Below are 112416 nucleotides of genomic sequence, written 5' to 3' on the forward strand. Positions count from 1 at the left end.
CTGGGTTCGGCGGGCGGGGACGGGAAAACCGGCGGCCGAAAGGCCGCACGGCGTCCCGTCCCCGACCCAACAGATCCAGGCACTGGACCGGTCCCGGCCGGTGCTGCCGATGATGCCGGGGGTTCCCCAGTGGGTCACGCACGACTACGTACGGGCGGGCACCACCACACTGTTTGCCGCACTGGAGGTGGCTACGGGCAAAGTGATCGGCTCCCTGCACCGCCGGCACCGGGCCGAGGAGTTCAAGAAGTTCCTGATCAAGCTCGACCAGGAGGTACCGGCGGGCCTGGACGTCCATCTGGTGCTGGACAACTACGCCACCCACAAGACCGTCCACGCATTGGAGAAGGACATCCGCTCCTGGATCGCCGCATGGAACACCGACCCCAAGCCCTACGTCTGGACCAAGACCGCAAACGAGATCCTCGAACGCCTCGCTAATTATCTGAACAGAATTCCTGACTCAGAAGACTAGCCCGCGAACGCGTTGACGCCCGTGAGCTGCGCCGACAACTCCCACAGACGCGCGGCCTGTTCGGGATCGGTCGCCCAGTCCTTCACGCCGACCGTCGCGCCGTCCGCCGGGGCGGGCTCGGCGACGTCGCAGTCCTCCAGGTACAGGCCGCCCAGGCCGTCCAGCTGGGGCGAGGTCGCCGCCCACACCTGGGTGGCGGCCCCCTGCTCGGGGGTCTTGAAGCCCTCGGGGTTCAGGACGTTGCCGTTCTCGTCGATCCAGCCGCGCTCGACCATCTCCTCCTTGGGGATGTGGCGCTGCAGCGGTGTGATGATGCCCCCGGGGTGGAGCGAGAAGGCCCGTACCCCGGCGTCCCGGCCGAGCTTGTCGAGGTGCACGGCGAACAGCACGTTGGCCGTCTTGGCCTGTCCGTACGCCTCCCACTTGTCGTAGCCGTGGCGCCAGTGGATGTCGTCCCAGCGGATGCCGGAGAAGTGGTGGGCGCGCGAGGAGACGGAGACGACGCGGGCGCCGCCGGGTGCGATCGCCGGCCACAGGCGGTTCACCAGCGCGAAGTGACCGAGGTGGTTCGTGGCGAACTGAGCCTCCCAGCCGGGACCGACCCGCGTTTCCGGGCAGGCCATGATCCCGGCGTTGTCGATGACGAGGTCCACCGTCCGGCCGGAGGCGAGGAACCGCCCGGCGAAGGCGCGCACGCTCTCCAGGTCGCCGAGGTCCAGCTCGTCCAGCTCGACGGCGTCGATCCCGGCCAGCGCCTCCCGGGCCGTGTCCGGGCGGCGGGCGGGGACGACGACGCGGGCGCCCGCCTTCGTCAGGGCGCGTGTGGTCTCCAGGCCGAGGCCCGAGTAGCCGCCGGTGACGATGGCGAGCTTCCCGGTGAGGTCGATGCCCTGAAGGACGTCGTCGGCGGTGCTCGTGGCGCCGAAGCCCGAGCCGATCTTGTGCTGCGCAGTACTCATGCCGGGAACGCTACGAATTCGAGTGCACTCGAAGTCAAGCGGAAAAGGGTGTGGCGGCAGAGGAAAGCCCCGACCGGACGGGGGAATCACGGTCGGGGCGGCCAAGTGGTGGGCACGGATGGCGGTCGCCTCTCGGCGAAAGGCTCCACAGGGCTTCAGCCGAACGATCGTCCCTGCGGGCAAAAGGTGAGGCCCGGGGACACTGTCCCATCCGCACCCACGGTTCGTTCAACGGGTAACCACCGGTCGGTGTTCCCCCGGCCTGCCGTCCCTCGCGGTGATCCGCGTCACCCTTGCCGCACGGCAGCTGGGCGGGGTCGTCGTCGACCGCCTCCGCACCCTCCCGCTCGGCGCGGACCCCGGCGAGCTCCAGCGCGTGTCTCACGGGCTGGGGCGCGGGCTTGCGTCAGGTGTCTGTCGCTCCGGAGGGCGTACGGCCGTCTCGCGTCCAGGCCAGCAGCTCGTCCAGGGACCACGTGGTGACCACGCGCTCGGCGGGCACCCCGCACTCCTCGGCCCGCGCGCAGCCGTGGATCTGCCAGTCCAACTGGCCCGGCGCGTGGGCGTCGGTGTCGAGGGAGAACAGCACGCCCGCCGCCACGGCCCGGCGCAGCAGGCGTCTGGGCGGGTCGAGCCGCTCCGGACGGCTGTTGATCTCCACGGCCGTACCGGATTCGGCGCACGCCGCGAACACCTCGTCCGCGTCGAACTCCGACTCCGGCCGGCCCCGCCCGGTGACCAGACGCCCCGTGCAGTGCCCCAGGATGTCGGCGTGCGGATCGCGTACGGCGGCCACCATGCGCCGGGTCATCGACGCTGCGTCCATGCGCAGCTTGGAGTGGACGGACACGACCACCACGTCGAGCCGCTCCAGCAGCTCCGGCTCCTGGTCGAGGGAGCCGTCGTCGAGGATGTCGCACTCGATGCCGGTCAGCAGCCGGAACGGTGCCCAGGTCTCGTTGAGCTCCGCCACCACCGCCAACTGCTCGCGCAGCCGCTCGGCCGACAGTCCGCGCGCCACCGTCAGCCGTGGGGAGTGGTCGGTCAGCGCCGCCCACTCGTGCCCGAGCGCGGCCGCGGTACGGCCCATCTCCTCGATCGGGCTGCCGCCGTCCGACCAGTCGGAGTGCAGATGGCAGTCCCCGCGCAGCAGCGCCCGCAGCCGCTCACCGCCCTCGGCGAGCGGGCCCGCGGCCTCGCCCTCCAGCTTCTGCAGATAGCCGGGCATCTGCCCGTCCAGCGCCTCCCGCACCACCTGGGCGGTCTTCGGCCCGACGCCCTTGAGCTGCTCCAGCGTCCCGGCCTGCGCCCGCTCGCGCAGCTCCGCCTCCGGCAGCTGCCCCAGCGCGCGCGCCGCGGTGCGAAAGGCGCGGACACGGTACGTCGGCGCCAGGGACCGCTCGAGCAGGAAGGCGATCCGGTCCAGTGCCGCCAGGGGTTCCATCGCCACCTCCTGGATCCAGGGTTCCCCAGCCGCGGCAGGGCCGCACGACAGGAAGGGACGCCCCGGTGACACCGTGCGTCCCTTCCGTCCCAGAGAGTGCGACGGCGGCCGAGATGGGCTCGACGAGTGACGCACGCCACTCGCGACCGCCGGTTGCGTTCTAGGCTCTATGACATGACCGAAGCAGCGTGCCCTCACATCTCCAATCCGCGGATCATGGTGCTCGGGGTCCAGCCGGGCACACCGCCGTTCCGCATCGTGGAGATCGACGGCGAAGTGGTAGGTGAGGCGACGGCCGTCACCGACGTGCTCGCGGCAGCCGCCGCGTTCGGCATCGTCGTTCATGACCTGGACGATCCGGACGTGGTCCGCTGGGTCGGCGGGGACAAGTTCACGTGGACACCGCGCTGGGGCCGCAAGTAGCGCCACCAGCGCGGGCCAGGCTCAGCCGACCGTCCGCTTGTGGTCGGCGGCGTCCGTGAGTGGTTACGTCACCGATTAATTCAAGTGGTAATTTAAGGGCGCTTCCGCGCGTGTACCGCGCGGCTCAGCCTCCGTCCCAGGAGCAGGTAACCCACCAGCGCTCCGCCGGTGTTGAGGATGACGTCGTCGATGTCGAAGGCGCGCCCGGTGATCAGTGCGCCCTGTGCGAACTCCACCAGGAGCATCACGATCGCGGTCAGCAACAGCACGCGCAGCAGCCCGCGGGCCCGCGGGGCCACGACCGGCACCAGAACGCCGAACGGCACGCCGAGCAGCAGGTTTCCGCCGATCTGCTTGACGGCGTCGCGCAGCGCCGGCTGGTCCAGGTAGGCCTTCAGGGAACGGCCCGGATGCAGATTGGTGTGCGTCAGCGCCTCCGACGCGGGTGAGGGCTGGAGGGTGAGCCGGGCCAGCACGACGGCGAAGGCCACCATGAACGCGAAGGCGCAGAGCATCGCCAGCAGGCGGAGGGGGAGGGGGAGGGGACGGTGCCCGCCGCGGGCCGTTCGCGGCGTGACCTTGGCCTTGGCCTTGGCCTGAGTCCCGGCCTTGGCCTTGGCCTTGGCCTCGGCCTGAGTCCCGGCCTTGTCCTTGGGCCGAGTCCTGGCCTTGTGCTTGTCCTTGGCCTTGGCGATGCGAAAGCGGGGCGGCTTGCTGCTGGTGGCGGCCGGCTCGGGCCCGGCGGGAGCCGGCTTCGACCGGAGAGTGCGGGGGAGAAAGGCGGTACGCGACCTCGAGGCTGCGCGGGCCATACGGTCCTCCAGTCTTCAACTTCCCTACGTCATAAGGCGGTTACCCGCGATCGGGCCGTCGATGCCGTGAACGACGGGCGCCCGGAGTGGGCCCGCGTTTCCATTCCTGCGCTCGGGGCAACCGGGTTGGGACCCGCGCGCGCCGCCGCTCGCCACAGCAGGGGCGGTGTTTGGATGCCGGGGAACGACGGACGGGACAGGACCGCGAGGAGGTGGCAGGTGAACCGGCGCGGCCACCGGCGCACGCGGCTCCTCGCGCTCACCGAGCTCCTGGCCTGGTGGGCCGGGCTCACCGCACTGTGGCTGGTTCTGGTCAGCACCCTGGACACCCTGGAGTGGGCGGTCGGCGCGGGCGCCGCTTGCCTGGGAGCGACGGCGGCACGGGCCGCCCGCCGGGCGGTGACCGACCGGTGAACGGCTGGCTCCTCACCGCGACCGGCGTCCTGGCCGGGGGAGTGGGCGCGTCCCTGTGGGGCGTGGCCACCGGCCCGCTGAGCCGCCGAGTGGTCGCCCAGAACCTGTCCACGGCCCTGGCCTGCCCCGCCCTGCTGCTCCTCGCCCAGGCCTACGACCGCCCCTCGTACGTCGACCTCGCCCTGGTCCTCGCGCTGCTGGGCCCGGTCGGCACGCTCGTCTTCGCCAGGCTGCTCGCCGACGAACTGGCCGGAGACCCGCCGCGCGCCTGGGGCGTGACCTGGGCGGCCGCGGGCCTCGGCGCGGTCGTCGTCCTGGCGTTGTGCGCGGCCACCGGGCCGAGCCGGGCGACGGCGAAGCTCCTGGTGACCGGGGCATTGCTGGTCGGCGGGAACATCATCGCCTCGCGCGCGCTGGCCGGCGGATTCGGCGGGGTCCGCCGTGGCTGACGCGGTCATCGTCGTCGCGCTGCTGTTGGTGGCCGCCGCCGCGACCGCCGCCGTCGCGACCCGCGACCCGGTGCACCAGGCCCTCGTCCTGGCGGTGCTCGGCGTGACCCTCGCGGTGTTGTTCACCGTGCTCCAGGCCCCCGACGTAGGGCTCTCGCAGCTGGCCGTCGGCTCGGCGCTGACGCCCCTGTTGCTGCTGCTCACGGTCCGCAAGGTGAAACGGCGGGCGCGACAGAAGCGAGGTGCGCGGTGAACCCCCGCGTCCGGCTGTGGCTCGTGGCGGCCGGCGGCGCCGGGCTGGCCGCGCTGCTCGTCGCCGCCTGCTTCGACCTGCCCGCCTTCGGTGGCGCCCGGCACCCCTACGGCGCACGCGCCGTGCGTGCCGCCCTCGTCCGGCACACCGCGAACGTCATCGCCTCCGTCAACTTCGACCAGCGTGCCTACGACACGCTCGGTGAGATGAGCATCCTGTTCGCGGCTGTGCTCGGCTGCGTCGTCCTGCTGCGCCAGGCCCGCGACGAACACCGCGCGAAGCCCGAGTCCGCCGAGGTGGACCGGCCCGTGCGCGGCTACGCCCTGACCGTCCTGCCCGTCGCCGTCGTCACCGGCCTGTACGTGATCGCGCACGGCCAGCTGAGCCCCGGCGGTGGTTTCCAGGGCGGAGTCGTCGCCGCGACCGCCCTGCACCTGCTCTACCTCGGCGCCGACTACCGCGCCCTGGAACGCGTGCGCCCGGTGGGCCTGTTCGAGGTCGGCGACGCGCTGTCCGCCTCCGCCTACGTCGTCACCGGGCTCGCCGGCGTCCTCGCGGGCACCGCCTTCCTCGCCAACACCCTGCTGCCGTACGGCACGTTCAACACGCTGTCGTCCGGCGGCACCGTCCCGCTGCTGAACGCGGCCATCGGCATGGAGGTCGCCTGCGCGGTCGTCGTGCTGCTCGCCCGCTTCCTGGACCAGGCCGTCGAGATCGAGGAGGAGAGCGCGAGGTGAGGCCGTTGTGACCGCCGTGACGCACGTGCTGCCGTATCTGGTCGCCGTCTGGATCTTCCTGGCCGGCTGCTACGGCCTCGCCACCAGCCGCAACCTGATCCACGCCGTCGGCTGCCTGGCCGTCTGCCAGTCCGGCACCTACGTCCTGCTGCTGGCCGTCGGTTACCGGGACGGTGCCACCGCGCCCGTCTTCTCCGATGTGCAGCCCGGTTCGCGGCCCGTCGTCGATCCGGTCGTACAGGCCCTCGCCCTCACCGACGTCGTGGTCGGCGCCACGGTCACCGCGCTGCTGCTCGCCCTGGTCGTGCAGGTCGCCAAGCGGCACGGGACGGTCGACCCCGACGAACTCTCCGAGCTGCGCGGCTGATGAACCATCTCCTCCCGCTGGTCGTCGCCGTCCCCCTGCTCGGGGCGGGCCTGCTGGTCGCCTGCGGCCGCCGGCTGCCGCGGGTCGCCGCCGAGTCGATCGGCTGCGCCGTCTCGGCCGGCACCGCCGCGCTCGCGCTGATCCTGCTGCTGAACTCCTCGCCGCCCATGATCGAGTGGGCCGGCGGCTGGGTGCCGGTCAACGGCGAGAGCGTCGGCATCGCCCTGACCGGCGACGGCCCGGGGCTCGGCCTGGCCGCGCTCGCCTCCCTGCTGACCTTGGCGGCACTGGCATACTCCTGGCACTACTTCGACGAACCGCCGCGCCGTCACGCCGGTTCCTTCCCCGCGCTGATGCTGGTCTTCCAGGCGGGCATGTGCGGCTTCGCGATCGCCGGGGACCTGTTCAACGCGTTCGTGTTCTTCGAGCTGATGAGCGTCGTCGCGTACGCGCTGACCGGCTACCGGATCGACGACCCCAGGGCCGTGCAGGGCGCGCTGACCTTCGGGATCGTCAACTCCCTCGGCGCGTACGCCATGCTGATGGGCGTCGGGCTGCTGTACGCGCGCACCGGCGAACTGTCCATGACGCAGATCGGCCGGGGGCTCGACGCGCACGGCCGGCCCGACGCACTCGTCCTCGCCGCCTTCGTCCTCGTACTGACCGGGCTGATGGTCAAGGCCGCCGCCATGCCCTTCCACTTCTGGCTGCCGGACGCGCACGCCGTCGCTCCCACCCCCGTGTGCATGCTGCTGTCGGGCGTCATGGTCGAACTCGGGGCGTACGGGGTGTGGCGTGTGTACGGCACCGTGTTCTCCGGGCCCGGCGGGGTCCCGGCGGCCGATGCCGAGCGGGCGCTGGTGGTGCTGGGCTCGGTGACGGCGGTGGTCGGCGCGGTCATGTGCTGGTATCAGCGGCACATCAAACGGCTGCTGGCGTACTCGACGGTCGCCCACACGGGACTCTTCCTGATCGGGATCGGCGTACTCAAGCCCGAGGCCGACGACGGGGTCGCGCTGTACGTCCTCGGCCACGCCGGGGTGAAGGCCGCGCTGTTCGCGTGCACCGGCATCCTCCTCGACCGGTACGGCAGCGTCGACGAGCACGCGCTGCACGGACGCGCCCGCGAACTGCGCGGTGTCGCCGCGCTGTTCACCGCCGGAGGCCTCGGCCTCGCGGGCCTGCCGCCCTTCGGCACGGCACTCGGCAAGGCGATCACGGAGGAGGCGGTGGGCGGCCCGCTCACCGTGCTGTACGTCGCCACGTCGGCGGTCACGGCGGGAGCGGTGCTCCGGGTCGCCGCCCGGGTGTTCCTCGGCCTGGGCCCCCGGCCGGAGGAGACGGCCGAGTACGAGACGACCGGCTCCGGCGAGCGGCCCGAGACCCGGCAGCGACTGACCCGGGTCCCGGACTCCATGACCACGGTCCCCGCGGTGCTGCTCGCCGGAGCGCTCGCCGTCGGCGTGGCCCCCGGCTTCGCCGACCTGGTGGCCCACGCCGTCAACGAAGCCGGGTCCGGAGGCGTGGTCACCTCCGTGCACTGGACCCCCGCCGGAATCCTCCTGGGCCTCCTCTCCACCCTGCTGGCCGTGGGCCTGGCGGCCGTGGCCGTCACCCGCCCGAAGCTGCTCGGCGCGCCGCACCGGCTGCTGCCGCTGCGACGCCTGCAGTCCGGGCACGTCGGGGACTACGTGGCGTGGGTGCTGGTGGGCACGACGCTGCTCGGCGCGCTGGCCCTGCCGGGTGTGGCCGGCGGCTGATCAGGTCCCGTAGGAGACGTGCACCTCCTTGAAGCCGAGGGAGCCCAGCAGCCCTTCCAGCATCTCCGTGGTGTTGGTCTCGGCGCGTGTGGTCAGCCCGCTGTCCTTGGCCGCGTCGCCGATGTGCCGGACCGCGAGCTTCTGCACGGCCTGTTCGCCGTTCGGGTTGTCCGAGAAGAGGTCTCCGAGCCGGTCGAGGAGACCGCGCTGCTTGGAGACGGCGTAGGAACGGTCGGGGTCGAGGGCCGGCTTGCCGAGCTGTGCGTGGGGCAGCCGGAGCGTGGCGGACGTACGGTCGTCGTTGACCGTCACGTCGTTCTTGGCGACCTTGCCGAGGTCGACGTAGGCGTCGACGGTGCCCGCCCCGACGTACAGGGTGCGGGTGCCGCGGAGCGCGTCGGGCAGGTACTTGGCGTCCTTCTCCAGGTCCACGACGACCTGGAAGTTGCCGGAGGCCGCGTCGTAACGGCTCATGTCCTGGATGGACTTGAGCAGTGCCGGCCCCGAGCGGTCCCGGGTCTCGGTGCCGAACAGGTCGCGCAGTCCCGGCAGCACGGCCAGCCGGATCCCGGCGAACAGCACGACGAGCACCAGCACGAAGGCGGTCACCACTTTCGCCCAGCCGGGCATGCGCTTGGGAATGCTCCTGATGGAAGTCGTCATGTCGACGCTCCTCCCTTCCTACTAGGCAGATTCCCCTCAATTCCGTCACCAGACCGCCTTGTTGGCTGATCTCTTCACCCTCCGGGCCGCACCGGTCCGCGGCCGGCGGCGAAGACGACGGTGTGGACGGACGGACTCCGGTGCGGGCACGACGGCCGTACGCCGTGTTCACCGCCGTGAGTCCGTCAGCGCCCTGTTCGAGAGGGCCGGGCCGGGGAGAACGTGGGGCTGCTGCTGCGGGGCGTGAAGCGGGAGGAGGTCGAGCGCGGGCAGGTCGTGATCAAGCCGGGATCGGTCGCCCCGCACACGGAGTTCGAGGCGCGCGCGTACATCCTGTCCAAGGACGAGGGCGGCCGGCACACGCCGTTCTTCCAGAACTACCGGCCGCAGTTCTGCTTCTGCACGACGGACGTGACGGGGGTGGTCACCCTGCCGAAGGGCACCGACATGGTCATGCCGGGCGACAAGACGACGATGCACGTCCAGCTGATCCAGCCGATCGCCATGGAGGAGGGGCTGAAGTTCGCGATCCGCGAGGGCGGCCGGACGGTGGGAGCCGGTCAGGTCACCAGGATTCTCAGGTAGCGAGGAGGGTCATAACGTGCCGGACGTGGCCTCGGGCTGTCCCAGGGCCGCTTCCAGGGTCGGCCGTGGGGGCAGCAGCCGGGACAGGCCGGTCAGCCGCAGGATGCGGAGCGTCAGCGGGTGGGTGCACACCAGATGCAGTTGCCCTCCGTGGTCGAGGACCCGGCGCCGGGCCCGGTAGAGCAGGCGCAGGCCCGAGCAGTCGAAGAACTCGACCTGCTTCAGGTCGATCACGATCCGGGGTTCGGCGCCCGACGTGGCACGGTCCAGGTGTGGGACGATCTCCACGGCCGCGGCGATGTCGATCTCGCCGCGGAACTCCAGGACCGTGTGGCCCCGGTCCCGGTGCACACGCAGATGCCGGGTGAGCGGCGCAGGTTCCTGCTGCACGACATCGCCTCCAACCTGCTCCGGGCGCGGGGACCCCAAAACGCTTGCCCGCTCTGCAAGTTACCCCGGGACGACTGAATTTGAGCATGTTCGATTGACATATGTCTTCGAATTGCGACCGACTTCTTTCAAGATTTGAGCCAACTGGGGCGAACGGCCGGGGAACGACCGGGAAACGACGGGGGCGAAGGCGTGAAGTGAGCGCGGGCAAGGCGATCAAGCCCGTGCTCACCTTCACGTAGCCGGCATCTTCAGATGGTCAGCACCAGCTTCCCCGTGGTCCGGCCGGTGTCGCCGAGCGCGTGTGCCTCGGCGGCGTCGGCCAGCGGGAACGTCCCCGCGATCGTCGCACGCAACGTGCCCTCCTCGACCAGCTCCGCGATGGCCTGCATGCCGGTGCGGTCCGCGTCGACGAGCATGCGCACGGCCCGTACGCCGAGCCGCTCGGCCTCCTCGTAGAAGTCCTGCGACCCCACGGGCAGGATCGACACCACCACCCCGCCGGGGCGCAGCACACGCAGCGAGCGCAACGAGTGGTCGCCGCCGATCGTGTCCAGCACGACGTCGACGTCCTTCACGGCCTCGGCGAAGTCGGTCTCGCGGTAGTCGATCGCCTCGTCCGTGCCGAGTCCGCGCAGGAACTCGTGCTTCCCGGCACTCGCCGTGCCGATCACGTACGCGCCCCTCGCCTTGGCGATCTGTACCGCCACGTGCCCGACCCCGCCGGCCGCCGCGTGGATCAGCACCCGCTGCCCGGGGCGCAGCTCCGCCGTCTCCACCAGGGCCTGCCACGCGGTCAGCGACACCAGCGGCAGCGCGCCCGCCTGCGTGTGGTCGACCTCGGCGGGCTTGCGGGCGAAGGCGCGGGCCGGGGCGGCGACGTACTCGGCGTGCGAGCCGTGGCCGAACGGGTACGGCAGCATGCCGAAGACCTCGTCCCCGGGAGCGAACCGGGCGACGCCGATCCCCACGGCCTCGACCACGCCGGAGACGTCCCAGCCGAGGACGAACGGCGGCTTGCCGAGGAAGCCGCCCGTGGCGCGGTGCTTCCAGTCGGTCGGGTTGATTCCGGCGGCGCGTACCCGGACCAGCACCTCGTTGGGCCGCGGCTCCGGCCGCTCCAGCTCCACGAGTTTCAGGACCTCGGGACCGCCCAGGATGTCCTGGCTGACAGCACGCATCGTGTTCTTCACAGTGTTCATGGTGTCCCAGCGTGCCGGGGGCCGCCCGTCGAGAACATGGCACGATTGCCAACCTTCGATAGAATCATGCCATGCAGCATGTGGAACGGGTCGTGGTCCTGGCGCTGGACGGCGTCTATCCCTTCGAACTGGGCATCCCCAGCCGGATCCTCGGCGCGGCCGACGGCCGGTACGAGGTGCTGACCTGCACCGTCGACGGACGTCCGGTGCGCACCACCGCGGACTTCGCGGTCACGGTCGAGCACGGGCCGGAGGTGCTCGCCACGGCCGATACGGTGGTGATCGCCCCTGTCTCGCCGTCCGGGGTCACCGCCGACCTCTCGGACGAGGTCGTGGCGGCCCTCGCGCACATCCGGCCCGACGCCCGCATCGTCTCCATCTGCACCGGCGCCTTCGTGCTCGCCGCGGCCGGACTCCTGGACGGCCGGAAGGCGACCACGCACTGGCAGCTGGCCGACGCGTTCCGGCGCATGTACCCGCACGTGTCCCTGGACCCCGACGTCTTGTTCGTCGCGGACGGCCGCATCCTGACCTCGGCCGGAGCCGCCTCCGGCGTCGACATCTGTCTGCACATCGTGCGCACCGACCACGGCAGCGAACTGGCCAACACGGTCGCCCGGCGCTGCGTGGTCCCGCCGTTCCGGGACGGCGGCCAGGCCCAGTACATCGAGCAGCCCGTGCCCGCGTCCGGTTCCGCCGGCACGGCCGCCACCCGCGCCTGGGCCCTCGAACGCCTCGACGACACCCTCACCCTCGCCGATCTGGCCGGCCACGCCCGCATGAGCCTCCGTACCTTCGCCCGCCGCTTCCATGACGAGGTGGGCCTCAGCCCGGGCCGCTGGCTGATCCAGCAGCGCGTCGCCCGGGCCCGGCACCTGCTGGAGTCCAGCGACCTCTCCGTGGACCAGATCGCGGGCCGGGTCGGCTTCGCCACGGGCGCCTCCCTGCGCCAGCATCTGCACGCGGCGATCGGGGTCTCGCCGCAGGCGTACCGACGGACGTTTCAGGCGACCCGCTGACCACCGAACGATCCCGGCCACTCGTGCGTCGCAGGAGGGCACACGCGAGTCGGAGGAACAGGGGTGGGGATGCGCAAGGGGATCGTGGCGACGGTGGTGCTGGTCGGTCTGACGGCGGTGGGGTGCGGCGACGGGATGCGCGACGACCTCGTCGTCACCGGCACGCCCCCGGCCACACCGTACGCCGGGCGGCTGGATCTGCCGTTCAAGGAGAGCGCCGACGGCAGTCCGCGCGAGGCAGAGCAGAGTTCGGGCTCGGCCGGCCAGGCGCTGGAATGCGACCACGGGATCTACGAGGGCACCGGGGGCGATGGGTGGAGCAAGGGTGACGGCGGCAAGACACCGGAAGAGGGCCTGAACGCCTACTTCAACATCTATCAGCCCGAGGTGCCGGAAAGCGGCTACCGGGTGGAGCGCAAGGAAGAAGACCGTGTCCTGTTCTCGTACGACGTCAAGGGCAGGACCAAGGTCGCCGTCGTGGTGGCCAAGGACCAGCCGAACCGCCCCGGCTGGGGCCCGGAGACCAGCGCCTCCTGCGACCCCGCCGAATTCCCGGCGAGCTTCACCGACTCGAAGGACTATGAGATCTGGCTCGACCGCGACGGCAACCGCGTGCCCACCTCCGTGGTGAGCAGCTCCGCGGGTGCGGCGCACTGCGACTGGGAGAGCGTGCACTTCCTCGGCGTGGGGCAGGGCGAGAAGAGCAAGCAGTACGTGCGCGACCCGCACGGGGTGCTCGGGACCGAGCCGCTCACCGCCCCGTACGACGGAGATGTCCGTATGCCCGCCGACGCCCGTGACACTGGCTACCACTTCCACGACTGGGAACTGTGGCTGGCAGCCGACAAGGCAACGGCCTACATCCGCACCCCCGACGGGGTGGAGGCATGGCCCGCTACGAGGGCAGGGGTGGGCTGCAGGTGAGGCGTCAGCGGCTCATGTGCAGGGCCACGAGCAACTGCCAGACCTGATCGGCGATCTCCTGCGGGGTGCCCTCCAGCACCCCGTGCAGCCAGTCGGCGAGGACCCCCGCGAAGGTGGCGGCGACCGCGGAGGCGACGAGCGGGGCGTCCGGGGCGCCGACCAAGGTGCGCTCGGCCAGGCTGCGGGCGCGCAGATCCCGGTGCAGCACGAGACCGAGCGGGCCGCCGCCGCCCGGGCTCAGGAGAGCGCGGTAGAGGGCGGCGCGCGGGGCCAGCTCGGCGAAGAACGTGCGGAGCGCGGGCGGCGCGGACACCGGGTCGGGCCGCCCGCGCCACGCGTGCAGTGCCTCCACGGCGTCCCGTACGACATCGGCGCAGGTGTCGACGGCCAGCGCCTCCAGGTCGGCGTAGTGCACGTAGAACGTGGCCCGGCCGACGCCGGCCCGCCGCACCAGCGCGGCCACGCCGACCTCCTCCAGCGGCCGCTCGGCGCACTCCTCCAGCAGCGCCTGCCGCAGCTTCGCCCGGGTCCGGGCGGCCCGCGGGTCGTCCGGCGTCACTGTGCGACGAGGACGGCGGCCAGGGCGAGCGCGCCGGGCAGGGCCTGCGCGAAGAGGATCCGGCGGTTCGCGGTGACCGATCCGTACACACCCGCGACCACGACGCAGCACAGGAAGAAGACCTGCACACGGAAGCCGGTCGGATCCGCCGCGATCAGTCCCCACACCAGCCCCGCCGCCAGAAACCCGTTGTAGAGCCCCTGGTTCGCGGCCAGCGGCGCGGTCGCCCGGGCCATCTCCGCGTCGAACCCGTGCAGCCCCCGCCCCGGCTTCTTCTGCCACAGGAACATCTCCAGCACCAGGATGTACGCGTGTAGCGCGGCCACCAGGCCCACCAGCACGTTCGCGACGGTCTCCATACCCTCCCCCTTCTTGGACAGGTGTCCACTGTACATGGACAGGTGTCTGGGAAACCGTGGCTCGGGGCCCCTCGCTTCGAACCCCTCTAGTCCGCCGAATACACCCGCTCGCCTCCCACATACGTCAGCGCCACGGCCGTCTCCGCGATCGCCTCCGGCGGCCCGGCGAACGGATCGCGGTCCAGTACCACGAGGTCGGCCAGGGCCCCCACCCGTACCTGGCCGGTGTCGTCGAGGTGGTTCACGTACGCCGATCCGGCCGTGTACGCCGTGAGCGCCTCTGTCAGTCCGATGCGCTCGCCGGGCAGGAACACCGGACCGGAGCCGCCTGGCTCGACCCGGTTGACCGCGACATGAATGCCCTGGAGCGGATCCGGGCTGCTGACCGGCCAGTCGCTGCCCGCCGCGAGGGTGGCGCCCGAGCGCAGCAGCGCGCCGAACGGGTACTGCCACACGGCCCGTTCGGGCCCGAGGAAGGGGATCGTCAGCTCGTCCATCTGCGGTTCGTGCGCCGCCCACAGCGCCTGGATGTTGGCGGTGGCGCCCAGCCGGGCGAAGCGTGGTACGTCGTCGGGGTGCACGACCTGGAGGTGCGCCAGATGTGGCCGGGTGTCGCTCGGTCCGTTCGCGGCGCGCGCGGCCTCGACCGCGTCCAGGGCGTCGCGTACGGCCCGGTCGCCCAGCGCGTGGAAGTGGCACTGGAAGCCGAGTGCGTCCAACTCCGTGACGTACTTGGGTAGTTGTGAGGCGTCGACGAAGCTGGTGCCCCGGTTGGCGGTGGCGCAGCCGCACCGGTCCAGATACGGGTCCAGCAACGCGGCGGTGCCGTTCTCGGCGACCCCGTCCAGCATCAGCTTCACGGTGCCCGCACGGAACCGGCCGTGGCTCAAGGCGGCCCGCCGTTCGACGAGTTCGGGGATCTGCTCGCAGCCGCGCTCGCGGTCCCACCACAGGGCGCCGACGACACGCGCGGTCAGCGAGCCGTCGCGGGCCGCCGTCCGATACGCCTCGGACGGGTCGTCCATGCCGAGGAAGTCCCCGACCAGCGCGTCCTGCCAGGCCGTGATGCCGAGTGCGTGCAGTGCCCGCTGGGCGTGCAGCAGCGCGGCCAGCCGGTCGGCCGCCGTGGCCGGCGGTGCGAGCCGTCCGACCAGCTGCATCGCCCCCTCCTGCAGCGTCCCGCTCGGCTCACCGGAGGCGTCCCGCTCGATGCGTCCGTCGGCCGGATCAGGGGTGTCCCGGGTGATTCCGGCCAGCGCGAGGGCGCGGCTGTTGACCCAGGCACCGTGGTGGTCGCGGTTGGGCAGATAGACGGGTCGGTCGGGGACGGCCGCGTCCAGGAGTTCCTTCGTCGGCGTACCGCCCTCGAACGCCTCCATCGACCACCCGCCGCCGAGGATCCACTCCCGCTCCGGATGCGCCCGCGCGTAGGCCCGGACGGCGGCAAGGGTGTCGTCGGGGGTCCGGATCCCGGTGAGGTCGCACTGGGAGAGCTCGAGTCCCGCCGGCACCGGATGGACATGCGCGTCCTGGAAGCCGGGCAGCAGCAGCCGGCCGGCGAGGTCGACCACCTCCGTCCGGGGTCCGGCGAGGTCGAGCACCTCGGTGTGTCCGACGGCGGTGACGCGGTCACCGGTGACGGCCACGGCGGTCGCCGTGCGGCCCTCGGGGGTGAGGACGGGGCCGCCGGTGAAGAGGAGGTCAGCGTGCATGTTTCGTTTCCTTGTCGGGGCTATCGAGGTGTGGCGAGGAGCCGGGGCGCGTCGGCGTCGGTGCCCTCGCCCGTGCGGAAGTACGGCGACCTGCGCACGAACTTCGCCCAGGCGGCGGCCGCGAACCCGGACGCGATCATCACCAGAGGCACGAGCAGCAGGAACCACCCGTTGTCCGCGCTGAGTTCGAGATGGTCGGCGGAGGTGTAGAAGGACCAGCCGAGGTAGCCGCCGAGCGACAGCAGCGCCGTGGCGCTCAGCGCCGGCAGCACCACCGCGCGCACGCCCTGCCGCCAGTCCTCGCGGAGCAGGCCGCGGAAGCGCACGGCCGCGGCGAGCGCGGTGAGCGCGTACGACAGCGCGACGACGATGCCCACGGCGTTCACCGTCGCCATGATCATGTCGGCGAGCCGCGGGATGACCAGGGCCAGCGCCGCCACCGCCGTGGCCAGCGCGCCGATCAGCAGCGTCCCGGCCGCCGGAGTCCCGTACCGGGAGCTGATCCTGGACCACACCGGCCCGACCGTACGGTCCCGGCTCATCGCGAACATGGCCCGGGCCGTGGGAATCACCCCGGCCTGCAACGAGGCGACCGCCGAGAACATCAGGGCCACCAGCGGCAGCGCGGCCAGCGGCTGCGCGGCCAGCCGGTCGCCGAAGTACGCCAGCCCCTCGGCGCCGTGCCCGGCCAGCTCCTCCACCGACAGCACACGTTGGAAGGCGACCGAGCCGAGCAGAAACAGCACCAGCATCGTCACCAGCGTGATGAACCCGGCGCGCGAGGCGTCCCGCGGGTCGCGCACCTCCTCGTTGACGCTGAACGCGGCCTCGAAACCCCAGTAGCAGAACACCGAGAGCAGCAGCCCCTGGGCGAGCGCCGACGCCGACGGGACGGCGAAGGGATCGAACCAGCTCAGGCTGAAGGCGTGTGGGCCGGTGACGATGCCGTAGCCGCAGAACCCGAGCAGCACGACGTACTCGAAGACCAGCAGGCCGGTCTGGAGCCGTGCCGCCGTGCGGATGCCGGTGACGGCGGTCAGGGTGACCGCGGCCAGTACCACGATCCCGACCGCGGTGGTCTGGGCCGTCGAGCCCGGGTCCAGTGTCAGCCCGCCCACCCGGTGCAGCCCGGCCTCCCCGGCCAGCTGGAGGACCGCCGACCCGGTGACCGCCGTGGTGTACGCGAGGAACGCCACCGTGGCCACGATGTTCACCCAGCCGACCATGAAGCCGAGCCACGGGGTCAGCGAACGGCCCACCCACACATAGCCGTTGCCCGCGTTCGGCTCGACCCGGTTCAGCCGGGAGTACGCGCCCGCGATCCCCAGGATCGGCACGAACGCCAGCAGCATGATCGCCGGCAGATGCAGACCGACCACCCCGGCCGTGACCCCGAGGCCGATGCCGATGCTGGTGGTCGCCGCCGTACTGGACGCGGCGATGGCGACGCCGTCCAGGACGCCGAGGGACTTGCGCAGCGTGGGCCGCGCGGGAGGGTCGGCACCGTAGGGCTTGTCTGTCATGGCCAGGACTCCGCTCGCACCGGGGGGCCTGGTCGGCCCCGGTGAACGCACATGAAACTGGCCCGGGACTTAACAGGTCAACGGTGTTGTCATAAGGTGCCCGCACCGGCCTCAGGGAGGCAGCCCATGACCGACCGTGTCGTCCCGCCCGCCGCCCGGCGGCGCAGACGCCCCACCAAACAGGGCGTCGTCCTCTCCACGGAGCTGATCGTCGCGACCGCCCTCAGGCTGATCGAGGAGCACGGCGCCGACGCCCTCTCGGTGCGCCGCCTGGGCCGGGCCCTGGGCGCCGACCCCAGCTCCCTGTACCGCTACTTCAGGCACACCGACGACCTGATGCTCGCCATCGCCGACGAGCTCATCGGCCGTACCCTGCGCACCTGGCGACCCACCGGCGACTGGCGGGCGGACCTGCGCGACCTGGGCCTGAGGATGCACGCGGGCGCCCTCGCGCATCCGCGAGCGGCGGTGCTGAGCTCGTACCGCGTGACCGGGCGCGTCCACGAGATCCAGGCCGTGGAGGGGATCCTTGGCGTGCTGCGCGAGGCCGGCTTCCCCGACGAGGAGGCGGTGCGGATCTACCACGCCTTCGTCGACCAGACCCTGGCCTTCAGCGCCCTCGACTCCGCGAACAGGGGGCTGCCGCAGGCCGCGCGCGAGGCGGAGGCGGCCGTGTGGCGGGCGACGTACGCCCGGCTGCCCGCCGACACCCACCCGCACATCGCCGCCGCGGCCCGCCACCTCGTGGCCACTATGCGGCACAGCTCCTACCCGGCCGCGCTGGACCTGCTGCTGAGCGCGGCGACGGCGCGTCTGGCGGAGATCAGTGCGCGGGCGGGCGGCTGACGGTCACACTGGAAGACGTGTGACCGTCAGCGAAGTACGACATCCCGCCGGGAGGCCTTCGACGATGACCCCAGCACCCGCACGCCCCGCCAAGCAGCGCAAGCACGACACCCTGCACCGACTGGAACACGACGTGGACGCGTGGGTCGCCACGGCCGACGAGGCCGGAGGTACCCCGTACCTGGTCCCGCTCTCCTTCTTCTGGGACGGCGCGACCCTGCTGATCGCCACTCCGGCCGCCAGTCCCACCGGCCGCAACCTGCGGGCCACGGGCCGGGCGCGGCTCGGCATCGGACCCACCCGCGATGTGGTGATCGTCGAGGGCAGCGTCCTGACGGTGCCGCCCGAGGACCTGCCCGAGGAGGACGCCGAGATCTTCGCGGGCAAGACCGGCTTCGACCCGCGCCAACTCGCCACGCCGTATCTGTACTTCCGGGTCCGCCCCGAGCGCGTGCAGGCCTGGCGCGAGGCGGACGAGCTGGACGGGCGGGAGCTGATGCGAGACGGGAAGTGGCTGGTGGCCGACTGAATCCGCCGGGCCGGGATGTTCGCAAGGTACAGGGGGGGCGGCGGGGCCTGTCCCTGGAGACCAGGGGCGCGCCGACCCGGCCGGCCACTCCGTCACCCTCCGCCTCGTCCCGTCCGACGGCACCGAAGCAGGGCTGACTGACGGGCGGGCGGACCGGGTCCGTCAGTCGCGGCCGCCGTGGTCCTTCGCCGGCCAGACGCCGGTCGACCGTTCGATGGCCTTCGCGCCCGTGCGGTCCACGACGCTGCGCACCGCCGCGAAGATGGCGCCCTGGATCGCGGCGGCCAGCAGGATCTCGCCCCAGCCGCGGTCCGGGTCCAGCGCGTCCGGGGCGTCGTCCTCGTGCCGGATCGCCTTCCACGTCCGGCGGAAGGCGAGCCCCGCGACCGCACCGCCCACCCAGCCGAGCACGAAGCCGAGGGGTTGGTAGACGAGGGGGAGCTTGTTCTTCTTGGACACTGGATCTCCTTGTCGTACGGGGCCTACCGGCTCGTACGGGTGAGTCGAGGGATGGGTCAGGGCCGCCCCCGGGCGGGTACCTCCTCGTCGGCGCGCACCGGCCCCGGCGGTGTCCCGTCCCCGAAGGGGCGGCCGCCGAGCCGCTCCCGGCGGTGCGGTGTCAGCCAGCCGGACAGGTCGGGCCCGAGGGGCACGATGCGGGTCGGGTTGATGCCCGTGTGCACCTGGTAGTAGTGCCGTTTGATGTGGTCGAAGTCGACCGTGTCACCGAAGCCGGGCGTCTGGTAGAGGTCGCGGGCGTAGCCCCACAGCACCTCGTTCTCGGTCAGCTTCCAGCGGTTGCACTTGAAGTGGCCGTGGTAGACGGCGTCGAAGCGGACCAGCGTGGTGAACAGCCGGATGTCCGCCTCCGTGATCGCCTCGCCCACGAGATAGCGCTGCCGTTCCAGCCGGGGCGTGAGCAGCTCCAGACGCCGGAAGACACCCGCGCAGGCGGCCTCGTACTCCTCCTGGCCGCGAGCGAAACCCGCGCGGTACACACCGTTGTTGACGTCCTCGTAGACGTCCGCCATGACCTCGTCGATCTCGTCGCGCAGCGCCTCCGGGTAGAGGTCCGGCGCCCCGTCCCGGTGCAGGGCGCTCCACTGGGTGGCGAGGTCCAGGGTGAGCCGCTGGTAGTCGTTGGTGACCAGCTTGCCGCTGGGCACGTCCACCACGGCGGGCACACTGACCCCGCCCGGGTAGTCCGTCTCCCGACGGTCGTAGGCCTCGCTCAGGAACCGGATGCCGAGGACGGGATCCCGGCCGTCCGGATCCAGGGTGAACCGCCAGCTGCGGTCGTCCTGGAGGGGGTCGACGACGGCCAGGGACAGGGCGTCCTCCAGGCCGAGGAGCCGCCGGGAGACCACGGCCCGGCTCGCCCACGGACAGGCCCGGCTGGCCACCAGCCGGTAGCGACCCGCCGCCACCGGCCAGCCGTCCCGGCCGTCCGCGGTGATCCGGTCGGTGAAGTGGCTCCTGGACCGCGTGAACGGCTTGTGCCCGTACGCGCTGTTGCCGTCGCCGGCCATGATCCCTCCTTGTCGCACACATATCCGCCACGTCCCCCCATGAAGGCCCACGAAGGCCTTGCACGAGGGCCCTCGACATGGCTTCCTGGTCTCCGCGTTCCCCGATTTCGGCCGACGGCACGGTTACGAGTCGTACCGACCGGGGCAGTCGGCGAACGTGAGCGGGACAACGGCAGAGAGCAATCCGGACCGGAAGACACGCGTCACCGTGCTCGTGGCGCTCACCGCGAATCTCGTCATCGCGGTCGCCAAGGCCGTCGGCGGCCTGTTCGCGGGCTCGCCCGCGCTGCTGTCGGAGGCCGCGCACTCCGTGGCCGACAGCCTGAACGAGGTCTTCCTCCTGGCCGCGCTGCGCCGCAGCCGCCGCCCCGCCGACCGACGCCACCCCTTCGGCTACGGCAAGGAACGCTATTTCTGGTCGCTCCTGGCGGCCGTCGGCATCTTCGTGATGGGCGGCTGCTTCTCCTTCTTCCAGGGCTTCGAGGCGCTCAGGAACGGCACCGAGGAGAAGCTCAGCGGCTATGTGGCGGGCCTGATCGTGCTCGGCGTCGCCTTCGTCGCCGAGGGCGTCTCGCTGCTGCGGGCCCTGCACCAGGTGCGCGCCCAGGGCGGCGCGTCCGGCCTGCGCGACCCTGCCCTGCGTACGGTCGTCGCCGAGGACGGCACGGCCGTGCTGGGCGTGACCCTGGCCATGGTCGGCATGGCGCTGCACATGGTCACGGGACAGGTGGTGTGGGAGGCGGCCGCCTCGATCGCGATCGGGGCGCTGCTGGTCTTCGTCGCGTACGTGCTCGGCCGCGAGGCGCGCGACCAGCTCATCGGGGAGGCCGCCGACCCGGAACTGCGTGGCAGGATCCGGGCGCTGCTGGAGGCGCAGCCCGAGATCGACAGCGTGGAGGCGCTGTTCACGATGATGACGGGGCTGGAGTCGACCCTGGTGGCCGCACGGATCGACCTGGTGCCAGGCCTGGACAGCGAGGAGGTCGAGGAGGTCGCGGTGCGTATCAAGCGGTCCGTCGCCCGTATGTTCCCTCAGGCGCGGGAGATCTTCCTCGACGTGACCGACCGGCGCGCACAGGAGGCAGGGCAAAGCCCCGCCGCGACGGGGGAGCGCGGCGGGGCCTGAACCTCGGGTGCCCGGCGGACGCCGGTGCATGCATCCCGGTCGGGAAAAATTCCGCTCAGTTTCCGTCGGCCGGTTCGAGCACGAAGACCGGGATCTCGCGGTCCGTCTTCTCCTGGTAGTCCGCGTACGGCGGGTAGGCGGCGACGGCGCGCTTCCACCACTCCGCCTTCTCCTCGCCGGTCACCTCGCGGGCCCTCATGTCCTGCTTGCTCGGCCCGTCCTGCAGCTCCACCTGGGGATCGGCCTTCACGTTGTGGTACCAGACGGGGTGCTTGGGTGCCCCGCCCAGCGAGGCGACGGCGGCATAGCGTCCGTCGTGTTCGACGCGCATCAGCGGCGTCTTGCGGAGCTTGCCGCTCTTCGTGCCTCGCGTGGTCAGCAGGATGACGGGCAGTCCCGTGTCCAGCAGGGTCGTCCCCTTGGTGCCTCCGGAGCTCTCGTACAGCTCCACCTGTTCACGTACCCACTGCGTCGGGCTGGGTTCGTACTCGCCCTCAAGCGGCATGGCATTCGTCCCATCGTCGCGTCGTACGGCTGATCGCACAGTACTTCAACACCGCGACGTCCGGCATTCGTCCGGGACCACGGTGCACGGTGCAGATCAGCCTTACCCGGACGCCACCAGCATCCGCGCGGCCAGCGCGGCCATCACCCCGCTGGACGCGAGCGCCGTCACCAGCCGCCCCCGGTGTCCCGTCAGCGCCCGGCCGAGCAGCGCGCCGCCCCCGGCGATCAGCAACTGCCAGCTCGCGGACGCGGCGAAGGCCGCCAGGACGAAGACGCCTTGTTCCAGGGGGCGTACGCTGCGCGCCGTGCCGGCGCCGAGGACGAGCGCGGCGAAGTAGATCACGGTGGTGGGGTTGAGCAGGGTGATGCCGAGCAGCCCCAGATAGGCCCGGGCGGGGCTCGGTGGCGGCGGGTCGGAACGGGTGGCGAGCCGGTGGCCCCGGTACCGGCGCACCGCTGTGACCGCGCTGCGTACCGCCAGTGCGATCAGCACCAGTGCCGAGGCCCAGCGCAGCGGCCCCAGGGCCGGTCGCAGCGCGGCGGCCAGGGCGGAGCCGCCGAGCGTGGCCAGAAGGGCGTAGAGCCCGTCGGCACTCGCCACGCCGAGCGCGGCACAGGCGCCGGTGCGCAGCGAGGTGCGGGCGGTGAGGGAGACGAGGTAGGTCGCGACCGCGCCGACGGGTACGGCGATGCCGTAGCCCGCGACCAGGCCCGCGACGAGCGCGGCCGTCACGACCGGGCGGAATCGGGCCTCCGGGGGCGGCCGGGCTGCTGCTGGACGCGGACCGGAAGCAGGGCGGCGGGCGTCAGCGGCAGAAAGGCATCGGTCGTAGGCATGGCGAGATACTGGGGGTCGTGGCTTCCCCGCGGCAACCGAATTAAGAGGTGACCGCGCGCACGGACCCCGAACCCACCGAGCGGAGGTCAGCATTCCGGCCAGATTGCCCCCATTCGCCGATCTGGCCGAACGTTGCGTCGCTCCATGGATGCCTGAGACATCTAATGAAGATCGGCACGACGCATCCTTCGTCTGTGAGGTCTCCCATGACGGAACTCTCGGAACCCGTCGCCTTCCCCCAGGACCGCAGCTGCCCCTATCACCCGCCCAGGGCCTACGACCCCCTGCGCGCCGACCGGCCGCTGGCCCGCGTCACCCTCTACGACGGCCGTCAGGCCTGGCTGGTCACCGGCCACGGCCTCGCCCGCACGCTGCTGGCCGACCCGCGCCTGTCGACCGACCGCACCCGGCCCGGCTTCCCCGCGACGACCCCGCGCTTCGCGGCCGTCCGCGACCGCAGGACCGCCCTGCTGGGCGTCGACGACCCGGAACATCACATCCAACGGCGGATGCTCGTCCCCAGCTTCACGGTCAGACGCGCCGCCGCACTGCGGCCCGACATCCAGCGGATCGTCGACGAACGGCTCGACGCGATGATCGCTCAGGGGCCGCCCGCCGAACTGGTGAGCGCCTTCGCGCTGCCCGTGCCGTCGACGGTGATCTGCGCGCTGCTCGGTGTCCCGTACGCCGACCACGACTTCTTCGAGGAGCAGTCGCGCCGGCTGCTGCGCGGCCCCGACGTCGCCGACGTGCTGGAGGGCCGCGAACGGCTCGAGGCGTATCTCGGCGATCTGATCGACCGCAAGCAGAAGGAGCCGCCCGGCACCGGCGTGCTCGACGACCTCGTCCACCAGCGACTGGGTGACGGCGCGGTGGACCGCGAGGAGCTGATCGCCCTGGGGATCATCCTGCTGGTCGCGGGCCACGAGACGACCGCCAACATGATCTCGCTCGGCACCTACACCCTGCTGCGGCACCCCGGACGGCTGGCCGAACTGCGCGCGGACCCCGCGCTGCTGCCCGCCGCCGTCGAGGAGCTCATGCGGATGCTGTCGATCGCCGACGGGCTGCTGCGGCAGGCCGTCGAGGACATCGAGGTGGACGGGACGACGATCCGGGCCGGCGACGGCGTGCTCTTCTCGACCTCGGTCATCAACCGCGACGAGACCGCCTACCCCGAACCGGACACACTGGACTTTGAGCGCTCCGCCCGTCACCACGTCGCGTTCGGCTTCGGCATCCATCAGTGCCTGGGCCAGAACCTGGCCCGCGCCGAACTGGAGGTCGCCCTGCGTACCCTCTTCGACCGGCTGCCCGGCCTACGCCTGGCCGCCCCGGCGGACGAAATTCCCTTCAAACCCGGTGACACGATCCAGGGGATGCTGGAACTCCCCGTGACCTGGTAAGAGGCTCCGGTCATGCACATCGACATCGACAAGGACGTCTGTATCGGAGCGGGCCAGTGCGCCCTGGCCGCTCCCGGCGTCTTCACCCAGGACGACGACGGCTTCAGCACCGTACTGCCCGGCAAGGAGGACGGCGCCGGCGACCCGATGGTGCGGGTGGCCGTCAAGGCCTGCCCGGTCGGCGCCATCACGCTGTCGGACCCGGCGGACTGAGCGCCGCCCGAGCCGGTCGACGGGGGAACGAGCGATCTCCTACGTTGGCAGTCGTCCGGAGAACGCCCGTTCCCCCTCTGTGTGCCGCCCAGGAGGAAGACCATGGCCGACCGCCCGCCCCTGCCGCCCTTCACCCGCCACACCGCCGAGCAGAAGGTCCAGGCCGCCGAGGACGCCTGGAACACCCGCGATCCGCACAAGGTGGCGCTCGCCTACTCCGAGGACTCCGTCTGGCGCAACCGCGACACCTTCATCAACGGCCGCGACGAGATCGTCGAGTTCCTCAGCGCCAAGTGGCGGCGCGAACTCGACTACGCCCTGCGCAAGGACCTGTGGGCGTTCGACGGCAACCGCATCGCGGTCCGCTTCCAGTACGAGTCCCGGGACGCCGACGGCCAGTGGTGGCGGTCGTACGGCAACGAACTCTGGGAGTTCGACGAGCACGGGCTGATGACCCGGCGCGAGGCCAGCATCAACGACGTGCCGATCGAGGAGCAGGACCGCCGTGTCTTCCGATCGCGGCCCGATGCCGAACGCGGGCGTTCGTTCCCGGTTCAGTAGCCTGCCCGGATGACCGAACAGGACGGGAAGCCCTTCCTCTACGTCGTCGTCTGCGCCGCCGGGATCGCCGTGGACGTCAGCAAACTGATCACCGCCGCGCAGGAACGGGACTGGGAGGTCGGCGTCTTCGCCACGCCCACGGCGGCGCTGAACGGGTTCTTCGACACCGGCGCCGTCGAGGCCCAGACCGGTCGCCCCATCCGCTCCGCCTGGCGCAGGCCGGGCGAGCCGCGCCCCTTTCCGCCCCCGGACGCCGTGGTCGTCGCGCCCGCCACCTTCAACACCGTCAACAAGTGGGCGGCCGGCATCGCCGACACCCTCGCCCTGGCCACCCTGTGCGAGGCCCCCGGCCTGGGCGTCCCGATCGCCGTCCTGCCCTGCGTGTCCGACACCCTGGCCACCCACCCCGCCTACGGGGGCAGCCTCATACGGCTGCGCGGGATGGGCGTCCGCTTCGGGGATCCGTACGCCGGCGGGGCGGGCACGGACGGACAACGGCCCGAGTTCGGCTGGGCGCGGGCGCTGGACCTGCTGGACGGGGTCTAGCCGCAGCCCACGGGGTCGGGTCCAGTCACAGCCCACGGGGCAGGGTCTAGCCGCAGCCCACGGTCGGCCCCGCCACGATGCCTCCGGTGTACAGCGCCTGTCCCTGCGGCATCCAGTAGCCGAGCTTGGAGACGACCGTGGAGCAGGCGGACTTGAGCGACACCCGGACCACCACGGTCGACGGGTGACCCGGCTGGAGGTCGGTGAGCGCGCAGTCCAGCGAGTGCTTCAGCCTCGTCCGCGACGGGTGACGGCCGACCAGCGGATTGACGCAGCGGGCGTCGGCCGTGGTCAGCTCCACTCCCGAACCCTCCTCGCCGATGAGCCCGAAGCGCGCGCTGCCGTCGCCTTCGTCGCTGCTGCGGTGGACCGTGTACGTCAGCGTGGTCGTGGCCCCCGGCCGCAGGGTCCGCCGGTCGACCTCGATGCGGTGCGTGGGCGTGGGCTCGGGCGCGGTGAGTGTCAGCGCGGCGCGGACGGTGCCCCGCAGATCCACGCCCGCGGGCGCCGAACGAACGTGCACGGTGGCCTCGATGTCGTAGGTGCCGGGGCCGGGGTAGGGCCCCGGGCCGGGGAGCGTGCCGGAGGCGACCGTGCGGCCGTCGCGCCGGGCGGTCCACGTGCCCGACGTCAGACAGGCGTACCGCGCGTCGGGCGGCGTGTGGCGGCGGCATGTCGCCGAGGCGGAGACGCCCATCGTCGGCGTGCCGCCGCTCGCGCACAGGCTGACGACGGCGCGCTGTCCGTGCTCGCCCTGCAGGACTCCCGCGGGTGCGCAGAGCGTCGACGGCTCGTCCGCCGCCGGAGCCGTGTGCGGCGGACCCGACCGGCCCCACGCGGGCGACACCAGGGCGAGGGGCAGTACGGCCGCCCCCGCAAGGGTCCTGAGCCTGGCCAGACGTGTGGGCACCGAGTTCCTCCCGTGCGCAGCCGACCGGCCGCGCGCCGGTCATCTGCGCCGAGGATGCGGGAGTGGACCGCCGCTCGGCCGCTCCCACGCCGCGCGGTCACCTGCGGGCAGCAACGGAACGCCCGACGCGGCCCCTCGGGCGACGACGTACGCTCCCTCCTGGTATCCCCCTACCGAAGGCAGGAGCAGCAACGATGCAGTACGTGAAGCTCGGTTCGACGGGTCTGGACGTGTCGCGGATCTGTCTGGGCTGCATGACCTACGGACTGCCCGACCGGGGCGTGCACGAGTGGACGCTCGACGAGGAGGCCTCGCGCCCGCTGATCCGGCAGGCGCTGGACGCCGGGATCAACTTCTTCGACACCGCCAACGTCTACTCCGACGGCACGAGCGAGGAGATCGTCGGCAAGGCGCTGCGCGACTTCGCCCGCCGCGACGAGATCGTGCTCGCGACGAAGGTGCACGGCCGGATGCACGCCGGGCCCAACGGCGGCGGCCTGTCCCGCAAGGCGATCATGACCGAGATCGACCACAGCCTCAGCCGCCTCGGCACCGACTACGTCGACCTCTACCAGATCCACCGCTGGGACCCGAACACACCCGTCGAGGAGACGATGGAGGCGTTGCACGACCTGGTGAAGGCGGGCAAGGTCCGCTACATCGGGGCGAGTTCGATGTACGCCTGGCAGTTCTCCAAGGCCCAGTACACGGCCGAACGGCACGGCTGGACCAAGTTCGTCTCCATGCAGAACCACTACAACCTCCTCTACCGCGAGGAGGAGCGCGAGATGCTGCCGCTGTGCGCGGACCAGGGCGTCGGTGTGCTGCCCTGGAGCCCGCTCGCCCGCGGTCGCCTCACCCGCGACTGGGGCACCGTCACCGGGCGCAGCACCACCGACAACTTCGGCAACACCCTTTACCTGGAGGGCGACCGCGGCATCGTCGAGGCCGTCACCCGCATCGCGGGCGAACGCGGTGTCCCGCGCGCGCGGGTCGCCCTCGCCTGGCTGCTGCACCAGGACACGGTGGCCGCGCCCGTCGTCGGTGCCGCCAAGCCGCAGCACATCGAGGACGCGGTGGCCGCCGTCGAACTCGAGCTGAGCGACAAGGAGATCGAGGAGCTCCAGGAGCCCTACGCCCCGCACCCCGTCGCCGGCCACTGACGGCCACGGACGACCGCTGAGCGGCGAGTGAGGTCAGTGCGGTCCGTGCGGCGCGAACTCCGTGCCGCACGGCCCCGCGCCCTCGCTCTCCGGCAGCGGGACCCGGTCGCCGCTCATCGACAGCGTGCGGTAGTAGCCCCCGATGCGCTCCGTCGAACGGCCGACGTAGTGCCCGATGAACGACCGCCGGAACCGGTCGGCGGTGCGGTTCGGCTGCGAGCCGTGCACCAGGCTGCCGTTGAAGAACAGGACGTCGCCCGGGGCCATGTCCACCGGTACGGCCGCGAGTCCGGGCGGCGGCGGTACGTACTCGCGTGCGAAGGACACCAGTTCGTCCGCCTCCTCCGGGCAGAACAGGTCCATCCGGTGCGTGCCCGGCACGACCTCCAGACCGCCGTTGTCCCGGTCGATCACGTCGCAGGCGATCCACGCCGCCACACACGTGCCCGGCTCGACCCGAAGATAGAAGTTGTCCTGGTGCAGCGCCTGCCCCCGGGCCCCCGGCGGCTTGAAGTAGAACATGCTCTGCGCGGCCAGCACCTCCTCGCCCAGCAGGGTCTCCAGAACGGTGCGCAGCCGTGCGTCCAGGAGCGTGTCCAGCGCCGCGCCGTCGATCTCGTGCGGCTGCATCACCCTCGGGTAGGCGCCCAGCGGATCGGCCGGTTCGCCGGGCGTGGCCGGGCGGGGCTCGAAGTGGCCGGGCACGGGGCCGGCCGCGTGCAGCGCCGCGAACCGATCGCGCAGGCGGTCGATCTCGTCGTACCCGAACAGCCCGCGTACGACGGTGAACCCGTCCTCCCGGTACCGGTCGAGCTCGGCCTCCGTCAGGATGTGAGCGGCTTGCGCCTGGCTGCTCTTGGTGGATGTCACAGAATCTCCTCGGCTTCGGTGTTCTGTGGCCGCCACGCTAGGACGACGCGCCCCGACGGAGGATGCCCGTGAACGCTGACGCATTGCCCGGGACTGCTGCGCCCGGCGATCCGTCCCCGCCGCCCGGCCTGGTGGTGGTCGGCCACTTCGACCAGCCCGCGGGGTACGCCGTCCACCGGCCGCGCGGCTCCGACAGTTGGCTGTTCACCTGGACGACGGGCGGACAGGGCCGGCTGCACCAGGGCGGCATCGAGGCACGGGCGGGAGTGGGAGACCTGGTGGTGCTGGCGCCGGGGGTCCGGCACGGCTACGGGGTCGGACCGGCCGCACGGCACTGGCGGTTCTGGTGGGCGCACTGCCAGGCGCGGCCGTCCTGGACGCCGTGGCTGCGCTCGTACGACGCCGGGGACGGCATGTACGTCGTCACCCCCGTCCCGGGTGCCGTGCACGGCCGGGTCGAGGCGGCGTTCGGCCGCATGCTCGCCGACGCCCGCTGGACCGGCTCCGGCGCACCGCCGGGTCCCACGCCCGCCGACGACGGGGTCGCCGTTGCGCACGGCAGCGCCGCCAGGGAACTCGCCCTGTGCTCACTGGAGGAGGTCGTCCTGCTCACCACGGCCGCGGCGCGGACCCCCGCGGACCCGTCGGGTGTCGACGAACGGGTGCGCCGTGCCCAGGAGTCGATGGCCGCCGACCCGGGTTTCCCGCATACCGTCCGCTCCCTCGCGCGGAGCGTGGCACTCTCGCCCTCCCGGTTCGCGCACCTTTTCACCCGGCAACTCGGCCAGTCACCCATGCGGGCACTGCGTGAGGCACGGCTGCGTCACGCCGCCCGGCTGCTGGAGAGCACCGACCTGTCCGTGGAGCGCGTCGCCGCGGCCTCGGGCTTCGCCAGCCCCTTCCACTTCAACCGGGTGTTCCGCGAACGCCACGGCATCCCACCCGGCGCGTACCGGGCGGAAATGCGCGCCGCAATTACTGTTCCGAAAGGAGCGCAATCCGCCGAGCGACCCTGATTGACCTTCCGTCAATTAGTGGCCCGGCGTGTGCAATGCACAAAAACGCGAGATCGCTTGTTCCTTCTCCCGGGCCTGTGCAATGGTGTGCCTTGTCAGCGTGCAGACAAGGAATTTCCCGCTGCTGTACGCACGACGCCACTCCCGTCCACCCCCCCACGCTTCAAAAGAGCTTCCCCCGGCGGACGCCCGAGATGCCGAACGCGTGCGTTCGGGGCTCCGCCGTCCTGTCGGCGGGGTCGCATTACCACTTGGTACGGACTTTATGCCGCAGGTCCCTGGGAGGAATGCAGCCGTGTATGAGGCAGGCCCGATGAATTCTCCGGGTCCCGTGCATCCGTTCGATGCGACGGATGTGCAGCTGAGCGCAGAGCTGAAGCAGTGGACGGGGGCGTCACCCGCGCTGCATCCGGTCGGCGAACTGCTGGACCGGCACTGGGAAGCGGCCTTCGCCTACGCCCGCCTGTGCACCGACGGTGTGCGGGCCGCTGGCATGCTCACCACCGCGGCATTCACCAGGCTCTTCGGCGAATCCCTGCCGCAGGACGGGCCGACCGCCGCCTGGCGGCCGCGTCTGCTCGTCACCGTGCGCCGCATCGCGGCCGAGTGGGACACCGACGGCAGACGCGATCTGCTCCATCCCGCGCTGCGCTCCGGGTCCGACGACGGCAACCGCGCGGCTGCCCGGCTGCTGCCGCCGGCGAACAGGCGCCTGCTGTCCCGGGCGTTCCAGCGGCTGTCCGCGTCAGGCCGGTGCCTGGTGTGGCACACCGAGGTCGAGGCTGAGCCGCTGACCGCACCGGCCGCGCTGCTCGGCCTGGACGAGGAGGGCGCACGCGTCGCTCTGCGTCGAGGACATGAGCGGATGCGCGAGGAGTGCCTCCAGCTCCATCGGGAACTCGCGCCGGAGCAGGAGTGCCGGCAGTACCTGCGGCTGCTGGACGTGACCTACCGGCGCGGCGGCGCCGACGTCGACCCCGATCTGCGCAGGCACCTGGACCGGTGCAGGCACTGCCGTGACACGGCCGACCAGCTGGCCGCGTTCAACGCGGGGCTCGGCCTCGCCCTGGCCGAAGGCGTGCTCGGCTGGGGTGCCCGCGCCTACGTCGAGTCGCGGGTGGCCGACCCCGCGGAGGCCGAGGGCACCGCGGTCCAGGAGCAGCCGGCGGGGTCCCCGGCCGGCGCGGGGGAGTCCTTCGCGGCGACGGACTCCACGACCGGCACCGCCCCGCGCAGGGGTTCCCGCCGGGCCGCCCAGCGGGCCAGGGCGGCCCGCCGCCGCAACCTCACCACCGCCGTCCTGACCGTGAGCGGTCTGATCGTCCTTCCGCTGGTCCTGTGGTCCACCCTCGGCTCCGGGGACGAGACCACCGAGGCGACCGGCGGTGCCGTCGAGGCCACCGGCTCCGCGGCGGGCGGCTCGTCGACCGCCGCCCCGTCGTGGGTGGGCGCCGCGAAGGAGACACAGGGCACACTGCACGGCCGACTCCACAACGTCGCGTCCGGGCTCTGTGTCGCCGTCGTCGGCAAGAAGACCGTCGAGGGCTCCGAGACCGAGCTCGCCACCTGCTCCTCCGCGGCGAGCCAGCAGTGGTCGTACGAGACCGACGGGCTGCTGCGCAGCGTCGCGGCCCCCGACCTGTGCCTCGACTCCCACCTCGGCTATTCGGTGCGGCTCGGCCCGTGCGTCGGCGCATCCGCGCCGGCGGCGAAGAGCGTCCGCTACGACTTCACCCTCCAGGGCACCCTGGTGCCACGCTCCGACCAGAACCTGGCCCTCAGCCCCGCGGCCACCGACGGATCCGGTGCCCTGGTCCTGAAGAACCGCACCGACACCGCCGCCCAGCGCTGGGTGATCGACACCTCCGAGCCCGACCCCCAGATGGAGGCCGTCAACTGGGACGCGGACACGCCCACGCCCGCCCCCACCACGAAGAAGACCCCGACTCCCACGCCCACGCCGTCCGAGACCCGCTCGACGCCGACTCCGACGTCGACGAGCTCGGCCACGACCGCGAACCCATGCACGTACAACCCGTACAACTGTTCGTGGAACGGCCCGTACGGCGGCTACGGCAATGGCGGCTACGGAGACGGCGGCTACGGCGGATACGGGAGCGGCCGCCGCTGACCTGCCCTCAGGCGCCGGTCCCGGAGCTGAACGTCGTCAGGAACACCGACGACTCGTTGCCGCCCACGGGGACCTTCCCGCCCGTCCAGCCCACCGTGAGCGGGTCCCGCTCGTCCGGCGGGGTGACGACCAGCGAGACGGGGGTGGCCGTGCGCGCCTCGCTGACCTCCGGATTGGCGAACGTCAGCCCGGCCCAGGCGCTGCGGCCCGGCGCCAGCGTGACGGTCGTGGGGGAGGAGTCGGCCGCGCGCTTCGGGTCCGGTCCCAGCTGCTTGCCGGAGGCGTCCACGAACGCGGCGCCCGGGAAGCCGTACAGCGTACAGGCGCGGGAGGAGACGTTGGTGAGGACGATCGGGAAGTTCTCCTGCCCGGCCCCCGGGTTGTTGCGGCCGACCGAGGCGCGCAGCTCCGAGGTGTGACAGCGGGTGGCGTCGGCGCCGCCGGTCGTACGGCCACCGGACGTACCCCGCGTCGTACTCGCGGTGGTGATCGTCGGGGTGCCCGGCGTCGGCTGCCGCGCGCTGCTCGTCGTGCCGGTCGGCGGCCGGGGTGTATGCGTGGCCGCCGTGCTGTCACCGCCGGCGCAGGCGGTTGCCAGGCTGAGCAGCGCGACCGCGCACAGCAGTGCGGCGGAGGGGCTCTTGGACTGTGACATGTGGATCGGGTGCCCTCTCGTGCGAGTCCGATGCGGTCGCGGGAGGAGGGTGCCCGGATCGGCCGGAACTCACTCCTCGTCGAACAGTGCCAGCTCCGCCCAGATCGTCTTGCCGTAGGCGGTGTGCCGGCTGCCCCAGCGCTGGGTGAGCTGGGCGACCAGCAGCAGTCCCCGGCCGCCCTCGTCCCAGGTCTTCGCGCGGCGCAGGTGCGGAGCCGTGTGACTGGTGTCGGAGACCTCGCAGATCATTGTGGTCGCGTCGTGGATCAGCCGCAGCCGGATCGGCTGGGAGCCGTACCGGATGGCGTTGGTGACCAGCTCGCTCACCACCAGCTCGGTGGTGAACGCCGCCTCGGACAGCCCCCAGGTGGCGAGCTGTTCGACGACCTGTTTGCGGATCGGGGCGACGAGCGCCGGGTCGGCCGGGATGTCCCAGGTCGCGACCTGGGAGGCGGGCAGTCCCTGGGTGCGGGCGACCAGCAGGGCGACGTCGTCGACGGCCACGCCCGCCGGGCGCAGCGCGTGCAGGATCCGGTCGCAGGTCACGTCCAGGGAGCCCGTGTGGGCCGCCAGGGCATCGACGAGGAGACGGTGGCCGACGCCCACGTCACGCTCGCGGGACTCGATCAGCCCGTCCGTGTAGAAGGCGAGCACGGTGCCCTCGGCCAGGTGCAGCTCGGTCGACTCGAAGGGCAGCCCGCCCAGACCCAGCGGCGGACCCCCGGGCAGGTCGACCTGCTCCGGCGCGCCGCCCGGCGGCAGCATCACCGGCGGCGGATGCCCGGCCCGGGCGAGCGTGCAGCGGCGGGACACCGGGTCGTACACCGCGTACAGACAGGTGGCGCCGACCTCGCCGGGGCTGCCCTCGCCGTCGGCATCCTCGGACAGCCGTACCACCAGGTCGTCGAGGTGGGTGAGCAGCTCGTCGGGGGCCAGGTCGATGTCCGCGAGGGTGCGCACGGCGGTGCGCAGCCGGCCCATGGTGGCCGAGGCCTGGATACCGTGGCCGACGACGTCCCCGACGACCATGGCGACCCGCATGCCGGACAGCGGGATCACGTCGAACCAGTCGCCGCCCACCCCGGCCCGCGCGGCCGGAAGGTAGCGGGAGACGGCCGTCAGGGCGGCGGTCCGCGGCAGGGTCCGGGGGAGCAGGCTGCGTTGCAGCGCGAGGGCCGTCTCGCGTTCGCGGGAGAACCGGCGGGCGTTGTCGATGCAGACGGCGGCCCGTGCGGTCACGTCCTCGGCCAGCAGCACGTCGTCGGACGTGAACGGGTCCGGCCGCCGGAAGCGGGTGAGGACCGCGACGCCGAGGGTCGTCCCGCGGGCCTGGATCGGCACGGACATCGTGCAGTGGACGCCGTGTTCCCGGACCCATCTGTCGCGCACCTCGTCCCAGGCCAGCCACTGGTCCAGGTCACCGTCCGCCACCGAGGCGACGATCGTGCGGCCGACCACGAGGGAGTCGGCCTGGGGCGATCCGGCGGGGTAGGCGTGTGCCTCACCCGGCTTGACCACCGCCTCGGGGCTGCCCGGGTTCACCGACTGGTGGGCGACCCGGCGCAGTTCGACCGGCGCGGTGAGCGGTCCCGACGGCTCGTCGCCGGAATCACGTGGGTCCAGCAGGTCGACGCTGACGAAGTCCGCGACGGCGGGCACGCAGACGTCCACCAGCTCCTGGGCGGTCCGGGCGACGTCGAGGGTGGTGCCGATGCGCATGCTCGCCTCGTTGACCAGCTGCAGCCGTTGGCGGGCGAGGTAGTTGTCGGTGAAGTCGTGGGCGGCCATACACACGCCCCGCACCCGGCCCTCGGTGTCGGTGACCGGGGCCATCCGGGTCAGCCAGGCGTGCGCCCGGTCCTCGCCACCGGTGCGCGTGTACGTCTGGACGTCCTGCGCGCGGCCGGAGAGGAGCACCCGCAGCATCTCCTCCTCCAGTTCCGCGCTCTGCGTCTTCCCGCCGATCTCGGAGGCCCTGAGGCCTTGGATGCGCTCCTCGGGCAGGCCGATCACCTTCGCCATGGCGTCGTTGACACGGCGCAGCCGCAGCCGCTCGTCGTAGACCGCGACGGCACAGGGGGACTGGAGCAGCGCCGCCATGGCCAGCGGATCGTCCGGTGCCGCCGGGCCACCGCCCTCCAGCGGGGTGACGACGAGCCAGTGACCGGGGCCGCCGTCCTGCGGCCGTCGATGGTGGGCGAGCAGCCACACGGACACCGTACGGCCGTCGCGGAGGCGCAGCGCGACCGTCCCGTCCCAGCGCACCTCCGTCGGTGCGGGCACCGGTCCCGCGTCCCCGTGGGCCAGCAGCCGTGCGGCGGGACGCCCGACGACCTCGGCCGCATCCCACCCGAGCAGCCGCCGGGCGCCGGAGTTCCACTCGGTCAGCGTGCCGTCACAGGCGATGACAGCCCGTGCCGTCGCGGCATCGTCGAACGGGTAGTCCGGGCTCATCGTCGCCACTCCATCGCGCACACTCACAGTGACAGGTGGGTCACTTGAGTTTCCAGCCTAGTGCGTTCCGGTCCCGCGTGGACGGCGCTCCGCGCCCGGACGGCGGGCGGTCACGGTGACGTCCGGCCGCCGAGCCGCGCGGGGCGCCCGGGACAGAAGACGGCTCCCGCACCCTTGACGGGCGTGCGTGGCGCGTCGTCAGATTCTGTTTGTTAACGATCAGTTGTGATTACTTCTGGGCCCTGATGAGGGAGAGCCGCCATGACGGTCACTCGCAGATCGGTACTGCTCGCCTCCGCGGCCGCGCCGGCCGCCGGAGCGCTGCTCGGTAGCCCGGCGGCGTGGGCCGCCGAGGCCGTCGGACACTCCTCCGGCCGCCGCACGCTCGCCCTGCGCGACGGCTGGCGCTTCGCGCTGGTCAACCCGGGCGGGATCACCGACCCGACCGGCGCGTACGCCGACGCGGCCGACCCCGGCCACGACGACTCGGCGTGGCGCGAGGTCGCCGTCCCGCACGACTGGAGCATCGAGCAGACCCCCACCACGGAGAACGGCACCACCAGCGGCACCGGCTTCTTCCCCGGCGGCCTCGGCTGGTACCGCCTCGCCTTCACCCTGCCCCCGGCCCTCGCCGGCCGGCGGATCTCGGTCGAGTTCGACGGCGTCTACATGGACTCGTACGTCTACTGCAACGGCACCGAGGTCGGCCACCACCCTTACGGCTACACGGGCTTCGCTCTCGACGTGACCGACCTGGTGCACACCGACGGCACGACCGAGAACGTCATCGCCGTCAAGGTCCAGAACAGGTTGCCCAGCAGCCGCTGGTACTCGGGCAGCGGCATCTACCGCGAGGCCCGCCTGGTCGTCACCGAGCCGGTGCACGTGGCGCGCTGGGGCACGTACGTGACCACGCAGGAGGTCACCGCCGAGCGGGCCCTCGTACGGGTGCGGACATCCGTGGTCAACGAGTCCGGCGCCGACGCCGACGTCGAGGTCGTCTCGCGGATCGTCGACCCCGGCGGCCGTACCGTCGCCCGCACGTCCACCACGGTCGCCGTCACCGACGAGACCGCCGAGACCCACGAACTCACCGTCACCGAACCGAAGTTGTGGGACTTCGAGACCCCCCACCGCTACACCCTGGAGACCGAGATCCGGGTCGGCGGCCGGCGAACCGACACCTACCGCACCCCCTTCGGCATCCGGACCTTCCGCTTCGACCCCGACGAGGGCTTCCAGCTCAACGGGACCCACGCCAAGATCAAGGGCGTCGACCTGCACCACGACCTGGGCGCGCTGGGCGCCGCGATCAGCATCGACGCCGTACGCCGGCAGATGACCGTCATGAAGTCGATGGGCGTCAACGCCTTCCGCACGTCCCACAACCCGCCCTCGCCGGAGATGATCGAGGTCTGCGAGGACCTGGGCATCGTGATGATGGTGGAGACGTTCGACTGCTGGCGCACCGGCAAGACGAAGTACGACTACGGCCGGTTCTTCGACGAGTGGTGCGAGAAGGACGCCACCGAGATGGTCCTCGCGGCCCGTAACTCGCCCGCCGTGGTGCTGTGGTCCATCGGCAACGAGATCCCCGACTCCACCGCCACCGCCGGGCTGGCGATGGCGGACCGCATCATCGGCGCGATCAAGGCCGCCGACGACACCCGCCCGCTCGTCATCGGCTCCGACAAGTACCGCAACCCGCCGGCCAAGGGCTCCGCGGCCGACCTGATGCTCGCCAAGCTGGACGGCCTCGGCCTGAACTACAACACCGCCAAGTCCGTGGACGTCCTGCACGCGACCTACCCGCACCTGTTCCTCTTCGAGTCCGAGTCGTCCTCGGAGACCTCGACCCGCGGCACCTACCAGGAGCCCGAGCACCTCAACACCGGCGAGAACTACACCCCGGGCAAGCGGGCGACCTCCTCCTACGACAACAACCTCGCCTCCTGGACCATGAGCGGCGAGTACGGGCACAAGAAGGACCGGGACCGGAAGTGGTTCGCGGGCCAGTTCCTGTGGTCGGGCATCGACTACATCGGGGAACCCACCCCCTACAACGTCTTCCCGGTGAAGGCCTCCTTCTTCGGCGCGGTCGACACGGCCGGCTTCCCGAAGGACATGTACTACCTCTTCCGGAGCCAGTGGGTCGACGAGCCGATGGTCCATCTGGTGCCGATGACCTGGAACCACGAGCAGGGCGACACGGTCGAGGTGTGGGCGTACGCGAACGTCGACACCGTCGAGCTGTTCCTCAACGGAAAGTCCCTCGGCACGCGGACGTTCGACACCAAGAAGACCACCGACGGCCGCACCTATCTGGAGACCACCGAGGCGACCGGCGACGACAAGACCTTCACCGACGGCCCCTACCCGGGCAGCTACACCAGCCCGAACGGCAGCGCGGGCAAGCTCCACCTCACCTGGAAGGTCGCCTATGAGCCGGGTGAGCTGAAGGCGGTCGCGCGGCGCGGCGGCAAGGCGGTCGCCACCGACGTGCTGCGCACGGCCGGCGCCCCGCACGCCGTACGCCTCACCCCGGACCGTGAGTCGGTCGCCGCGGACGGACGTTCGCTGGTTTTCGTGACCGCGGAGATCGTCGACGTCCACGGCGTGGTGGTGCCCGACGCCGAGGACCTGATCACCTTCGACGTGAAGGGCGGTTCCCTCGCCGGACTCGACAACGGCCGCGAGGAGAGCGCCGAGCGCTACCAGGCCAGTACCCGGACCGCCTTCCACGGCAAGGCTCTGGCCATCGTGCGGTCCGGCACCGGGGCGGGCACGCTGAAGGTCACGGCGCGCGCGGAGGGCCTGCGCGCGGACACCGCGACCGTGCGGACCACGGACGCCCGGTCGGTGGCGACCACCCCGGCGGCGGAATTCCAGCCCGACCATCCGGTGCCCCTGAACTACCCATACGCGGACGCAAGTTACTCCGGACGCCCCGACACCCTTCCCGCCGCCATGCTGGACGGCGACCCGGCCAGCGGCTGGTCCAACGCCTTCGCCAAGTCGGCGACGGCCCTGCTGCCGGCCTTCAGCGGCGCGCGGCCGCAGGACTGGGTGTCGGTGGACTGGGGGCGGACGAGGAGCTTCGACCGGGTGGAGGTGTCCTTCACCGTGGACGCCACGCACACGCTGCCCGCGTCGGTCGAGGTCGCGGTCTGGGACGGCCGTGGGTATGCGCGGGTCACGGGCGCGTCCGTCGAGTGGGCCACCGCCTCGGACACCCCGACGGTGATCACCTTCGACGCGGTGAGCGGCTCCCGGCTCCGGCTCACGCTGACGAGCGCTCACCCGGGTGAGGCCCAAGGCGCGGTGCGGATCGGCAAGTTGGAGGCGTAGGCGGGCTCGACGGTCCGGACGGGAACCAGTCCCGTCCGGACCGTTGACGAGCTGTCATGTCTCCGATAAGCATGGCGGGCGTCCGCATTTGGGAGCGCTCCCACCAGGGCGTCACCCGCATATCCCCGAGGAGCCCAGGCGTGAAACGACGCAGAACCGTCCTGCTGTCCCTGGCCGGCCTGCTGGGCGCGGCGCTCACCGCGCTGCCCGTCCAGCAGGCCGGGGCCGACGAGGTCGAGCAGGTCAGGAACGGCACCTTCGACACCACCACCGACCCGTGGTGGACGTCCGCGAACGTCACCTCCGCCCTCTCCGACGGCCGGCTGTGCGCCGACGTGCCGGGCGGCACCGCCAACCCCTGGGACGCAGCCGTCGGCCAGAACGACATCACCCTGGTGAAGGGGGAGTCGTACCGCTTCTCCTTCACCGCGTCCGGCACGCCCGAGGGGCATGTGGCCCGGGCGATCGTGGGGTTGCAGGTGTCGCCGTACGACACCTGGTACGAGGTGAGCCCGGAACTGAGCGTGTCGGGGAACTCGTACAGCTACACGTTCACGTCCCCCGTCGACACGGCCCAGGCCCAGGTCGCCTTCCAGGTCGGCGGCGGCGCGGACGCCTGGCGGTTCTGCCTGGACGACGTGTCGCTCCTGGGCGGCGTACCGCCGGAGGTGTACCAGCCCGACACCGGTCCGCGCGTCCGCGTCAACCAGGTCGCCTATCTGCCCGCCGGGCCCAAGAACGCCACCCTGGTCACCGACGCCACCGCGAAACTGCCCTGGCAGCTGAAGGACGACCTGGGCGCCACGGTCGCCCACGGCTGGACCGTGCCGCGCGGCACCGACGTCTCCTCCGGGCAGAACGTCCACTCCATCGACTTCGGCTCCTACCGCAGGCCGGGCAGCGGCTTCACCCTGGTCGTCGACGGGGAGACGAGCCGTTCCTTCGACATCGGCACCGCTGCCTACGAGCAGCTGCGGCTGGACGCCGTGAAGTACTACTACACGCAGCGCAGCGGCATCGCGATCAGCGACGAGCTCCGGCCGGGCTACGGCAGGCAGGCCGGCCATCTGAACACCGCCCCCAACCAGGGCGACGCGAACGTCCCCTGCCAGCCGGGCGTGTGCGACTACACGCTCGACGTCACCGGCGGCTGGTACGACGCGGGCGATCACGGCAAGTACGTCGTCAACGGCGGCATCGCCACCTGGGAGCTGCTGAGCACCTACGAACGCTCCCTGCTGGCCCCCACCGGCCGGCCCGCGAAGCTCGGCGACGGCACGCTCGCCATCCCCGAGAGCGGCAACAAGGTGCCGGACATCCTCGACGAGGCCCGCTGGGAGCTGGAGTTCCTACTGCGGATGCAGGTGCCGGACGGGCAGCCGCTGGCCGGCATGGCCCACCACAAGATCCACGACGCCCAGTGGACGGGCCTGCCGCTGCTGCCGAGCGACGACCCGCAGAAACGCGAACTGCACCCGCCGACCACCCAGGCGACCCTGAACCTGGCGGCGACGGCCGCACAGGCGGCGCGTCTGTACCGCCCCTACGACCGGGCGTTCGCGACGAAGGCGCTCACCGCCGCCCGTAAGGCCTGGGCGGCCGCGCTGGCCCACCCCGAGGTCTACGCGGACCCGAACGACGGCATCGGCGGCGGCGCCTACTCGGACACGGACGCGACCGACGAGTTCTACTGGGCGGCCGCCGAGCTGTATCTCACCACGGGGGAGAAGCAGTTCCGGACGTACGTCCTGAACTCCCCGGTCCACACCGCCGACATCTTCGGCAGCCTCGGCTTCGACTGGGGCAGGACGGCGGCGGCGGGCCGCCTCGACCTCGCGACCGTCCCGAGCGGACTCCCCGGCCGCGACAAGGTCCGCCAGTCCGTCGTCAACGGCGCCGACCGCTACCTGTCCACGCTGAAGTCACAGCCGTACGGCATGCCCTACGCACCCGACGACAACGTCTACGACTGGGGCTCCACCCATCAGGTCCTCAACAACGCCGTGGTCCTGTCGACCGCGTACGACCTCACCGGCACCGCCAAGTACCGCGACGGCGCCGTCCAGAGCATGGACTACGTCCTCGGCCGCAACGCCCTGAACATGTCCTACGTCACCGGCTACGGCGAGGTCAGCTCCCACAACCAGCACAGCCGCTGGTACGCCCACGAACTCGACCCCAGCCTCCCGAACCCGCCGAACGGCACGCTCGCCGGAGGCCCCAACTCGAACATCCAGGACCCCTACGCGCAGAGCAAACTCCTCGGCTGCGTCGGCCAGTTCTGCTACATCGACGACATCCAGTCCTGGTCGACGAACGAGACCGCGATCAACTGGAACGCGGCACTGACCCGGATGGCGTCCTTCGTCGCCGACCAGGGGTAGGCCGGACCGCTCCGGTGGGGTCCGGCACTGTCGGACCCCACCGCTGCACTCATGCCTCGCCCTCGTCATCGCCTTCGGCCTTGTGCACGTGCGTGAGCTTCTCGGGGTTGGTCACGATGTAGACGCCGGACACCTGGTCGCCCTCGGGGGTGAGGTCCATGACCATCACCGCGTACGGGGCGTCGCCCTGGAACAGCACCGCCGCGTCGTCTCCGTTGACCCGGCGGTAGCGCAGGTCGAGATTCCGCGGTCCGCGCCGGGCCGCGTACGAGGTGATGAGCCGGACCGCCTTGGCGCGGCCGTGCACCGGGCGCAGCCCGGCCGGCTTGCGGTTGCCGCCGCCGTCCGTCCACACCGTGACGTCCGGCGCCAGGATCTCCATCAGCGCGCCGATGTCCCCGCCCAGCGCGGCCCGCACGAACCGCTCCGTCGCCTCCCGCCGCACCCGCGGATGCGTCTCGTACAGCGGTCGCCGGGCGTGCACATGACCCCGCGCGCGGTGCGCGAGCTGCCGTACGGCGGCCGGAGTGCGCTCGATGATCTCCGCGATCTCGGTGTGGGCGTACCCGAAGACCTCGCCCAGCACGAACACCGCGCGCTCCAGCGGCGTCAGCGACTGAAGGACCACCAGCATCGCCAGCGAGACGGACTCCTCGCGCAGGGCCGGATCCTCGGTGTCGCCGCCGGTTTCGGCGACCAGCGGCTCGGGCAGCCACGGGCCGACGTAGGTCTCCCGGCGACGGCTGATCGCCGCCTGCCGCTTCAGCGCGTGGTTGACGGCGATACGGACCAGATAGGCGCGCGCATTGGTCACCGTGGCGAGCCGGCTGCCGGTGCCGCGGGACGTCCATGACAGCCAGGTCTCCTGCAGGACGTCCTCGGTGTCGGCGACGCTGCCGAGCATGTTGTAGACCACGCCGAACAGCAGCTCCCGATGGCGGAGGAAGTCCTCGGTCGCCTGGTGCAGCTGGTCGTCGGTGTCAGGGCTGACAGGACGTTCCGTCATACGTGGGCCTCCCCGGTCACGCGCTCAGTACTGGGAGGGCCGGAGGAGCCCGAATGTGACGTCGAGCGCGCGAAATGTGACGTACGTCTCAGTGAAATCCCGGCGCGTCACACCCGCCCTCCGACCCCGCCTCTTGAACGCGAGTCCCGACACAAGGAGACCGGCATCGTGTTCAAGAAATGGCACGGCAACCCGTGGGCGATCCTCATCACGCTCTCTCTCGGGTTTTTCATGACACTCCTCGACCTGACCATCGTGAACATCGCGATCCCCGACCTGGGTCAGGATCTGAACGCGTCCCTCGACCAGATCCTGTGGGTCGTCAACGCCTACACCCTCGTCCTGGCCGTCCTGCTCATCACCGGCGGCCGTCTCGGCGACCTGCGCGGCAAACGGAACCTGTTCGCCGCCGGCGTCGCCGTGTTCACCCTCGCGAGCCTCGCCTGCGGCCTCGCCCAGGACCCGGCGCAGCTCATCGCCTTCCGGGCGGTGCAGGGCGTGGGCGCGGCACTGCTCATGCCACAGACCCTGTCGATCATCGCCGAGGTGTTCCCGGCCGACCGGCGCGGCGTGGCGATGGGCGTCTGGGGGGCGGTCGCCGGCGTCTCCGGCGCGCTCGGGCCGATTCTCGGCGGCGCCCTGATCACCCACCTCTCCTGGCGATGGATCTTCTTCGTCAACCTGCCACTCGGTGCGGTCGTCCTGCTGCTGACGGCCACGATCATCCCGGGTGCCAGGCGCCCGGTCCGGCACCGATTCGGCACCGTAGGCGTACTGCTTGCCTCAAGTGCCCTGTTCTGCCTGGCCTTCGGGCTCACGGAAGGCCAGCGGTACCACTGGAACCGCTGGATCTGGGGCCTGATCGTCCTGGCCGCCGTCCTCTTCGCGGGCTTCCTGCTGCACGAGCGCGGCCGGCAGAACGAGGAACCCCTCGTTCCGTTCTCGCTCTTCCGGGACCGCAACTTCACTTTCATCAACTTCGTGGGCGTGACGGTGTCGTTCGGGGTCGTGGGGATGTTCCTGCCGCTGACGATCTACCTGCAGTCCGTGCTGGGCTTCAGCGCGCTCAAGTCCGGCCTGGTGCTGCTGCCGGTGGCACTCGGCTCGTTCGTGATGGCGGGGCCGGCCGGGGCGCTCGCCGACCGGATCGGCGGCAAGTACATCCTGATGGGCGGGCTGCTCGCCTGGGCGGGCGGACTGACCTGGTCGGTGGCCGAGGCCGACGTGGGCACGCCCTGGACGCACCTCGTCGCGCCGCTGTTCCTCACCGGCCTCGGCGTCGGCTGCACCTTCGCGCCGATGGCCACCGAGGTCATGCGCAACGTCCCGGCCCGGCTGTCCGGAGCCGCGTCGGGCGTCACCAACGCCCTCCGGCAGGTCGGCTCGGTGCTCGCCGGCGCCGTCGTCGGTGCCGTGCTCCAGGCCCAGCTGTCGTCGGCGCTGACCGACCGCGCCCGCGAGAGCGCGGGGAGCCTGCCGGCCGCGTACCGCGACGCGTTCGTCGGCGCCTTCTCCCGGGCCGAGACCGACGTCGACGCCCAGCAGCAGAGCGGCGTCCCCGACGGGGTGCCGCACGACGTCGCCGAGCGTATGCGCGCCCTGGGCGGCCAGGTCTTCGGCCACGGCTTCGTCGACGCGATGGGACCGGCCGTGTACGTCTCCGCCGCCGTCCTGCTGGCCGGAGCGCTGGCCTGCCTCGCCGTACGACGTCACCGCGGCCCGTCCGCCAACCCGCACGCCCTGCCCGTGTCCGAACCTTCCGAACCCGAACTGAAGGAAGTCGCGCGATGACCATCGACTTCACCGCCATGTTCGCCTCCCACGACGCCTTCCGGCGCGATCTGGAGCGCCTCGCCGAAGCCGTCGCCGACGGCAGGGCCGGCACCGCCCCGGTCCGCGCCGGGTGGGAGAACTTCAAGCACCAGCTGCACATCCACCACACCGCCGAGGACAGCGACCTGTGGCCGAGGGTGCGTGAGCGCGTCGCCGGCCACCCGCGCTCCCTCGCCCTGCTCGACGACATGGAGGCCGAGCACTCCCGGATCGACCCGCTGCTGGCCGCCGTCGACACCGCACTGGACGATCGGGCGACCGAACTGCCCGACTTCGTACGGGCGTTGACGGCCACCCTCGCCGACCACCTCAAGCACGAGGAGGACAGCGCCCTGCCCCTGGTCCAGGACGTCCTGACCGCCGCGGACTGGGCCGCCTTCACAGGCCGCATCCGCGAGACCCAGGGACTGCGCGGGGCCGCGGTGTTCGTGCCGTGGATCGTGGACGGCATCTCGCCCGCCGACCGGGCCACCTTCCTGGACTCCATGCCGCCGCCGGTCCGTGTCCTCAACCGGGTTTTCTGGCAGGGAAGTTACCGGCGCAGGGGGCTGTGGGCGCACAGCTAGGCGACGCTCACGACGCGTCGTGGAAGACCAGACCCAGCGCATGCCGTCGGCCGGAGTGCACGGTGCTGACCCCGTGCCGCATCCCTCCGGCCGACCGGCCGCGCCGCGTGCGCACCGGCCGGTCGCGGGGGTGAACACCAGGCCGTGGCCCTGCCGGAGCGGGGTCGCCACACCCCGGGACCGGGCCCGTGGCCGCTGCTCCACCATGAGGAAGTCTCGACTGCTACGGCTATGAGTCTGCCGCCGCGCGCGGCGCGTGACCGGCGGAGAACGGACTGGATGTCGGTCCTCAGGTACCGTAGCAATGTGCTCTTGACCTGCCGATATTTACGAGTAAGTACCCGCGCGGTACCGTGAGGGGCATGCCAGCTCTCAATGTGGAGTTCAGCGACCGCGAGCTAGAGGACCTGCGGCAGATCGCCAAGGAGCGCGGTACGTCGATGAAAGCCCTCGTACGCGAGGCGGCCGCGGCCGACATAGCCCGGCACCGGGCGTTGCAGGAGGGCGCGGAGGCCTTCCGCCGCTTCTTCTCCGCCCACGCCGACGAATTCGCAGCCGCGTTCCCCGACGACGAACCGCCCGCCAAGGGCGAAGGACGGGCCGCCTGAACCGATGCCCCCAGTCATCCACATCGACGTGCCCTGGCTGCTGCAGCGCCATGAGGAAGTTCTCCCGGAGCAGCCGACGATCAACGACTTCTCGGCGTTGGTGGCCGCCGTCGCCCGCCACCGCGTCGACCCGCCGCGCCTCGGCGTGGACTCCGACCCGGCCTGGCGGGCTGCCGCCCTGCTGCACACCCTCGCGCTGCTCAAGCCCCTGCCCGCGGCCAACGCCCGGTTCGCCGCTGCGACCGCCGTGGCATACATGTTCGTCAGCGGCGTCGGTGTCGACCCGCCCTACGGCGCGCTCGTCGACCTCGCCCGTGACCTGATGAGCGGCAAGACGGACATCTACGGCGCGGCCGACCGGCTGCGCTCCTGGCAAGTCTGAACCACGCCGGGCAACCGAGGGGCCGCCCGACCCGGGGCCGCCGGCCGAGGGCGGGCGGAGCAAGACCGGCGGCCGTTTCGCGCGTGAGAACCACCGTCCTGCGCGGGGCCCCGAGGAAGGGCCTGTTCCAGTGCACTACGCCGGGGCACGCGCCGGGAGCGTGCGTGCCGCACCGGGGGGTGCGTCTGTTTCACCGGGGCGCAGGGAATGTCGAAAACCCACGCAGGCGACGAGAGTCGGCCGCGTATCTGACTAATTGTCAAAGAGGCGGATGTTGCCCTCGTAGCTTGTTGTGCACGAGTGAGTTGTGCAAGGCTGAACCACCCGTGCGGGGGGTAACGGCCGGGCTTCATTCGTCCTTCGGTGAACCGGAGCCGGTGCGCGCCCGGCGAATTCGCCTTCCCCCGCGCTCGCCTGAAAGGTACGCGTCAACCGAGCGCGCCTTTCGGCGACCAGAACTTCTGTGTGCTCACGCGCGCGTGGGAAGGAATCCGCTCAGTGCCCACCCCCCACCCCCCTCGACCGCCCTACCCCCCGCCCGGCGGGGAACCCGGAGAGTCCGACGAGTCCCTCGCCCTTCGGATGAGGGGTGGCCCGGACGCCGAGGTCGCCCAGTCGACCGCGCTGCTCATCGCCCGGCACTGGCAGCCGGTGCACGCCTACGCGGCCATCTGCCTGGCCTCCTCGGCGCAGATCGCCGCCATGGTCACCGGGGCCGCGTTCCACCAGGTCTTCGACCGCCTCAATCTGGGCGAGCCCGCCGCCGCGCTGCGCCCCCGGCTGCTGGTGACCGTGCGGGACACCGTCCGGCACTGGGCCGCCGCGGAGCGAATAACGGGAGTTCTGCCGGAGTTGCAGAAACCCGCCGGGGGGCGCGGCATGCGGGCCGCCACGTCAATGACCGCCGAAAACCGTGAGCTGGCCCAGCGGTCGTTCCAGTCCCTTCCGCCTGCCGCCCAGTGCCTGCTCTGGCACACCGAGGTCGAGGCGGAGCCCATAACCGTCCCCGCGGGGCTGCTGGGCATGGACGTCGACTCCGCTTCGGCCGTGCTGGAACAGGCCCGGGACAAATTCCGCGAGGGCTGCGTGCGCGCCCATCGGGAACTCGCGCCGACCGACGAATGCCGCTTCTACAACCGGCTTCTCGACGTTCCGATGCGCCGCGGTGGCGCTCTGCTGCCGGATGTCCGACGGCATCTGTCGGAGTGCCGCTACTGCCGTTCCGCCGCCGAACAACTCGGCCTTTTCGAGAGCGGGCTGGGAGTCCTGCTCGCCGAATCGGTGCTCGGCTGGGGCGCCCGCCGCTATCTCGAGTCGCGCCCGGGCCGCTCCGCCCAGCCCGGCGCCCGTACCCGTGGCTCCGCCCGGCACGGCGGCGGGGGCTCCCGCCGCGCGGCCCGCCACCGCATCCTGGCCCGCATCCCCCTGCCTGCCCGCCGGTCGCCGGACGGGACACGCTCGCCGCGGGCGCTTCGCACCGGCGTCGGCCTCGCCTCGGCCGGGATGCTGACGACCCTGCTCGTCGTGGGACTCTGGCCGGGCGACGACGGTGGCGTCGACCCGGCCGCCTCCACCAGCGTCACCGACGGTCGCGTCACGGCCCCCGGCACCGACTCCCAGTCCGCGTCGGCCGCCACCACCGCAGCGCCGGGAACCGCCCAACTGCCCACAGCGCCGCGGCAGACCAGACTGCGCAACGCGGCCGCCGACCTGTGCCTCGACATCGGCGGTCAGGACCAGGCGGGAGCGGCCGTCGAACTCGCGGTGTGCTCGTCGGCCTGGACCCAGCAGTGGTCGTACGAGAACGACGGGCTGTTGCGCAGCGTGGCCGACCCGGAGCTGTGCCTGGACTCGCGCGCGGACGCCGGTGTCGTCATCCTCGGCACGTGCGCCGCCGAGAAGGACGCGCGGGGCGACGACGTGCGCTACGACCTCACCGTCCAGGGCGAGTTGCTGCCCCGCTGGGACCAGACCCTCGCCCTCGCCACCGCGGGCGAGGACCCGGGCGCCGACATCGTCGTCAAGGTCCGGGACGGCTCCACCGGTCAGCGCTGGCTGACCGCCGCGGCGTCGGCCGGCCCCGGTTCATTGTCGATCACCGGGAGTGACGCCCCGTCCGCGCAACCGGTCGAGCTCTCGGACCGGACGGCGTAAGGAGCCGGCTCACCACGCCCCGCGGCCGCTCGCGGGCACGCGGTGTCCTCGACGAGGTCCGCGGCGCCGACGGTGGCGGGGCCCGAGTGGCCGGACAGGGCGAGGGTCAGGTCGAGTTCGGCGAGGAGGCAGCGGATCACGTGCTCGACGCCGGACCGCCCGTCGAGGCCGAGGCCGTAGACGTACGGCCGGCCGAGGAGCACCGCCCGGGCGCCGAGCGCGAGCGCCTTGAAGACGTCGTCGCCGGTACGGATCCCGCTGTCGAACAGGACCGTGAGGCGGTCGCCGACCGCCTCCGCCACCCGCGGCAGCGCATCGGCCGCGGCCACCGAACCGGCCACCTGCCGGCCGCCGTGGTTCGACACCACCACCCCGTCCATGCCGGCGTCGGCCGCGAGCCGGGCGTCGTCCGGGTGCAGGACGCCCTTCAGCACGATCGGGCCGTCCCAGTTCTCCCGCAGGAACGCCAGGTCCGGCCAGGTCTTGCCGGGGTCCGCGAACATGCCGACGAAGTGCATCACCGCCGCGTTCGGGTCCTCGTGCACCGGCTTGGCCAGGCCCGCCTGAAAGGCCGGGTCCGAGAAGTAGTTGGCGGTGCCCACGCCGTGCAGGAACGGCAGGTACGCCTGGTCCAGGTCGCGGGGCCGCCAGGCCAGCAGCGGGGTGTCCAGCGTGACCACCAGAGCCGTGTACCCGGCCGCCTTCGCCCGGTTCAGGAAGCTCCGGGTCACCTCCCGGTCCTTGGCCCAGTACAGCTGGAACCAGCGCTCGGCGTCCCCCATCGCCTCCGCGACCTGTTCCATGGGCGTGCTGGACGCCGAGGACAGGATGTACGGCACGCCCTGCGCGGCCGCGGCCCGGGCGGCGGCGGACTCGGCGTCCGGGTGCATGATCGACAGCACGCCGACCGGCGCCAGCGCCAGCGGGGCGGGCAGCGGGCGGCCCAGCACCTCCACCGAGAGATCGCGCTCGTGCACGTCCCGCAGCATGCGCGGCACGATCCGGCGGCGTTCCAGGGCCGCCCGGTTGGCGCGGGCCGTACTGCCGTCACCCGCGCTGCCGGCGACGTAGCCGACCGGGCCGGGGCCGAGCCGCTGCTCGGTCAGCTCCTCCAGCCGGGTCAGATCGGTGGGCAGCCGGGGGACCGCACCCGTCATCCCGTTCAGATAGATCTCGTACTGAAAGTCCGCCCAGTGCTTGGCCATGCGTACGTCCCGCCTCTCGTCGTCGAGCACACGCTGCACGCCGACGATACTGGCGGGTAGGCACGGGTCCGCCCGCCGGGGCCGGTCCGCTCCACGACTCACGACCCGGCCGCCGACTCCTTGAGGATCGGGGCCGGTTCGCGCTCACTCCTCGTCGGCCCGGTCGTCTTCGGGCTCGGTGTCCGGTCCCTGCGCCCGGACCCGCTGGACGTGTTCGAGGGAGTCCCGCAGTTCTGCGAGCCAGTCGTCGGTGTGGCGCTGGACCAGCCGCACACACCAGGCGAGGGCGTCACTGCGGCTACGGGCGACCCCGCCGGCGATCAGGGTGTCGAGGACCTGGCGCTCGGGCTGGCGCAGCCGGGTCATCACGGGCGCGGCGACGTGCGTGAACAGGGCGCGCTCCGCGCCGCACCGCACACCCCAGGAGACCTTGCGGTCGAAGCGGTGCTCGGCCTCGCGCGCCACCGCCATCCGAGCCTCGCGGGTGCGCTCCCGGAACTCCTGGATACGGCTGCGCACGGCCGCTTCCCGCTCGGCCGCCGGGGCGTCCTCGGCCAGCCGGGGTTCGGGGATGCGGCCGATCACGGTGATCTCCTCGCGGTCGACCGTCACCTCGGTCAGCTCCTCGAAGAGGTCGTCGGGCAGACGGCCGGCGAACCAGCCGCGCAGCTTCTCTCGTTGCTCTGTCGTAATCATGTAATGACGATTACTCCGCTCGAACATGAACACAAGGGGTTGCGGAGGAGTCAGCCGAGAGCGGAAGCGGAATGTTTCAGGACGATTAACGGGCGCAGGGAATCAGGCCATCTGACCGGTTCGACGGAAGAGGAACCGCCCGGTTGAGCGGTTGACGCGTGCGAATTCCGTGACTTCACGCCACTGATTCAACACGCAAGGTTACTGAAACCGGTGGGTCGGATGTGTGTTCCGGCGACGGACTCGGCAGACTCGCGCTCGCCGCCGCGGCACCCACCGGGCCGCGGTCGGCACCACCTCGAATCGAGCGGAAGGATGCACACAATGCGGAACACCGCGCGTCTGGCAGCGACCCTCGGCCTTGCGGCCGCCGCCGTCTGCGGACCCCTGACCGGGGCCTCCGTCGCCGCCCAGGACGCCACTGCGACCTCGCTCTACGCCCCGTCCGCCCTGGTGCTCACCGTGGGGCACGGCGAGAGCGCCGCCGCCGCGACCCCGGCGCGGGCGGTCACCCTGACCTGTGCCCCGACGGCGTCCGGCACCCATCCGGCCGCCGCCCTGGCCTGCGCCGAACTACGCGGTGCCGGCGGGAACCCCGACGCCCTGGCAAGCAGACAGGACGCGCAGTGCACCAAGCAGTACGCGCCCGTGGTCGTCACGGTCGACGGTGTCTGGCAGGGCAAGCGCGTCTCCTATGAGCGCACCTTCGCCAACGAGTGCGTGAAGAACTCCTATGGGACCAGCGTGTTCGAGTTCTGAAGGACCGGGATCGTGCGGCCGTGAGCGATACGAGAGGCCCGCAGGTGGGGAGTGCGAGCCCTGTTCGCGGGGCCGCTGCGATCTCGCACCAGGGGTCGGCCGGGCGGAGTGGGGCCGCCCGCCGACCCCTGGTAATCACTTGGCATCATTCGACTCCCCGGGCAGCCGGGGGAGCAGCGGAAAACGGCCCAGCAGGCCCGCTGCGCCGAGCAGCCGGCGCACGCGCGGATCGTCGGAGACGACCCGCAGGCTGCCGCCGCGCTCCCGGGCCCGCTTCTCGGCCCGGCACAGCACGCGCAGCGCCGAGCAGTCGAGGAAGTCGGCGGGCCGCAGATCCACCAGCACGTTCGGTTCCGGGGGCGCGGTCGCGGCGTCCAGGTGCTCGGCGACCAGGTACGCGGTGGCGAGGTCCACCTCTCCCGTCACCTCGACCACGGTGAACGAACCGAGCGCCCGGGTACGGGCGCAGGTGTTCGGGGGCGGGTCGCGGTCGTGGGCCTGGACTTGGGCTTGCGGAGTCATGTGTGCTCCACCGCGGCAGGGGGGCATTTGATCTCCGTAGTTACCCCGTCGGGGCGAGGGCCATCCCTGTCCAGCCGGGCATACGATCTTGTTCACTCGAACCGGTGAACTTTCGACTCGACTTATTGACTTGCCTCTTCGTGTGGTGGCTGGTGTCGCGTCAGGGATAGCGGCCGCTGCGCCGACAAGGGCCGACTGGGGTCGACGCCGTACGCGGCCCGGTGGTTCCCGACGGTGTCGAACTGCCCGACGGTGGGAGGCGATGGCAGCCGCGCCGTCGAACTGCCCGACGGCGGACCGACGAGAGCCGCGCCCGGTGCACCGGTGCGTCAGCTCGACGCCGTCGCGACGTGGAGCGGCACCGGGTCCGGGGCATCGGCCTCCTCGCTGCGGCGGGTGACCTCCGCCCACCAGGAAGGTCCGTCCTCGATGTGCCGTAGGAGGACTCCTTCGCGGATCGCCCAGGGACAGACGGTGACTGCGGTGAGTCCCGTCAGCTTCATCGCGGTGTGCCCCACCACCGCGCCGGCCAGGCTCTGTGCCGCCCGCGGCGCGGAGATGCCGGGGAGGCGGGCGCGTTCCGCGGCGGGCAGCGCGGCCAGCCGGCCGATCGCCCCACGCAGGTCCGAGCGGTACAACTGCCGTTCCACGAAGGGGCCGTTGCGTCCAGGCGCGGCTCCGCACAGCCGGCCCAGCTGCTGGAAGGTGCGTGAGGTGGCCACCGCGGTGCGCGGCCCCTCCCAGCGGATACGCGCCGCCACGTCCCGCAGTTGATGGCGCACCCCGCGCCGCAGGGCACGCACCCGCTCCGGGCCGGGCGGATCCTGGCAGTCCGCGAAGAACTCATGGGTGAGCCGGCCGGCCCCGAGCGGCAGCGAGGCCACGAAGTCCGGTAACCGGCCGCGCCCGAAGGCCACGTCGAACGAACCGCCGCCGATGTCCAGCAGCGCCAGCGGCCCGGACCGCCAGCCCATCCAGCGCCGGGCCCCGAGGAACGTCAGCTCGGCCTCCACCTCACCCGGCAGGGTGCACAGCGCGACGCCCGTTCCGGTCCCGACGGCCCGCAACACCTGCTGCCGGTTCGGGGCGTTGCGTACCACCGCGGTCGCGAATGCGAGCGGTGCGGCCGCGCCCCACCGGGTCGCGGTCCGGCTCGCTTCGGCGACCGCGTCGACCAGCCGCTCGACGGCGTCGTCGGGGATCGGTTCCCCGGGGCTCACCTGTTCGGACAACCGCAGGCGCCACTTGGCGGTGTGCACCGGCAGCGGTACCCCGCCCTCCGCGTCCGCCACGACCAACCGGACCGTGTTGGAGCCCACATCCACCACGCTGATTCTCATGGGGGTTTGAATACCCAGGCACGCGGCCCGACGTGCGTGCGCCACCGGACGGAGGGGCCGCCGTCTCCCTGAGGACGGCGGCCCCTCGGTCACGGGCGGCTGATCACATGTGGATGACCTGAGGAGCGTCGGCGTCCTGCTGCGGCACGCCACGGCGGTACACCAGGAACCCGATCACCGCGCCGGCCGCGAAGAAGCCGGCCGACCACCAGAAGGCGGTGGTGTAGCTCTCGATCGTCGCCTGCGCCTGGACCAGCTTGTCGGCCGGGTTCTTCCCCGCCAGGTAGTCGGTCGCGGCACTCGCGGCGAGCGTGTTCAGCAGCGCCGTACCGATCGAACCGCCCACCTGCTGCATGGCGTTGACCGTCGCGGAGGCCACACCCGCGTCCTCGGCGGCCACCCCGCCGGTGGCCAGCTGCATGGCCGGAGGCATCACCAGGCCGAGACCCAGGCCGATCACGATCAGCTGCGGCAGCACCGCGCTCGCGTAGTGCGAGCCGACGCCGATCCCGGTCAGCCAGGCCATGCCGACCGCGGCGATCGCGAAGCCCAGCGGGATGACGGCCTTCGGACCGATCCGCGGCACCAGGGCCGTGGTGCCGAGCTGCGCCGCCACCATCAGCGCCGCGACCATCGGCAGGAACGCCACACCGGTCTTCGTCGGGCTGAATCCCAGGTTCAACTGCAGGTAGTAGGTGAGGAAGAGGAACACGCCGAACATGCCCGCGCCGGAGATCAGCACGGCCAGGTACGAGGCCGCGCGGTTGCGGTCGAGCAGGATGCGCAGCGGCAGCAGCGGGTGTGACGAGCGGGTCTGCCACCAGGCGAAGGCGGCCAGCAGCAGACCGCCGACGATCAGGAAGCCCCAGGTCGCGGGGGAGTTCCAGTCGTGCGTCTCGGCGTTGGAGAAGCCGTACACCAGGGAGAACAGACCGGCGGCGACCAGTACCGTGCCCGGCACGTCCAGCTTGGAGTTCGTGGCGTCGCGGTGGTTGGTGAGCAGCAGCCAGCCGCCCACGAAGGCGACGACGGCGATGGCGACGTTGACGTAGAGCGTCCAGCGCCAGTCGAAGGCGTCGGTCAGGACACCGCCGAGCAGCAGGCCGACCGCACCGCCCGCACCGGCGATGGCGCCGTACACGCTGAACGCCTTGGCGCGCTCACGGGCGTCGGTGAACGTCGTGTTCAGCAGCGACAGCGCGGCGGGCGCGAGAAGCGCGCCGAAGGCGCCCTGGAGGGCACGTGCCGTGACCAGCATTCCGAAGCCGTTCGCGGCACCGCCGAGCGCGGACACGGCGGCGAAGCCGACGACGCCGATGAGGAAGGCCGGCTTGCGGCCGAAGAGGTCGGCGATGCGTCCGCCGAGCAGGAGCAGGGAGGCGAACGCGAGCGCGTACGCGGTGACGATCCACTGCCGGTTGCCGTCGGAGAAGCCGAGGTCGGCCTGGGCCGACGGCAGGGCGATGTTCACGATGGTCGCGTCCAGGACGACCATCAGCTGTGCGACGGCGATGATCGCGAGGATCCACCACCGCTTCGGGGAGGCCCCGGGCGGCACCTCCACGGCACCCGAACGGGTGTCATCGGTCAGGGTCTTCTGGGACATGGGGGAAGCACTCCAGGGAAAGTCGGCTTTGCCAAGTCGTGAACGAAACGGTTTCGTACACATCAAGGCTAAATCAGTTTCAGCGAAACGGCAACGTTTCGCTGCGGGAGAGGGTCGGGCATGCGCAGTGGGGCCTCGAGACCGACGGGGTCGGCCGTGTTGCGGGGGCGGGGAGTCCTGGAGTCGCTGGGCCGCGACATACATTCCTTGACGGGAATATAACCGTAGAGGCATATTGGGGCCATGTCCGATGCCTCGCTCTGGACCGCCCTGGCCGATCCGCACCGACGGGCCATCGTCGCGCTGCTCCTCGAGCGGCCGCGGCCCGTCGGCGAGATCGTGGAGGCATGCCGTCTGAGCCAGCCGAGCACGTCCAAGCACCTGCGGGTGCTGCGTGACGCCGGTCTGGTGCGGGTACGGCACGACGCGCAGCGCCGTGTCTACGCCCTCGACCCGGCCCCGATCGCCGAGCTCGACACCTGGCTGGCCCCCTACCGCAAGCTGTGGAACACCAGCCTGGACGCCCTGGGCCGCCGCCTCGACGAGACACCGGACGACCTCAACGACCCCGAGGAACCCTCCGCGAAGGACTGATCCAGCATGTCCGCCGACCTCACCGGCACATACCTGACCCTCGACGACGGCCGCCCCGCCGTCAGCTTCAGCCGCACCTACGGCCACCCGCTCGACCGTGTCTGGCGGTTCGTCACCGACGCCGACGAACTCGCCCAGTGGTTCCCCTCCCGCGCCGAGATCGAGCTGCGTCCCGGCGGCACCATCACCTTCAGCGGCGACCCGAACATGCCCGAGTCGACCGGCCGGGTCATCGCCGTGGACCCACCCCGCCACCTGTCCTTCGAGTGGGGCGGCGACGAACTCCGCTTCGACCTGGAGGAGGTCGACGACAAGCGCACCCGCTTCACCCTCACCAATGTGCTGGGCGCGGCGGACACCGCCGCCCGCAACGGCGCCGGCTGGGAGGTCTGCCTCGCCGCCCTCGACGCGAAGGCGCGCGGCGAGCGGCCCGAGGGGCCGCACGCCGGGGCCGGCGCGCCCTGGAAGGAGTTCTACGAGGGATACGTCGAGGCCGGGGTGCCGTCGGGCGCGCCCGTTCCGGGCCTCGACGCCTGATCCGGCCCCGGCGTCACGCCAGCTGCCGCCGCACCAGCTCGTGCAGCCGCCCGCCCGTGTCCGCGAGCAGCTGGGCCGGCGGGCCCTGCTGAGCGACCTTGCCGTTCTCCATCACGATCACGCGGTCGGCGTCCAGCACCGTCGACAGCCGGTGCGCGATGACGATGCGCGTGGCGTTGAGGGCCTTGGTGCTCTCGATGACGGTGCGCTGCGTCTCGTTGTCGAGTGCGCTGGTCGCCTCGTCGAAGAACAGGATGCGCGGTCGGCGGATCAGCGCCTGGGCGATCATCAGACGCTGACGCTGGCCGCCGGAGACCGCGCCGCTGCCCGCGACGATCGTGTGCAGGCCCATCGGCATCCGCTTGATGTCCTCGGCGAGCCCGGCCATCTCGGCCGCCGCCATCGCCTCCTCCGGCGTGTACGGCTCGGTGCCGCAGATGACGTCCAGGATGGAGCCGGTGAACGGCTGGGCGTGCTGGAGCACGACACCGCACTGCCTGCGCACCGCCGACTGGTCGAGGGCGGCCAGGTCCTGACCGTCGTACAGGACACTGCCCGAGACCGGCCGGTCGAAGCCGATGAGCAGCCGCAGCAGCGTCGACTTGCCGCAGCCGCTGGGGCCGACGACCGCCACGAACTCGCCCGGCCGTACCTCGAACGACACGTCGTCCAGGACGAGCGGGCCGTCGTCGGAGTAGCGGAAGGACAGCCGGCGGGCCTCGATCGCGCCGGACAGCGGGCCCGGCCGGGTGCTGGCCGTGCGTACCTCGGGCGTCGCGTCCAGCACCGGCTTGATCTCCTCGAACAGCGGCAGCGCGGCCACCGCCGAGACGAAGGCGCCGGTCAGCTGGGTGACCGAGGTGAGCAGCATGGTCACCGACGTGTTGAAGGTGAGGAACTCGGCGGCCGACAGCGAACCGCGCGCCGGACCGGCCAGCAGCATGAACATCAGCAGGGAGCACACCGGCAGATAGACCGCGCCCAGCACCGTGTTGAGGTTCTTGATCCGCCCGAGCCGCTGCTGGAGCTCACGGCTGCGCGCGAACTCCGAGGCCCAGGCCGCGTAGGCGTAGTTCTCGGCCGCCGCGACGCGCAGCTTGGGCAGGCCGCGCAGGGTCTGGAACGCCTGGTTGTTCAGCTTGTTGCCGAGCACCACCAGCCGTCGCTGCCAGCGCACCTGCCACAGCCCGAGCCCCAGGAACACGGCGGCGATCACCACCAGCATGCCGATCGCCGCCATCGCCATCGGGACGCTGTACCACAGCAGCAGGCCCAGGTTCATCGCTCCGACGGTGACCGCCTGGGCGACCGACGGCCCGACTCCGGCGAGCAGCCTGCGGATCGCGCTGATGCCCATGGCCGCACTCGCCAGCTCACCGGTGGAGCGCTCGGTGAAGAACTTCGTCGGCAGGCGCAGCAGCCGGTCCCAGACGGCCGGCTGGAGGGTCGCCTCGATACGGCCCTCCAGGCGCAGGATGGTGAGGTTCTGCAGCAGGGTGAAGGCCGCCGCCACCACGCTCGCGACCATCACGGCCAGACAGACCTGCACGATCAGCCCGTGCTGGGCCTTCGGCACGTACTCGCCGAGCACCTTGCCGGTGGCCACCGGCACCAGCGCGCCGATCGCGACCGTCACCAGGCCGCTGAGCAGCAGGCCGGTCAGGTCGCCGCCGGTGCCGCGCATGCTGAACCGCAGCAGCCGCAGCGGGCTGAGCCCCCGCTCCGGCAGCGGGCGGTAGAACATCACCGCGCGCGGCTCGAACTCCTCCGCGTTGGCCTTCTCGATGGGCGTCTCCCGCCCGGTCGCCGGGTGCACGGCCACGTATCCGCCGCGCCGCCACAGCAAGGCGACCGGCGTACCGGACAGTGCCCGGTGGCCCACCAGTGGGCCGACGTTGTCGCGCCACCAGGTCCCGTCCAGCCGCACCGCCCGGGTGCGCACGCGGGAGGCGAGCGCGACCTGCTCGACCGGATCGAGCCGGTCGCTGCCGGTGCCGCTCTGCGCGGCCGCCGCAAGGGTGATCCCGGCTGCCTGGGCCACCAGCTTGCACGCCGCGTAGGTGGCGTCCGCGTCGGCGGCCGTGGTGCGCTTCGCGGAGCTCTTCCCGATCGACGCGAGCAGTGTCCGGTCGGCCTGGGCGCGTACCGCCTCACCGGCTTTGATGCCGGCGGCCGTACGCGTCTCGTGGGTGCGTTCCAGCTGCTCGATCCAGCGGTCCAGCGTGGTCAGCAGCCGGTACTGCTGGTCGACCATGCCCTGCCAGACCGCCGGGTCCATCAGCAGGTCGGCCGCCGCTTCCGCGCCGTACAGCGAGCCGTATTGGACGCTGCCGGGCGGCACCTGCATCCAGAAGACGTCGTCGTCCGTCACCTCGGCGGCCCGTTCGGTGGCCATCGGCGCCTGGAAGAGGATGGACAGTCCGCGGCCGACGCCCAGCGCGAGGGCGTACTCCAGGGGGCTGGTCGTCGGCGGAACGTACTGAGGGTTGCCGTACTCGTCGTACGACCACGTCTGGGTGTCCGCGGGCTGGTACAGCTCGCGCAGGCCGATGCGGTGCACCACGCAGTCCCTGACCGGGCGGGCGACCAGGGTGTGCTGCGGTCCGGCGACCGGGCCGAGCAGCAGCGAGCCCGCCTCCAGCCGGCCGAGGTGGTGCCAGTGGCCCTGCTGTGCCGCGTCCACCGCGAACAGGTCCAGGGCGCCGGCCGCGACCAGCCACAGCACCTGGGGGCCCTCGAGGTCGAGCCGGGCGAAGCCCGCGCAGTCGATCGGCGTGCCCAGCGAACCGAGCGCGCCGAGAACCAGGTCGCCTTCCTGAACGGACGTCATCTCATCGCTCCCTGACCAGCGCGGCGTACGCGCCGCCGTGTGCCACCAGCTCCTCGTGCCGCCCGCGTTCCACGATCGTGCCGTGCTGGAGTACGACGATCTCGTCGCTGTCGCGCACGGTGCTCAGCCGGTGGGCGATCACCACACAGGCGCAGCCGCGCCGGCGCAGGTTGTCCATGACGGTCAGCTCGGTCTCCGCGTCCAGCGCGCTCGTCACCTCGTCGAGGACGAGGATGCTGGGCCTGCGCACCAGCGCCCGGGCGATCTCCAGGCGCTGGCGCTGTCCGCCGGAGAAGTTACGGCCGTCCTGCTCGACCCGGCTGTGGATGCCGCCGGGACGGCGCATGACGACGTCGTACAGCGCGGCGTCCCGCAGCGCCTCCACCACGGCGTCGTCCGGGACCGACGGGTCCCACAGCGCCACGTTGTCGCGGACGGTGCCCTCGAAGAGGAACACGTCCTGGTCGACGAAGGAGACGGAGGCGGCCAGCGCGCCGCGCGGGATGTCCTCCAGGCGCTGCCCGTCGATGCGGATCACGCCCTCCCAGGGCGCGTACAGGCCCGAGATCAGCCTCGACACCGTGGACTTGCCGCTGCCCGAACCGCCGACCAGCGCCACCTGGCGGCCCGGCCCGACGGTCAGGTCGAAGCCGGACAGCAGCGGCTTGTCCAGCGGGCTGTAGCCGAACGTGATGTTCTCCAGCTCGACATGGCCGTGCAGTCGGCGCGTCGAGTCGGCGCCGCCCCGGCGGCCGTAGAGCGGGTCCGCCTGGAAGTTCTCCACGTCCTTCAGGCGGGCCACGTCGGCCGCGAAGTCCTGGATGCGGCCCGCGACACCGTTGAGCCGGGTCAGCGGGGCGGTGAAACGGGCCACCAGTGCCTGGAAGGCGACCAGCAGGCCGACCGAGATGTGCCCCTCGATCGCCCGCATGCCGCCGATCCACAGGATCAGCGCGCTGTTCAGCGTCGCGAGCGTCGGCGCGACCACACCCAGCCAGGCGCTCGGCACCCCGAGCCGCTGCTGCTCCTCCAGCGTGGTGGCATGCTGCCCCGCCCACTTGCGGAAGTAGCCGTCCTCGCCGCCGGTCGCCTTCATCGTTTCGATCAACTGCAGACCCGTGTACGCCGTGTTGGTGAGCCGGGCGTTGTCGGCGCGCAGCTTCGCCGTACGGGTCGCGCGCAGCCGGATCACCACGCGCATGGCGACGACGTTGAGCAGCGCCACACCGATGCCGACGAACGTCAGCTGCGGGTCGTAGGTGTACAGCAGCACGGCGTAGAGCACCACGACCACCGCGTCCACGCCCGCCGCCGCGAGGTCGCGGGCCAGGGTCTCGGCCACCGCGTCGTTCGACTGGAGGCGCTGGACGAGGTCGGCCGGGCTGCGCTGGGAGAAGAACGTCACCGGCAGCCGCAGCAGATGGCGCAGGAAGCGGGCGCTGGAGAGAGTCGAGGAGATGATGCGGCCGTGGTGCAGGTTCGCCTGCTGCAACCAGGTCAGGACGACCGTGAGCAGCACGCACGCGCCCATGGACGTGAACAGCACGCCCAGCAGCGAGGTCTGGCCGCCGATCAGGAACATGTCGATGTAGGTGCGGCTGAGCGCGGGCACGGCCGCGCCGACCAGCACCAGCAGCAGGCTCGCCAGGACGGCGGCGGGCATCGTGCCCGCGGTGCCACGCAGCCGGGCCGGCATCGCGCCCCACACGCCCGGGCGGCGCCCGCCCCGCTCGAAGCCGTCGCCCGGCTCCAGCACCAGCACGACGCCGGTGAAGCTGCCGTCGAAGTCCTCCATCGGCACGAAACGGCGGCCCTTGCCGGGGTCGTTGATGAACACCCCGCGCCGTCCGAACCGGCGGCCCATGCCGTCGTAGACGACGTAGTGGTTGAACTCCCAGAAGAGGATCGCCGGGGACTTCACCTCGGCGAGGGCGGCCAGGTCCATCTGCATGCCCTTGGCCGTCAGGCCGTAACTGCGGGCCGCCTTCAGCAGGTTGCTGGCACGTGAGCCGTCGCGCGAGACGCCACACGCGATGCGCAGCTCCTCCAGCGGGACGTGCCGGCCGTAGTGGCCGAGGACCATCGCGAGGGAGGCGGCGCCGCACTCGACGGCCTCCATCTGCAGGACGGTCGGAGTGCGGACGGTCTTCGCGGTCGCCTTGGGGACCTTGCGCGCGGGCGGCGCGGCGCGGCGTCTGCCGCGGGTGTCCTGGGCGGTGGTCACGGAAGCAGCCAATCGACGGGACGCTGGTCGGCCAGCCGGATCGAGCCGGTGGCCATGGTCATGGAGGTGAGGGAGTACGGCGGTCCGTCCGCCGAGGACCACTTCAGACCGCTCTTCGTCGCGGAGGACCTGTCGAGGCGGACGGTGACGGCGACCGGCCGGCCCTTCTTGGTGAACTGCTCGCCCAGCTGGCTGTCGCCGAGGAACGCGGCGATCTGCTGCGCCGACTGCGCTGACCGGTCGACCGACTTCACATGCCCGCGCAGCACCCCGTACTCCTGCGTCGACACGGTCTGGACGGTGAGGTCCACGGGCGCGTTCGCGGGGATGGAGGTGGCGTTCTCGGCCGGGACGTACACCGTCGCGTACAGCGGGTCGCCGGCATGTGCGATCTTCTCCACTGCGGCTACGTTCGCGCCGGTCTGGATGATCTGGCCGATGGTGGCGGCGAGCGCGGTGATCCGGCCCGCGGCGACCGTGCGGACCACGGTGTCGCCCTCGCTCGTACGGACCTTCAGGACGGGGGAGTCGGCGGGCAGCCGCTCGCCCTCCTTGGCGAGGATCGCGGTGACCTGGCCGGCGGCCGGGCTCTGCAGGATGTAGCTGCCCTCGCCGTGCGTGAGGATGGCGGGCGCGCTGACCGTCGACGCCACGGAGCCCGTCACCGCCCACACGGAGGCGCCCGCCAGCGCGAGCACCGTCACCGACAGGACGAGCCAGCCCTGGGGGCGGGCGAAGCGCACAGGGAGATCGAGCTCCTCCGGCGACTGGAGCTTGGCGAGGGCCTGTTGGCGGAACTGCAAGGGACTTCCCTCACCTGTCGGAGAGTTTCACGGCACCCGAGAGTCCCGGAGCCGGGTTGCGGCTCCGGGACTCAACGGAACAAAAGGTGCGATCAGAGACCGGCAACCAGGCCCGTGACCGGGGCGGTGTTCAGGCCGGTAACACCCTCGACGGTGCCGACGACCGTGTTGACCAGGCCGGAGACCGGGGCAATGCCGTCCACCAGGCCGGTGACGGTGCCGACGGCGTTCAGGGAGAGACCGCCGGAGACGTTGTCGAGCTCGGCGTCGGAGATCTCGACGGTCTCAACCTGGGGGGTGGAGTTCATGATGGAACTTCCCTTCATATGGATATTCACAAGGGGGAGCGGCCCCCTCTGGGGACAGATGGACGGCCGCCACCGCAGGCACCGGACGCCCCTTTCGGAGAGCCCTCGCGGCTCCCGCGGTGCGATGGATCAAAGCAGGTTTGCGGTCCGCGGTTCCAATCAACCACCGTTCCCACCTGCGCAATTGCGACTCATGGACAACCAACCGTGCAGGTGCGTGCACGGCTTGCTGGCGACTTCTTCACAAGCCGCGCGGCATCGGCGCACACCGCCTCTTGCCGCCGTGCAGCCGAATCCGACACTCCCGCCCCAAAGGCATCGGCGCCGTCGTCGACTTGTGCAGATTCCCCGCTTCCGGTGACTTGGTTGAGCATTGGATGTGCAGATTCGCTGAAGCCGGGATTCCGCCCCGTGATCGGAACGGATCGTGACGGGCCGATCGCCGATCGTGTCGGATCGGGATGTGAAACCCTGTCAGCCCAGAAGCGCGTACACGGTGCTGGCGCGTGCCGCCAGTTCGCCTGAACGCTCGGCGGTCATCGTGATGTCGGCGAACGCCATCCGGCGGCCCAGCTTGGTCAGCACCGCTTCGATCAGGACATCCGAATCCGTCACCGCGCGCTGGAACGACGTGGACTGCTGGACGGTCGTCATGGGCCCGTAGGCACCCCGGGCCGCCGAGACGGCGATGACCGTGGCGGTGTCGGCCGCGGCCATCAGCGCCTGCCCCGAAAGGCCCCCGCCTTCTCTGGCCAGCCCCGCCGACCAGGGAAGGCGCAGGGTCGCGCGGTCGTCCCCCAGGGTCTCGACGGTCAGGCCGAGGGCCAGGACCCAAGGGGCGAAGTTGGCGGAGAGGATCTTGTCTGCTTCGGCGGTGGTCATCGTCATACGGGGGATTGTTCCCGCCGCGCGGCCGCTCGGCCCGTGGCGTGGCCGATTCGGCGCCGCACAAAGGAAGTTGGGAAACGGAATTGAACGCCCCGCCTGTCCCGCCCGTACCTACGGCCATCCAGGCGCCGCTGTACGAGCTGCCGACCGGCAGCGCAGACCCCGTCCCCCAGGAGGTCGAGAAGTTTGAGTCACAAGCGAATTCCGAAGCGCAAGGCCGCGATAGCGGCGGGCAGCGTGGCGGCACTCGGAGCGGCGGCCCTGCTGCTTCCGAACGCCAACGCCTCCCAGGACGGCGCGTCGGACGCGGCTGCCCCGAAGACCCTGAAGGCGGCGGACGCCTCGGACCTCGCCTCGCAGCTCCAGAACCTGCTCGGAGATGCCTTCGCCGGCTCGTACTACGACGCCGACAGCCGGCAGCTCGTGGTCAACGTCGTCAATGTCTCGGGCGACAACAACAACGTGGTGGTGCAGGCCAAGAAGGCCGGCGCGAAGGTCCGCGAGGTCGACAACAGCACGGCCGAGCTGAAGACCGCGGCGCAGACGCTGAAGACCGAGGCGACCATCCCGGGCACCGCGTGGGCCGTCGACCCCAGAACGAACAAGATCCTGGTCACCGCCGACACCACCGTCACCGGCAGCAAGTGGGACCGGCTGGAGTCGACCGTGCAGAGCCTCGGCTCGGGCATGGCCACCATCAAGAAGTCCTCCGGCACCTTCAAGACGTTCGTGTCGGGCGGCGACGCCATCTTCGGCGGCGGCGCGCGCTGCTCCCTCGGCTTCAACGTCACGGCGAGCGACGGCTCGCCCGCCTTCCTGACGGCCGGTCACTGCGGGGTCGCGGCCGACCAGTGGTCCGACTCCGAGACAGGACAGCCGATCGCCACCGTCGACCAGGCGGTCTTCCCCGGCGACGGCGACTTCTCCCTCGTCAAGTACGACGACCCGAACACCCAGGCCCCGAGCGACGTCAACATCGGCGGCGGGCAGACCGTCCAGATCCTCCAGGCCGCGGAGGCCACGGTCGGCGCGCAGGTGTTCCGGATGGGCAGCACCACCGGCCTGAACGACGGCCAGGTCCTCGGCCTCGACGCCACGGTGAACTACCCGGAGGGCACGGTCACCGGACTCATCCAGACGAACGTGTGCGCCGAACCCGGTGACAGCGGTGGCTCGCTGTTCACCCAGGACGGCAGCGCGGTCGGCCTGACCTCGGGCGGCAGCGGTGACTGCACCGCCGGCGGCGAGACCTTCTTCCAGCCGGTCACCACCGCGTTGACGGCGACCGGCGCCACCCTCGGCGACGCGGGCGCCGGAGCGGGCGACCAGGCGGGCGGCGACCAGGCGGGCGGTGAGGAGGCGGGCGCCGGTGGCGACGCGGTCGGCGGCGACCAGTCGGGTGCTGACGACCAGTCGGGTGCCGGTGATCAGTCCGGGGCGGCCGACCCGTCCGGCGCGGCCGAGAACCAGTCGGGCACGGGCACCGAGGACAACTCCGGGCTGACCGAGACCCACTGATCGGCACAGACCAGCGGTTCCGGCCGACAGTGGCACGGTCCGGCCCTCCGGCGGGAGGGCCGGACCGTCCGTCTTCGCCCCGCGCGGCCCCCGTCCTCGGTGCCCCGTCAGCCGTCCCCGCTCGCCCGCAACAGCAGCAGCGCCACGTCGTCGATCCGTTCCTCCGCGGCCGCGTAGTGCCGCACGAGGTCGTCGGCCAGCTCGTCGAGGGGCCGGTCGCCGGTCTGCGCGAGGTGTTCGCCGAGGTCGGCCAGGGCGTCCTCGATGTCGACGCCGGGCGACTCGATCAGGCCGTCGGTGTAGAGGACGAGTACACAGCCGGGGGCTAGATCGACCTCCGTCGTCGGGTATTTGGCCGAGGCGTCGATACCGAGGAGCGGACCGCCGGCCAGGTCCAGGACCCGCACCCGCCCGTCCTTCCGGCGCAGCAGCGGCGGCGGATGCCCCGCCCGGGCCATCACGGCCCGACCCTGCCCCGGATCGAGCCGCAGGTACAGACAGCTGGCGAACAGGTCGGCGCCGAGGTCGATCAGCAGCCGGTTGGTGCTGCCCATGACCTCCCCCGGGGCCTGGCCGACGGTCGTGTACGCCCGTACGGCGGTACGAATCTGCCCCATCAGCCCGGCCGCGGTCACGTTGTGGCCCTGGACGTCCCCGATGACCGCCGCCGCCAGCGGCTGCGACGGCACCAGGTCGTAGAAGTCGCCGCCGATCTCCATGCCGCGGGTGGCCGGCAGATAGCGCGCGGCCGCCACGATGCCGGGCAGCGACGGCAGCGAGTGCGGCAGCAGGGCCTCCTGCAGCCCGTGGGCGAGCTGCTGCTTGGCGTCGTACAGCAGCGCCCGCTCCAGGGCCTGCGCGATCAGCCCGCCCAGACTCGTCAGCACCGCCCGTTCGTCCGTGTGGAAGGGATGCGGCTCTGCGTAGGCGAGCACACAGGTGCCCACCGGCCGCCCGGAGGCGATCAGCGGTAGATAGGCCCAGGCCGCGAAGCCGTCGGGGGTGCAGTGCCGGACCGGATACAGGCGCTCGAGCTCCTCCCGGGAGTCGAAGAACGCGGGCACCCCGCTGCGCAGGGCGTGCGCGCCCGGCGTCGGCGCGGCCAGCGGGATGCCGTCGAAGCGCTCCACGACATGCGGGTCCGGATACCCGCGATGCCCCAGCACGTGCAGACGGCCCGCCCGCGAGCCGAGCAGCACCAGGGCCTGGCAGCCCACGGCAGGGGCGATCTCGTCCGCGACCAGTTGCACCACGTCCTGCACGCCCACCGCCTCGGTGAGCGCGCCGGCCAGGGTCAGTACCTGCGAGATGGTGACCAGACGCGGCGCCGCGTCCCCCGGCTGCGGCCCGGACCGGCTCATGTCCGAGACCGCCCGCGCCTTGCTGATGCGCACGCTCAGCCCGGTCGTACTCGGATACAGGCGGAACGACAGCCAGGTCCCGGGCGGGCGCAGCGCCACGAACGAGGTGACGTGCTGGCTGATCAGCGCGGCCCGGTAGCGGTCCTCGTACACGGGGTCGTTGAGCCAGGTGACCGACGCCCACAGATGGGTGCCGAGCAGCGAGTCGACCGGGGCACCGAGGAGCTCGGCCGCCGCCGCGTTGGCGAAGCTGATCCGCCCGTTCAGATCGAGCGAGCACAGCCCGTACGGCAGCCGCGCAACCATGCGTGCCGCCTCGACCGTGCCCAGCGTGCCGGTCACGCCTCCCGCGGGCGGCGCGGCCAGCAGATCGGGCTCCGAGCCCAGCGGGCGGTCCTGCCCGGCGGCGCGTTCCAGCCGCAGCGCGAGCCGGTCGCAGGCCGTGTTCAGGTGGTTCCGTTCCTGGTCGGACAGCTCCGGGGGATGCGAACCGGGCCAGGTCACGAACACCGCGCCGTACACGGTCGTCGCGGTCGCCACCGGCATCGCGGCCAGGGCGAAGGGGTAGGGCAGGACCACGGCGATCCGCGGATAGCGGCGCGCCATGTCCTCCTCGCCGCCGACCCAGATCAGCTGCCGGCGGCGCACCGCCTCGGCGACCGGGATCGGCGCGCTCAGTCCGACCCGCTCCCACGGTGCGGCGAACGCCCGCGGCAGGCCCGCCATCACCGCCATCTCCAGCACCGGCTCGTCGGGCGCACGCAGGTACACCCCGCCGGAGTGCGCGTGGACGGCCTCCATCATCGCGGTCAGCGCGAGCGACAGCATCGGACGGCCGACCGGCGCCCTGGCGGCCGACGGCGCCTGCTCGGATGTCTGCCCGTCGGGCACGCCGACCACCTCCTCGCACGGCCGCGGCGGGGTCCCGGATCAAATCTCTCTCCTGGCGGCCGGACGCGCACGGCGAACGGCGCCCGGCCACACCCCCACGCAGGCAGCCGCGCCACGAGACGCCGGCGGGTGACGGGCCCGGACAGTGGCGGCTGTCCTGAGATCACTGTGCGGAAACGCATGCGTAAAGCTGAACGCATGCGTAAAGACGTGTTCGGCGCCTTTCGAGCGTGCGCCGGCCGCGGCCTGCGCAGAACGGTCACAGGGGCTGCGCAGCGACCTCATAAGCGCTGTAATTACGGACGTGGTCAGTGAGGGCGCTGCGGGACGCAGAACGAGAACGCTGCGTGCCGAAGATGCCCTCAAATCGATCACGACCGATCTCGACTCACCCGAGCGGGCGCACCGCGCACTCGAACAGGCGCTCGTCTTCGCGGGAGCGGCGGTGGCCGCCGTCTACACGCCGGGCGACGGCGGCGACCTGCTCTGCCTGGTGGAGTCGGCCGGTGTGCCGCGGACGCTGTACGGGCTGCGCGACAGCTACCCCGTCTCCGGGCGTTCCCCCGCGGCCGACGCCCACCGCACCGGGCGACCGGTGTGGCTCGGCCCCGAGGAGCTCGCCGGGTACCCCGAGTCGCGGCGGACGCCCTCCCCGGACTTCTTCGTGGGGGCCCTGCCCGTGCCCGGGGACGGCGGCGGCTGCCTGCTGGCCGTGAGTCAGGGCCCCCACGGCTTCGACACCGAGGACCGCGAGTGCCTCGCACTGATCGCCGAGGCCGTCGCCTGCCCCGCGCCGCCCGCGTCCGCCGAGGCCGGAGAGCTGCCGTCCGACGCGTTCAGCCTCGCCATGGACACCGGCCGTGTGGCGGTCGGCGACGGGATCCTGGAGGTGTTCGGGCTGACCCGGGCGGAGTTCGACGGCAAGGTCGAGACCCTGCTGGGCCGCACCGTCCCGGAGGACCTGCCGTCGCTGATGTCCGTGGTGGAGGCCGACCACATGTCCATCGGCGACCGCGAGTTGGAGTTCCGCATCCTGCAGCCCGCCGGCCCGCCGAAGTGGCTCCGGCTGCGCGGCCGCCTGCTGCCCGGCGGCGAGGGCCATCCGATGCGGCTGGTGGGCACCGTCGAGGACCCCGCCAAGCTGCGCCCCGACGTCACCGACGTCATCCGCGTCCAGCGCCTGGCCGCCGCGCTGGCCACCGCCGGCACCGTCCGCGACGTCAGCCAGGCCGTCGTCACCGCCCTGCGCAAGCCGCTGCGGGCCGACCGGATCGCGCTCGCCGAACTGGAGGGCGACCGGCTCGTCGTCACCGTCCTGGACCCTCCCGAACAGGAGGCCTGGCCCGAGTTGTGGCGCCTGGAGTGGCGCACCGAGTGGCCCGACGCACCCCTGCGCGCCATGCCCACCCTCGCCGCCGCGCTGCGCGAGGGCCGCGCCCGGATCTGGTCCGCCGGCACCCCTCTGGAACCCGCCCTCGCGGAGGTCGGCCCCGGCGGCCTGGCCGTCCTGCCGCTGCCCGCGGGGGGCCGGATGGCCGGCGCCTGCCTGATCGGCTGGGACGACCCGCACGAGTTCGGCCCCGACGAACGCGCCCTGCTCACCGCCTCCGCCGGCCTGGCCGGCCAGGCCCTGGTGCGCGCCCACGCCTTCGACGCCGAGCACGAACTGGTCGGCATGCTCCAGCGCCAGCTGCTGCCGCGCCGTCTGCCGAAACTGCCCGGCGCCATCGCCGTCGCCCGCTATCTGCCCACCACCGCCGGACTGGAGCTCGGCGGCGACTGGTACGACGTGATCCCGCTGCCCGACAACCATGTCGCCCTCGTCATCGGCGACGTCCAGGGCCACAACGCGAGCGCCGCCACCCTGATGGGCCAGATGCGCACGGCCCTGCGCGCGTACGCCGCCGAGGGGCACACCCCGGACGTGGTGGTCTCGCACGCCAACCGCCTCCTGATGGAGATGGAGACGGACCTCTTCGCGACCTGCTGCTACGTCGACGTCGACATGGAGGAGGGTTCCGCCTGGTGCGTGCGCGCCGGACACCTGCCGCCGGTGCTGCGTCACCCCGACGGCCGTACGGAGATCGCGGAGGCGGACGGCGGCCCGCCGCTCGGTGTGGTGGCCCAGGCCGACTTCCCGATGACCCCGCTGCGGCTGCAGCCCGGCATGCTGCTCGCCCTCACCACGGACGGCCTGGTCGAGTCCCCCGAGTCGGACATCGACACCGGCATGGACCGCTTCGCCCACGAACTGTCCGTCTCCGACCCCGCCCACCTCGGCCTCGTGGCCGACGCCCTGCTCGGCAACGCCCGCCGCAGTGACGACGTCGCCCTGCTCCTCATGCGCTACGACGGCATGGCCGTACGTCCGCTGCGCGAGGGCTGGACGGTGTGGCGCGTCCCCGAGGCGGTCCGCCACGCCCGCCGGTTCACGCGGCGCACCATGCGCGCCTGGGGTGTCCCCGAGCGCAACCTGGACACCGTCCAGCTCGTCGTCTCCGAACTCGTCACCAACGCCCTCGTCCACACCGACGGCCAGGTCCGCCTCGACCTCACCCTCGTCAACCACCGTCTGCGCGTCGCCGTCTTCGACGCCTCGCCCCGCACGCCCGCGAAGCCCACCAGCATCGGCTGGGAGGCCACGGGCGGCCGTGGCATCCTGCTCGTCGAGGCCGTGTCGGACGCCTGGGGGACGGTGCCCGTCAGCGGGGGCAAGCAGGTGTGGAGCGAGATCGCGCTGGAGGACTGAACAGCGGGCGCTCAGGCCGGCTTCTCCAGCAGCCCCTCGGCGACCGGCCCGGAGGACGCCGGGTGCCGGAGGAGCTCGGCGGCCAGGGTCTGATGCTCTCGATATGACACCTGTGGCATGTGTGGGAACATGGCATATGTGGCATTTGGTGACTGGCGAGAGCCTCCTTGCTGAACCCTCGGCCGGGAGGGCTCGGACAGGCGAAAGGAGTGCAACATGATCGCCAAGCTGCTCGGCAAGCTGTCCTTCACCCGCCACTACGGTGCGTACGGGGAAAAGGACTGGGATGCGTACGCCGGCGTCGAGGGGGTCTGACCGCACTGTCGGCGGGTGCCCCTGGCGCCCGCCGGTTCCCAGCCACGCTGCCGACGATATCGGCCTGGACAGGTACGAGAGCCAGGGACGATCTCATGGGCCGAATGAATGAGCCGCCGCGGTTGCCCGAAGGCGGCTTCGCGGCCTGGAGCCGCGACCGGCTGGCCATGGCGCGCCGTGGCGCTGACGAGTGCGGGGACGTCTGGCAGCTGGAGCCGGGTGTCTATGTAGCCGCTACGGCCGGGCCGTGTGAAGAGGTCCTGCATCGCGCGCAGGACTTCCCCAAGGCACCCTCGCCTCTCTTCCCGCCGTTGAAGCGGTCGAGCGGAGCGACGCCTGAGGAGCGTGCGCACGCTCACGCCGCCCGAATGCGCGGACTACGTGCGCAGGCCGTTGCAGCCCGGATCGGGGAGATCGCGCCCAGGACCGCTCGATTCGCCGACCAGTGGCCCACGGGCCAGGACGTCGAGATTCTGCCCCTGGTCCGGCACGCCCTGGCAGAGATCGGCGTGCACTACCTCTTCTCCGAAGACGCTCCCACCCTGCTGCCCTTTGCCTCACAGCTCTTCCTGGCCCGGGAGGTGCTCGCACGCCCCTCGCGCTGGGTATGGCCGCGCTGGATGCCCACACCGGCACGGCGGTTCCGCACACGGCAGCAAGTCGCCTTCGTCGACGCTTTGCGGCCCATCGTCCGCCGGCGCTGTTCATCGGGCCGGCTCGGTGACGACCTGCTGGGACAGATGCTCCGGCCCTCCTCCCGCTACGGCCCACTGCCGGAAGAGGCCATCCTCGACACTCTCCCCGGAATCACCGTCGCCACCTTCGAGACACCTTCCCGGGCAGCCGGCTGGATCCTGCTCCACCTGGCCCGGCACCCCCAGGCAGCGGGCCGCATCGCGGCCGAAGCCGCCTTGCTGCCCGCGGACCCGACCGCGACGACCAGCACCCACCTCGACAGCCTGCAATACACCCAGGCACTGGTACGCGAGGTGCTCCGCCTGCACCCCCCGAGCTGGCTTCTGACCCGACGCGCAGCGCGACAGACTCAGCTCGCCGACTACACCATCGACGCCGGGTCCACCGTTCTCGTCTGCCCCTACACCGCCCATCGCGACGCCCGGGAATACTCCGAGCCGGACCAGTTCCGCCCCGAGCGCTGGCTCGATGATTCGCGCTCGCCGGCGAAACCCGGGGTCTTCCTCTCCTTCGGTACCGGGCCGCACGGCTGCGAGGGAACCGCTCTGGCCATGGCGATGCTGACGCTCCTGACCGCGCAGACCGCCCGCCGCCACGACTTGAGCGAGCCGCCCGGACCGGAACCCGGCTACCAGGTCGCCACCTTCGGAGGCCTCGCGACTGTCGGCTTGCGCCTGCGTGCCACCGTGCGCAGCTGAGGGCAGTACTCCTGGATCGCTCGTCTTGTCTCACTGGTCGAACTCGTCGGCGAGAATGCCCATCATGACGAGGTCGTGGTGCCGGCCGGCGAAGAAAACGTGTTCCCGCAAGCGCCCTTCCTCGGTGAAGCCGAGCCGACGGGTAAGCGCCAGCGACGCCTCGTTGTGGGCGGCGATCACTGCCAGGCATTTGTGATGGCGCCGACGGCCTGCTCCTTCGCCCAGACGCGGTAGCTCTCGGCGGACCGCGGTAGATCCAGCCGGCTCCCTCGCCGCCCGTCATCGTCGGCGAAGCGCATGGCGCGGCGGCGGGGTGGGTGTGATCCGATGCCGGCCCCGCCGCCGCGCCGTTCACCCGGCGCGTCAGCCGTGCGTCTTGGCCAGGAGTTCGAGGACCTCGGCCGTCGTGCCCGTCTCGCCCAGCCGCGGGAAGATCCGCTCGATGCTGCCGCGGTGGGCCTCGGCGTCCAGGTCGCTCATCGCGTCGGTGGCGAGGGTGACGTGGTAACCGTGCTCGTACGCGGCACGGGCGGTGGACTCGACGCCGATGCTGGTGGCGATGCCGGTCAGCACGATCTGGGTGACCCCGCGACGGCGCAGCTGGACGTCGACGTCGGTGCCGTGGAAGGCGCCCCAGTTGTGCTTGGTGACGGTGATGTCGCCGGGGTGTCCGGCCAGTTCGGGGACGATGACGTCCCAGCCGTCCGGCCGGCTGCCGCCGGGGTGCGCGGCATCGGTGCGGCCCGGGACGGCGTCCGCGCCGTCGGCGGCGAAGGACACCCGGACCAGGACGACGGGCAGGCCGTGGGCGCGGAACGCGTCGGCGAGCTCGACGCTGCGGGCGACGACGTCGGCGCCGGAGTACGGCTGGGTGGGCGCGCCGGCGATGCCGGCCTGGAGGTCGATGACGACGAGGGCGGTGCGCGGGTCGAGGGCGGTGAGTGCCATGGGGAGTTCAGGCCTTTCGGGTGTTTCGAGTATTTCCGGTGCTTGCGGTGATTCCGGTGTTCCCGGTTTTTCGGGTGGTGAGTGTGCTCAGGGAACGGTCGGACAGGGTGGTCGCCAGCAGCAGTACGGATCCGGCGAGCATGAAGAGGGCCAGGTCGTGCAGGCCGGCGGTGTCGGCGCGGTGGGCGAAGAAGCCCGCGTCGGCGGCGGAGGCGCCCAGCGCGCCGAGGTACATGAAGGTGCGCAGCAGTCCGGCGGCGGAGGCGATCCGCGCGGGCTCGGCCTGCCGGTACAGGGCGGTCTGGTTGGCGAGCCCGATCAGCCCCTGCGGTACGCCCATCACGGCGCCCGCCACGAGCAGGACCCACAGATCGCTGCCGGCGCCCACCAGGAGCAGCGTCACACACCCGGCGATCTGCACGAGCGAGCCCACGACCAGCTTGCTCCGTACGGCCTCGCGGCGCCCCGTCAGGGTGGACACGGCGAGCGCGCTCGCCGACAGCGGCAGCAGCACGAGCCCGGCGGTGGACGGGTCCAGGCCGCGGCCCTCCTCCAGCCACTGGGTGAAGCCGTACAGGTAGGCGTACGACGTCGTGTAGCCGAGGAACTGACGCAGGTACGTGACGATCAGCGGCACGTTGCCGCCGAGCACGCGCAGGTCGACGAACGGCTCCGGCACCCGCAGTTCGCGTACCGCGAAGGCGACGGCGGCGACGGCGAAGAGCACCGGCAGGTACCAGCGGTCGAGCCGCGGGCCCATCAGGAACAGCATCAGCGCGACCAGCGTGACGGCGAACAGGGCCATGCCGGGCAGGTCGACGCCGCGCCGGTTGCCGGTCGGTCGCTGCGTCCGCGGCAGCCGCAGCGCACCGAGGACCAGGCAGGCCGCCGACAGGGGCACGTTGACGGTGAACACGGCCCGCCAGCCGCCCACACCGATCAGGAACCCGCCGAGGGCCGGACCGACCACGGCGACCGTCTGGTTGGCGACGGCCAGCGCGGTCAGCACCCCGGCCGGGCTGTCCTGCCCGGTGCGCTCGGCCTCGCGTCGCGTCAGCTGCATGGCCGCCGGATACGCGGCCGACGTCCCGAACCCCAGCAGCACCCGGGCGGCGATCAGCGCGCCCAGCGACGGCGCGAGCGCGCCGAGGAGACCGGCGGCCCCGACCAGCGCCGTACCGAGGAGGTAGAGGCGGCGGGGCCCGTACATGTCCACGAGCCGTCCGACGACCGGCTGCCCGACGGCCGTGGCCAGATAGAGCGCCGACACCAGCCACACCGTCCGCGACGGTGGGGCTCCGAAGGCGAGCCCGATCGGCGCCAGCGCGACGGCGATCATCGAGGAGTTGATCGGGTTCAGTACGGAGCCCAGGACCATCGGCGCGATGAGGCGCCGATCGAAGGCGGTGGGGGAGGAGCCGGGCACCGTCGTCGCGCCGTGCCGGGCGAGTTTCGGTATCACGGCTGGGTCAGCCGGTCCATCAGGGCGAACGCCGCCAGGACCGTCCGGCGCTCCTCCTCCGTGAACCGGTCCTCGAACGCGCGGGCCAGCCACTCGGCCCGGACCTGCCGGTTGCCCTCGACGCGCTCGCGGCCCGCGTCGGTCAGCGTGACCAGCTGGCGGCGGCCGTCGTCGGGATCGGGGCTGCGCCGGATCAGACCGTGCCGGTCGAGGGCCGCGAGCGTGGTGGCCATCGACTGCGGCCGGACGCCCTCGGCGGACGCCAGGGCGCTCGCCGTGGCGGCTCCGTGCTTGCCGACCAGGGTGAGCGCCGACTCCTGGGAGGGCGTGAGCTCCTCGTCCTCGGCGACCTCCCTGATCCGCCGGCGCAGCCGGCTGAACACGACCCGCAGATCGCGGGCCGCACGGGCGGCGGACTCGGAGACGCCGTCGGGAGGCTCGAGGGCCTCGGCGGGTTGCTGCTCCATGCGGCCCACCCTAAATTCGTCAGGTAGAACTGTCCAGTTACAGCTGAACAGTTTTACCTGTAGATCACCTGACAGGCGGTCGCCGTACGCTGAACCCGTGCGCCTGCTCCTGACGTCCGACACCCACCTCCCCAAGCGCGCCAGGGAACTGCCCGCGCAGCTCCTCGCCGAACTCGCGCGCGCCGATGTCGTGTTCCACGCCGGGGACTGGGTCGACTCGGCCACCCTCGACCTGCTCGAGAGCCGCTGCCGCGAGCTCATCGGCGTGTACGGCAACAACGACGGCCCGGACCTGCGCGCCCGGCTCCCCGAGGTGGCGTACGCCGAACTCGGCGGCCTGCGCTTCGGCGCCGTCCACGAGACCGGCCCCGCCCAGGGTCGGGAGGCGCGGTGCGCCGCCCGTTTCCCCGACCTCGACGTCCTGGTCTTCGGCCACAGCCACATCCCCTGGGACACCACCGCCCCCACGGGACTGCGCCTGCTCAACCCCGGCTCCCCGACCGACCGCCGCCGCCAGCCGCACTGCACCTACATGACCGCCACCGTGGTCGACGGCCGCCTCACGGACGTGGTCCTGCACCGGCTGCCACCGCGCTGACCCGTTTGGGCACCGCGACGACGGGGCACCCGGCCTGCCCGACGCGACCACACCCTGGGAGCGAGTCATGCAGCACGACGCATTCATCGGCCAGGTGCAGGCCCGGGCCCGGCTGGACAGCCGCGGAGCCGCCGAACGGGCCACCCGGGCCAGCCTGGAAACCCTGGCGGAGCGGGTACCGCCCACCGTAGCCGACAAGGCGGCCTCCCAGCTGCCCCACGAGATCGGCGAGCATCTGCGCCGGGTGGCCCACGCCCCCGACGAACCCGCCAACGGTCACCACATGAACCAGCACGCCTTCTTCACCCGCGTCGCGAAGCGGGCCGGCACGACGTATCCGAAGGCGGTCCACGAGGCCCGGTGCGTGATCGAGGTCGCCGAGGAGGCCACCGCGGGAGCCCTCGGCCGCAAGATCCGTCCGTCCCTGGACCACGAGCTCGGCAAGACTCTCTTCGCGGGGAGCAGCGGCCGGGCCTGAGCACCTGCGCCTCCGGGGCCACCTCGCACGGCACAGGCACCCCTGACGGCCCCGGCGCCCTCGGGTTCGCCGACCTCTGCGCGGCTGCCACGGTCCTCGCGCCGCTCACCTCTCCTCCGGGCCGCGGGGGTGGGCCGTCCGGCTCAGGCCCGCCGCAGGCGCCGTACGACGGCCACGACCAGCGCCACCACGGCGCTGACGGCGGCCACCGCGACCGCGGCCCGCTTGGCGACGGGGACCCCCGCCGTGCGGAACAGGTCGAGGGGCTCGTTCCCCTCCCAGCTCTCAGCCGCCGCGGCCCCCTCGGACACCGGCGCCTCCTGCTCGGTCAGCTTCTCGGACAGGCAAGCGGCGAACTGCCCCACCAGCCGGTCGCCCACCTCCGCCAGCACCCCCCGCCCGAACTGCGCCGGACGCCCGGTCACCGTCAGATCGGTCCGCACCGACACGGCGGTGCCGCCGTCCTGTTCGCTGAGCGTGCCGGTGACCGTGGCCCGTGCCGTGCCCTGGCCCCGGGTCTCCCGGCCGCTCGCGGCAAGCACCATCCGGTGCGCCGTCTCGTCCTGTTCCTCGAAGACGGCGGTGCCCTTGTAGGCGACGGTGATCGGGCCCAGTTTGACCTTCACCGAGCCGGTCACGGTCTTGCCGTCGTAGTCCTCGACAGTCGCCCCGGGCAGACAGGGGGCGATCCGTTCGATGTCGAGGAGCGTCCGCCAGGCTTCCTGGACCGGGACGGGGACGGTGAACTCGTGGTGCAGCTCCATGGCTTCCTCCTCACAGCGGGTTGGACGGATGGATGGCGCCCGCCGTCGCCGCCAGCGGGGCGCCGCTGCCGCCCCAGCGCAGCGCGACGATCTCGGCGGCCACGGACACGGCGACCTCCTCGGGCGTACGGGCCCCGAGGTCGAGTCCGACCGGCGAGCGCAGCCGGGACAGCTCGCCGTCCGTCAGGCCGGCCTCGACGAGCCGCTCCATGCGGTCGTCGTGGGTACGGCGGCTGCCCATCGCCCCGATGTAGGCGGCCGGCCGGCGCAGCGCCTCCTCGAGCAGCGGCACGTCGAACTTCGGGTCGTGGGTGAGGACGCAGATCACCGTGCGCTCGTCGGTGTCGGTGCCGTTCAGGTAGCGGTGCGGCCAGTCCACGACCACCTCGACGCCCGGCGGGAACCGCTTGGGCGTGGCGAACACGGGCCGGGCGTCGCACACGGTGACCCGGTAGCCGAGGAAGTCGCCGATACGGGCGACGGCGGCCGCGTAGTCGATCGCGCCGAACACCAGCATGCGCGGCGGCGGCGCGAAGGAGTGCAGGAACACGGAGACGGCGTCCTCGCGCCGCTCCCCGTGCGTCCCGTAGTGCCGTACACCCGTGGCACCGAGGGCGAGTTCGCCGCGCGCGTCGGCGGTCACCGCCACGTCCAGACCGCTCGCGCCGAGCGTCCCGGAGACCCGGTCCGGCCAGACGGCGAGCGTGGCTCCGCGTGGCGCGGGCCCGTCGGTGACGGTGGCGACGGTCACCGGGCGGCCGGCGGTGACGGACTCCGCGACCGCGCCGAACGACGGATCCCGCTCGGGCGTGACGGGCCGCACCAGGACGGTGATCTCGCCGCCGCAGGTGAGGCCGACCGCGAAGGCGTCCTCGTCGCTGTACCCGAAGGTCTCCAGGCGTGCCTCCCCGCTCTCCACGACCTCCTGGGCCAGTTCGAACACGGCGCCCTCCACACAGCCGCCGGAGACGCTGCCGACGACCTCGTCGTCCGGCCCGACGGCCATGGCGGCGCCGGGGTCGCGCGGCGCGCTGCGGCTGACCGCGACCACCGTGGCGAGCCCGAACGGTGTCCGGGCCGTGTACCAGCCGCTCAGCACCGGGAGAATCTCACGCACGTTCTGCTCCTTTCCCGCGGGGCGCCGCTTCTTCCGCGGGGGCCCCTCGCACCACCGCCGCAAGACGTTCCAGCGCGGCCAGGCTGTGCCCCTCGACGAAGGCGTCCACGCTCGGCAGGGCCGCCGCCATCCCGGCGGCCAGGGGCGCGTAGCCGGGCCGTGCCTTGCGCGGGTTGGCCCAGATCACCCGGTGCGCCAGCCGGTGCAGGCGGCGCATCTGGGCCGCGAGCAGCTCCGGGTCGCCGCGCTCCCAGCCGTCGGAGAGCAGCACCACGACCGCGCCGCGCGCCATGCCCCGCTGCCCCCACCGGTTCAGGAACTCCCGCAGCAGCTCACCGAGCCGGGTACCGCCGCGCCAGTCCGGCACCGCCGCGGCGACCGCGGCCATCGCCAGGTCCGGGTCCCGGTGCGACAGTTCCCGGGTCACCCGGGTCAGGCGGGTGCCGATCGTGAACACCTCCGTGCGGTGACCGCGTGCGGCCGCGTGCGCGAACCTCAGCAGGGCGTCCGCGTACGGCGCCATGGAGCCGCTGACGTCCACCAGCAGCACGACGCGGCGCGGCCGCTCGGCCCGGTCGTGGCGGCGCAGCCGGGCGGGCTCCCCGCCGCGCCGCAGCATCTCGCGCACCGTGCGGTGCGGGTCGACGTCGCCACGGCGGGCCGGCCGGCGCCGCGCGGTACGCCGTGCCTGGCCGGGCAGCGCGAACGCGGCCAGCAACCGCCGCAGGTGCGCCCGCTCGGCCGCGTCCAGCCCGGCGACGTCACGGTGGCGCAGCACCTCGGTGGAACTGGCCAGTGCGGCGGTGGGCGGGACCTGCCGCTCGCCCTCCGCGGTGGTACGGGAGCCGGGGGGCGTGTCCCGTACGACGAGCCGGAGGCGCGGCGGGGGAGCGGCGCGGCCCGGCCGGCCGGAGGACCGGCCGGAGCCGAAGTACGCCGCGAACACCCGCTCGTAGCGTTCCAGGTCGTCCCGGCTGCCGCACAGGGTCAGCCGGCCCGCCCAGTACAGGTCCGCCCGCATCCCGGGCCCCAGCACGTCCACCGCGCGCAGGAAGGAGTGCAGGCGTTCGGCGCTCGCGTCGACACCGGCGGCGCGCAGGGCACGGGCGAAGCCGAGGATGGCGGCGTCCGCGGCGAGCACGGCGATCACGCCCCGCGCTTCGCGAGCACTGCCGCCAGATCGAGCCCCCGGGCCCGTTCGGCGTCCTCGCGGTACTTGAGCACCGAGCCCAGTGTGGCCACCGCCAGTTCCGCGTCCACCTCGCTCGCCCCGAGCGCGTCGAGCGCCTGCGCCCAGTCGATCGTCTCGGCCACTCCCGGCGGCTTGAGCAGGTCCTGCGCGCGCAGCGCCTGCACCAGCGCGGTCACCTGCTCGGCCAGCCGGGCCGACACGGCCGGCAACCGCCTTCGTACGATGGCGAGTTCGCGGGCGAAGCCAGGGTGGTCGAACCAGTGGTACAGGCAGCGCCGCTTCAGCGCGTCGTGCACCTCGCGGGTCCGGTTGGAGGTCAGCACGACCACCGGCGGCACCTCGGCCCGTAGCGTGCCGAGCTCCGGGATGGTGACCGTGAACTCCGACAGCAGCTCCAGCAGGAACGCCTCGAACTCGTCGTCGGCCCGGTCGATCTCGTCGACGAGCAGCACCGACGGCTGCGTCTGCAGCGCCCGCAGCAGCGGCCGGGCGATCAGGAACCGGCGGTCGTACAGCTCGCCCTCCAGCCGTTCGGCGTCCCTGACCCCGGCCGCCTCGGCGGCCCGCAGATGCAGCAGCTGACGCGGGAAGTCCCAGTCGTACAGGGCCTGGGAGGCGTCGATGCCCTCGTAGCACTGCAGCCGGACGAGGGGGGCGCCGAGTGCCTCGGCGAGGGCGGAGGCGAGCGCGGTCTTGCCCACGCCCGCGTCGCCCTCGCAGAAGATCGGCCGGTGCAGCCTGAGGGCCAGGAAGCAGGCGACGGCCAGCCCGTCGTCGACGAGGTACCCCGTCTCCTCCAGGCGGGCCCGCACCTGCTCCGGGCCGTCCATCCGGGTGATCGGCGCTCACCCCATTCCGGCGGCGGCCAGGACCGCCCGCTTGGTGAGGACCTGCGCCAGGTGGGCCCGGTACTCGGGCGAGCCTCCGGTGTCCTGCGAGGGCTGGGTGCCCTCCGCCGCCGATTCGGCGGCGCGGGCCACGGCGTCCGGGTCTCCGGCACCGGACAGGGCCTGCTCGACGGCCGAGGCCCGCAGCGGCGTGGCGCCCATGTTGGTCAGGCCGATGCGTGTCTCGGTGATGTGCCCGTTGTCGCGCCGCACCAGCGCGGCCACGCCGACGATCGCATAGGCCTGGGCGACCCGGTGGAACTTCTCGTACCGGAAGCCCCAGCCGTCCGCCTTCGGGATGCGGACCTCGACCAGCAGCTCGTCGGGCGCCAGCGCGCTCTGGAGGAAGTCGACGAAGAACTCGCGCGCGGCGATCGTGCGCCGGCCTCCGGGCCCCTGTGCGACCAGCTCGCCGTCCAGTGCCAGGACGACGGCGGGCAGGTCCCCGGCCGGGTCGGCGTGCGCGAGGGAGCCGCCGAGGGTGCCCCGGTGCCGTACGGCCGGGTCCGCGACCGTGGACGTGGCGGCCGCCAGCAGTCCCGCGTGCCGTCGGACCAGCGGATCCGCGATGACGTCGTGGTGCGTGGTCATCGCCCCGATGACGAGGGTGTCGCCGTCCTCCCGGACCCCACGCAGCTCGGGGATCCGGCCGACGTCCACGACGAGCTCGGGGAAGGCCAGCCGCAGCCTCATGAGTGGCAGCAGGCTCTGTCCGCCGGCCAGCACCTTCGCGTCCTCGCCCGCGTCGGCGAGCGTGCGCACCGCCTCGTCGATGCTGCCGGGACGGGCGTAGTCGAATGCGGGGGGAATCATGCCGACGCCTCCTTCACGGCCTGCCAGACCCGTTCGGGCGTGCAGGGCATTCGTACGTCCTTGACGCCCAGGGGGCGCAGGGCGTCCACGATCGCGTTGACCACGGCGGGCGTGGAAGCGATCGTGCCCGCCTCGCCGACCCCCTTGACGCCCAGGGGATTGGAGGTGGCCGGTGTCTCGGTGCGGTCGGTGACGAACTCGGGCAGGTCAGGTGCGGCCGGGACCATGTAGTCGGCCAGCGTGCCGGTGACCAGGTTGCCCTCCTCGTCGTACACGGCCTCCTCGTACAGGGCCTGCGCGATGCCCTGCGCGAGCCCTCCGTGCACCTGCCCCTCCACGATCATCGGGTTGATGACGTGGCCGACGTCGTCGACGCAGACGTACGACCGGATCCGCGTATGCCCGGTCTCGGTGTCGACCTCGACCGCGCACAGGTGGGTGCCGTGCGGGTAGGAGAAGTTGTCCGGGTCCACGAGGTGCTCGGCGTTGATGGTGGGCTCCATGCCGTCGGGCAGGTCGTGCGAGGAGAACGTCTCGAAGGCGATCTCCTGGATGGTCTTGCGGGCCTCGGGGGAGCCCTTCACGGAGAAGACGCCGCCCGTGAACTCCAGGTCGTTCTCGCTGGCCTCGAGCAGATGGGCGGCCACCTTCCGGGCCTTGTCGACCACCTTCTGCGCCGCATGGTGCACGGCCGCCCCGCCGACGGTCAGGGACCGCGAACCGTAGGTGTCCATGCCCTGCGGGGCCGCCTTGGTGTCGCCGTGCACGACCTCGACGTCCTCGAACGGCACGCCCAGCACGTCGGCGGCGATCTGGCTCCAGCAGGTCACATGCCCCTGCCCGTGCGGGCTGGTGCCGGTGACCACTTCGACCTTGCCGGTGGGCAGCATGCGGATGCTCGCCGCCTCCCAGCCGCCGGCCGCGTACCGGAGGTCCCTGAGCACCCGGCTCGGTGCGAGGCCGCACATCTCCGTGTACGTCGAGACGCCGATGCCGAGCCGTACGGTGTCCCCGTGCTCGTTGCGGTCCGCCTGCTCGGCGCGGAGCTTGTCGTAGTCGAACAGCTCGAGCGCCTTGGCCGTCGCCGCCTCGTAGTTGCCGCTGTCGTAGGTCAGGCCGGCGATCGACGTGTGCGGGAACTCCTCGTGCTTGATCCAGTTCCGGCGCCGCAACTCGACCGGATCCAGGCCGAGTTCGGCCGCCAGCTCGTCCATGGTCCGCTCGATGGCGAACGTCGCCTCGGGACGCCCGGCGCCGCGGTAGGCGTCCGTCGGCGTCCGGGTCGTGAAGACGCCGGTGCAGGTGAAATCGTAGGAGTCCATCTTGTAGATCGCCGGGTACATGAACGCGCCCAGGATCGGGATGCCCGGTGTGACCAGCATCAGATAGGCACCCATGTCGGCGAGCAGGTCCACCTTCAGGCCGAGGAGCCTGCCGTCGCGGTCGGCGGCGATCTCGATGTCCTGGATCATGCCCCGGCCGTGGTGGGTCGCCAGGTAGCCCTCGGAGCGGGACTCGGTCCACTTCACCGGTCGGCCGAGCCTGCGGGCGACGGCGAGCGCGATGGCCTCCTCGCCGTACACCTGGAGCTTGGAGCCGAAGCCGCCGCCCACGTCGGGGGCGATGACGCGCAGCTTGTGCTCGGGGACGCCGGTGACTACGGACAGCATGACCCGCAGAATGTGCGGCACCTGGGTCGCGGAGTACACCGTGTACTCGCCGGACGCGGCGAGCGGCGTGACGACGACCGCCCTCGGCTCCATGGCGTTGGGGATGAGGCGTTGCTGGTGGTAGCGGCGTTTCAGGGTCACGTCGGCGCGCTGCCGTACGGCCTCGAAGTCCTCGCCGGTCTTCAGCGGCCAGACGTAGCAGCGGTTGGTTCCCTTGTCCGCGTGGACCAGCGGGGCGTCCGGCCGCAGCGCGGCCTCCAGGTCGAGCACCGGGGGCAGGGGCTCGTAGTCGACCTCGATCGCCTCCAGGGCGTCGGCGGCCGTGTACCGGTCGCGGGCCACCACGACCGCCACCGGGTCACCGGCGTGGCGCACCTCGTCGACGGCGATCGGCGGGTGGTCGGGCAGCACGATGTCCTCGGTCACCGGCCAGGCGCAGGGGAGCGAGCCCAGGCCCTCGGCGAGGTCGCTCCCGCTGAACGCGGCGACGACACCGGGGCGCTCCAGGGCCGGCGAGACGTCGATCCGCTCGATCCGGGCGTGGGCCATGGGGCTGCGCAGGATCGCCAGGTGCAGCAGCCCGGCGACCTGGATGTTGTCGGTCCAGTTGGTCTGCCCGGTGATCAGGCGGGCGTCCTCCTTGCGGGGGCGGGACCGGCCGACCTCGCGTTCCGTCGTCTCGGTCATGCCGTGACCTCCTGTTCGGAGGCGGCCAGGACGGCCTGCACGATGTTCTGGTAGCCGGTACAGCGGCAGAGGTTCCCCTCCAGGCCCTGCCGTACCTCGTCCGGGGTGGGGTGGGGGTGCTCGCGCAGCAGATCACGCGCCGCCATGATCATCCCCGGGGTGCAGTAGCCGCACTGCAGTGCGTGCCGCTCGTGGAACGCCTTCTGCAGCGCGGTCCACTCGCCGTCACGGGCCAGCCCCTGGACGGTGGTCACCTCGCTCCCGTCCGCCTGCACGGCGAGCACGGTGCAGCTCTTGACGGCGGCGCCGTCGAGCTCGACCGTGCAGGCCCCGCAGTTCGAGGTGTCGCAGCCGATCGGGGTGCCGGTCAGGCCGAGCCGGTCGCGCAGGTAGTGGACCAGGAGGAGGCGCGGTTCCACGTCGTCCTCGTACGTCGTGCCGTCCACTTTCACCGAAATGTGGGTCATATGCCCTCCAGAGGTCGTGCAGGCGGAGGAGTGGGAACACATCGACAGAGCGTGATGTACGTCACTCTATGACCGTGCCGATGACGCGGCGAGCGCTGCGGCACGGTTGGTTGATCGTTAATCCATTGCTCGAGCGGCCGCGGCTCTGCTGCACTGCACGGGTTCCGCAGTCATCCAGTGAGGATCAGCACATGCGCACTTCGTTCATGTCCACCCCGGAAGGAACGACCCCCTCTTCAAAGGACATGACGCCTCGTGCACTTGCTCAACCTCGGCATCCTCGCGCACGTCGACGCAGGTAAGACCAGTCTGACCGAACGGCTGCTGCACATGGTCGGGGTCATCGACGAGATCGGCAGCGTCGACGCCGGCAGTACGCAGACCGACACGCTCGCGCTGGAGCGGCAGCGCGGCATCACCATCAAGTCCGCCGTCGTCTCCTTCCCGGTCGACGACGTGACCGTCAACCTGATCGACACCCCCGGCCACCCCGACTTCATCGCCGAGGTGGAACGAGTGCTCGGCGTCCTCGACGGCGCCGTACTCGTCGTCTCGGCTGTCGAGGGCGTCCAGGCGCAGACGCGCGTGCTGATGCGGACCCTGCGGCGGCTGCGCATCCCCACGCTGGTCTTCGTCAACAAGATCGACCGCCGTGGGGCCCGCGACACGGACGTGCTGCGGGCCCTGTCCGAACGTCTCTCGGCGGCGGTCGTACCCATGGGGCGTGCCACCGGGCTCGGCACCCGCGAGGCCGGCTTCACGCCCGGTCTCGACCCGGCCGCGCTCGACGTCCTCGCCGACCACGACGACGCCCTGCTCTCCGCGTACGTCGAGGACACGGTCGGTCACGACCGCCTGCGCGCGGCCCTCGTCGCCCAGACCCGGCAAGCCCGTGTGCACCCGGTGTACTTCGGCTCGGCCATGACCGGGGCGGGCGTCGCCGCGCTGATCTCCGGCATCAAGGAACTGCTGCCCGCCGCCGACGGGGACCCGGACGGGCCCGTCTCCGGCACCGTCTTCAAGGTCGAGCGGGGCCCGGCGGGGGAGAAGGTCGCCTACGCGCGGTTGTTCTCCGGCACGCTGCGCACCCGCGACCGGATCGCCTTCGGCGAGGACGGCCGGGAGGGCAGGATCACCGGCATCAGCGTCTTCGACCGCGGCACGGACACCCGGGACGGCGCCGTCCCCGCGGGCCGGATCGCCCGGCTGTGGGGCCTCGCCGACATCAGGATCGGCGACGCGATCGGCGTACCGCGCAAGCCGTACGGGCACTTCTTCGCGCCGCCGACTCTCGAAACCGTCGTCGTCCCGGGGCGGGGTACGGACACCAGGGCCCTGCACGTCGCGCTCACCCAGCTCGCCGAGCAGGACCCGCTGATCGGCCTGCGGCACGACGAGGTGCGCCGGGAGATCTCCGTGTCCCTGTACGGAGAGGTGCAGAAGGAGGTTGTCCAGGCGACCCTCGCCGACGAGTACGGGCTCGACGTCACCTTCCGCGAGACGACCCCCCTGTGCGTCGAACGGCCGGCCGGGACGGGCGGGGCCGTCGAGTTCATCAAGAAGGACGCCAACCCGTTCCTCGCGACCGTCGGCCTGCGCGTCGACCCGGCCCCCGTCGGCGCGGGCGTGGCTTTCCGGCTGGAGGTGGAGCTGGGCGCGATGCCGTACGCCTTCTTCAAGGCGGTCGAGGACACCGTGCGTGAGGCCCTCGGCCAGGGTCTGCACGGCTGGCGGGTCACCGACTGCACGGTCACCATGACGCACTCCGGCTACTGGCCCCGGCAGAGCCACGCCCACCAGGGCTTCGACAAGAGCATGTCGAGCACCGGCGCGGACTTCCGGGGACTGACCCCGCTGGTCCTGATCGAGGCGCTGCGGCGGGCGGGCACGCAGGTGTACGAACCGATGCACCACTTCCGTCTCGAGGCCCCGGCGGACACCTTGGGCGCGCTGCTGCCGGTGCTGGCCGCGCTGCGGGCCGTACCGCAGACGACCGACACCCGGGGCGGCTCGTGTGTCCTGGAGGGGGCGATGCCGGCTGCCCGGGTGCACGGTCTGGAGCAGCAGCTGCCCGGGCTGACACGTGGCGAGGGCGAGCTGGAGAGCGCCTTCGACCACTACGCGCCGGTCGCGCGCGGCACGGTCCCCGAGCGGCCGCGCACCGACCACAACCCGCTGAACCGCAAGGAGTACCTGTTGAACGTGACGCGCAGGGTGGCCAACTGAGCTGACAGACAAGGAACTTACTCGAGGGTCAGAAGGTATTGACGGTGTCCGGAAAGCACCGGACTGTAGTGGCCATGCCGAATATCCGGGCACGTCTGCTCGTTGTTCTGGTTGTCCTCTGCGGATTCCTGACGGTGGCGGGCTCCCCGTCCGCCACCGCCGCCACCGTCCCCGACTCCCTCTGGTTCGACGGCACCTCACTGACCGTGTCGAACGGCCGGTTCACCGACAGCCTGGGCCGCGAGGTCGTACTGCGCGGCTACAACGTCTCCGGCGAGACGAAACTGGAGGAGAACAGCGGCCTCCCCTTCGCCTCGGTCGCCGACGCGAAGAAGTCGGCGACCGCGCTGCGCGCCCTCGGCGGCGGCAACTCGGTCCGCTTCCTGCTCTCCTGGGCCCATGCCGAACCGGCCCGCGGTCAGGTGGACACCGCGTACCTGGCTGCCGCCACCGACCAGATGCGTGCCTTCCTCGACGCCGGTATCCGCGTCTACCCCGACTTCCACCAGGACCTCTACTCCCGCTACCTCTTCGACGACGACAGCTGGTACACGGGCGACGGCGCCCCCGAGTGGGCGGTGGACGCGGGCACTTACCCGGACGAGTCCTGCGGGATCTGCCTCTTCTGGGGCCAGAACATCACCCAGAACGGCGCGGTCAAGGCCGCGTCCTACGACTTCTGGCACAACACCTACGGCCTCCAGGACGCCTTCCTCGCCACCGCCCGGCAGACGATGACGTACGTCAGACAGCACCTGTCCGACGAGGAGTTCGCGGGCGTCGTCGGCTTCGACCCCTACAACGAGCCGTACGCGGGCACCTACGACTCGGGCCAGACCAGCCGCAGCTGGGAGAAGAACGTCCTCTGGCCGTTCTATGCGAAGTTCCGCGCCGGCATGGACGCGGCCGGCTGGCAGGACAAGCCGGCCTTCGTCGAGCCCAACCTCTTCTGGAACGCCAACATCGACTCCCAGAAGCAGGAGGGCGGCCTGCTGGACGCGGGCACGCTCGGCTCCCGCTATGTCTTCAACACCCACTTCTACGACCAGAAGGCCATCTCCGGGATCCTGATGTGGGGCAAGGCGGGCGACGGGCAGTACGCGACCGACTTCGGGACGATCCGTGACCGCACCTCGGCCGCCGGGACGACGGCCGTGGTCAGCGAGTTCGGCCACCCGCTGTCGGGGACGGTCTCGGACAAGGCGCCGACGGTCCTGAAGGCGATGTACCAGGCCCTCGACTCCCGGGTGAAGGGCGCCGGTTGGTGGACGACTCCCGCCGCCTCGGGACCGGTCCTCTCCGGCTCCCAGTGGCAGTGGGACATCTACAACGGCCGCCACCACGAGTTGATGAACGGCAACCCCGACAAGGTGCTCACCTCCGGCGACGCCTGGAACGACGAGGACCTGTCCGCCGTACGCATGGACGACTCGGGCACCGTGGCACTGCGTCAGGACGCCCGGCTCCTGGACCGCGTCTACCCGAGCGCCACATCCGGGTCCACGGTCGCCTTCACCTACGAGGACCGCTCCCGCGACGGCTCGACGACGCTGACCTGGAACCCGGTGCCGAGTTCGCTGCCGAACGTGGCGCAACTGGTGGGCTCCGGGCAGTACGGGCTCCTGGTGTGGCGCTCCAAGGGCAGTTCCGCGCCGACCGAACTGCACCTCCCGGCGTCGTTCCCGACCGGGTCGACGACGGTGGTCTCCGACCTCGGCACCGCGTACGGCCCGCCCGCGTACACGCCGACCACACCCGTCGCCGTGGCCGCCGAGCCGGGCGGCACCGCAAGCCGCCGCCTCCTGCTCACCGCGTCGGACACGGGTGTCCTGCACTACGCCCTGGTGACCAACGGGGCGACGTCCCCGTCCACGGCACTGCTGAACGCGGCCCGCACCGAACTCGCGGCGTGGGCGGCGCGGACGGTCGGCTAGGACACGACTCCGGGAACGGCCCCGGGCCCGTCGCGCGGCAGCACGGCGGGCCCGGGACGGAACGGGCGGGACCTTTCGACAGCGACGGAGGGCCGACTCAGCTGCTCGGTGAGGTCCAGTCGGCGGCCACGTGCCCGAGTCGCACGCGCTGCGGGTGGTCGCCGACCGGGACCGACACCGTCTTTTGCCCCGTGGCGAAGTCGATGGCCGTGACCTGATCGGCGCCGCTCTCGGAGATGACGCAGTCCTTGCCGTCGCCGCTGACCGTGGCCCAGTAGGGCTTGGAGGCGGTGACGAGCGGGCCTTCCTGGAGAGTAGTGCGGTCGACGACCGTCGCGTAGTCGTCCATCGTGCCCGCGACGCAGAGCCTGGCGCCGTCCGGGCTCATCGAAATGCCGTGGTGGCGCGAGTCGTTGACCCAGGTGGTGCGGTCCTCGCTGGTCGCGGGATTCTTCGGCAGGGTCTTCGTGCGGGTGATCCGGTCCGTGGCGACGTCGTACTCGAAGAAGCCGTTGAAGAACGAGACCTGGAAGTACAGCTTGGACTCGTCGGGGGAGAAGACGGCGGGGCGGACCGCGTCCGAGTAGTTCGTCAGACCGATCGCGTCCAGCCGCTGCCGCATGTCGATGACCTTGACCTGCTTGTACGTCGTCGCGTCCACGACCGTGATGTGCCGGTCGCCCTTCGTCCAGTCCCAGGCCGGGTCGTCGAGCGCCGTGTTGACGTCCCCGATGGCCATGTTCCAGATGTACTTGCCGTCCTTGGTGAAGATGTTCTCGTGCGGCTTGTCGCCCGTGGCGAACGAGCCGAGCTGTTTGCCGGTGTTGATGTCCAGGACGTGCACGGTGTTGGAGATCGAGGCGGACACCGCGACCCGCGTGCCGTCGGGGGAGACGGCCATGTGGTCGGAGCGGTAACCGGACACCGGGAAACGCCAGTTGATGTTCCCGGTGGCGAGGTCGATGGAGACGACGTCGGCGAAGCTGGGACGGGAGACGACGACCGACTTCCCGTCCGGCGTGGTGTACATGTCGTCGACGAACTGGTCGTGGCCCTCGCCGACGCCGTTGCGGATCGCCGTGAAGTAGATCCACTTGATGGGGTCGGCGTTGATCTCCGCCATCCGGGCGTCCTTGTCCGGGATGACGTTGATCCGGCCGATCTTCGCGAAGTCGCCGGTGGACTTGATGACGTCCGCGGTGCCGTCCCAGTTGTTGCCGACGAACAACACCTCGCGCAGGGCGGCGGCGGAGGTGCCGGTGGCGGTGGCGGCGGTCGCCGGAGCGGTGACGGTCAGGACGAGGGCGGCGGCTACGGAGCAAAGGTGCCGAGGTCTGAGGACCGGCATGACTGCTCTCTCCTCTGTGGGGGAATCTGGAACCAGATCTGAAAACGGACACGTTCAGATTTGACTTACTGGAAAGTAAGGAAGAGATGCCGTTGGCCACAAGACCGCGTACACGACAAAATTGACCGTGGTTCGACGAAGGAGGCTCAGTGGCGGGCAGGCTCAAGGCGCCGACCGGCCGTTACGGAGGCAGGTCCGCCGAGGAACGGCAGGCCGAGCGCCGTCGCAGATTCCTGGACGCCGCGCTCCAGCTGTTCGGCGGCACCCCCGGCTACCGGGCCACGACCGTGGCGGCGCTCAGCGAGGCCGCCGGGCTGTCCACCCGCCAGTTCTACGAGGAGTTCCGCACCCTCGAGGACGTCCTGGCCGCGCTGCACCTCCAGGTCAACGACTGGGCGGAGGGAGCGGTCCGGACCGCCGTCGCCGGAGCCGAGGACCGCCCGCTCGCCGAACGCGTCACCGCGATCTTCCACGCCTACGCCGCGAACGTCACCGCCGACCCACGCCGTATCCGTATCACCTTCGTCGAGATCATCGGCGTCAGTGCCCGCCTGGAGGAACAGCGCCTGGCCCGCCGGGCCCGCTGGGTCGACCTCATCTGCGCCGAGGCGACGGCCGCCGCGGCACGCGGAGAGGCGGCCCCCCGCGGCTACCGGCTCGCCGCGACGGCCTTCATCGGCAGCGTCAACGGACTGCTGCACGACTGGAGCGCGGGATGGGTGGAGGCGACCCTGGACGAGGTGGTCGACGAGCTGGTCCGGCAGCTGCTGGGGATCCTCAGGCCGGTGGGGTGGAGTCCGGCGCGTTGACCTTCATGCGTGCACCTGTATGAGGAACCATGGCCGCCGTCGCGGCGACCGCCCTGGCCCTGCTGCTGAGCGGTCCGGCCACCACGCCCGCGGTCGCCGCACCGCGCCCGCTGACCGTCCTGGCCGGCTCCACGCCCGTACCCCTGGACCGGTTGGCCGAGCGCGCCGCGGCGGCCGCCGCGGACGGCTCGCCGACGCTGCTCAAGGGCACGCATGTGCAGTCCTGGAGCCTCGGCATGTCGGACGATCGACCGCCGATCACCCTTCCCGAGGAGCGCATCGTGCGCTGGACGGCGGACGACGGCCACACCGAACTCGTCGTGGCGACCGACCCGCGGCATCCTGGCCGGCCCGTCCTCACCGACGAGGACGGCGAGCCGCGCCTGGTCGACGACGGGGACGTCATCAGCAGGCAGACGTTCCCGCCGAGTTGGACCGACGCCCCGCCCGGGTCGCGGCCGCCGCACGACGCCGGACAGCTGCGCGCCTACCTGGCGGAGACCGAGCACGCCGAATCGCTGAGCACCGCCGAACTTCTCGACGCCACGGCCGAGTTGCTCGACCATTGGACACTTGGCGCCCCTGAGTCGGCGGCGCTCGCCCGGGTCCTGGCGGACGCGGAGGGGCTCCGGCCCGTCGGGCAGGTGACGGACCGCCTCGGGCGGAGCGGTCAGGCGTACGTGTACGAGGCCGTCGGCCTCCGCCAGATGCTGATCATGGACCCCGCCACCGGCACCGTCCTCGGACTGGAGACCACATTCACCAGTGACCAGCCCGAGTACGGCGTGACGGCCGGCGATGTCATGGAGTACAGCGCCTGGATGCGCTGATCACACCCCGAGCTGCCGGGCGGCCGCGTCCACGGTCTGCTCCAGCAGCGTGGCGATGGTCATCGGACCGACGCCGCCCGGCACCGGGGTGATGAGCGACGCCCGCTCCAGCGCCGAGTCGAAGTCGACGTCGCCTACGTTCCCGGCGTTGTAGCCCGCGTCGATCACCACGGCGCCGGGCTTGATGTCGACGCCCTTGACCAGCTGCGGCCGGCCCACGGCGGCGACCACGATGTCAGCCTCGCGGACGACCGACGAGAGGTCCCGGGTGCGGGAGTGGGCGTACGTCACCGTCGCGTTCCGGGCGAGCAGCAGCATGCCGGCCGGCTTGCCGAGAATGGCGCTGCGGCCCACCACGACGGCGCGCTTCCCGGCGGGGTCGACCTCGTACTCGTCGAGCAGGCGCATGATCCCGCCGGGCGTGCAGGACACGAAGCCCGGCAGACCGAAACTCATCGTCGCGAACGACGCGAAGGTCACGCCGTCGACGTCCTTCTCCGGCGCGATCGCCTCGAAAGCGGCTCGCTCGTCGATGTGGTCGCCGACCGGGTGCTGGAGCAGGATGCCGTGCACGGAGGGGTCGGCGGAGAGCGCTCGGAGTGTGCCGACCAGCTCCTCGGTGGTCGTCTCCGCGGGCAGTTCCACGTGCCGCGAGTCGATGCCGGCCTTGCGGCAGCGGTTCTGCTTCATCCGGACGTACGTGACGGACGCGGGGTCCGCGCCGACCAGCACCGTCGCCAGACAGGGCGCCGCACCGGTGCGCTCGGTGAGGTCGGCCGCGCGCTCGGCGGTCTCCTCCACGATCCGCCGGGCGAGCGCGGTGCCGTCCATGAGCCGGGCCTGAGTCATGATCCACTCCTGAGCAGGTTGACCTTGTCGCCCAGGCGCACGGCATCGACTTCTCCGGAGCCGCTCCCCGGTGGTGCTCCACCTCAGCGCCAGTCACGGCCCGCCACCAGCCTAACCGAGGCCGTACGAGGGAGTGCTCACCCCTGGAGCGGCTGGGCTGCACCCGCCGACGAGCTCGCCTCCGACCGGGCGAAGCTTTTAGGTCGGTCAGCGCAACTCAGGCGCACTCGGTGTGCCGGTGCTCTGCCACGGTGATTGTGTGGCCCTGAACCTCCGGGCCCCGGCCCGGCTGTTCCGGGCCAAGCAGTGGAGGAGAGAGTCATCGTGAGTTCCACCGAGGGCGCACCGCGGGGAGTGATCCCCCAGCACCTGCTCAGGGGCCAGAAGGCGCTGGTCACGGGCGCGAACTCCGGAATCGGCATGGCCACGGCCGTAGCTCTGGGCCGGGCCGGGGCCGACGTGGTCGTGAACTACGTCGCCGGCCGCGAGGAGGCCGAAAAGGTGGTCGAGGAGATCTCCTCCTTCGGCGTGCGGGCGGCGGCCTACGAGGCCGACGTGTCGGACGAGGGCCAGGTCGTCGCCATGGTGAACCGGATGGTCGAGGAGTTCGGCACGATCGACATTCTGGTCGCCAATGCCGGACTGCAGCGCGACGCCCCGTTCACCGACATGACGCTCGCCCAGTGGCAGAAGGTCCTGGACGTGAACCTCACCGGGCAGTTCCTCTGTGCCCGTGAGGCGACCAAGGAGTTCCTGCGGCGGGGTGTGGTCCCCGAAGTCTCGCGCGCGGCGGGGAAGATCATCTGCATGAGCTCGGTGCACCAGATCATCCCGTGGGCGGGGCACGTCAACTACGCCTCCTCCAAGGGCGGGGTGCAGATGATGATGCAGACGCTGGCGCAGGAGCTCGCTCCGAAGAAGATCCGGGTGAACGCGGTCGCCCCGGGGGCCATCAAGACCCCCATCAACCGCAGTGCCTGGGAGACACCGCAGGCCGAGGAGGATCTCCTGCGGCTGATCCCCTACAACCGCGTCGGCGAACCCGAGGACATCGCCCACGCGGCCGTCGGCCTTGCCTCCGACCTCATGGATTACGTCGTGGGCACCACTCTCTACGTGGACGGCGGGATGACGCTCTTCCCGGGCTTCGCCACCGGTGGCTGACCCACCTCACTCGCGTCGGCCCACGAGGGACTCGCACGCACCACGGTCCCGTCGCCCGGCGCATGCGCCGCGAATCGGCTACCGGCGATCAAGAGCCGCGTTCAGGGTGATGGCCGCGTCGATCAGGGCGAGATGGGTGAACGCCTGGGGAAAGTTGCCCAGTTGACGGCCCGTGGGGTCGATCTCCTCGGAGAACAGGCCGAGGTGGTTGGCGTAGCCCATCATCTTCTCGAACACCAGCCTCGCCTGGTCGATTCGCCCCGCGCGGGCCAGCGCGTCGACATACATGAACGTGCACAGCGAGAAGGTTCCCTCCGAGCCACGCAGGCCGTCGGGGGACGCCTCGGGGTTGTAGCGGTAGACCAGGCTGTCGCTGACCAGTTCCTGGTCCATGGCATCGAGGGTGGATGCCCACATCGGATCCTCGGGGTTGATGAACCCCACTGTGGCCATACGCAGCAGCGAGGAGTCGAGCACGTCGCTGCCGTAGTGCTGGACGTAGGCACGCCGGCCCTCGCTCCATCCCTTGGCCATGACCTGCTCGTAGATCTCGTCCCGGGCGGCACTCCAGCGCGGGACCGCGGCCGGCCAGCCGGTCGACTCGGCGAGCCGCAGCGCGCGGTCGAAGGCCACCCATGACATCACGCGTCCGTACGTGAAGTCCTGGCGGCCGCCACGGGTCTCCCACAGGCCCTCTTCCGCCTGGTTCCAGTGGTCGGCCAGCCAGTCCAGGTTCTCCGCCATCGACTTCCAGCCCCGGTACCCCGCGTGGAACCCGTGCCGATGAGCGAAGTAGACGCTGTCCAGTGCCTCGCCGTAGATGTCCAGTTGGAGCTGTGTGGCAGCGCCATTGCCGATCCGCACCGGCGCGGAACCGGCATAGCCCTCCCAGTGGTCGAGGATTTGTTCGTCCAGGTCGGAAGAGCCGTCGACCTTGTACATGATGTTGAGGGGGCCGGAGTCGCCGCCGCCGGCGCTCTCCTTGACCCGGTCGCCCAGCCACTGGATGAACCCCCTGGCCTCGTCGGTGAAGCCCAGTCCCAGCAGGGCGTACACAGAGAAGGAGGCGTCCCGGACCCAGGTGAAGCGATAGTCCCAGTTGCGCTCGCCGCCCAGTTGCTCGGGGAGCGCCGCCGTCGGGGCGGCCACCACGGCGCCGCTGGGGGCATAGGTCATGAGTTTCAGCGCGATCGCGGAACGCTCCACCGTCTCCCGCCAACGCCCCGAGTATCGCGACTGGTTCAGCCAGGAGCGCCAGAACGTGACGGTCTCGTGGAAGAGTCGCCGGTATTCGGTCAGGCGGATCTCCCTGGGCGGCCCGTCGGCGGCCGACTCCAGGACCAGCCCGCGCTCGTGGCCTGCCCGCAGGGTCAGCGAGCAGTACAGGTCGTCGTGCCGGGCCGTGAGGACGTCCACCACGCTTTCGTCCTCCGGTTCGCGGATGGGGTGCACGGTCAGTTGCTCGCCGTCCTGCGCGGCGAACACCGCGCCGTGCTCGGTGATGTCCAACTGGTGGGGCTTGCGTCCGTAGTCGAACCGTGGAGCGATCTCGACCTCGAACGTCATGCTGCCGCGTACGCAGCGGAGCATGCGGACCAGCCGGTGGCGGGGCGTGACCGTCGTACCGGTCACGGGCATGAAGTCGAGGACCTCACCGGCGCCCGCCTCGGTCATGAACCGGGTCACCAGGATCGCGGTGTCGGGCAGGTACAACTGCTTGGTGGCGTAGGTTTCGTGCTGCGGGCGGACCGTGCAGTGCCCGCCCTTGTCCTTGTCCAAGAGCGCGCCGAACACACTGGGCGAGTCGAACCGGGGCAGGCACAGCCAGTCGACGGCCCCATCGGTGGTGACCAGCGCCGCGGTCTGCAGATCACCCAGCAGGCCGTGGTTCTCGATCAGTGGGTAGTCGTCCATCGGGGTGTCCTCTCGGTGTGCCCTTCACCCGAATGCACCCCCTCGACCAGCGTAAGCCGCGGACCCTGCTTCGACCCGCGCGACATGTGCCGACAGCGGGCATCGCCGATGCCGCGGTCGAACGCGCCCTGCTTCTGGCCTCGTTCGCCTGGCTGACAAGCCGGGGCCGGGAGCAAGGTGACTCCGGCACCAGATCGGCAGGGCATCCCTTTGCCGGGATGCGGGTGATGTGCGCGCGGGATACGCTTTTTAAATCAAGGTCAAGTTCTCGAGGCGGTTTTGCAGACGCCGGTCGCCTTGGTCGCGATGACCGATTCTTGCTGCGGAGACCCGACAAGCGCGGTCCACCCCCTCGCACTTCTCGGCATCCCGTACGGGGGCAACGGCCGAATCCCTTCTCTCAAGCCTGTCTCGCACGGTGCGCGCCGGACGGGCACCGGCTTGAGGGCCCGCAGTCGTGCAGTCCCTGGCGTGGAGGTCGGGATGAGAATTGTCGTTGATCTTTCCCGGTGTGAAGGGTATGCGCAGTGCGCGTTCCTGGCTCCGGACGCGTTCCGGATGCACGGCGAGGAGGCGCTGATGTATGACCCGAAGCCCGACGACACCTCGCGCGACCGGGTACTGCGCGCCGCGGCGGCCTGCCCGGTCCAGGCGATTCTGGTCGACCAACTGGAGGGACGGGACGCACCGGTGGAGGCGTCGCCGTCATGAGCACCGCTGACACCTTGCGAGCGTTCAAACGTGACGGCCGCATCGTGGTCGTCGGGGCGTCACTGGCGGGACTGCGGGCCGCGGAAGCGCTGCGCAACGAGGGCTTCACCGGGTCGTTGACCATGATCGGTGACGAGTTGGGCGAGCCCTACGACCGGCCTCCCCTGTCCAAGCAGGTCCTGACCGGGTGGGTGTCGGCCGGGGACACCACGCTGCCGCGACGTCGTGACATCGATGCGGAGTGGTTGCTGGGCGTGCCCGCCAGCGGGCTGGACCTGGCGACCAACCATGTGCGTCTCGCCGACGGACGCGAGGTTCCCTTCGACCGGGTGTTGATCTCTACCGGGGTACGGGCCCGGCCTTGGTTCGTCGAGAGCGAGGCGGCCCTGGACGGAGTGTTCGTCGTGCGCACGCGCGAGCACGCCGAGAGCCTGCAGCAAGCCCTCGCCGCCGGGCCCTCGCGGGTCCTGGTCATCGGTGCGGGATTCACCGGCTCCGAGATCGCCTCCATCTGCCGCGAACGGGACATCCCGGTGACCGTCGCCGAACTCGCGCCGGCCCCGCTGGTCGGGGCGCTCGGCGCCCTGATCGGTGACGTCGCGGCGGACCTGCAGCGCGCTCACGGCGTCGACCTGCGTTGCGGTGTCAAGGTCACCCGGCTGGAGGGCGACGCGCAGGGGCGGCTCCGCCGCGCTCACTTCGACGACGGCAGCACGATCGACGCCGACGTGGCGGTGGTGGCACTCGGGGGCATTCGCAACACCGAGTGGCTGCGGGGCTCCGGACTGGCGGCAGGTATGTGGGGGATCGCCTGCGACACAGGCTGCCGCGCCCTCGACCTCAACGGCCTCATCACCGACGACGTCTTCGTCGCCGGAGACGTGGCACGCTGCCCGAACCCGATCTACGAGTACCGGCTCATCTCGCTGGAGCACTGGGCCAACGCCGTGGAGCAGGCAGAGGTCGCGGCGCACAACATGGTCAGCGGACAGGCGGATCGCTGGCCCCACCTGTCCATCCCGGTGTTCTGGTCGATCCAGTTCGGCGTCAACATCAAGACCGTCGGCGTGCCGACCTTCGCCGACGAGGTGGTCGTCTCCCAGGGCTCGGTGCCGGACCACCGGTTCGTCGCCGCGTACGGCTACCGGGGCCGCGTCACCGCGGCGGTCAGCTTCAACAACGCGAAGTGGCTGGACCACTACCGGCAACTGATCGAGACGGCCGCGCCCTTCCCGCCGCCCAGCCCCACGCCCGACCAGCCGGCCGACGTGAAACCGGTGCCCGTCGACTTCCCCGGCCCCACCCTGCTCGCCCAGGGAGCCACTGTGGTCGTCACCGGCCATGACCCGGGTGAGCGGCGCGTCACGTCCGTGCAGCAGCACCGGTAGGAGGGAGAGCGAGATGACGACGACCGAGACGCCCGACACGCTGCAGCGGATCCTCGATTATTCCTCCCGGGCCGACCCGTACCCGCTGTACGCCGAGTTGCGCAAGACGCCGGTGGCCCGGCAGGAGGACGGCAGCTACGTCATCAGCACCTATCGCGAGCTCACCGACATACTGCACAACCCGCATCTGAGCTCCGACGTCCGCAATCTGTCGCGTCCGATGCCCGCGATGGAGGCACGTGCCACGCCGGCGTTCATCAACCTCGACCCGCCCGAGCACGACCGCTTGCGGCGCATGGCGATGCGCCACTTCGGCCCCCCGCACACCCCGGGGCTGGTGACCGGTCTGGAACCCGACCTCACCGCCATCGTCAGCAGACTGATCGACGGCTTCGCGGGAAAAGAGCAGATCGACATCGTCGACGACTTCGCCTACCCGTTCCCCGTCACCGTGATCTGCCATCTGCTCGGCGTGCCACGCGAGGACGAACCGAGGTTCCGCCTGTGGGTGAACGCCATCATCGACTCGATCGACTACAACCCCAGGACCGACCCGAAGGAAAAGCTGGACAACGGCGTGCAGGCCACCAAGGACCTGCGCCAGTACCTCGGCGGGCTGCTGGAACAGCGCCACGGCCGGCCGGGTGAGGACCTGTTGTCACGGCTGGCCAACGATGACGGGCCCGACGGGCGGATGACCGACGAAGAAATCGTCAGCACCGCCAACCTGCTGCTGATCGCCGGCCACGAGACCACCGTCAACCTCATCACCAACGGGATGCTGACGCTGCTGCGCCACCCGGAAGTACTGCAGCGACTGCGCGACGAACCGGACCTGGTCGTGCCGCTGGTCGAGGAACTGCTGCGCTACGAGCCCCCCGTACACATCATTCCCTGGCGGGCGGCGTACAGCGACATCACCGTCGCCGACACCGTCATCCCCAAGGGCTCGCAGATCATGCTCATGCTGGCCTCGGGCAGCCGCGATCCGAACCGCTTCCACGAGCCCGACCACTTCGACCCTGATCGGCGCGACAACCAGCACCTCGGGTTCGGCAGTGGCATCCACCTGTGCTTCGGCGGCCCGATGGCCCGGCTGGAAACCCAGATCGCGCTGACCGAGCTGGTACGCCGCCTCGACGGGCCCAGGCTGGTCGCCGACCCGCCGCCGTACCGGCGCAGCCCCGTTCTTCGCGGTCCGATCCATCTGCACATCGAGCAGAGTGGCGGCCAGTGAGCGGTGGGTGACAGCCGAGGCGCCGGCGATACGCGCCGGCGCCTCGCTCGTCCCTTGGGCTGTGACCGCGGCCGCAGTTGTCCTGGGAGACGTGTCACCGACACCGGTGACGCCGTGTTCGAAGGGCACGTCGCGTCGGAGGACGCGGGCGAGCACGCGCTGCTCGCAGTACTGAGCGAAGCAGAGAAGCGGACACTCGCAGACCTGCCGCGGAAACCGGTCGTGGCTGCCGAGACCGGGCGGACCGATCCGTCCCCAGCCCCGCCCGGGCCGAGAAGGTCCAGGTCAGCCGGGCGGTGACCTGGACCCTCGCCGATCTCCTTCCTACTCGTCCCATGCCTGGATCATGATCTGTTCGCTGATCTTGCCGTCGCGCAGCGTGATCATCGACTCGGCGAGGACGCGAACCCCGTCGGGGTACTGACAGGACTCGCTGTAGGCCGCCCGGTCCCCCTGGACCACGCAGTTCTCCAGCTTGTGGGTCATGTCGCGGCTGTAGACGTCGTTGAGCATCGCGCCTATCTCGTCACGGCCGTGCAGGACCTTGGGGTGGCTGGGCTGGCTGTTGCGGTCGATGACGCGTATCTCGGCGTCGTCCGCGTAGAGCGACAGAAGTGTCGTCGGCGTGGTTCCTTCTATGCCCTGGCGCAGGGTGTCGGTGTCGAAGGCGGAGCCTGCCGCGGCGGTGCCCATGGTGACCTCCTTCGAGGGCCGCGGCCCGAGGGAGAACGGGCCACGAAGGACCTCACCTTCGAGCCTCCTCCGCCCCGGCGGGCTCGGCAAGCGCTGCCGGAGCGCTCCACCTGGCGGGTGGGCGGAGCGACACCGCCCCGACCGGGGCGCCCTGCGCGCGCGGTCAGTTGTCGGTGGTCGCCAGGCACCGCGTGGCCGCGAGTTCCGCGCAGAGCGGGTCGGCCGACACGAGGGCGCGCCGATAACCTCGGTTCCTCCCCTGCTGAACGCTCCAGCCCGGGCGAGGTGCCGGTGCGGACGTGACCGCCGCCGGGCCGGCCGCTGTCGGGGCCCCGACCCTGATCGGGGCCCCGCGCCGACTACTGCCGCGCCGGCTACTGCCGCGCCAACGCGGCCAGGGTCGCGTCGAGGTCGGCCGGACGCGGCCGGTTGTGCGGCAGCTTGGCCAGCAGCGCGGCCATGCCGCAGGTGTTGGTGAGCGCCGAGAAGACCAGGCCTCCCGCGATGCCCGCGGAGACCAACTGCCAGGCGGGATGCAGGAGTCCGAGGCCCAGACCGGCCAGCACCAGGCCGCCCGCGGTGAGGCGGACCTGCCGCTCCATGGACCAGGTGGTGCGGGTGCCCTGCGCCGGGCGGTGCAGTTCGTGACCGCCCTCCGCCCAGCCCTGCGTGCCGCCGGTCAGGGTCAGGGCCCGTACCCCGTGCTCGGCGAGGACGCGGCAAGCGTTCTCCGAACGCGCCCCGGAGGCGCAGACCACGAGCAACTCGCCGCGGACCTCGCGGAGCGTGGGAACGGCGCGCCCGATCCGGTCCAGGGGGACGTTGAGGGCGCCGGGCAGATGCCCGGCGGCGAACTCGCCCGGAGTACGGACGTCGATGACGGTCAACTGGGGCAGGCGGGTGCGGGCCTCGTCGGCGCCGAGGGCGGGGGGAGTGGGCACAGTGGGATCCTTCCTGAGTGAAGTGAGCGGAGCTGGGAAATCCGAGGGGGAGGGTAGAATACCCCCACGGGTATGTAGAGGAGTGGTCGTGGAGCTGCAGTTCGAGGGCGATGAGCTCAAGTCGGTGCTGAACCGGCTGCGCCGGGCGCAGGGGCAGATCTCCGGAGTGATCAAGATGATCGAGGAGGGACGCGACTGCGAGGACGTCGTCACCCAGCTCGCCGCGGCCTCCCGCGCCCTCGACCGGGCCGGTTTCGCGATCATCGCGACCGGACTCCAGCAGTGCCTGGCCGACTCCGGGAACGGCGAGGGCGCGGCGGAGACGACGGAGCAGATGAAGGCGCGGCTGGAGAAGCTCTTCCTGTCGTTGGCGTAGAGCCGTCCTCGGCCGGGGCGTGGCTCACACCAGTGCGTCGGCCAGCATCAGCGCGGCCACCAGCAGGAGAGCCCAGGCGAAGAGCCGGCGGAGCAGATCCGAGGAGATCCGGTCCGCGAACCGTCTGCCGTCCCAGGCGCCGAGCACCGCGGCCGCGGCGAACGGTGCGACGTGGGTCCAGTCGACGGTCACCGCCGATCCCGTGCGGGCCGCGAGCGCGGCGAGCGAGTTGACGGTGATGACCAGCAGGCTCGTGCCGACGGCGGCCCGCATGCGCAGGCCGACCACGTTCACCAGGGCGGGTACGGCGAGGAAGCCGCCGCCCACGCCCAGCACCCCGGTCACGGCGCCGAGCCCGGCCCCGGCTCCGGCGACCCGCACCGGGCGTACCGGTATGCCGTCCTGTTCGAAGGCCGAGGGGCGCAGCATCCGCAGCGCCGCGACGCCGGCGATCACGGCGAACGCCCCCGTGAGCAAGGCGGACGGCAGACGTGCGGAGAGCGCTCCGCCGAGCGCGGCGGGGACGAGCCCCGCCGCCGCGAAGATCGCGCCGCCCCGCCAGTGCACGGCGCCCGCCCGAGCGTGCGCGGCCAGCGCCGTGGCGGAGGTGACGGTGACGACGACGAGGCTCGCGGTGGTGGCCGCCGCCGGGGTGAAACCGAGCAGGTAGATCAGCGCCGGTACGGCCAGCATGCTGCCACCGCCACCCAGCGCACCCAGCGAGATGCCGGTGACGGCACCGGCGACAAGGGCGAGGACGAGTGCGGTCACGGGGTCGGCCGGCTGCCGTCGGTCCCGCCACCCACCACCGGCAGCCCCGCCCCGGCCCACGCCACCATGCCGCCGATGACGTCCACCGCGTCGGCTCCGCGAGCCGTGAGCAGGGTCGTCGCCTCGCGGGAGCGCCTGCCGGAGCGGCAGAGCACGACGAGGGGGCGGCCGTGGGCGGCCGGGGGCAGGTCGCTGCCCGTGGTCAGCGCGGACAGCGGGATGTGGACGGCACCGGGAGCGTGTCCGGACGCCCATTCGTCCTGTTCCCGGACATCGAGGAGTACGGCGGCACCCGCGGCTGCCCGCTCCTGGGCCTCGGCCGGGGTGATCCGGGCCATCGGGAGCCCGGCCGCGCGAGCCGCGTCGAAGCTGTCGTCGACGGCGACGACGTCGCGTCCCGCCGCGTCGAGGAGCGAGGCCGCGATCGCGGCCCGCATGCCGCCGGCGCAGTGCACCCACACCGTGCCGTCCGGTATCTCCGCGAGCCGGTCACGGAGCCGATGGAGCGGAATGTGCAGTGATCCCCTGATGTGCCCGTCCCGGCGTTCGGAGTCGCGGCGCACGTCGAGGATCACGACCGAGTCGTTCCCGTGCGCCGTGAGCTCCGCGAAGTCGGCGCGCGGGAAGGAGCGCGGGCGCTCACCCGTGCGCACCCACGCCGTGGGGGAGCCGGTCGCCGCCGCGGCCGGCCGGTCGATGCCGACCCGGACGAGTTCGCGCTGAGCGGCGGCGAGCTGCTCGGCCGACTCGGCGAGCAGGGTGACCGGCCTGCCCCAGGGCAGCAGCCAGGCCAGATACGTGGCGAGCTGTCCCTCGGCCGCGAAGTTCAGCGACCCGGCGACGTGCCCCTCGGCGAACGCGACCCGGTTGCGCAGGTCGACCACCCACTCCCCGGCGGCCAGCCGCGCCGCGATCTCGTCCGCGTCGGCGGGGAGCGGCGGGGTCAGGTCCACGGGAGCGGGGCCCCGCGCGTTCACGGGACCCATGTGCGCGTAGTACGCGGGCACGTCGTCCAGCCCCGCGAGCAGGTCGGCGACGAAGGTGTCGACGTCCTTGACGAGTGCCTCGTTGGCACCGCGCTCCTGGCCGATGGTGGTCGTCGCCCCGCCCGCGGCCTGCGTGGCGGAGCAGAAGCTGCCGAAGCCGTGCGTGGGCAGGACCGCGGTGTCGTCCGGCAGGGCGTCGGCCAGCCGGTGCGCGGAGTCGTACTGGGCCCGCGCCAGCCGCGCGGTCAGCCGGGGCTCGACCAGGTCGGGGCGGCCCACCGTGCCGATCAGCAGGGAACCGCCGGTGAAGACGGCCACTGCCTGTCCGGCGTCCTCGAGGACGTACGACGTGTGGTGCGGGGTGTGTCCCGGCGTGGCGAGTGCGCGCAGCGTCAGACCGCCCGCGACCTCCACGGCGTCCCCGTCCGCGACCGGCGTGTGCGCGTACGCGACCCCCGCGCCGGCGGGCACGAGGTACGCGGCACCGGTCAGCCGCGCCAGCTCGAGCCCCCCGGTCACGTAGTCGTTGTGGACGTGGGTCTCGACGACGTGGGTCACCCGCACGCCCCGCTGTGCCGCGGCCGCGATCACCCGGTCGACGTCCCTCGGCGGATCGACCACCACGGCGCTGTGCGCTCCGCCCGCCAGGTAGCCGCGGTTGCCGAGTCCCGGCACGTCGATGGTGTCGACGAAGTACACGGCAGCACTCCTCTCCTCGTGAAACACGCTGACCAATTACCCCCTGGGGTATGTTCACCACCGTAGCAGAGGTACCCCCGGGGGTATCCGGAAGAGATGGTCGGAGGGCGGCGCGACGGTCGCCCGACCGTGCGCTCGCTGATCAGTCGCGCGTAGGGTCGGAGAGGGACGGACATCCGACGACGGAAGGGCTGAGCACCATGGCGCAGGAAGTACGCGGCGTGATCGCACCGGGCAAGGACGAGCCGGTGCGGATCGAGACGATCGTCGTGCCCGATCCGGGACCCGGAGAAGCCGTCGTACGCGTCCAGGCCTGCGGCGTCTGTCATACCGACCTGCACTACAAGCAAGGCGCTATCAACGACGAGTTCCCCTTCTTGCTCGGCCATGAGGCGGCCGGCGTCGTGGAGTCGGTCGGCGAGGGCGTCACCGACGTCGAGCCCGGCGACTTCGTGATCCTCAACTGGCGTGCGGTGTGCGGCCGTTGCCGGGCCTGCCTGCGAGGCCGCCCCTGGTACTGCTTCGACACGCACAACGCGAAGCAGAAGATGACCCTCGCCTCGACCGGCCAGGAGCTCTCCCCGGCCCTGGGCATCGGCGCGTTCGCCGACAAGACCCTGGTCGCAGCCGGTCAGTGCACCAAGGTCGACCCGGCGGTCTCCCCGGCAGTGGCCGGACTGCTCGGCTGCGGCGTGATGGCCGGCATCGGCGCCGCGATCAACACGGGCAACGTCGGCCGCGGCGACACCGTCGCCGTCATCGGCTGCGGCGGGGTCGGCGACGCGGCCGTCGCCGGGTCCCGTCTGGCCGGCGCGGCGAAGATCATCGCCGTGGACATCGACGACCGCAAGCTGGAGACCGCCCGCTCGATGGGCGCCACCCACACGGTCAACTCCAAGGACGCCGACCCGGTCGAGGCGATCCGCGAGCTGACCGGCGGCTTCGGCGCCGACGTCGTCATCGAGGCGGTCGGCCGCCCGGAGACGTACAAGCAGGCCTTCTATGCCCGCGACCTGGCCGGCACGGTCGTCCTGGTCGGCGTACCGACCCCGGAGATGAAGCTGGAACTGCCGCTGCTGGACGTCTTCGGTCGCGGCGGTGCGCTCAAGTCCTCCTGGTACGGCGACTGCCTGCCCAGCAGGGACTTCCCCATGCTGATCGACCTGCACCTGCAAGGCCGCCTGAACCTGGAGGCGTTCGTGACCGAGACCATCCAGCTCGACGAGGTGGAGAAGGCGTTCGAGCGCATGCACCAGGGCGACGTCCTGCGCTCGGTGGTGGTGCTGTGATGACCGCCCGCATCGAACGACTCGTCACCTCCGGGCAGTTCACACTCGACGGCGGCACCTGGGACGTCGACAACAACGTGTGGATCGTCGGCGACGAGCACGAGGTCGTCGTCATCGACGCCGCCCACGACGCCGAGGCGATCGCCGAGGCCGTCGGCGACCGCCGCCTCAAGGCGATCATCTGCACTCACGCCCACAACGACCACATCGACGCCGCGCCCGCCCTCGCGGACCTGACCGGCGCGACGATCTGGCTGCACCCCGACGACCTGCCGCTGTGGAAGCTGACCCACCCCGACCGCGAGCCGGACGCCCATCTGGCCGACGGCCAGGTGATCGAGGCCGCGGGTGCCGACCTGACGGTCCTGCACACCCCCGGCCACGCGCTCGGCGCGGTCTGCCTCTACGACCCCGGCCTGGCCACGGTCTTCACCGGCGACACCCTCTTCAAGGGCGGCCCCGGCGCGACCGGCCGCTCCTACTCCCACTTCCCGACGATCATCGGCTCCATCCGCGACCGCCTCCTCACCCTCCCCCCGGAGACGAAGGTCCTCACCGGCCACGGCGACCCGACGACCATCGGCAGCGAGGCCCCGCACCTGGAGGAGTGGATCGCCCGCGGGCACTGACCCGGGTCAGTGCCCGCCTGGTGCGCGCCCGGCCGGGTGACCGCCCGTAAAACCCGTAAAAGGCGACAGGAGATGTCCGGCTTACCCGCCACGCTCGTACCCGACACCGGTCGTACGAGCACGGGAGGTCGGACATGTCCGGACCGCTGGAAGGCAAGGTCGCCCTGGTCGCCGGGGCCACGCGCGGAGCGGGACGCGGGATCGCGGTGGAACTCGGCGCGGCGGGCGCCACGGTCTACGTGACCGGACGCAGCACCCGCGCCCGGCGCTCCGAGTACGACCGCCCCGAAACCCTCGAGGACACCGCCGACCTGGTCACCGCGGCCGGCGGCCACGGCATCGCCGTACCCACCGACCACCTCGACCCGGCGCAGGTCCGCACCCTCGTGGACCGCGTCGCGGACGAGCAGGGCCGCCTAGACGTCCTCGTCAACGACATCTGGGGCGGCGAGAAACTCTTCGAGTGGGAGACCCCGGTCTGGGAGCACGACCTCGACAACGGGCTCAGGCTGCTCCGTCTCGCCGTCGAGACACACGCGATCACCAGCCATCACGCCCTGCCCCTGCTGCTGCGCGGGCCCGGCGGGCTGGTGGTCGAGATGACGGACGGAACCGCCGAGTACAACCGCGACACCTACCGCGTCAACTTCTTCTACGACCTCGCCAAGGCGTCCGTCCTGCGCATGGCCTTCGCCCTCGGCCGCGAACTCGGACCCCGCGGCGCCACCGCTGTCGCGCTCACCCCCGGCTGGCTGCGCTCCGAGATGATGCTCGACAACTACGGCGTGCGGGAGGACAACTGGCGCGACGCCCTCGACCGCGCCCCCCACTTCGCGATCTCCGAGACACCGCGCTACGTGGGCCGCGCCGTCGCCGCCCTCGCCGCCGATCCCGACGTGGCCCGCTGGAACGGCCGCTCCCTCTCCAGCGGCGGCCTCGCCCGGGAGTACGGCTTCACCGACCTCGACGGCAGCCGCCCGGACGCCTGGCGCTACCTCGTGGAGGTGCAGGACCGGGGGAAGCCGGCGGACGTGACCGGCTATCGGTGAGGTCAGTCCCGCTTCGGTGGCGGCGGATCTCGTTCCGCACGAGATCCGCCCGGCTGATCGTCACGGCACTACCACCCGGCCCCATGACGAACATGCCGAAGTTCACCGTTTCGTCACAGCTCGAACAGCCCTACAACCCACACCCCCGCACACCGGTCTAGCAGGCAGGAATCACGGAACACGCAGGGGAGAAGGTCCGCCATGGGGGACATACGCAGACGGAGCGCCGTCGCACTCGGGATCACCGGACTGGTGGCCCCGCTCACACTCGCGCTCACCGCCGCACCGGCCCAGGCCGCGAGCTGTACGACAAAGACCGGGCCGTACCAGAAGCAGGTGGAGAAGTTCCTCGGCCGGCCGGTCGACGGCAAGCAGTCGTCCGCCGACTGCAAGGCCATCCAGGCCTTTCAGACCAAACACGGCATCACGCCGAACATCGGCTACGCCGGGTCCGTCACCTGGGGCGTGATGGACCTCATGAACAAGCAGAAGGCCGTCGGCAAGAAGCCCAACAAGGACGGCAAGTGCCCCACCAACAAGGGCCGCATCGCCTGCGTCAACCTCACGCTCCAGCTCAGCTGGGTCCAGGACGGCAGCAAGCTCGTCTACGGCCCCGTCCCGGTCCGCACCGGCCGCAACGGCTACGAGACCCGCACCGGACTGAAGAAGATCTACTGGCGTGACATCGACCACGTCTCCACCCTCTACAACGTGCCGATGCCCTACAGCCAGTTCTTCGACGGGGGCCAGGCCTTCCACTCGGTCGGCGTCAGCATGTGGAACCCGCCCGGCTCGCACGGCTGCGTCAACATGACCAAGACCGACGCCAAGAAGTACTGGTCGCTGCTGAAGAAGGGTGACGACGTCTTCGTGTACGGCCGCAAGCCGGGCACCTGACGGCACCCGGCCCGTCCGGGCGGCTCACGCCTCGGGCGCGTCCCCGAAGTCCGGGATCTCCAGCCGCACTCCGCCCTGCCGCGTGCATTCGTACGGAACGACCCGCCGCCCGCACCTCGAGCAGCGCGGTCGCGCGTTTCACGCGTTCTGGGTCCCGGCAGATGTACGTGATCAGTAACACGGTCCGAAATGCCCGAATCATTCCTGATTACTCACATGGCCTTCACGTCGGTAGCCGTATGCTTCACACCATGTCCACCACTGTTGAACCCGTGTCCGAGCGATCGGCGGCGGAGGTCAACGAGGAGATCCGGGCCCTGTGGCTCCGGTCGGGCGGGACACTGAGCGGCGAGCAACGCGAGGAGTACCAGCGGCTCGTCTCGGAGTGGGCCGCCGTGGCCCCGCAGTCGGTACGGGCGGCCTGACCGCCGCCTCTCCGGAGCTGTCCGCCGAGAATCGGAGCGCCACCCCGGGGAACACCTGACCGAACAGGTGCCCTTCTCGCACTGTCCTCCACCGTCGACTACGGCATCGTCGACTTCGCAGGCGATGTCTCCTCTCCCGGCACGCTCGCGTGGCGGGGCGGTCGCCGAGGTCGCCATCATCCTGCCGGCCATCGGCCGACGCTCAGCCCCACGTCGCCGAGTAGTAGCGCTGATAGGCCTTGCGGTCCTGCTCCGTGCGGATGTAGCGGGTGGCGACCAGTGCGACCAGGCTCCCCGCGATCACCAGCATGCCGGGGCCGACGTTCTTCGGGTCCGTCAGTCGTGACAGCAGCGTCGAGGGCTCCGCGCCGCCTGTCACCGGAGCCGACGACCCCGGCGAGGCGGCGCCCGGGGCGATCGCGCTGTGCGTGGCGGAGGCGGACGGGGCCGGGGTGGGGGATGACGAGGGCGTGGCGCTCTGACCGCCGGCGGTCTGCGCCGACACGATCAGTTGCACCCCGAGCGTCGACAGCGCCTTCGTCACCGGCTGGAAGAACGTCGTACCGCCCGTCGTGCAGTCCCCGCTGCCGCCCGAGGTCACTCCGAGTGCGATCCCCTCGGAGAACATCGGCCCGCCGCTGTCCCCGGGTTCGGCACACACGTTCGTCTCGATCAGGCCGGTGACGGTCCCTTCCGGGTAGTTGACCGTGGCGTTGAGCGCGGTCACCTGCCCGTCGTGCAGTCCGCTCGTGCTGCCGCTGCGGAACACCCGCTGCCCGACGGACGGATCACCCGCACCCGTGATCCGCACCCCGTTGCCGTTGCCGATGGCCACGACGTCGGCGCCGTCGCCCGCCCGGCCGCTCGCGTACTGCACCAGCGAGAAGTCGCCGCCGGGGAACGACCCGCTGACCGTCTTGCCCACCTGCTGGGTGGCCTGGTTGTCCGCGAACCAGAGGGAACCGGCGGGCCCGCAGTGGCCGGCCGTGAGGATGAAGTCGCTCTGCCCGTTGGTCACGTTGAAGCCCGCCGAGCAGCGCCCGCCCGTCGACAGGATCGGCTGGGCGCCGTTGAGGCGCGTGGTGAACTCGCCGGTGGTGCGCTCCATGCGGACGAAACTGCCGATGCCGTCCGCGACGCGGGTCAGCGCGGACCAGTCGGCGGCGGAGACGGTGCGGTCGGCCTGCACCACGACCCTGTTGGTCCGGTAGTCCACGGACCACGCCGTGCCGGCCACCCGGGGCGCCGAACGCAGCGTCGTCGTCGCCGACTTGAGCTCGTTCATGCTGTGCCCCACCATCTTGGCGTCGGCACCCGCCTTGCGGACCTCGGCTGCCGTGCCCTCGTCGGTGACGGCGACGACCGGCTTCCCGTCGGCGCCGATCCAGCTGCCCGCCGTACGGGAGGCACCCAGGCGCGACACGAGCTGCGCGCCGGTCTCCGCGACGGAGTCCGCGGAGCTGCGCGGGAGGGCGGACGTGGCGGGAGTCTCGCTCGCCACGGCCTGCGTCACCATCACCCCTCCGAGGAGGAGTCCGCCGACGGCAGCCACCTTCGTCACTCGCCGGACGACCCGTCGTCGTGCGTGCCTCATGCATGGCTCCCGAACCCCGAACGCGCGGCGTCAACACCGCGGGGCCCTCCGGTCGTCGAGCGCCCTGACTTCCATACGTGCGCCGGGCGGGGCGTGTTCACCGCGAGGTCGATCAGGTCCTCGCCGTGAGGTTGTTCAGGCCCTGGCCGCGAAGGCGATCACGTCGTCGCGGCGAGGGGGATCACGTTCTCGCCGCGAGGCTGATCAGCTCCTGGCCACGAGGGTGAGCGGGCCGTCGACGCGTGAATGATCAGGGTTCCGACAGCGCCGGGAGTACGGCGTCCGCGGTCTCCACGGCGGCCGGACCGAGCCGCGCCCAGCTCCGCTCGTCGCCCCACACGGAGGTCGCGCCGACGTACGGCCGCAACAGCGCGGTGAGCACCGGGTCGCCGTGACCGTTCAGTTCGTCGGAGGCGATCCTGCGGGCGATACCGGCGAGGAAGTCGGCGAGCTGCACCCGTGGGTCCAGCCGTGAGTGGACGAGCCGCAGCCCGATGAGGCCGATGCCGTCGCGCCGGGCCGTCTCCTCGATCCAGGCGATGCGCTCCGGCGTCAGCATGTTCTGCCGGTCGTGCACGAGACGGACGGACTGTCCCTCGGCAGCCCAGTACGCGGCGGTTCGGACGATGGCGGGAAGCAGGGGATTCAGTAGGGGAACCAGCGGCGGTCCGTCGAGGATCCGCGCCCGATACCACTCCGCACGGGACCGGGATTGCGCGAGCCGCTCCAGAACGCGCGCCGAATCCCCGGCCGGACAAGCATCGCGCAAGGCGCCGACCGTACGGAAGAACACCTCGACCGGCACGCCGGGGGCACTGTCGTTCCGTACCCGCAGCAACTGGTTGGCCGATTCCAGGAATTCCCGCCATCCCTCGCTCCCGAAGGCCTGCGCCCCCGCCCGGAACAGGGCGACGGCCGCGTCCCCCGCGCCCTCGCTCTCGCCGTTGCCCTCGTCCAGCAGCAGGCCGACGGTCCGGTCCACGACGAAGAACGCCTTCTCGGTGAGGTGCACATGGGCATGACCGTGAATCGGACCCGCGGGCGCGAGCAGCCATTCCAGCACCGCCCGGTGTTTCTCCCGCAGCAGATGGTTCGCCTTGTACTCCTCGGCGGGTGAGCGAATCCGGTCCCGTATCTCCTGCACGTACGCGGCCGCGGATTCCACGGAAATCCCCACGCTGGCGTGCGCGAACACATCGGTGTTCCCGCCGGTGAGATTCTCGCCGTCCGACCCGGACTCGTCACAGGCCGCCTCGAGAAACGTCCCCGCGCCTTCCGCCCGCACCTCGACCGCTTCGTTCCGGCTCACCGCACAGCCCCCTATCTTGTGCCCCATGACAAGCATCCCGCACGTCACGCCCGGTGAACCGAATCCCCTGCGCGCACTCACCCTCGACCGCCTCCGATGTCGTACGAGCATGAAATGGCGCACCTACCCCGAGGACGTGCTGCCGCTGTGGGTGGCCGAGATGGACGTGCCGCTCGCCGAACCGGTCGTGGGTGCCGTCACCGACGCGATGGCGCTGGGGGACACCGGCTACCCCGCGGGAACCGACTACGCCGAGGCACTGGCCGCCTTCGCCGCCGGGCGGTGGGGCTGGGACGGGCTCGCCGTGGAGCGCACCGCGATCGTGCCGGACGTGATGCTGGGCGTCGTCGAGATGCTGAAGCTGGTGACCGGGCCCGGGGATGCCGTCGTGGTCAATCCGCCCGTGTATCCACCGTTCTTCCCGTTCGTCGGGCACATGGACCGGCGGCTGTGCGAGGCACCGCTCGGCGCGGACCTGCGCATCGACTTCGGCACGCTGGAGGAGGTCTTCCGGCGGGTCGTAGCCGGTGGACGGCGCGCCGCCTACCTGCTGTGCAGCCCGCACAACCCGACCGGCACCGTGCACACCGCCGACGAGCTCGCCGCCGTCGCGGCCCTCGCCGAGCGGTACGGCGTGCGCGTGGTCGCCGACGAGATCCACGCCCCGCTGGTCGCCGGGGGTGTGGACTTCGTGCCGTACCTGAGTGTGCGGGGCGCGCAGCGCGGTCTGTCCCTGATGTCGGCGTCCAAGGGATGGAACCTCGCCGGGCTCAAGGCCGCCCTGGCTGTGGCGGGCCCCGCGGCCGCCGCCGACCTCGCCCGGCTGCCCGAGGAGGTGAGCCACGGCCCGAGCCACGTGGGCGTCATCGCCCACACCGCCGCCCTGCGTGACGGCACCGCCTGGCTGGACGCGCTGCTGGCCGGCCTCGACGACAATCGCCGCCTGCTCGCCGAACTGCTGGCCGAGCATCTGCCGGCGATCACGTACCGACCGAGCGAGGCCACCTTCCTCGCCTGGCTCGACTGCCGGCCGCTCGGCCTCGGGGTCGATCCGGCGGACGTGTTCCTGGACCGCGGCCGGGTGGCGCTCAACTCCGGGATTCCGTTCGGGACGGGCGGCGCCGGCCACGTACGCCTGAATCTGGGGACGTCACCCGAGGTGATCACGGAAGCGGTACGGCGGATGGCGGCCGCACTGGCCTGACCGTCTCGCTGCCCGTCTGACTACCGACCGTCCGACCATCCGACCGTCCTCTGTCATGGACACGCGCGCATGCTGTCATCATGGCGGCATGCGCGTGCTGATCCCGCTGCCGGACCGTGACTTCGACGTCACCGAGGTGGCCGTGCCCTGGCGGCTGCTCACCGACGCGGGACATGAGGTCGTCTTCGCCACCGAACAGGCCGGCACCCGACCCGCGGCGGACCCGCGCCTGCTGACCGGGGTGATCCTCGGGCAGTTCGGCGCGGCGGACGAACCCAAGCGGTTCTACCGGCAGCTCACCGCGGCACCGGAGTTCACCGCCACGGCCGCCTGGGCGGACCTGGACGTGACGGCCTTCGACGGGCTGCTCCTGCCGGGCGGCCACGCGGCCGGCATGCGGCAGTACCTCGGCTCGCCCGAGCTGCAACGACAGGTCGCGCGCTTCTGGACGCTGGGGCGGCCGGTCGGCGCGATCTGCCACGGCGTGCTGGTCCTGGCCCGGTCGCAGGACCCGGCCACGGGCCGCAGCGTCCTGGCGGACCGGCGTACGACCTGCCTGCCCAAGTACATGGAACGCTCCGCCTACCTGAGCACTGCCTGGCGCCTCGGCCGCTACTACCGGACCTACCCGGCCTACGTGGAGGACGAGGTGCGCTCCGCCCTGGCCGACCCGGCGGCGCAGTTCGAGCGGGGCCCACGCGTCCTCACCAGGCGGGGCACCTCCGCCGACGACACCCACGCCTTCATCGTGGCGGACGGCACCTACGTATCCGCGCGCTGGCCGGGCGACGCGTACCTCTTCGCTCGGCGCTACCTCGAACTTCTCCGCCCGGCCGGCTGAAGCGCCCGGCCTGCCCCGGGGCAGACCCCGCGACCCTCCCAACGGGCGGACCGGCCATGTGCATGTGGAGGGGCGCCCCGTACGACACGGCGACGTCCTCTCAATACGGCGACGTCCTCTTCGGCCCGCGCCGGAACGATCCGGCCCACTAGCCAGGACTCCTTGGAGTGAGCATGGCAGGCGCCTAGACTGCCGGGCATGGACGAATCGTCGGTGGCCCGGCTCGGCGCGGGCAAGTATCTGCTGATCACCAGCTACCGCAAGAACGGCACCGGCGTCCCGACCCCGGTGTGGGTCGTGCAGGACGCAGAGCACGCCCTCGGCGCCTGGACGGTCGTGGACTCCTGGAAGGTGAAGCGGATCAGGGCCCGCGGCGACGTCCTCGTCGGCCCGTGCGACCTGCGCGGCAACCCGACCGGTGACCCGATCCCGGCCACCGCCGAGATCTGCGACGCCGAGACGACGGCCCGCTACCGCAAGCTCATCGCCCGCAAGTACGGGCTCCTCGGCCGCCTCACTCTCCTGGGCAGTCGCCTGCGCCGTGGACTCGACGGCACGGTCGGCATCCGGATCACCCTCACACCATGACCGAGGGCCGGCCGCGTGAGGCGGCCGGTCCTTTCCGGATCTCCGTACCACGGCGTGTCCAGCACCGTGCCGGTCAGCACCGCCCGTCGCCGGGTTCACCGGAGTCGTCGACCCACTGGAACCGCACCGACCGTCCGGCAGGAACCCGGTACCCCGGTTCGCGCCCACCGCGCGGGTCAGGACACGCGCCGGAGCCGCCGAGGGGGCCCGCCGCCCCGAGCCGTCGAGCAGCTCGCGCGCGATCGTCTCCGCCCGTCCGTACCGGGGGCTCCTCGCCCACCGAAGGAAGGCAAACGGAACCTGTGAGTTGTCTGTGATGGGTGATTCGGTTGGGTGAGGGCAAGGAATCGGCCACCGATGAATGACCCGTCGTCCGAGGGGACAGGGCACCTGCATGAGCCGAAATCGCTTTCTCCGAGCCGCTGTCGTCGGCACCGGCCACCGTGCCCGGACCTTCACCCAGGCCCTGGCCGAACGCCCCGACCACCGCGTCGCCGCCCTGTGCGACCCCAACCCCACCCGGATGGCCTTCCACAACCGGCTGCTGACAGCGGCCGGCGAACCCGCCGCCACCGAGTGGGAGCCGGAGCGGTTCACCGCGATGCTCGCCAAGGAGGGCATCGACGAGGTGATCGTCACCACCGTCGACGCCGAGCACGACCGCTACATCGTCCCCGCCCTCCGAGCAGGCTGCCGGGTGGTCACCGAGAAGCCGATGACCGTCGACGCCGAGCGCTGCGCCCGCATCCTCGACACCGTCCGGGAGACCGGCAACTCACTGACCGTCGCCTTCAACTACCGATTCAACCCCGTCCACGAGCAGGTCCGCGACCTGCTCGCCGACGGGGCGATCGGGGAGGTCCTGTCGATCCACTTCGAATGGCTCCTCGACGTGCGCCACGGCGCGGACTACTTCCGCCGCTGGCACCGGGAGAAGCGCAACAGCGGCGGGCTGATGGTGCACAAGTCGAGCCACCACTTCGACCTCGTCAACTGGTGGCTCGGCGACCGGCCGAGCGAGGTCTTCGGCTACGGACGGCTCGCCTTCTACGGCCCCGAGGCCGGCGAACGCCACGGACTGCGCCGGGACTACGAGCGAGCTCACGGCGCCGGCGCGGCGGCCGACGACCCCTTCGCGCTGGACCTGGCGGCCGACGACGCCCTGCGCGCCCTCTACCTGGACGCCGAACACGACGACGGCTACCTCCGCGACCGCAACGTCTTCGGCGGCCCCGTCACCATCGAGGACGACATGGCGGTCCTGGTCCGCTACGCCCGGGGCGCGACGATGACGTACCACCTCACGGCCTACTCCCCGTGGGAGGGCTACCGGGTGATGTTCAACGGCAGCGCCGGCCGCCTGGAACTGGAGGTCGAGGAGAGTCGCTGGCAGCCGCCGCTGACCCGGGCCGGGTCCCACACGGGTGCGCTGCACGGGGGTGGTGTCCGGCTCGCCCTCCGTCCGTTGTGGCAGCCCCCGGTCGACCTCCCGGTCGCGGTGGACCACGAGGCCCACGGCGGCGGAGACCGGCGGATGCTCGACGTGCTGTTCGGGCCGGAGGCCGGCGCCGGCCGCACGCTCGACGGGCTGTCCGGACCGGATGCCGCCGGCGACAGCCGTATGCTCGACGGACTCCCCGGACCAGAGGCCGACGCCGAGCCGGCCCGGCACACGGCCACCGAACGGGACGGTGCGCTCGCCCTGGCCGTCGGTCTCGCCGCCAACCAGTGCTTCGAGACCGGGCGGCCGGTGCGCACGCGGGACGTGATCCCGGGCGTCGATTCCGCCGGGCGCTGACGGGTCGTCAGCGCCAAGCCCGGAAGGGCTCGTCGAGCAGTTGGAAGACCGGCTCGCCCCGGACCGGGTCCTTGGCCGTGGACAGCCGCACGCGGTCGCCGCTGTGGATGCCGATGAGCGGGCCCATGACCCGGCCCCGGACGACGAACCCCTCGGCCATCTCGATCAGCGACACATTGCGCGCGGCGGGGGTGTTGCGGTGCACCACCGTGGTGTGGCGGACCGTCCCCATACCCTCGCTGCGCTCGGTCCGCAGGTCACCGCCCTGGCACGCCGGACACAGCAGTCGGTGGTACATGGTGGTGGCGCACCAGGTGCAGCGCTGGAAGAGGATCGTCTCCGAGTCCGCGACCGCCGGTTCGAGCACGCCCGTCGCGGAGCCGGCTCCCTGCTGAACTGCGCTTCCTGAGTGGTGGTACACGCTGGTCAACTCCCTGCGCTAGGCCGGAATGCCGCGTGCGCGGGGCCCCCGAGCACGCATGTGCCCGGTTCACCGTGCCACCGTGCACAGCCACAGAGTATGGCACTCAGTGCCACTCGTAAAGGCACTCCGTACCCCTAATTCGAGCGGGTCAAGCCTCCGCCCAGCGTCGTCTCGATCTCCTGCACCACCCGCCACAGGGGTGCCCCGCGTCGGGAGACGACCACGACGACATCCTCGGCGGCCCCGGGCTGCTGGTCGGGCGGGCCCGATGGCCTGCCGAAGGCGGACTGCACATGGCCGAGCGCATGGTCCACCGCGGCGGCGGCGTCGCCCTGCCCGTCCGAACGCAGCCAGGAGCGCAGCGCGTTGTTGTGCGCCGCGACCACCGCGGCCGCGATCACGTCGGCCTGCAGGGTGCCGTCACGCCTGCCGGCGAAGCGTTCGCGCAGATATGCGGCGAGGGCACGCTCGTAGCGCCACACCACCGACAGCTCGTACGCCCGCAGCCCCGGCACCTTCTTGGTGAGGCGGTAGCGCTGCACGGAGAACGCCGGGTTCTCGGCGTACATCCGCAGCACGAGCCGGGCCGCGTCGCAGACCCGCCGCACCGGTTCCTCCTCGTCGCCGCTCGCGGCGAGGAAGGCCGTCATATCGGCCAGGCATCGCTCGTGGTCGGGGAAGACCACATCCTCCTTGGACGGGAAGTAGCGGAAGAACGACCGCCGTCCCACTCCCGCCAGCGCCACGATGTCGTCGACCGTGGTCTGCTCGTAGCCCCGCTCCAGGAACAGCT

Annotated in this window: 103 protein-coding genes, 4 pseudogenes and 1 riboswitch (1 of these 108 only partly in view); of the genes and pseudogenes, 54 read left to right on the top strand and 53 right to left on the bottom strand. The window is 71.6% G+C overall.

Annotated features, from left to right (window positions below; all coding sequences use genetic code 11):
- Positions 1 to 475, top strand: a pseudogene (locus ACFY16_RS28950) (hypothetical protein); the annotation flags it as partial.
- Here ACFY16_RS28950 and ACFY16_RS28955 read toward each other — a convergent pair.
- Complete coding sequence (locus ACFY16_RS28955) at positions 472 to 1434, bottom strand: SDR family NAD(P)-dependent oxidoreductase (RefSeq protein WP_390650124.1); 963 nt, start codon at positions 1432 to 1434, stop codon at positions 472 to 474. The pseudogene ACFY16_RS28950 and the gene ACFY16_RS28955 overlap by 4 nt on opposite strands.
- Positions 1435 to 1840: 406 nt before the next feature.
- On the bottom strand, positions 1841 to 2878 hold the full coding sequence (locus ACFY16_RS28960) for a PHP domain-containing protein (protein ID WP_390650125.1): 1038 nt from the start codon (positions 2876 to 2878) through the stop codon (positions 1841 to 1843).
- Positions 2879 to 3052: 174 nt separating this feature from the next.
- Between ACFY16_RS28960 and ACFY16_RS28965 the strand changes: the two genes are divergently transcribed.
- A complete protein-coding gene (locus ACFY16_RS28965; RefSeq protein WP_390650126.1) occupies positions 3053 to 3301 on the top strand; it encodes a hypothetical protein in 249 nt (82 codons plus the stop codon).
- Positions 3302 to 3393: 92 nt separating this feature from the next.
- Here ACFY16_RS28965 and ACFY16_RS28970 read toward each other — a convergent pair whose 3' ends face one another.
- The gene (locus ACFY16_RS28970; protein WP_390650312.1) at positions 3394 to 3816 is read right to left on the bottom strand and encodes a VanZ family protein; all 423 of its coding nucleotides are present in this window, start codon (positions 3814 to 3816) and stop codon (positions 3394 to 3396) included.
- A gap of 516 nt (positions 3817 to 4332) precedes the next feature.
- Here ACFY16_RS28970 and ACFY16_RS28975 point away from each other — a divergent pair.
- From ACFY16_RS28975 to ACFY16_RS29000, 6 genes are read left to right on the top strand one after another with little or no spacing between them, the layout of a single operon-like run.
- Entirely contained in the window at positions 4333 to 4527 is a 195-nt protein-coding gene (locus ACFY16_RS28975) for a hypothetical protein (protein ID WP_390650127.1), read from the top strand.
- Entirely contained in the window at positions 4524 to 4976 is a 453-nt protein-coding gene (locus ACFY16_RS28980; RefSeq protein WP_390650128.1) for a monovalent cation/H+ antiporter complex subunit F, read from the top strand. The genes ACFY16_RS28975 and ACFY16_RS28980 overlap by 4 nt, the downstream gene beginning before the upstream one ends.
- On the top strand, positions 4969 to 5229 hold the full coding sequence (locus ACFY16_RS28985; protein WP_390650129.1) for a Na(+)/H(+) antiporter subunit B: 261 nt from the start codon (positions 4969 to 4971) through the stop codon (positions 5227 to 5229). Before ACFY16_RS28980 ends, ACFY16_RS28985 begins: the two co-directional genes overlap by 8 nt.
- Positions 5226 to 5966, top strand: coding sequence for an MnhB domain-containing protein (locus tag ACFY16_RS28990; protein WP_390650130.1), 741 nt, complete (start codon positions 5226 to 5228; stop codon positions 5964 to 5966). Before ACFY16_RS28985 ends, ACFY16_RS28990 begins: the two co-directional genes overlap by 4 nt.
- 16 nt (positions 5967 to 5982) lie before the next feature.
- Positions 5983 to 6333 (top strand): sodium:proton antiporter, encoded by a 351-nt coding sequence (locus ACFY16_RS28995; RefSeq protein ID WP_390650313.1) that lies wholly within the window; start codon positions 5983 to 5985, stop codon positions 6331 to 6333.
- The gene (locus ACFY16_RS29000; protein ID WP_390650131.1) at positions 6333 to 8093 is read left to right on the top strand and encodes a complex I subunit 5 family protein; all 1761 of its coding nucleotides are present in this window, start codon (positions 6333 to 6335) and stop codon (positions 8091 to 8093) included. The genes ACFY16_RS28995 and ACFY16_RS29000 overlap by 1 nt, the downstream gene beginning before the upstream one ends.
- Here the strand turns inward: ACFY16_RS29000 and ACFY16_RS29005 are convergent, their stop codons facing one another.
- Positions 8094 to 8756, bottom strand: coding sequence for a DUF4230 domain-containing protein (locus ACFY16_RS29005; protein ID WP_390650132.1), 663 nt, complete (start codon positions 8754 to 8756; stop codon positions 8094 to 8096). It lies immediately after the preceding gene.
- 201 nt (positions 8757 to 8957) lie between these two features.
- Here ACFY16_RS29005 and ACFY16_RS29010 point away from each other — a divergent pair.
- Positions 8958 to 9341 (top strand): annotated as a pseudogene (locus ACFY16_RS29010) (elongation factor Tu); the annotation flags it as partial.
- Between the two features lie 9 nt (positions 9342 to 9350).
- Here ACFY16_RS29010 and ACFY16_RS29015 read toward each other — a convergent pair.
- Both ACFY16_RS29015 and ACFY16_RS29020 read right to left on the bottom strand, forming a co-directional pair.
- A complete protein-coding gene (locus tag ACFY16_RS29015; RefSeq protein WP_390650133.1) occupies positions 9351 to 9731 on the bottom strand; it encodes an anti-sigma factor antagonist in 381 nt (126 codons plus the stop codon).
- Between the two features lie 251 nt (positions 9732 to 9982).
- Positions 9983 to 10933 (bottom strand): NADP-dependent oxidoreductase, encoded by a 951-nt coding sequence (locus ACFY16_RS29020; RefSeq protein ID WP_390650134.1) that lies wholly within the window; start codon positions 10931 to 10933, stop codon positions 9983 to 9985.
- Positions 10934 to 11004: 71 nt separating this feature from the next.
- Here ACFY16_RS29020 and ACFY16_RS29025 point away from each other — a divergent pair, with 71 nt between their 5' ends.
- Positions 11005 to 11952 (top strand): GlxA family transcriptional regulator, encoded by a 948-nt coding sequence (locus tag ACFY16_RS29025; RefSeq protein ID WP_390650135.1) that lies wholly within the window; start codon positions 11005 to 11007, stop codon positions 11950 to 11952.
- Between the two features lie 69 nt (positions 11953 to 12021).
- Positions 12022 to 12876 (top strand): hypothetical protein, encoded by an 855-nt coding sequence (locus ACFY16_RS29030; RefSeq protein WP_390650136.1) that lies wholly within the window; start codon positions 12022 to 12024, stop codon positions 12874 to 12876.
- Positions 12877 to 12880: 4 nt separating this feature from the next.
- Here ACFY16_RS29030 and ACFY16_RS29035 read toward each other — a convergent pair whose 3' ends face one another.
- The 4 genes from ACFY16_RS29035 to ACFY16_RS29050 all read right to left on the bottom strand — a co-directional run bounded on the left by ACFY16_RS29035 (position 12881) and on the right by ACFY16_RS29050 (position 17029).
- The gene (locus ACFY16_RS29035; protein WP_351137746.1) at positions 12881 to 13435 is read right to left on the bottom strand and encodes a TetR/AcrR family transcriptional regulator; all 555 of its coding nucleotides are present in this window, start codon (positions 13433 to 13435) and stop codon (positions 12881 to 12883) included.
- Positions 13432 to 13794 carry a DUF1304 domain-containing protein gene (locus ACFY16_RS29040; protein WP_351137749.1) on the bottom strand — a complete coding sequence of 121 codons (363 nt, stop codon included), beginning with the start codon at positions 13792 to 13794 and terminating at the stop codon, positions 13432 to 13434. The genes ACFY16_RS29035 and ACFY16_RS29040 overlap by 4 nt, the downstream gene beginning before the upstream one ends.
- An 86-nt stretch (positions 13795 to 13880) precedes the next feature.
- Entirely contained in the window at positions 13881 to 15506 is a 1626-nt protein-coding gene (locus ACFY16_RS29045) for an amidohydrolase (protein WP_390650137.1), read from the bottom strand.
- 20 nt (positions 15507 to 15526) lie between these two features.
- The gene (locus ACFY16_RS29050) at positions 15527 to 17029 is read right to left on the bottom strand and encodes an APC family permease (RefSeq protein WP_390650138.1); all 1503 of its coding nucleotides are present in this window, start codon (positions 17027 to 17029) and stop codon (positions 15527 to 15529) included.
- A gap of 126 nt (positions 17030 to 17155) precedes the next feature.
- Between ACFY16_RS29050 and ACFY16_RS29055 the strand changes: the two genes are divergently transcribed.
- Both ACFY16_RS29055 and ACFY16_RS29060 read left to right on the top strand, forming a co-directional pair.
- Positions 17156 to 17875: a TetR/AcrR family transcriptional regulator gene (locus ACFY16_RS29055; RefSeq protein WP_390650139.1), complete on the top strand. Its 720-nt coding sequence runs from the start codon at positions 17156 to 17158 to the stop codon at positions 17873 to 17875.
- 64 nt (positions 17876 to 17939) lie between these two features.
- Positions 17940 to 18404, top strand: a complete 465-nt coding sequence (locus ACFY16_RS29060) for a pyridoxamine 5'-phosphate oxidase family protein (protein ID WP_390650140.1) — start codon at positions 17940 to 17942, stop codon at positions 18402 to 18404.
- Positions 18405 to 18566: 162 nt separating this feature from the next.
- Here the strand turns inward: ACFY16_RS29060 and ACFY16_RS29065 are convergent, their stop codons facing one another.
- Positions 18567 to 18863 (bottom strand): DUF4235 domain-containing protein, encoded by a 297-nt coding sequence (locus ACFY16_RS29065; RefSeq protein WP_390650141.1) that lies wholly within the window; start codon positions 18861 to 18863, stop codon positions 18567 to 18569.
- A 56-nt stretch (positions 18864 to 18919) separates the two neighbouring features.
- A complete protein-coding gene (locus ACFY16_RS29070) occupies positions 18920 to 19933 on the bottom strand; it encodes a glutathione S-transferase family protein (protein WP_390650142.1) in 1014 nt (337 codons plus the stop codon).
- 157 nt (positions 19934 to 20090) lie between these two features.
- Between ACFY16_RS29070 and ACFY16_RS29075 the strand changes: the two genes are divergently transcribed.
- Entirely contained in the window at positions 20091 to 21059 is a 969-nt protein-coding gene (locus tag ACFY16_RS29075; RefSeq protein WP_390650143.1) for a cation diffusion facilitator family transporter, read from the top strand.
- A 55-nt stretch (positions 21060 to 21114) separates the two neighbouring features.
- On the opposite strand, the gene ACFY16_RS29080 is transcribed toward ACFY16_RS29075, so the two are convergent.
- Positions 21115 to 21564, bottom strand: a complete 450-nt coding sequence (locus ACFY16_RS29080) for a nitroreductase family deazaflavin-dependent oxidoreductase (protein WP_390650144.1) — start codon at positions 21562 to 21564, stop codon at positions 21115 to 21117.
- Between the two features lie 102 nt (positions 21565 to 21666).
- Entirely contained in the window at positions 21667 to 22299 is a 633-nt protein-coding gene (locus ACFY16_RS29085) for a LysE/ArgO family amino acid transporter (protein ID WP_390650145.1), read from the bottom strand.
- Between the two features lie 311 nt (positions 22300 to 22610).
- Here ACFY16_RS29085 and ACFY16_RS29090 point away from each other — a divergent pair, with 311 nt between their 5' ends.
- The 4 genes from ACFY16_RS29090 (at position 22611) to ACFY16_RS29105 (ending at position 25130) form a co-directional block, all read left to right on the top strand.
- On the top strand, positions 22611 to 23810 hold the full coding sequence (locus ACFY16_RS29090; protein ID WP_390650146.1) for a cytochrome P450: 1200 nt from the start codon (positions 22611 to 22613) through the stop codon (positions 23808 to 23810).
- A 12-nt stretch (positions 23811 to 23822) separates the two neighbouring features.
- A complete protein-coding gene (locus ACFY16_RS29095; protein ID WP_390650147.1) occupies positions 23823 to 24023 on the top strand; it encodes a ferredoxin in 201 nt (66 codons plus the stop codon).
- A 102-nt stretch (positions 24024 to 24125) separates the two neighbouring features.
- The gene (locus ACFY16_RS29100) at positions 24126 to 24584 is read left to right on the top strand and encodes a nuclear transport factor 2 family protein (protein WP_390650148.1); all 459 of its coding nucleotides are present in this window, start codon (positions 24126 to 24128) and stop codon (positions 24582 to 24584) included.
- A 9-nt stretch (positions 24585 to 24593) separates the two neighbouring features.
- Complete coding sequence (locus ACFY16_RS29105; protein ID WP_390650149.1) at positions 24594 to 25130, top strand: flavoprotein; 537 nt, start codon at positions 24594 to 24596, stop codon at positions 25128 to 25130.
- Positions 25131 to 25176: 46 nt separating this feature from the next.
- Here the strand turns inward: ACFY16_RS29105 and ACFY16_RS29110 are convergent, their stop codons facing one another.
- Positions 25177 to 26040, bottom strand: a complete 864-nt coding sequence (locus ACFY16_RS29110; protein ID WP_390650150.1) for a hypothetical protein — start codon at positions 26038 to 26040, stop codon at positions 25177 to 25179.
- 194 nt (positions 26041 to 26234) lie between these two features.
- Between ACFY16_RS29110 and ACFY16_RS29115 the strand changes: the two genes are divergently transcribed.
- Positions 26235 to 27203, top strand: coding sequence for an aldo/keto reductase (locus ACFY16_RS29115; protein ID WP_390650151.1), 969 nt, complete (start codon positions 26235 to 26237; stop codon positions 27201 to 27203).
- A gap of 33 nt (positions 27204 to 27236) precedes the next feature.
- Here the strand turns inward: ACFY16_RS29115 and ACFY16_RS29120 are convergent, their stop codons facing one another.
- Positions 27237 to 28034, bottom strand: coding sequence for a phytanoyl-CoA dioxygenase family protein (locus ACFY16_RS29120; protein ID WP_390650314.1), 798 nt, complete (start codon positions 28032 to 28034; stop codon positions 27237 to 27239).
- A gap of 101 nt (positions 28035 to 28135) precedes the next feature.
- Between ACFY16_RS29120 and ACFY16_RS29125 the strand changes: the two genes are divergently transcribed.
- Positions 28136 to 29089 carry a helix-turn-helix domain-containing protein gene (locus tag ACFY16_RS29125; RefSeq protein WP_390650152.1) on the top strand — a complete coding sequence of 318 codons (954 nt, stop codon included), beginning with the start codon at positions 28136 to 28138 and terminating at the stop codon, positions 29087 to 29089.
- Between the two features lie 313 nt (positions 29090 to 29402).
- The gene (locus ACFY16_RS29130; RefSeq protein WP_390650153.1) at positions 29403 to 31220 is read left to right on the top strand and encodes a ricin-type beta-trefoil lectin domain protein; all 1818 of its coding nucleotides are present in this window, start codon (positions 29403 to 29405) and stop codon (positions 31218 to 31220) included.
- A gap of 7 nt (positions 31221 to 31227) precedes the next feature.
- On the opposite strand, the gene ACFY16_RS29135 is transcribed toward ACFY16_RS29130, so the two are convergent.
- Together ACFY16_RS29135 and ACFY16_RS29140 are read right to left on the bottom strand one after the other, a co-directional pair.
- The gene (locus ACFY16_RS29135; protein WP_390650154.1) at positions 31228 to 31875 is read right to left on the bottom strand and encodes a DUF4232 domain-containing protein; all 648 of its coding nucleotides are present in this window, start codon (positions 31873 to 31875) and stop codon (positions 31228 to 31230) included.
- Between the two features lie 69 nt (positions 31876 to 31944).
- Complete coding sequence (locus ACFY16_RS29140; protein ID WP_390650155.1) at positions 31945 to 34329, bottom strand: SpoIIE family protein phosphatase; 2385 nt, start codon at positions 34327 to 34329, stop codon at positions 31945 to 31947.
- A gap of 261 nt (positions 34330 to 34590) precedes the next feature.
- On the opposite strand from ACFY16_RS29140, the gene ACFY16_RS29145 reads away from it, so the two are divergent.
- Together ACFY16_RS29145 and ACFY16_RS29150 are read left to right on the top strand one after the other, a co-directional pair.
- A complete protein-coding gene (locus ACFY16_RS29145; protein ID WP_390650156.1) occupies positions 34591 to 37677 on the top strand; it encodes a glycoside hydrolase family 2 TIM barrel-domain containing protein in 3087 nt (1028 codons plus the stop codon).
- Positions 37678 to 37817: 140 nt separating this feature from the next.
- Positions 37818 to 40061: a glycoside hydrolase family 9 protein gene (locus ACFY16_RS29150; protein ID WP_390650157.1), complete on the top strand. Its 2244-nt coding sequence runs from the start codon at positions 37818 to 37820 to the stop codon at positions 40059 to 40061.
- 49 nt (positions 40062 to 40110) lie between these two features.
- Here the strand turns inward: ACFY16_RS29150 and sigJ are convergent, their stop codons facing one another.
- Complete coding sequence (sigJ, locus tag ACFY16_RS29155; protein WP_390650158.1) at positions 40111 to 41067, bottom strand: RNA polymerase sigma factor SigJ; 957 nt, start codon at positions 41065 to 41067, stop codon at positions 40111 to 40113.
- A gap of 168 nt (positions 41068 to 41235) precedes the next feature.
- Between sigJ and ACFY16_RS29160 the strand changes: the two genes are divergently transcribed.
- Complete coding sequence (locus ACFY16_RS29160) at positions 41236 to 42858, top strand: DHA2 family efflux MFS transporter permease subunit (protein WP_390650159.1); 1623 nt, start codon at positions 41236 to 41238, stop codon at positions 42856 to 42858.
- A complete protein-coding gene (locus tag ACFY16_RS29165) occupies positions 42855 to 43466 on the top strand; it encodes a hemerythrin domain-containing protein (RefSeq protein WP_390650160.1) in 612 nt (203 codons plus the stop codon). The genes ACFY16_RS29160 and ACFY16_RS29165 overlap by 4 nt, the downstream gene beginning before the upstream one ends.
- A 7-nt stretch (positions 43467 to 43473) precedes the next feature.
- Here ACFY16_RS29165 and ACFY16_RS29170 read toward each other — a convergent pair.
- A pseudogene (locus ACFY16_RS29170) lies at positions 43474 to 43673 on the bottom strand (2OG-Fe(II) oxygenase).
- A 155-nt stretch (positions 43674 to 43828) separates the two neighbouring features.
- Here ACFY16_RS29170 and ACFY16_RS29175 point away from each other — a divergent pair.
- The 3 genes from ACFY16_RS29175 to ACFY16_RS29185 all read left to right on the top strand — a co-directional run bounded on the left by ACFY16_RS29175 (position 43829) and on the right by ACFY16_RS29185 (position 46610).
- On the top strand, positions 43829 to 44074 hold the full coding sequence (locus ACFY16_RS29175) for a hypothetical protein (RefSeq protein ID WP_351137795.1): 246 nt from the start codon (positions 43829 to 43831) through the stop codon (positions 44072 to 44074).
- A 4-nt stretch (positions 44075 to 44078) separates the two neighbouring features.
- On the top strand, positions 44079 to 44456 hold the full coding sequence (locus ACFY16_RS29180; protein WP_390650161.1) for a toxin Doc: 378 nt from the start codon (positions 44079 to 44081) through the stop codon (positions 44454 to 44456).
- A gap of 498 nt (positions 44457 to 44954) precedes the next feature.
- Positions 44955 to 46610: a ricin-type beta-trefoil lectin domain protein gene (locus ACFY16_RS29185; RefSeq protein ID WP_390650162.1), complete on the top strand. Its 1656-nt coding sequence runs from the start codon at positions 44955 to 44957 to the stop codon at positions 46608 to 46610.
- On the opposite strand, the gene ACFY16_RS29190 is transcribed toward ACFY16_RS29185, so the two are convergent.
- Positions 46502 to 47815 (bottom strand): lactate 2-monooxygenase, encoded by a 1314-nt coding sequence (locus ACFY16_RS29190; RefSeq protein ID WP_390650315.1) that lies wholly within the window; start codon positions 47813 to 47815, stop codon positions 46502 to 46504. The two genes, ACFY16_RS29185 and ACFY16_RS29190, sit on opposite strands and share 109 nt — an antisense overlap.
- A 144-nt stretch (positions 47816 to 47959) precedes the next feature.
- Complete coding sequence (locus ACFY16_RS29195) at positions 47960 to 48511, bottom strand: hypothetical protein (RefSeq protein WP_390650163.1); 552 nt, start codon at positions 48509 to 48511, stop codon at positions 47960 to 47962.
- A 324-nt stretch (positions 48512 to 48835) separates the two neighbouring features.
- On the opposite strand from ACFY16_RS29195, the gene ACFY16_RS29200 reads away from it, so the two are divergent.
- The gene (locus ACFY16_RS29200) at positions 48836 to 49270 is read left to right on the top strand and encodes a protease inhibitor (protein WP_390650164.1); all 435 of its coding nucleotides are present in this window, start codon (positions 48836 to 48838) and stop codon (positions 49268 to 49270) included.
- Between the two features lie 135 nt (positions 49271 to 49405).
- Here ACFY16_RS29200 and ACFY16_RS29205 read toward each other — a convergent pair whose 3' ends face one another.
- The 3 genes from ACFY16_RS29205 to ACFY16_RS29215 form a co-directional block, all read right to left on the bottom strand.
- On the bottom strand, positions 49406 to 49792 hold the full coding sequence (locus ACFY16_RS29205; protein ID WP_390650165.1) for an STAS domain-containing protein: 387 nt from the start codon (positions 49790 to 49792) through the stop codon (positions 49406 to 49408).
- A gap of 329 nt (positions 49793 to 50121) precedes the next feature.
- Positions 50122 to 51132, bottom strand: coding sequence for a Ppx/GppA family phosphatase (locus ACFY16_RS29210; RefSeq protein ID WP_390650166.1), 1011 nt, complete (start codon positions 51130 to 51132; stop codon positions 50122 to 50124).
- A gap of 103 nt (positions 51133 to 51235) precedes the next feature.
- Entirely contained in the window at positions 51236 to 52738 is a 1503-nt protein-coding gene (locus tag ACFY16_RS29215) for an MFS transporter (protein ID WP_390650167.1), read from the bottom strand.
- A 243-nt stretch (positions 52739 to 52981) separates the two neighbouring features.
- Between ACFY16_RS29215 and ACFY16_RS29220 the strand changes: the two genes are divergently transcribed.
- Positions 52982 to 53332, top strand: a complete 351-nt coding sequence (locus ACFY16_RS29220) for an ArsR/SmtB family transcription factor (protein ID WP_390650168.1) — start codon at positions 52982 to 52984, stop codon at positions 53330 to 53332.
- Between the two features lie 6 nt (positions 53333 to 53338).
- Positions 53339 to 53869, top strand: a complete 531-nt coding sequence (locus ACFY16_RS29225; protein ID WP_390650169.1) for an SRPBCC family protein — start codon at positions 53339 to 53341, stop codon at positions 53867 to 53869.
- A 13-nt stretch (positions 53870 to 53882) separates the two neighbouring features.
- On the opposite strand, the gene ACFY16_RS29230 is transcribed toward ACFY16_RS29225, so the two are convergent.
- The 5 genes from ACFY16_RS29230 to ACFY16_RS29250 all read right to left on the bottom strand — a co-directional run bounded on the left by ACFY16_RS29230 (position 53883) and on the right by ACFY16_RS29250 (position 60922).
- Entirely contained in the window at positions 53883 to 56699 is a 2817-nt protein-coding gene (locus tag ACFY16_RS29230) for an NHLP bacteriocin export ABC transporter permease/ATPase subunit (protein WP_390650170.1), read from the bottom strand.
- Between the two features lies 1 nt (position 56700).
- Entirely contained in the window at positions 56701 to 58923 is a 2223-nt protein-coding gene (locus tag ACFY16_RS29235; protein WP_390650171.1) for an NHLP family bacteriocin export ABC transporter peptidase/permease/ATPase subunit, read from the bottom strand.
- On the bottom strand, positions 58920 to 59726 hold the full coding sequence (locus ACFY16_RS29240; RefSeq protein WP_390650172.1) for an HlyD family efflux transporter periplasmic adaptor subunit: 807 nt from the start codon (positions 59724 to 59726) through the stop codon (positions 58920 to 58922). The genes ACFY16_RS29235 and ACFY16_RS29240 overlap by 4 nt, the downstream gene beginning before the upstream one ends.
- Positions 59727 to 59818: 92 nt before the next feature.
- Positions 59819 to 60034, bottom strand: coding sequence for a type A2 lantipeptide (locus ACFY16_RS29245; RefSeq protein WP_351137826.1), 216 nt, complete (start codon positions 60032 to 60034; stop codon positions 59819 to 59821).
- 474 nt (positions 60035 to 60508) lie between these two features.
- Positions 60509 to 60922 (bottom strand): PaaI family thioesterase, encoded by a 414-nt coding sequence (locus ACFY16_RS29250; RefSeq protein ID WP_390650173.1) that lies wholly within the window; start codon positions 60920 to 60922, stop codon positions 60509 to 60511.
- A 186-nt stretch (positions 60923 to 61108) separates the two neighbouring features.
- Between ACFY16_RS29250 and ACFY16_RS29255 the strand changes: the two genes are divergently transcribed.
- Positions 61109 to 62440: a S1 family peptidase gene (locus ACFY16_RS29255; RefSeq protein ID WP_390650174.1), complete on the top strand. Its 1332-nt coding sequence runs from the start codon at positions 61109 to 61111 to the stop codon at positions 62438 to 62440.
- A gap of 107 nt (positions 62441 to 62547) precedes the next feature.
- Here ACFY16_RS29255 and ACFY16_RS29260 read toward each other — a convergent pair whose 3' ends face one another.
- A complete protein-coding gene (locus ACFY16_RS29260; RefSeq protein ID WP_390650175.1) occupies positions 62548 to 64701 on the bottom strand; it encodes a SpoIIE family protein phosphatase in 2154 nt (717 codons plus the stop codon).
- Between the two features lie 295 nt (positions 64702 to 64996).
- Here ACFY16_RS29260 and ACFY16_RS29265 point away from each other — a divergent pair, with 295 nt between their 5' ends.
- Positions 64997 to 67441, top strand: a complete 2445-nt coding sequence (locus ACFY16_RS29265) for a SpoIIE family protein phosphatase (RefSeq protein ID WP_390650176.1) — start codon at positions 64997 to 64999, stop codon at positions 67439 to 67441.
- 419 nt (positions 67442 to 67860) lie between these two features.
- On the top strand, positions 67861 to 69150 hold the full coding sequence (locus ACFY16_RS29270; protein WP_390650177.1) for a cytochrome P450: 1290 nt from the start codon (positions 67861 to 67863) through the stop codon (positions 69148 to 69150).
- Between the two features lie 30 nt (positions 69151 to 69180).
- Here ACFY16_RS29270 and ACFY16_RS29275 read toward each other — a convergent pair.
- The 4 genes and pseudogenes from ACFY16_RS29275 to ACFY16_RS29290 form a co-directional block, all read right to left on the bottom strand.
- A pseudogene (locus tag ACFY16_RS29275) lies at positions 69181 to 69354 on the bottom strand (GNAT family N-acetyltransferase); the annotation flags it as partial.
- Positions 69355 to 69513: 159 nt separating this feature from the next.
- On the bottom strand, positions 69514 to 70098 hold the full coding sequence (locus ACFY16_RS29280) for a hydrolase (protein WP_390650178.1): 585 nt from the start codon (positions 70096 to 70098) through the stop codon (positions 69514 to 69516).
- 7 nt (positions 70099 to 70105) lie between these two features.
- Complete coding sequence (locus ACFY16_RS29285) at positions 70106 to 71560, bottom strand: MFS transporter (RefSeq protein ID WP_390650179.1); 1455 nt, start codon at positions 71558 to 71560, stop codon at positions 70106 to 70108.
- Entirely contained in the window at positions 71557 to 72027 is a 471-nt protein-coding gene (locus ACFY16_RS29290; RefSeq protein WP_390650180.1) for a MarR family winged helix-turn-helix transcriptional regulator, read from the bottom strand. Before ACFY16_RS29290 ends, ACFY16_RS29285 begins: the two co-directional genes overlap by 4 nt.
- 97 nt (positions 72028 to 72124) lie before the next feature.
- On the opposite strand from ACFY16_RS29290, the gene ACFY16_RS29295 reads away from it, so the two are divergent.
- Positions 72125 to 72625, top strand: coding sequence for a metallophosphoesterase family protein (locus tag ACFY16_RS29295; protein ID WP_390650181.1), 501 nt, complete (start codon positions 72125 to 72127; stop codon positions 72623 to 72625).
- Positions 72626 to 72692: 67 nt separating this feature from the next.
- Positions 72693 to 73103: a DUF2267 domain-containing protein gene (locus ACFY16_RS29300; RefSeq protein WP_351137848.1), complete on the top strand. Its 411-nt coding sequence runs from the start codon at positions 72693 to 72695 to the stop codon at positions 73101 to 73103.
- A 143-nt stretch (positions 73104 to 73246) separates the two neighbouring features.
- Here the strand turns inward: ACFY16_RS29300 and ACFY16_RS29305 are convergent, their stop codons facing one another.
- From ACFY16_RS29305 to ACFY16_RS29335, 7 genes are read right to left on the bottom strand one after another with little or no spacing between them, the layout of a single operon-like run.
- Positions 73247 to 73867, bottom strand: a complete 621-nt coding sequence (locus tag ACFY16_RS29305; protein WP_390650182.1) for an SRPBCC family protein — start codon at positions 73865 to 73867, stop codon at positions 73247 to 73249.
- 10 nt (positions 73868 to 73877) lie between these two features.
- Complete coding sequence (locus ACFY16_RS29310; protein WP_390650183.1) at positions 73878 to 74984, bottom strand: XdhC family protein; 1107 nt, start codon at positions 74982 to 74984, stop codon at positions 73878 to 73880.
- Positions 74977 to 76134: a VWA domain-containing protein gene (locus ACFY16_RS29315; RefSeq protein WP_390650184.1), complete on the bottom strand. Its 1158-nt coding sequence runs from the start codon at positions 76132 to 76134 to the stop codon at positions 74977 to 74979. Before ACFY16_RS29315 ends, ACFY16_RS29310 begins: the two co-directional genes overlap by 8 nt.
- Positions 76131 to 77006, bottom strand: a complete 876-nt coding sequence (locus ACFY16_RS29320) for an AAA family ATPase (protein WP_390650185.1) — start codon at positions 77004 to 77006, stop codon at positions 76131 to 76133. The genes ACFY16_RS29315 and ACFY16_RS29320 overlap by 4 nt, the downstream gene beginning before the upstream one ends.
- A gap of 15 nt (positions 77007 to 77021) precedes the next feature.
- Positions 77022 to 77876: an FAD binding domain-containing protein gene (locus ACFY16_RS29325; RefSeq protein ID WP_390650186.1), complete on the bottom strand. Its 855-nt coding sequence runs from the start codon at positions 77874 to 77876 to the stop codon at positions 77022 to 77024.
- Positions 77873 to 80233 carry a xanthine dehydrogenase family protein molybdopterin-binding subunit gene (locus tag ACFY16_RS29330; RefSeq protein WP_390650187.1) on the bottom strand — a complete coding sequence of 787 codons (2361 nt, stop codon included), beginning with the start codon at positions 80231 to 80233 and terminating at the stop codon, positions 77873 to 77875. Before ACFY16_RS29330 ends, ACFY16_RS29325 begins: the two co-directional genes overlap by 4 nt.
- Positions 80230 to 80700 (bottom strand): (2Fe-2S)-binding protein, encoded by a 471-nt coding sequence (locus ACFY16_RS29335; protein WP_390650188.1) that lies wholly within the window; start codon positions 80698 to 80700, stop codon positions 80230 to 80232. The genes ACFY16_RS29330 and ACFY16_RS29335 overlap by 4 nt, the downstream gene beginning before the upstream one ends.
- Positions 80701 to 80955: 255 nt before the next feature.
- Between ACFY16_RS29335 and ACFY16_RS29340 the strand changes: the two genes are divergently transcribed.
- Both ACFY16_RS29340 and ACFY16_RS29345 read left to right on the top strand, forming a co-directional pair.
- Positions 80956 to 82926, top strand: coding sequence for a GTP-binding protein (locus tag ACFY16_RS29340; protein WP_390650189.1), 1971 nt, complete (start codon positions 80956 to 80958; stop codon positions 82924 to 82926).
- A 74-nt stretch (positions 82927 to 83000) separates the two neighbouring features.
- Positions 83001 to 84860, top strand: a complete 1860-nt coding sequence (locus ACFY16_RS29345; protein ID WP_390650190.1) for an endoglycosylceramidase — start codon at positions 83001 to 83003, stop codon at positions 84858 to 84860.
- A 97-nt stretch (positions 84861 to 84957) separates the two neighbouring features.
- On the opposite strand, the gene ACFY16_RS29350 is transcribed toward ACFY16_RS29345, so the two are convergent.
- On the bottom strand, positions 84958 to 86208 hold the full coding sequence (locus ACFY16_RS29350; RefSeq protein WP_390650191.1) for a YncE family protein: 1251 nt from the start codon (positions 86206 to 86208) through the stop codon (positions 84958 to 84960).
- A 149-nt stretch (positions 86209 to 86357) separates the two neighbouring features.
- Between ACFY16_RS29350 and ACFY16_RS29355 the strand changes: the two genes are divergently transcribed.
- Together ACFY16_RS29355 and ACFY16_RS29360 are read left to right on the top strand one after the other, a co-directional pair.
- The gene (locus tag ACFY16_RS29355; protein ID WP_390650192.1) at positions 86358 to 87017 is read left to right on the top strand and encodes a TetR/AcrR family transcriptional regulator; all 660 of its coding nucleotides are present in this window, start codon (positions 86358 to 86360) and stop codon (positions 87015 to 87017) included.
- A 29-nt stretch (positions 87018 to 87046) separates the two neighbouring features.
- Entirely contained in the window at positions 87047 to 87847 is an 801-nt protein-coding gene (locus ACFY16_RS29360) for a CU044_5270 family protein (RefSeq protein ID WP_390650193.1), read from the top strand.
- On the opposite strand, the gene ACFY16_RS29365 is transcribed toward ACFY16_RS29360, so the two are convergent.
- Positions 87848 to 88696 (bottom strand): bifunctional 5,10-methylenetetrahydrofolate dehydrogenase/5,10-methenyltetrahydrofolate cyclohydrolase, encoded by an 849-nt coding sequence (locus ACFY16_RS29365; RefSeq protein WP_390650194.1) that lies wholly within the window; start codon positions 88694 to 88696, stop codon positions 87848 to 87850.
- 22 nt (positions 88697 to 88718) lie between these two features.
- Positions 88719 to 88803: riboswitch (ZMP/ZTP riboswitch) on the bottom strand.
- Between the two features lie 217 nt (positions 88804 to 89020).
- Here ACFY16_RS29365 and ACFY16_RS29370 point away from each other — a divergent pair.
- Positions 89021 to 89860, top strand: coding sequence for an SDR family oxidoreductase (locus tag ACFY16_RS29370; RefSeq protein ID WP_390650195.1), 840 nt, complete (start codon positions 89021 to 89023; stop codon positions 89858 to 89860).
- Between the two features lie 78 nt (positions 89861 to 89938).
- Here ACFY16_RS29370 and ACFY16_RS29375 read toward each other — a convergent pair whose 3' ends face one another.
- Positions 89939 to 91774: a glycoside hydrolase family 15 protein gene (locus ACFY16_RS29375; protein ID WP_390650196.1), complete on the bottom strand. Its 1836-nt coding sequence runs from the start codon at positions 91772 to 91774 to the stop codon at positions 89939 to 89941.
- Between the two features lie 483 nt (positions 91775 to 92257).
- Between ACFY16_RS29375 and ACFY16_RS29380 the strand changes: the two genes are divergently transcribed.
- The 3 genes from ACFY16_RS29380 to ACFY16_RS29390 are packed head-to-tail and all read left to right on the top strand — an operon-like array spanning position 92258 to position 95110.
- Positions 92258 to 92485, top strand: a complete 228-nt coding sequence (locus ACFY16_RS29380) for a ferredoxin (RefSeq protein WP_390650197.1) — start codon at positions 92258 to 92260, stop codon at positions 92483 to 92485.
- On the top strand, positions 92482 to 93873 hold the full coding sequence (locus tag ACFY16_RS29385) for an NAD(P)/FAD-dependent oxidoreductase (RefSeq protein ID WP_390650198.1): 1392 nt from the start codon (positions 92482 to 92484) through the stop codon (positions 93871 to 93873). Before ACFY16_RS29380 ends, ACFY16_RS29385 begins: the two co-directional genes overlap by 4 nt.
- 13 nt (positions 93874 to 93886) lie before the next feature.
- Positions 93887 to 95110 (top strand): cytochrome P450, encoded by a 1224-nt coding sequence (locus tag ACFY16_RS29390; protein ID WP_390650199.1) that lies wholly within the window; start codon positions 93887 to 93889, stop codon positions 95108 to 95110.
- 324 nt (positions 95111 to 95434) lie between these two features.
- Here ACFY16_RS29390 and ACFY16_RS29395 read toward each other — a convergent pair whose 3' ends face one another.
- Together ACFY16_RS29395 and ACFY16_RS29400 are read right to left on the bottom strand one after the other, a co-directional pair.
- A complete protein-coding gene (locus tag ACFY16_RS29395) occupies positions 95435 to 95803 on the bottom strand; it encodes a nuclear transport factor 2 family protein (protein WP_390650200.1) in 369 nt (122 codons plus the stop codon).
- Positions 95804 to 96177: 374 nt separating this feature from the next.
- A complete protein-coding gene (locus ACFY16_RS29400) occupies positions 96178 to 96744 on the bottom strand; it encodes a rhodanese-like domain-containing protein (protein ID WP_390650201.1) in 567 nt (188 codons plus the stop codon).
- A gap of 88 nt (positions 96745 to 96832) precedes the next feature.
- Between ACFY16_RS29400 and ACFY16_RS29405 the strand changes: the two genes are divergently transcribed.
- The gene (locus ACFY16_RS29405) at positions 96833 to 97120 is read left to right on the top strand and encodes a metal-sensitive transcriptional regulator (RefSeq protein WP_390650202.1); all 288 of its coding nucleotides are present in this window, start codon (positions 96833 to 96835) and stop codon (positions 97118 to 97120) included.
- Between the two features lie 24 nt (positions 97121 to 97144).
- On the opposite strand, the gene ACFY16_RS29410 is transcribed toward ACFY16_RS29405, so the two are convergent.
- Positions 97145 to 97891, bottom strand: a complete 747-nt coding sequence (locus ACFY16_RS29410) for a sulfite exporter TauE/SafE family protein (protein WP_390650203.1) — start codon at positions 97889 to 97891, stop codon at positions 97145 to 97147.
- Positions 97888 to 99576 (bottom strand): rhodanese-like domain-containing protein, encoded by a 1689-nt coding sequence (locus ACFY16_RS29415; protein ID WP_390650204.1) that lies wholly within the window; start codon positions 99574 to 99576, stop codon positions 97888 to 97890. Before ACFY16_RS29415 ends, ACFY16_RS29410 begins: the two co-directional genes overlap by 4 nt.
- Before the next feature lie 200 nt (positions 99577 to 99776).
- On the opposite strand from ACFY16_RS29415, the gene ACFY16_RS29420 reads away from it, so the two are divergent.
- The 5 genes from ACFY16_RS29420 to ACFY16_RS29440 all read left to right on the top strand — a co-directional run bounded on the left by ACFY16_RS29420 (position 99777) and on the right by ACFY16_RS29440 (position 103865).
- Positions 99777 to 100865: an S-(hydroxymethyl)mycothiol dehydrogenase gene (locus tag ACFY16_RS29420; protein WP_390650205.1), complete on the top strand. Its 1089-nt coding sequence runs from the start codon at positions 99777 to 99779 to the stop codon at positions 100863 to 100865.
- The gene (locus ACFY16_RS29425) at positions 100865 to 101494 is read left to right on the top strand and encodes an MBL fold metallo-hydrolase (protein WP_390650206.1); all 630 of its coding nucleotides are present in this window, start codon (positions 100865 to 100867) and stop codon (positions 101492 to 101494) included. The genes ACFY16_RS29420 and ACFY16_RS29425 overlap by 1 nt, the downstream gene beginning before the upstream one ends.
- Before the next feature lie 134 nt (positions 101495 to 101628).
- Positions 101629 to 102543, top strand: a complete 915-nt coding sequence (locus ACFY16_RS29430) for an SDR family oxidoreductase (protein ID WP_390650207.1) — start codon at positions 101629 to 101631, stop codon at positions 102541 to 102543.
- Positions 102544 to 102744: 201 nt separating this feature from the next.
- Positions 102745 to 103440: a L,D-transpeptidase family protein gene (locus tag ACFY16_RS29435; protein WP_390650208.1), complete on the top strand. Its 696-nt coding sequence runs from the start codon at positions 102745 to 102747 to the stop codon at positions 103438 to 103440.
- 239 nt (positions 103441 to 103679) lie between these two features.
- A complete protein-coding gene (locus tag ACFY16_RS29440) occupies positions 103680 to 103865 on the top strand; it encodes a hypothetical protein (protein WP_390650209.1) in 186 nt (61 codons plus the stop codon).
- A gap of 202 nt (positions 103866 to 104067) precedes the next feature.
- Here ACFY16_RS29440 and ACFY16_RS29445 read toward each other — a convergent pair whose 3' ends face one another.
- Positions 104068 to 105459 carry a S1 family peptidase gene (locus ACFY16_RS29445; RefSeq protein ID WP_390650210.1) on the bottom strand — a complete coding sequence of 464 codons (1392 nt, stop codon included), beginning with the start codon at positions 105457 to 105459 and terminating at the stop codon, positions 104068 to 104070.
- A gap of 250 nt (positions 105460 to 105709) precedes the next feature.
- Positions 105710 to 106768, bottom strand: a complete 1059-nt coding sequence (locus ACFY16_RS29450; protein ID WP_390650211.1) for a DUF3800 domain-containing protein — start codon at positions 106766 to 106768, stop codon at positions 105710 to 105712.
- A 25-nt stretch (positions 106769 to 106793) separates the two neighbouring features.
- On the opposite strand from ACFY16_RS29450, the gene ACFY16_RS29455 reads away from it, so the two are divergent.
- The 4 genes from ACFY16_RS29455 to ACFY16_RS29470 all read left to right on the top strand — a co-directional run bounded on the left by ACFY16_RS29455 (position 106794) and on the right by ACFY16_RS29470 (position 111199).
- Positions 106794 to 107972, top strand: a complete 1179-nt coding sequence (locus ACFY16_RS29455) for an aminotransferase class I/II-fold pyridoxal phosphate-dependent enzyme (RefSeq protein WP_390650212.1) — start codon at positions 106794 to 106796, stop codon at positions 107970 to 107972.
- Between the two features lie 88 nt (positions 107973 to 108060).
- Positions 108061 to 108813, top strand: coding sequence for a type 1 glutamine amidotransferase domain-containing protein (locus tag ACFY16_RS29460; RefSeq protein ID WP_390650213.1), 753 nt, complete (start codon positions 108061 to 108063; stop codon positions 108811 to 108813).
- 198 nt (positions 108814 to 109011) lie between these two features.
- Complete coding sequence (locus tag ACFY16_RS29465; RefSeq protein WP_390650214.1) at positions 109012 to 109401, top strand: PPOX class F420-dependent oxidoreductase; 390 nt, start codon at positions 109012 to 109014, stop codon at positions 109399 to 109401.
- 394 nt (positions 109402 to 109795) lie between these two features.
- A complete protein-coding gene (locus tag ACFY16_RS29470) occupies positions 109796 to 111199 on the top strand; it encodes a Gfo/Idh/MocA family protein (protein WP_390650215.1) in 1404 nt (467 codons plus the stop codon).
- 7 nt (positions 111200 to 111206) lie between these two features.
- Here the strand turns inward: ACFY16_RS29470 and ACFY16_RS29475 are convergent, their stop codons facing one another.
- Together ACFY16_RS29475 and ACFY16_RS29480 are read right to left on the bottom strand one after the other, a co-directional pair.
- Positions 111207 to 111620 (bottom strand): Zn-ribbon domain-containing OB-fold protein, encoded by a 414-nt coding sequence (locus ACFY16_RS29475; protein ID WP_390650216.1) that lies wholly within the window; start codon positions 111618 to 111620, stop codon positions 111207 to 111209.
- A gap of 137 nt (positions 111621 to 111757) precedes the next feature.
- Positions 111758 to 112416, bottom strand: the 3' portion of a protein-coding gene (locus ACFY16_RS29480) for a TetR family transcriptional regulator (RefSeq protein ID WP_390650217.1). Its footprint extends 76 nt past the window's final position; only the last 659 of its 735 coding nucleotides appear in the window; the start codon falls outside the window, past its right edge — the gene reads right to left on this strand; its stop codon occupies positions 111758 to 111760.

It is taken from the genome of Streptomyces sp. NPDC001315 (assembly GCF_042896175.1).
Lineage (GTDB): Bacteria > Actinomycetota > Actinomycetes > Streptomycetales > Streptomycetaceae > Streptomyces.

Coding starts and splice junctions, on each gene's coding strand:
- ACFY16_RS29470 (WP_390650215.1), top strand. CDS start 109,796: ATGAGCCGAAATCGCTTTCTCCGAGCCGCTGTCGTCGGCACCGGCCAC.
- ACFY16_RS29460 (WP_390650213.1), top strand. CDS start 108,061: ATGCGCGTGCTGATCCCGCTGCCGGACCGTGACTTCGACGTCACCGAG.
- ACFY16_RS29145 (WP_390650156.1), top strand. CDS start 34,591: ATGACGGTCACTCGCAGATCGGTACTGCTCGCCTCCGCGGCCGCGCCG.
- ACFY16_RS29270 (WP_390650177.1), top strand. CDS start 67,861: ATGAATGAGCCGCCGCGGTTGCCCGAAGGCGGCTTCGCGGCCTGGAGC.
- ACFY16_RS29205 (WP_390650165.1), bottom strand. CDS start 49,792: ATGACTCCGCAAGCCCAAGTCCAGGCCCACGACCGCGACCCGCCCCCG.
- ACFY16_RS29345 (WP_390650190.1), top strand. CDS start 83,001: ATGCCGAATATCCGGGCACGTCTGCTCGTTGTTCTGGTTGTCCTCTGC.
- ACFY16_RS29335 (WP_390650188.1), bottom strand. CDS start 80,700: ATGACCCACATTTCGGTGAAAGTGGACGGCACGACGTACGAGGACGAC.
- ACFY16_RS29180 (WP_390650161.1), top strand. CDS start 44,079: ATGCCCCCAGTCATCCACATCGACGTGCCCTGGCTGCTGCAGCGCCAT.
- ACFY16_RS29395 (WP_390650200.1), bottom strand. CDS start 95,803: ATGGGCACCGCCGCGGCAGGCTCCGCCTTCGACACCGACACCCTGCGC.
- ACFY16_RS29290 (WP_390650180.1), bottom strand. CDS start 72,027: ATGGAGCAGCAACCCGCCGAGGCCCTCGAGCCTCCCGACGGCGTCTCC.
- ACFY16_RS29175 (WP_351137795.1), top strand. CDS start 43,829: ATGCCAGCTCTCAATGTGGAGTTCAGCGACCGCGAGCTAGAGGACCTG.
- ACFY16_RS28970 (WP_390650312.1), bottom strand. CDS start 3,816: ATGCTCTGCGCCTTCGCGTTCATGGTGGCCTTCGCCGTCGTGCTGGCC.
- ACFY16_RS29055 (WP_390650139.1), top strand. CDS start 17,156: ATGACCGACCGTGTCGTCCCGCCCGCCGCCCGGCGGCGCAGACGCCCC.
- ACFY16_RS29220 (WP_390650168.1), top strand. CDS start 52,982: ATGTCCGATGCCTCGCTCTGGACCGCCCTGGCCGATCCGCACCGACGG.
- ACFY16_RS29350 (WP_390650191.1), bottom strand. CDS start 86,208: ATGCCGGTCCTCAGACCTCGGCACCTTTGCTCCGTAGCCGCCGCCCTC.
- ACFY16_RS29320 (WP_390650185.1), bottom strand. CDS start 77,006: ATGGACGGCCCGGAGCAGGTGCGGGCCCGCCTGGAGGAGACGGGGTAC.
- ACFY16_RS29060 (WP_390650140.1), top strand. CDS start 17,940: ATGACCCCAGCACCCGCACGCCCCGCCAAGCAGCGCAAGCACGACACC.
- ACFY16_RS29050 (WP_390650138.1), bottom strand. CDS start 17,029: ATGACAGACAAGCCCTACGGTGCCGACCCTCCCGCGCGGCCCACGCTG.
- ACFY16_RS29105 (WP_390650149.1), top strand. CDS start 24,594: ATGACCGAACAGGACGGGAAGCCCTTCCTCTACGTCGTCGTCTGCGCC.
- ACFY16_RS29435 (WP_390650208.1), top strand. CDS start 102,745: ATGGGGGACATACGCAGACGGAGCGCCGTCGCACTCGGGATCACCGGA.
- ACFY16_RS29080 (WP_390650144.1), bottom strand. CDS start 21,564: ATGCCGCTTGAGGGCGAGTACGAACCCAGCCCGACGCAGTGGGTACGT.
- ACFY16_RS29200 (WP_390650164.1), top strand. CDS start 48,836: ATGCGGAACACCGCGCGTCTGGCAGCGACCCTCGGCCTTGCGGCCGCC.
- ACFY16_RS29420 (WP_390650205.1), top strand. CDS start 99,777: ATGGCGCAGGAAGTACGCGGCGTGATCGCACCGGGCAAGGACGAGCCG.
- ACFY16_RS29100 (WP_390650148.1), top strand. CDS start 24,126: ATGGCCGACCGCCCGCCCCTGCCGCCCTTCACCCGCCACACCGCCGAG.
- ACFY16_RS29190 (WP_390650315.1), bottom strand. CDS start 47,815: ATGGCCAAGCACTGGGCGGACTTTCAGTACGAGATCTATCTGAACGGG.
- ACFY16_RS29045 (WP_390650137.1), bottom strand. CDS start 15,506: ATGCACGCTGACCTCCTCTTCACCGGCGGCCCCGTCCTCACCCCCGAG.
- ACFY16_RS29115 (WP_390650151.1), top strand. CDS start 26,235: ATGCAGTACGTGAAGCTCGGTTCGACGGGTCTGGACGTGTCGCGGATC.
- ACFY16_RS29360 (WP_390650193.1), top strand. CDS start 87,047: ATGGCCGCCGTCGCGGCGACCGCCCTGGCCCTGCTGCTGAGCGGTCCG.
- ACFY16_RS29230 (WP_390650170.1), bottom strand. CDS start 56,699: ATGACGTCCGTTCAGGAAGGCGACCTGGTTCTCGGCGCGCTCGGTTCG.
- ACFY16_RS28960 (WP_390650125.1), bottom strand. CDS start 2,878: ATGGAACCCCTGGCGGCACTGGACCGGATCGCCTTCCTGCTCGAGCGG.
- ACFY16_RS29385 (WP_390650198.1), top strand. CDS start 92,482: ATGAGCACCGCTGACACCTTGCGAGCGTTCAAACGTGACGGCCGCATC.
- ACFY16_RS29125 (WP_390650152.1), top strand. CDS start 28,136: ATGCCCGTGAACGCTGACGCATTGCCCGGGACTGCTGCGCCCGGCGAT.
- ACFY16_RS29210 (WP_390650166.1), bottom strand. CDS start 51,132: ATGAGAATCAGCGTGGTGGATGTGGGCTCCAACACGGTCCGGTTGGTC.
- ACFY16_RS29380 (WP_390650197.1), top strand. CDS start 92,258: ATGAGAATTGTCGTTGATCTTTCCCGGTGTGAAGGGTATGCGCAGTGC.
- ACFY16_RS28955 (WP_390650124.1), bottom strand. CDS start 1,434: ATGAGTACTGCGCAGCACAAGATCGGCTCGGGCTTCGGCGCCACGAGC.
- ACFY16_RS29215 (WP_390650167.1), bottom strand. CDS start 52,738: ATGTCCCAGAAGACCCTGACCGATGACACCCGTTCGGGTGCCGTGGAG.
- sigJ (WP_390650158.1), bottom strand. CDS start 41,067: ATGACGGAACGTCCTGTCAGCCCTGACACCGACGACCAGCTGCACCAG.
- ACFY16_RS29130 (WP_390650153.1), top strand. CDS start 29,403: ATGAATTCTCCGGGTCCCGTGCATCCGTTCGATGCGACGGATGTGCAG.
- ACFY16_RS29330 (WP_390650187.1), bottom strand. CDS start 80,233: ATGACCGAGACGACGGAACGCGAGGTCGGCCGGTCCCGCCCCCGCAAG.
- ACFY16_RS29445 (WP_390650210.1), bottom strand. CDS start 105,459: ATGAGGCACGCACGACGACGGGTCGTCCGGCGAGTGACGAAGGTGGCT.
- ACFY16_RS28965 (WP_390650126.1), top strand. CDS start 3,053: ATGACCGAAGCAGCGTGCCCTCACATCTCCAATCCGCGGATCATGGTG.
- ACFY16_RS29465 (WP_390650214.1), top strand. CDS start 109,012: ATGGACGAATCGTCGGTGGCCCGGCTCGGCGCGGGCAAGTATCTGCTG.
- ACFY16_RS29300 (WP_351137848.1), top strand. CDS start 72,693: ATGCAGCACGACGCATTCATCGGCCAGGTGCAGGCCCGGGCCCGGCTG.
- ACFY16_RS29455 (WP_390650212.1), top strand. CDS start 106,794: ATGACAAGCATCCCGCACGTCACGCCCGGTGAACCGAATCCCCTGCGC.
- ACFY16_RS29000 (WP_390650131.1), top strand. CDS start 6,333: ATGAACCATCTCCTCCCGCTGGTCGTCGCCGTCCCCCTGCTCGGGGCG.
- ACFY16_RS29375 (WP_390650196.1), bottom strand. CDS start 91,774: ATGGACGACTACCCACTGATCGAGAACCACGGCCTGCTGGGTGATCTG.
- ACFY16_RS29005 (WP_390650132.1), bottom strand. CDS start 8,756: ATGACGACTTCCATCAGGAGCATTCCCAAGCGCATGCCCGGCTGGGCG.
- ACFY16_RS29030 (WP_390650136.1), top strand. CDS start 12,022: ATGCGCAAGGGGATCGTGGCGACGGTGGTGCTGGTCGGTCTGACGGCG.
- ACFY16_RS29040 (WP_351137749.1), bottom strand. CDS start 13,794: ATGGAGACCGTCGCGAACGTGCTGGTGGGCCTGGTGGCCGCGCTACAC.
- ACFY16_RS29425 (WP_390650206.1), top strand. CDS start 100,865: ATGACCGCCCGCATCGAACGACTCGTCACCTCCGGGCAGTTCACACTC.
- ACFY16_RS29365 (WP_390650194.1), bottom strand. CDS start 88,696: ATGACTCAGGCCCGGCTCATGGACGGCACCGCGCTCGCCCGGCGGATC.
- ACFY16_RS29020 (WP_390650134.1), bottom strand. CDS start 10,933: ATGAACACTGTGAAGAACACGATGCGTGCTGTCAGCCAGGACATCCTG.
- ACFY16_RS29095 (WP_390650147.1), top strand. CDS start 23,823: ATGCACATCGACATCGACAAGGACGTCTGTATCGGAGCGGGCCAGTGC.
- ACFY16_RS29250 (WP_390650173.1), bottom strand. CDS start 60,922: ATGACGATGACCACCGCCGAAGCAGACAAGATCCTCTCCGCCAACTTC.
- ACFY16_RS29165 (WP_390650160.1), top strand. CDS start 42,855: ATGACCATCGACTTCACCGCCATGTTCGCCTCCCACGACGCCTTCCGG.
- ACFY16_RS29135 (WP_390650154.1), bottom strand. CDS start 31,875: ATGTCACAGTCCAAGAGCCCCTCCGCCGCACTGCTGTGCGCGGTCGCG.
- ACFY16_RS29390 (WP_390650199.1), top strand. CDS start 93,887: ATGACGACGACCGAGACGCCCGACACGCTGCAGCGGATCCTCGATTAT.
- ACFY16_RS29305 (WP_390650182.1), bottom strand. CDS start 73,867: ATGGAGCTGCACCACGAGTTCACCGTCCCCGTCCCGGTCCAGGAAGCC.
- ACFY16_RS29280 (WP_390650178.1), bottom strand. CDS start 70,098: ATGGCACTCACCGCCCTCGACCCGCGCACCGCCCTCGTCGTCATCGAC.
- ACFY16_RS29430 (WP_390650207.1), top strand. CDS start 101,629: ATGTCCGGACCGCTGGAAGGCAAGGTCGCCCTGGTCGCCGGGGCCACG.
- ACFY16_RS29325 (WP_390650186.1), bottom strand. CDS start 77,876: ATGATTCCCCCCGCATTCGACTACGCCCGTCCCGGCAGCATCGACGAG.
- ACFY16_RS29195 (WP_390650163.1), bottom strand. CDS start 48,511: ATGATTACGACAGAGCAACGAGAGAAGCTGCGCGGCTGGTTCGCCGGC.
- ACFY16_RS29225 (WP_390650169.1), top strand. CDS start 53,339: ATGTCCGCCGACCTCACCGGCACATACCTGACCCTCGACGACGGCCGC.
- ACFY16_RS29070 (WP_390650142.1), bottom strand. CDS start 19,933: ATGGCCGGCGACGGCAACAGCGCGTACGGGCACAAGCCGTTCACGCGG.
- ACFY16_RS29440 (WP_390650209.1), top strand. CDS start 103,680: ATGCTTCACACCATGTCCACCACTGTTGAACCCGTGTCCGAGCGATCG.
- ACFY16_RS29140 (WP_390650155.1), bottom strand. CDS start 34,329: ATGAGCCCGGACTACCCGTTCGACGATGCCGCGACGGCACGGGCTGTC.
- ACFY16_RS29025 (WP_390650135.1), top strand. CDS start 11,005: ATGCAGCATGTGGAACGGGTCGTGGTCCTGGCGCTGGACGGCGTCTAT.
- ACFY16_RS29090 (WP_390650146.1), top strand. CDS start 22,611: ATGACGGAACTCTCGGAACCCGTCGCCTTCCCCCAGGACCGCAGCTGC.
- ACFY16_RS29245 (WP_351137826.1), bottom strand. CDS start 60,034: ATGAACTCCACCCCCCAGGTTGAGACCGTCGAGATCTCCGACGCCGAG.